The sequence below is a fragment of the Virgibacillus halodenitrificans genome (assembly GCF_001878675.1).
In the GTDB taxonomy this organism is placed as follows: Bacteria; Bacillota; Bacilli; order Bacillales; family Amphibacillaceae; genus Virgibacillus_Q; species Virgibacillus_Q halodenitrificans.
In genome coordinates this window covers 2,997,816-3,113,158 of record NZ_CP017962.1, presented here as the reverse complement: position 1 = coordinate 3,113,158, position 115,343 = coordinate 2,997,816, and the positions used below count along the sequence as shown (strand labels likewise).

Genomic DNA, 115,343 nt, shown 5'->3' with positions numbered 1-115,343 from the left:
ACTGTCAATAGAGGTATACCAGTCTCGGCTGCCTATACAGCAACGCCATGAATGCTCAGCACATTACTTCTTAAACAGTTGATTAATTTCCTGCAGTATTAACTCAAAAAGGCTAGAGCGAAAGGAAAGAACAAACAAGGGAAGTGCAGATATTTCTCTGCATTTCCCATCCAAAAGGAGGATGTGTTCTTTTGAAAAAGCGGTATTTTTATTTGTTGATGCTTCTATTACTTTTGTTACCACTTTCCACTGCAGCTGCAAGTCAGGCAGAAGAAAAATATGAAATTTACCCTATACCTCAAAATGAAAAGATTTAGGAACAGATTTTACACTTACAAATGAAGTGAACCTTGTGGCAGAGGATGGGATTGATACACCGACAAAGGAGTTTTTAGAGGAGATTCTTTCCTCTAAATCGATTGAGGTAAATACTTCAAACCAAATTGTCCCAGGTCAAACGAATATTTTACTTGGTACAAAGGGGTCCAATGGATATGTAGACAATTATTTTAATGAAAACATAGCCTATGATTCTACTATTTTTGAAAAAATCGATCCGTACGTGTTAGCAATGGATACAGATTTAGAAGAGAATGGTACGATTGCCATTCTTGGAAAAGATACAGAATCCGCTTTTTACGGCTTGGAAACATTGAAAATGATCACGGATCAAATTTCTGGAAAGAAGATTCATGCAATGCAGTACGAGGATTATGCTGATAGCAAGTGGCGTGGATTTATCGAAGGATTTTACGGTTTTCCTTGGTCACATGAATCACGGATCAGTTTAATGGAGTTTGGCGGCAAGATTAAAATGAATGCCTACATCTACGGTCCGAAAGATGAAAAATATCATAACAGCCAATGGAGGAAGCCGTATCCGGAAGAGGAGCTTGCAAAGATTCAGGAGCTTGCCGAAGTTGGACATAAGACGAAGACACAATTTATATGGGCGATTCACCCTGGTTTTAGCATGATTGACTGGGACAATTATGATCAGGAATTAGAAACATTATTGGCAAAGCTGGACCAGGTATATGGTGCAGGTGTACGGCAATTCGGTTTGTTTATGGATGATATCAGTACTGCTCAATCATTAAAGGATACAGAAAAACATATGAAGCTCGTTAAAGATATCGCTGATTGGGTGGAGGCTAAAGGTGATGTAAAACCACTTATTTACACACCGCCATTTTACAATAAAGCATGGACGGGTGAGGCAGGAAAGCCTTATTTGGAAGCAATGAGCACACTGCCAAAAGATGTAGAAATTATGTGGACAGGCGACGATGTCATTGGCACTGTAAATCAGCCTGATATGCAATGGGTGAAGGATTTTATTGGTCGGGACCCGTTTGTATGGTTGAACTGGCCAGTTAATGGGTATGCAGGATCAAGGTTATTGCTTGGAGAAGGAGAGCATTTTCTTGAAAAAGGTACACATAATATTTCAGGAGTTGTTTCCAATCCACTTGAACAAGCTGAGTTATCTAAGGTAGCTATTTTTGCTGTAGGTGACTTTGCATGGAATGTCGATGATTACAATAGTAAGCAAAGCTGGGAGGATTCTTTTAATTATATTGCACCGAATGCTGCGTCAGAATTAAGAACAATTGCACACCATGCAAGTGATCCATCACCAAATCGACGAGGCGTTGTATTGGAGGAATCCGAAAATATAAAGGTTGAGCTTGATGAATTTATGAGTAAATTTCAACAAGAGGAACCCGTTGAGGTAATTGGAGAGCAGTTAATTGATGAATTTAATCAAATTTTGGATGCCATTACTGGCTTTAGAGAAAAAAGCACGAATGAGCAAATGCGAAAGGAAATAGAACCATGGCTGAACAGCTTGGAAGAAGTCGTTCAAGCAGATAAATATGCAGTTCAATCGGCAATCACTTTTCAAGGAGATGATTTAAACACCGCCTGGGAAGAATTGGGGAAAGCAGCCAATGCCATGGATAGGTCGACTACATTTCCTATAGAGAAATATAACGGCAAGGATGTCCCAACTGAAATTGGAGCGAAACGTCTTGTTCCATTTGCTAATAAACTGATAAAGCAATTAGATGCTGACATCCATCTCGAGATAGATCCGGAAGCTATGGCCAATATTCCCACCTCCTCTTATGAAGGTCAAAATCTGGATAATATGGTAGATGACGATCCAGAGACGTATGCATATGTAAAGGTTCTTCAGAAAAATGGGGACTGGTATGGGCTGGATCTTGGAAAAAAGGTGGCAGTCAAAGATATTCAGATCCTTCAAGGAAGAAACAATGATGATCATGACATTTTTCATCGAGGAATCCTTGAGTATTCTACAGATGGTGAAAGCTGGCAGGCGATTGGTGAGGAACAATCTGGCTATAACGTAGAGGTGAATAATGTAGAAATTGAAGCACGCTATGTCCGTTATCGATTAACACATGCAGGCGTCCCTGGTGGCAAAGATGATTTATGGACAGCAGTTAGAGATTTTCGTGTTAATGGAAAACAGGCGACAAGTCAGATATATACAAATGTTGCCGCATTACAGGAGATAGAAGTGAAAACAGAGGAAAACCTCACAAAAATACAGGATGTTCCAGCAATTACGTTGAAACCGTCAGACTATATTGGTGTCTCCCTACAAGCTATTGAGCAGATTAAGGAAATTTATTTTCAAGGAACAACAGATAAGTTAACACTTGAGGTCTCTGAAAATGGCGTCGAATGGCAGGAGATAGCTGAAGAAAATTACCCAAATGCTGCGTATGTTCGGTTGGTTAATAAAACAGATAAAGCAATTACCTTCGATTTAGAGCAATTCACGATCCAAACGGAAACATTTACAGAACCTGTTGTATCCCATAACTACCCAGGCACGTATGCAGGGAAGGCACCAGATCTGTACGATGGTGATTGGGATAGTAAAGTTTGGTTTAACGGCAGTCAGGATGCAGGAAGGTATGTACAAGTCGACATGGGTGGGCTCATTCATGTGAAAGATATTGCAGTCGTGATTGATGACGGTGAAGGTGATTATTTCCGGCAGGGAGACCTGCAGATTTCCAAGGATGGGGAAACATGGCAAACCATTCATACGTTTGAAAATCCAGGGGACAGAAGTTTAAACTTCCCGGATCATGAAGCACCATACCGACTCAAGCGAGTACAAGTGGACAACGAAGAGACAAGATTTGTCCGACTTGTATCGACAGAGAAGAATAGTAAATGGCTGGCGCTGAACGAAATTATCGTCAATGAAGGCATGGAAAAACCGGGAACAAAAAATCTTACTGTACAAGCAGAGCCAAAAGGTGCACCCGGAAATGAAGCAGCCCAAGTAATCGATGGCAAGTTAGCTACATTTTATACACCAGAAGGAGACGCTCAGGCTGGCCAGTTGAATTACAAGCTTTCTGAGAACACGAAGGTTGGTGAGCTCCTGATTCTGCAAAGTCCACAGGCGATTTCGGATGCGGAAGTTTTTATTAGAGACTTGGATGGTTGGCATAATGTCGGCAGCCTGTCTCAATCACTAACAGAGCTGGACACTTCTGGTTACGAGCATGTACTGGAAATAAAGATAGAATGGTCTGGCGCTGTGAAGCCACAGATCCATGAAATTATCCCTGTAAGGAAAAAAGCTGAGGAGCCAGCTGTAGAAAGTGTTGCTGATTTAAAAGCACTAGTAAAGCAATTTGGAGAAGCTGGAGAGATCACCGATGAGGAAGCTGTTCGGAGGCTGGACATGCATTTGACAACAGTAGAGCGCTTTGAAAAGGATGAGAATGTAGGGAAACTAGTAAAACATTTACAAGGCTTTAAACAGATGATTGCTTATTATTATCAGCAAGGGCAAATTAGTGATCTGGCATATGAAGAGCTGAATAAGGCTACAGAAGCATTGATTGTGAAGTATGAATAAATGGCTCAATCCAGTTTAATCGCATTCTTATAGAGAGGTGAATAACATTGAAAAAATGGATTGTACTTCTTTTTTGCATCTTGTTAATTGTTTTTCTTCGTCCATCACAGGAAGTCAAAGCCAAAGAACCAAATGCAAAACCTAAGGTAATTCCGAGTTTACAAGAGTGGACTGGTTCGAATGGATTTTTCACTTTAAATGAAGATTCACGTATTATCGTTGATCTGGATGGTAAAGAAAAATTAATGAATACGGCTAATGTCTTTCAAAAGGATTTAAAGGAAATGACTGGTAGTAATCTTCCAATTGAAACAGCAAATACACCTGCTGAAGGAGATTTCTTTCTCACCCTAACAGAGGAGAAAGATCAAACAATTGGAGATGAGGGTTATCATTTTGATGTGGAGAATGCAGTGACGATAAGAGCTAACACAAATACGGGAGTGTTCTACGGGACAAGGACAGCACTACAAATTCTCGTTCAGGACCCGACAAAAAAGAAACTTCCTAATGGTACTGCCAAAGATTATCCGAAATATGGCGAAAGGGGATTTATGCTTGATGTTGGTCGAAAGTATTTCCCGATGAAGTTCTTAAAAGATTATGCAAAAGTGATGGCATGGTATAAGATGAATGATTTCCAACTTCATTTAAATGATAACGCAATTTTTAAAGATAACGACCGTAGCCACTGGGATAAATATTCCGCATTTCGAATGGAAAGTGACACCTATCCGGAACTGACTGCAGAGGATGGTCATTATAGTAAGGCGGAATTCAGGGAACTACAGGATTTAGCTGAAGTGAATGGTTTAACGATCACACCAGAATTTGATACTCCGAGTCACTCACTGGCATTAACGAAACTGCGACCAGATCTGGTACATCCGGATCTACCGGTAGATCATTTAGATATTACGCGCCAGGAGACCGTGGATTTTATTAAGTCTGTGTGGGATGAATATTATGATTTGTTCAGCACAGAAACGGTTCATATCGGTGCAGACGAATTTTACCGAAATGACAAAGAAATGAGCAATGTCTATCGTAATTTCATTAATACACTAAATGATCAGGCTAAAAGTAATAATAAGAAAGTTCGTGCGTGGGGTGGTTTATCATACTATAAAGGGGATGTGGTTGTTGATAAAGATGTGACCTTTAATATTTGGAATGTTGGTTGGTACAATCCAAACGAAGCCGTAAACAGTGGATATAATATTATTAATTCTGATGATGGCTTGCTCTATATTGTGCCGAAAGCAGGGTACTATCATGATTATCTTGACACAAAGTGGCTTTATAACAATTGGGAGCCTACCATTTTTAGTGGTGGAATTGCATTAGAAGAGAATAATGAACAGGTACTTGGTGGTATGTTCGCACTATGGAATGACATGCTTGGTAAAAAAGTAAGTATCTCTGATGCACACGATCGGATTAGCAAAGCTATGCCAACATTAGCTGAAAAAATGTGGCGTGGTCATTCAGATGAAACAACCTTTTCTCAATTTCAAGAGCTAACGAGTGAAATTGGGGTGGCACCAGGAACAAATCTTGATTATAACGTGAAAAGTAAGACAGATAAATTGATTGACTATCCATTTGATGAGGAGAAGGTTATTGACCATTCAGGAAATAATTATGATGGAGAGATACAAGGTGCGAAACTCATCAAAGAAGGAAAGCAAGGTAACGCATTATTATTTTCAGAGAAAACGGATCATGTAACAACAGAAGTAGACACAAAAGGTTTTCCATGGACTGTTTCGGCTTGGGTGAAGTTAGAGGATACAAAAGAACCAGAAGCAGTTTTAATGGAATCCAGTTATAGTAGTTTAAAACTTAAACAGAAAGAAACTGGTAATGCTGGATTTACAAGGGAAGGATTCGATTTCAGTTTTAATACAGCAGTTCCAACTGGAAGATGGGTACATGTTGCGTTTCGAGGGGATTTAAAAGGAACTTCTTTATTCATCGATGGGGAGTTGAAGGATACGCTAGCTGATAACACATTACTGCCAGTACAAACAATTGGAAGTAAAACAAATTCCTTTACTGGTGTGTTAGATGAACTGCAAATCTATAATCGTTACCTTTCTACAAGTGAAATAGCAGAGGTATCAAATGCACCAGCATGGACAATTAATATTGCCGCTGGCAAAAAGGCTACAGCTTCTTCAAATGAGACAGAAGCGTTTACACCCAATCTTGCAGTAGACGAGAATGATACAACACGCTGGGCATCCGGTTATACGGACGAAGAATGGATATATGTGGATCTATTAGACAAACAACCTATCAATAAAGTTGTGTTGAATTGGGAGAATGCATATGGCAAAGGGTATAAAATTCAAGTTTCTAATGATGCCGAATCCTGGAAAGATGTCTACAGCACTGAAAACGGTGACGGTGGGAAAGATATTATACACTTTCCAGAAGAAAATGCACGATATGTGCGTATGAAAGGCACAGAACGAGCAATTGATTGGGGATTTTCTTTGTATGAATTCGAGGTATACCAGCCTGTTACTGCTTCGGGAATGATTAAGTGGATTGAACAGCTGCAGGATAGAAGTGAAATAACGAATCAGACAGCTAGAAAATTAACTATGCACATGACAACAGTTAGCCGTTATGCCGATCAACAACGTACTGATAAGGTATTAAAGCACGTAGAAGGTTTTCTGAAATTGAATAAGAAACTGCTTGAAGAAGGCGATCTTACCGATGAGGTTTATGAGAAACTAAAAGCTGCTGCAATTGAACTTCAAATTAAGTGGCAGATGAATTAATGTGAGCAGGGGCATGGCGAGCTCGGTTTAATGTTTATAATTATGCTTCTCATTTAGATTAAATAATCCGAGCTTGCTTCACAGCCTTACATATCCATAGTTATATAGAAGAATATACCTATCAGTTGATGGTAGTTATACGTTACTAGTACGTGTAACTCTTTTGACAGACTTATCAAGACTTATTGACAGGGAGGGGGGATAAAATGAGTATAAAAAGTAAATTAATCTTTGGAACCGCAACAGCTATTTTAGGTTTATCCCTGGTAGGAGCACCAACTTACGCTTATTTCTTTCATTCTGAAAATCCTGACAAAATTTCGGAGGAGAATAAGATAGATTTGAATACGAGCACAAATACGATCATCCAGGTGGATCAGTTGAAGCCGGGAGATAAGATGACGCGTTCCTTTAAACTAAGTAATGATGGAAACACGAATATAAAAAATGTGTTATTAGATACAACTTATACAATTGAAGATGCAAATCATAATAATATAGAAGATTTTGGGAAACACATCCGGGTGAACTTCATGTGGAATGAGGATAAGGCGCTTAGTAGGAAGTGGTCCCCGTATAATATCATCTATAAAACAACACTTTATGATTTACAAAAAATGACACCAGATGCGGTCAACAACAAGCTTTTTATTCCGTATTTTGAAGAACGTGGTGGGATAGAAGCGGGTGATACAGATAAGCTATTCGTTCAATTTGAGTTTGTCGACAACAATCAAAAACAGAATGGATTTCAAGGAGATAAGCTGGAGCTGACATGGACGTTTGAAGGGATTGCTGAGTAACAATAGAAAATAATTAGATGAACAACAATTATGGTGAGCGATAAGCCAATCTAAATGTTTTATAGAAAATGAGCATTTTGAGTTTGTTTCGCAAGCTTCCGAAAGTAATCACCTAAGCTAGGAGGTAGAGAAATGTTTAACGAGCGAGGGAAGAAAGCGGGTAGAAAAAAGTTAGTAATAGCATCAAAACTAGTAGTAAGCATGTATGTGCTTTTATTTACCATCGGTTATTTAACTTCCAATACTGGAGCCTATTTCAATGACAAGGAAAAAGAGGAGCAAGTGATCCAAGCTGGAACGTGGTGGGACGGTAGTAAGCTTGCTTTTACTGGTGAGCAAGACCAATCAGGGACATGTCCAGGTAAAACAATTTCTGTGACATTGCAAAACGTAGGTGCCAAGATGCTTGGAAGTACAACATATAAAATTTATTTTGCAGAAACTGGCGATCCCAAAACAGGTGAGATAATAAAAAGCGGAACAATTGCGGAGTTAGAAGAAACTGGAAATAAAGTGTTGGACTATGAAAATGTGAAAGAAGGAACCTACCAATTTTCTGTTCTGCAACGAGAAGGATTTCCAGATGAAAAACACCAGGAAATCTGGAGTGAAGAGATTGTTGTAACTTGTGAAGAGCCCGAGGCACAGCCAACAGAGGACGATGTTAAAGCTTCAGAGGAAACCTCCTCTAACCAAGTAAAGGAAGACGAACCGAAGCAAGCAGACGAGTCAGAGAGTAATCAAAATCAAGCCTCCTATGAGCAAGAAGAGTTAAAGGATAAGAAAGCAGAGACTGAGGCGAAAGAAACAACAAAGAGTAAGCAAACAACAGATGCTCAAGCAAAACTGCAGGAGAAAAAAGCAACTGATGGTGCACAGCAAGAAAGCGAATCGAAGGAGCAAGATCAAGCTGCGTCTTTAGCGGATGAAGAGACAAAAAAAGGAGCAAATGAAGATAAAGGAAAGGAGCAAAAAAATGAGCCGGCAAACTAAAAAGAAGATAGGCAGATGGTTAAATAGCCTCTCCACAGGAATTTTATTTGCTGTACTAATTGCTTTCATGCTTGTAGTCATTTCTGCCAAGGCATCTGGTGGAGAGCCTCAAGTGTTTGGCTATCAATTCAAAACTGTTCTTTCCGGATCAATGGAACCCGACATTAAAACAGGTTCACTTATTGCAGTTGAATCGATCAAGGATGCGAACGGGTTAACCAAAGGCGATGTCATCACATTTAAAAAAGATGAAAACATGCTCGTTACACACCGTATTATTGAAGTTGTGAAAAATGAAAGTGGAGTGAGTTACCGAACAAAGGGCGATAACAATGATGGCCCTGATTTAAAGCCAGTCCCTTCGGAAAATGTTGTTGCAACATATACTGGCTTTACTATTCCATATGTAGGTTATTTTATTAATTTTGCCCAATCAAAAAATGGAGCATTGTTGCTCCTTATCCCTGGGTTTTTACTACTTTGTTATTCAGGTATAACAATCTGGAGAGCATTAAAAGAAATAGACTCGAAATCATCAAATAAAATGGAAGCATAGAAAATACTGTAAAGGAATAATTTGCAACTGAAAAGAAGACTTTCTACCCGCTCCTGTGAAATTTTTCAGGAGCTTTTTTATATAAATTAACTTCGTGAATGAATTTTATCAATTGCATTAAAAGACTTATTACGTGATACCCTATTACTAAACCACTACGTAGGAGTCGGGAAACGACAAATACTGCCTAAATATTTCCTGGGAAATAAATTAGGAAATAGTGTCGAAGGTTGAGGGATGTGTCGACGTTTGATATGGAAGCTCGTAATGCTACGATAGTGGACTGCTGAAGAAGCCTTCATAATTTACAATTCATGTATATTATTGGGCTTAACCTGATTTGAATATCTTTTGTTTCCACCTTTTGAAAATAAAAAATGAAAAAAGAATCGGTTTGCTTCGACCGATTCTTTTTTACTGTAAATTCAAGTAGTCGCTTATTTTCGAAGCCATTCTCTTGCTTCATCAACCTCTTCCAATGAAAAGCGTTCGATTTCTACACCAGGAATGACTTTATTTTGATCTAAGCTCATAAATGTATCATCTGCAACAATTGCACTCTTCTTGATGCTCTTTAAGTGAACAACAACCTTAAATGCTTCCCATAATGCTTTTGGTGTATTACCCTCAATGTTTTTAAAAATAAATAAAATGTTGAGTGGTTCCTCCTGCAGCTTTTTCGCCTTTAATGCTTCTTTAAATAAATGCAAATCATCCTCTGTTGCTGTTCCCTCTGTCGTTACTTCCAACAATTCACCTTGTTTTTCTCCATCAAGTTTTAGCATGTTATTCATCCTTTCGAGTAGCTTTATATATTATTTTCCTTTCCAAGGAGGGAATGAAACGTAATTTGACAATTGTATCTTAGATGTGTGTAATTCATCTAATAATAGGATAGCTTTTTCAAGCTTCTTTCATACAAATTGGATAGGTGAATGTTATTAGAAGGATGACTTTGTCTTTAGCCTCATAATTAAGCGAAAAACTATTGAGAACCATCTGAAAGAAAAAAGAATAAGCTCGAACGGACAATTAAAAAGGCTGACAAAAATTTCACTTTTTGTCAGCCTGTCTTTCACTTATTTGTCTACTAGTTTCTCTTCTACATCATCTAACATGAGATTAGCTGCGATAACTCCACCAGCAGTGTTCCATATTGTATCACTCACTTCATATGCTTTACCTGCTTTTACAGCACTTAGGTTTTTCCATAATGGATCATTTACCCATTCATCTTCTACTTGCTGTCCTTCTCCTTCTTCCGGTTCATATGTGAAGTAGAAAATAACGTCTCCGTCCATTTCATCAATTCTTTCTTTCGTTACTCCTTTTGCAGCGAAATCATCTACATCCTGTGCTTCAGGGCGATCCAAACCGATTTCCTCGAGAATTACTCCTGAGAAAGAATCTTTATGGTAGATACGGACATCACTTGGCATGAAACGAACCATAGATACTTTGGTATTAATTTTGTCGCCTAAATCCTCTTGGAGGGTTTTAATACGGTTATTGTAATCATCCAATACTTCTTGTCCTTTTTCTTCTTTACCAACAGCCTCCGCTATTAGTTCGAAGTTTACTTTCCAGTCTCCACGAAGTGTTTCTTCGAATACGGTTGGGGCAATATCTGATAATGCTTGGTACTGTTCTTCCTGTCTCATTTTATTACCAATAATCAAATCAGGCTCTAGTGCTGCAATTGCTTCCAGATTAATATCACTTTCTGTTCCAACAACTTCTACACCTTCCATTTGATCAGCGATATGTTTATACCACGGATCCCCTGTCCACGATTGAACTGCTCCAACTGGCTTTATTCCTAAAGATAATAACGCCTCTGTACCGTGATTAGTAAGCATTACAATTCGCTCCGGCTTTCCTTCAATAGTTGCTGTTCCCATGGCATGTTCAATTTTATAGCTATCTCCAGCTGCCTCTTCCGTCTTTTTATCTCCAGATTTATCTGTGTTTCCTTCTTTTTTGTCAGATTCACCCGCGCCACATGCTGCTAGAAGAAAGATAAGTGAGAGTGCAATATAAAATAATGATTTTTTTAACAAAATGGATTCCTCCTATGTAAATTGAATTGAGAATGATTTTCATTTGCTGTAGTTAATATAAGCTGTATTGTCTGGCTTGTCAATAAAATTTATGAAATTAATTGAAAATAAATTTTAAGTTCATTGACAATGATTCTCAATTATTTTAAACTGAAAATGGTTAGATGTGTACGTAACAGTTTTAGTTGAGAAAGGTATACAACAATGATAAAAAGTACCGCAAATAAAATTATAGTATTAACTATAGGTGTATTATTGGTTGTCTTTCTAATGTGGGCAAGCACGATTTTTGGACTCACAAAAGTGACAACTCAAACGTTAGTTAATTCTATTTATCATTTTGATGGTTCCAATGAACACATTATTATACAACAAGCAAGAATTCCCCGGGCATTAATTGCAGCTGCCGTTGGTGGTAGTCTTGCCATAGCCGGAGCAATTATGCAAGGGTTGACGAATAATCCGTTGGCATCCCCGAGTTTGTTTGGAGTGAACGCCGGGGCAAGCTTTCTAGTTGTTGTGGGAATCAGCTTTTTAGGATTTACCTCTTCCGGAAGCTTTACCTGGCTGGCATTTGCAGGGGCTGCTGTTTCTTCAATTATTGTCTATGTTCTAGGTTCGATGGGAAGGGATGGAATAACACCAATTAAAATTACTTTAGCAGGTGCAGCAATTGCTGCATTATTTTCTTCCCTGACCCAAGGAATTTTAACCTTGAATGAAAGTGCTCTAGACCAGGTGCTTTTTTGGCTGGCAGGCTCTGTACAGGGAAGGGACTTAGACGTCTTGATAGGGGTCCTTCCGTATCTCATTTTAGGTTGGTTAGCTTCTATTTTTATTGGAAAGCAAATGAATGTATTGACAATGGGAGAAGATATAGCGAAGGGCTTGGGGCAAAAAACCTTACTTATTAAAATAGTAGGTGCAATAATCGTTGTTTTATTAGCGGGTGGGTCTGTAGCTATCGCAGGTCCCATTGGTTTTATCGGGATTGTCATTCCACATATTTCAAGATGGTTTGTTGGTATAGACTATCGCTGGATTATACCATATAGCGGATTGCTTGGTGCCATGTTATTGCTTATGGCAGACATTGCAGCAAGGTATATCATTATGCCAGCTGAAGTTCCAGTAGGTGTTATGACTGCGTTTATCGGAGTTCCCTTTTTTATCTACATTGCTAGGAGGGGAATAAACGAATGAAGAAAAACGTATCCTTCAGATTAGGCAAATTATCTTTTTTAATTAATAAAAGATCCTTTATTACAACAGTTGGATTAACACTATTAATCATACTTCTAATGATTGTCAGCTTAGGAATTGGGCAAATGAAAATCTCTCCAATTCATGTGGTAAAAGCAATATTTAGCGCGAGTACAGATATGGAAAATTTGGTAGTCCAGTCTTTTCGAATGCCGAGGATTCTTTTATCTATACTGGCGGGTGCTGCATTGGCCATGTCTGGTGCCATATTGCAAGGAATTATCCGTAATCCGTTGGCCTCACCTGATATTATTGGAATAACTGGTGGAGCATCATTTACAACGGTGGCTTTTCTCGCTTTATATAGTGATCGAAGTAATACATTAACATTGAGTATTCACTGGCTCCCATTAGCATCCTTTATTGGAGCAGTCGTAATTGGCTTTCTTGTATACTTTTTGGCGTGGAAAAATGGTGGAATTGCTCCCATTCGTCTAGTGCTAATTGGTGTAGGGGTCTCAGCGGCCGTGCAGGCGCTCACTACGATGATGATGTTATTAGGACCAATTTTCACAGCATCCCGGGCAAATATTTGGATTACTGGTAGTGTAAATGGCACAAATTGGACAGAAGTAGCTACACTTGCACCTTGGATCCTATTCTTAACCTTTATTTTATTTGTTTATTCAAGAAGGTTAAACATGCATGATTTAGGTGAAGAGTTAGTGACGAATGCTGGAGGTTTTGTTCAAAAAGATCGTTTTATCCTACTATTGTTAAGTACAGCACTTGCTGGTGGAGCTGTTGCGTTTGCTGGAGGAGTTGGATTTGTCGGTTTAATGGCACCACATATGGCTAGACGGCTGGTGGGTTCCTCGTATGGGGTACTCTTGCCAGTATCTGCATTACTTGGAGGGACGATCGTACTTGTTGCAGACTTAATTGCACGAACGGCATTTGCTCCACTTGAAGTACCAGTCGGTGTATTCACCTCAGCAATCGGTGCTCCTTATTTTATATATTTATTGTTTAAAAGCAGGAATAAGTAAATCGTACAGATTAAAAGGACGGCCTAGATGGAAAGGAGAATGTAGGATGCATGCAATTTCAACAAAATCACTAACATTAGGCTATGGTGAAGAAAATATTATTGATCAATTGGACCTGTCTATTCCTAAAGGCAAAATAACCGTTTTTATAGGAAGTAATGGAAGTGGAAAATCTACATTGCTCCGTTCATTAGCTCGTCTTTTAAAGCCCAAGAGCGGATCCATTGTCTTAGACGGTAACGATATTGCCCATACCTCTACGAAAAAAATTGCAAGAAAGCTGGCTATTCTTCCTCAGTCGCCGGTAGCACCAGAAGGATTAACAGTATTACAGCTGGTAAAGCAAGGGAGGTATCCATATCAAAATTGGTTGCAGCAATGGTCTGAAAAAGATGAAGAAGCGGTAGTAAATTCAATGGAAGTAACTGGAATGAGTGAATTTGCAGATCGGAAAGTGGACTCCTTATCAGGTGGGCAAAGACAAAGAGCGTGGATCGCTATGACACTTGCACAAGATACGGAAACAATTCTGCTCGACGAGCCAACGACTTATCTTGATATGACGCACCAGATAGAAATTCTTGATCTGCTTTATGATTTAAACCAATCAGAGGAACGAACGATTGTGATGGTTCTTCATGATATTAATTTAGCTTGCAGGTATGCAGATAATATTGTAGCTATTCATGATAAAAAAATATACAAACAGGGCGATCCGGATACAATAATTACACCAGATTTGATTCATTCGGTATTTGGCTTACAATGCCATGTAGCTTGTGATCCGCTTTGTGGTACACCGATGTGTATCCCATTTAGTAAAGGGAAGCATTTAAGAGCTGGTCGTCAGCAGGTGAACGAAGCAAACTCTTACTAGGTTTATAAGAATAATTTTCGAAATGAAAAAAGGCTGCTCCTGTATATGGTTGGGAGTAGCCTTTTTATAACCTTTCGATAAATGAGAGAGGAGAGCCTCGTTTACAGGGACTCCATTAGTTCGTTGCCAGCAGGGAATATCACTTGTGCTCTATCTTGAAATTGTGGGGAATTTTTAGTTAATGAAGTGTCCCGTGGATAAACTTCCAGTCTTTTTACATCATAATCATGGATAATAAAACCGCCACCTAACCCTTCGTTAATCATTCGGTCAACCTCCAATTGATCATCCCGGTCAGAAAAAGCAGCCAATCAAGATCACCTCCTTGTCATAAGTATAGCATAAATTATCATATTTTTCTGTAAAATAAAGTTTTTGAGAAGCTGACATTGTACTTATTGCGCACTAACCCCTTTCCTACAATACTAATAAAAATTTTTAAAAATTTATTCGAACCGTTTAACGATTACCTCCGTTACCTTAAATGAGAATAAATTATTAGGAGGGAATAAAATGAAGAAGTGGATATTTTTTGTGGCAATGATGATTACTGTCCTCATGCTGACTGCATGTGGTAATGACGCGGATGAGGAATCCCAGGATAAGAGCAATGACACGGAAACTTCAGCGACTAGTGAAGATACAAGTGAAGGCACAAGTAGTGAGGCTGATACAGATACAAGTAGCCTACAACTTTTGGAAAATGACGACGTAGGAAAATATTTGGCAGATTCAGATGGGATGACACTGTATTATTTCACCAAAGATGAGGAAGGTAAAAGTAATTGTAGTGACAAGTGTCTGGAGAATTGGCCTGCGTTCACAACTCAGGATTTCGAGGTGCCTGAGGGATTTAGTAAAGATGATTTTGGTACGATAATGCGGGAAGATACTGGGGAGGAACAAGTGACGTATAAAGGCTATCCTCTTTATTATTTTGTAAAAGATAAGGAAAAAGGCGATGTAAATGGTCAAGGTGTTAAGGATGTCTGGTATATTGTAAACAGTGATACAACATTTAAGAAGTAAACTATACAATAAGCGCTTTAAAAGGAACGGTCACTAGGTGATGGTTCCTTTTCTTCTCTTCAGCTTGTATAATATAAAAATAATGGGAATAGTTAGAAAATGTGGTGGAGAGGAGTGCGTGATAGCAGTGAAAGATCGAACGGAAGCCGAACTGATCGTTTTAATAAAACAACAACATCGTCCTGCATTGGAAGAAATATACGAACGATACATTAAATTAATTTATAGTTTTGTTTATAAATTCTGTAATGGAAATGAGGAAGCTGCCAAAGAAATGGTTCAGCTTACCTTTTTGCGACTTTGGACTACAAAAAGTAATTATGATCCCTCTAAAGGCGAGTTTGTAAATTGGTTGCTGACAGTGGTTCGAAGTGTATGTATCGATCATATCAGAAAAGAGAAAAAGCATGCATATCCAAATCAATATGTTGATACTGACCGAACGAAGGATGTGGCAGATCCGGAAGATCAAATAGAGGGTACACTACTAGAAGCAGAGATAGCTAAAGCGAAAAGTAACTTATCCGCAAGGCAAAGGAGATTAATTGACTTGCTCTATTGGCGGGGATATTCGCTAACGGAAATAGCTGAGATGGAAAACACACCAGTGGGAACCATCAAAAGCAGGCTTCATCAATCACTTAAACAATTAAAGAAATATTTAGAACTGGAGGGTTCATAATGGAAAGGAAATGTGAACACCTACTTTCTTATATGGCAGATACACTTAAGGAGGAAGATAGAGAGAGCTTCGAAGCACATATGAAGAAGTGCGATGCTTGCAGGAAAGAGTATGCAGAGCTGATTGATTCATGGGAAGCATTGCAGTTTGATTTTGAAGAACAGCAGGTACCAGAGTCGCTCAAGGCCGACGTGTTTGATTTTGTTTTTAATGACAAGGAAGAAGAGAAAAATAGAAATCTTATAGATAAAATCAGGGATTGGGGAATTCTGTTGAGAAACCAATTTACTCCATTATCAGCAAGTCTTGTTTTTACATTGGTTATAGCAACAGCTATTTTAATGTTTATAAATGGACAGTCAGGAAACGTGGAACAAATGGCAGGTAACCAGCAGGCTGAGATTATGACATCTTTAAATCTGAAATCTGCGAACGACGAGCTGCAAGGCGCAGGTGGTTATGCATACGTTGTTCAGCAGGATAATTCAAAGAAATTGGTCGTGCAGGTAGATGGTTTGCCTAAATTAGCAGGCTCACATACCTATCAGGTTTGGTTGTTAAAGGACGGAGAACGTTTAAATGCCGGCATTTTTAACACAGATGATTCAGGAGCCGGAATTCTAACCTATACACTACCCGCTGACGAAGACTTTGATCAAATTGGTATTACTCGTGAACCAGCGTTAGATAATACACAGCCGGAAGGACAAAAAGTAATGGGATCATAGTAGAGATAACGCTTCGTTGCCAATACAAAATCAGAGGAAAAAACTATAAAAAAATCTTCCATTTAAGCAAACCGTTTACTTCTTTTATTCGTTTACTAAGATAAATGAGTTGTTTAGGAGGGTTTTTTTATGTGGAAAAAGATTATTTTGTTATGTCTATTCATACTACTACCATTTACCATGCTGGTTGCTTGTACAGGAAATGAGGAAGAGGATTTAAATAAGCCTGCAGCAGACAAACCAAAAGAAAAGACTACCAGCTCGGATGATAATGAGCCAGGAGCTAAAGTTTATGTGAATAATCGTGACGCGGGTAACATCCAGGTTATTGATTCAAGCACAAATGAAGTGTTGGATACGATTCGTGTTGGTGAGAAACCTACATATAATGAAATCGATCCAAAGGGGAAATATGTCTATGTAGCTAATAGTCAATCAGAGGATGTGTCCATTATTTCTACGGACAATAATGAAGTGGTAAAAACGATTCCGTTTGGCAAGACACCAAAAGGGATCAATTTTACGCCTGACGGAGATTGGGTTTTTGTTATCAATGAAGGTGAGGGAACGGTAACGGCGATTGATACCGCGACTATGGAGAAAGAAGCAACGATTGAAGTTGGGGATAAGCCGCATAATGGGATAGCTAGCCCGGATGGAAGTAAGTTTTATGTTACTAACACTGCCTCCAACTCAGTATCTGTTATTAATGTTGCTTCCAAAAAAGTCACCAACACCATCGAAGGAATTGAAGGGGCTCCGCATAATTTGAATATTACTCCAAATGGAGAGACATTACTCGTGACACTGACACAAAAAGGGGAACTGGGAGTTATTGATTTAAATAAAGAGAAACTGACCGCAACTATCCCAGTTGGCACAGGCCATCATGTATTGGATATTACTGCAGACGGAAAATTTGCATATGTAGGAAATATTGGGGCTGATTATGTGTCTGTTGTTGATATGGAAAAGCAGAAAGAAGTTGACCAAATTAAGGTAGGTATGGGCCCACACGGAACAACAATATCCAATGATGGGAAGAATGTTTATGTAGCTGTAACGAGCAAAGATCAAGTTGCAGTGATTGATCGTAAAGAGAATGAAGTAGTAAAACGAGTGAATGTTGAATCATTTCCGTTTTTTATTAGTACATTAGAGAATACTGACGTGATAGAGTAGGTAATTTTATGTGGCTGTCACTTGTCGAATTAATTTGCTTGTTTTCAAGCATTAATAAGCAGAAGAATGGCGCAAAGTACTCGATTTCCCCCCTTACATTTTGTATACTGGCAATCAATCTATTAATTTCTATGGGGGTATTGCATGTCAAGGGAGATTTTTTATTCCGGATTAGTTCAATTGGAAAAACCGGTTAAAACAAACTTACAAGCGTTTGCTGACTATGGGGCAGATGGGGTTGAATTATTTTTGGATGGACCACAATGGAATAATAAGGATGCCAGCTTTTCTAATATAAAAACATACCTCAATTCTTATCCTTTTACCTATAGCGTACATGGTCCAATGTTCGACTTGAACTTGACCAGTGAAAATGCTGCAGTCAGACAAACGGCCTTAAACGAATTGAAGAAAACGATTGAAATTGCGGCTGAGATACAGGCACATCATGTGATTATTGACCCGGGCATTTGCATGTTTCAAATCTTCGATAAGCATCAAGCACAAAGGCGGGCTTTGGAAGCTATAATGGACTTGCAACAACATGCAAAACAATACAGGCAGCCTATTGCTATTGAGAATATCGGACATAACGGCACAGAACTTTTCAATCAGGAAGAGTTTTGTCGTTTATTGGATCATTTTCCCGATAAAGAGATGCTTGGACTGGTGTTGGACACAGGTCATGCCAATTTGAATAACTGGGATATCCCGGAAGTGCTCGAGGCTACTAAAGACCAGTTGCTTGCGATCCATCTAAACGATAATGATGGGCATACGGATAACCATTTAGCCATTGGTGACGGAAATATTAACTGGGAGCCAATTTTCAAGAAGCTTCAACAGATACCAAAAAAGTGTCGTTTCATTTTGGAATATAACACAGTTATGCCGTACGAGAAACTTCAGGAAGGGAAGAAGTTGTTAAGCGAATATTTATAGGCGATTCGAATCAAGCTGTAGTTAGAAATTTTTACAGCCATTGACACATTCATAACAGGGAGATAATAAGCAGTCTTTCTCCCAACCCGAAAAACCAGCTTGGCCCTTTTTTAATGGTCCAAGCTGTTTAATCATGTAAATTTCTATTTAGGGGGGTTTTTTGACTTATAGAATCATCTTGATAAACTATCGACTTATATTTCCTTTACGATAACTCTATTATTCTTCACCAACACTTGCCCACTTATATTCATAAGTCGGACCAATTGGATTTGTAATAACGCCCTTCAACTTAGGGGATGCAAGAAGGGATACGTATTCTTGATATAATGGAGCGATTGCTGCATCCTCAAATAGTATTTTTTCGGCTTCAATAAAGTTATTATAACGCTCAGCAGCTTTTCCTGGTTTTGCAAGTTCATTTTGTGCTTCAGTTAAAAGCTGATCGTATTTCTTGTTTGAGTAACCCATCTTGTTGTATTCTCCATCCGTTTCCATCAGGCTGAGGAAGGAATATGGATCCATGTAATCCGGTCCCCATGCGGAAAGCTGGATGTCATAATCCATCTTGGAATCTAGCTCTAATTTTTGCTTTCCTGGTACTTGCTTTAAGTCTACTGTTAGCCCTTCGAGGTTTGTTTCCAATTGATTTACGAGATATTCCTGCATCGTTTTGGCATTCTCCCCATCACCACCAAGAAATTCAAGCTCGATAGAATCTTTACCTAACTCCTCCAAGCCTTTCTTCCAATACGCCTGGGCTTTTTCTATGTCATATTCAACTAACTCGCCATTGACATCTCTGATCTCTTCTCCATCATGCTCAGTCCCCTCAGGAAGTGGAGCAAAGTCATTTGGAATTAGCCAATTTGCCGGAATGGAGCCATCGTTTAAAAGTTCGTCAGCAAGTGCCTGTTTATCAAATGCACGACTGATTGCTGCCCGGATATTTGTGTTTGCCAATGCCTCATTACGCGTTTGGTTTAATTTTAAGTAATAGACAACCGGTTTGGATCTAGTCGTATAATCTTCATTAGTAGAATAGTTATCTACTAAATCGGAATTTAATTGTACTCTGTCCAATTCACCAGTGTCATATAAATCGACAGCAGTTTGCGGATCTTTCACTACGGTATAATTCATTTTTTCGATTTCAACGGTATCTGCATCCCAATAATCCTCATTCTTTACCATTTCCCAGGAATCACTTGTGCTCTCCCAATCTTTTAGCTTGAATGGTCCGTTAAAAACCAGGTTGTCCGTGCTCTGGGCATAGTCATCGCCTTGTTCTTCTACGAAACTTTTATTCAGCGGCAGGAATGTACCAAAGGTCATTAATGATTCGAAGTAAGGAACTGGTTTTGCTAATTCAACAACCAATGTATGATCATCTTTCGCAGTGACACCTAACTCGTCTACAGCTTTCTCGCCTTTACTGACTTCTTCAGCATTTTTAATAACGCCTTTCATCATGTAAGGACCATACTCGGAGCCTGTATTCGGGTCTACTGTACGCTGCCATGCATATACAAAATCCTCTGCGGTTACAGGGTCACCATTTGACCATTTCGCATCTTCTCTTAAATGAAATGTCCATACCATGCCGTCTTCACTTTCTTCATGGTCTTTTGCAATACCTTCTACTGGCTTTGCGTTTTCACCTAAACGGTACAGACCTTCCATTGTGGCACCAAGGAATTGAAAGGAAAGTTCATCTGTTGCCATTGACGAATCCATTGTAGTAATGCGATCTTTTTTGGATAGATTCAATACTTGTTCATTTGCTCCGTCTGTTGTGCTACCATCTCCACTGCCGGAGGTCTGGTTATCATCCTCTCCAGAGCATGCTGTCATTACAGCAAGAAATACAATACCAATCATCATCCATACAATTTTCTTCAAATTATTATTCATAGTGACCTCCCTTTTACTAAAAAAATTACTAATAGTTGCATTTTACATTAAGGTTTAACCGTTTGCAATATTTATTCTAAATTTTATTAATAATTCAACTTTGTTGTTATGACAACGAAATAAGAAAATAAAAGGAAGCAGAGCTGTTGTTGATGCCTTTGGTAAATTTTTTACTAAAATTTTCCGATTTTAATTTTCGTTTGATTTTACTTGATAAATGGAATGCTTTTAAAGGTAGGGAACTTACTTATATGGAGGAAGGTTTTGTTCGTCTTTCACATGGGAATGTGCACCATATCGAATGGGTAAAGGAAATGATGAAATGAGAATTGTTGCTATGATCTGTTGGTCGTTAATCATGTTTGCATTTATATTTAACTCGAATCTATTAACATTATTGGAAGAAGGAAATATTAATTTAAATATAACGGAACAACCGCAATTTGCGTTTTTTGAAATTTATCAATTAAGGGCGGATGTAGTAATTCGGAAGGTCGGGCATTTATTTATGTTCGCCATGTGGCTGTTATTTATTTATATTGGGGTAAAGCGATTGAAGGTGGCTGTCTGGATTACGCTTAGTCTTGCGCTCGTTACAGAAATTCTTCAGCCTTACTTTACCAGAGATGGTCGCTTGCTTGATGTTTTGTTTAATAGTGCTGGCGTGTTACTTATGGCTTTTTTAATTCACGTTTATTTGGTAGCGATAGGGAATGTGAAGGGAGAGAGATGATCCTTAGCGGGTGAAGTCCATATAATTGGGTGAAAAGAACATAAAAAGGGCCAAATTAATTCCCCACATCACAATGTTTTACAACCACGAAAAACATGAGGAGGAATTAATATGACCCAATTACATTTTAACCTAAATATGTATTTTTTAAAAGACATTAATTTGAATTTAAATTACGTCGGCAGAAGGGATTAATCCTCCGGAGAGCCAAGTAATCGTCCGCAGAAGAAAATAATCCGCCGGAGAGCCAAGTAATCATCCGCAGAAGGAAGTAATCCGCCGGAGAGCAGAGTAATCATCCGCAGAACAAATTAATCCGCCGGAGGGGAAAGTAATCATCCGTAAAAAGATATCCTATTCTAAACCAAAAAGAGCTGTCTTTTCATCAACGTGAAAAGACAGCTTTTTTCTTATCGTTTAAATGGCCACCAGTTAGCTTTGCCAAACATGCGCACCATCAATGGAATGAACAATGGAAGCATGACGAAGGCGTATAGAAATAGTCCTGCAATTACGGCAGTAGCAATCTGCAATAAGGAAAGTACACCGGATGGAAGCATAGCCCCAAATGTACCACCGAGAATGACTGCTGCTGATATGATCACAGTCCCCATATTGCGCATTGCTGCGAATAGGGCTTCTTTTATATCACCATTCTTATATTCGTTAAACCGTGCCATAAGGAAGATGCTGTAATCAATTCCTAAAGCAACAAGCATGACAAACGCGAAGAACGGTATGGCCCAGGTAAGTCCGGAGTAGTTAAAGATATGAACAAAAATGAACTCCGAAAATGCCATGGAAGTAATATAAGTTATAATCAGTGAGCCAATTAAATATAAAGGCATCACGAGTGAACGCAGCATGATGACAAGGATAATGAAAATCCCAGCGATCATCAGGATGGCTGTCCGTGTGTAATCCTCGTTGGAGATATGTTGCAGGTCATTATTCGTACTGCTGACCCCGCCAATTTTCTGATCACTGTCTGCAAACATTGTTTCCTTTCTTGCACTATCCACGGTGTTATTAATATCTTCCACCTGGTTCATTGCTTTCGTTGAATATGGATTATCACTGAGAATGACTTCAAATTTAGTGATTTTTTTATCCTCGGAAAGGTATGCCTCTGTACCTTCCTGGAAGCTTTCATCATTTAACGTATCCTGAGGGATAAATACATAATCCTCATTACCGTTTTCACTAAAGTCCTTTAGGAAGTCCTCGACTCCTGTTAATCCTTCGTTAACTTGCTTCAGGCCTTCAACACTATCCTGAAGCCCGCTCGATAATTCGTTTAATTGACTTTGCATATCTGCAAAAGCTTGCTTTAATTCTTTTTGTCCACCATAAATTTGTGAAAGACCTTCCTGTACTTCAGGAATTTTACCAACAACCTGTTGCTGGCCATTTCCAGCTTGGTTCAGTCCGGACTGCAGCTCTCCAACAGCACCGGATAAGCGGTTAATTCCCCCGGCAAGCTGTTCCTGTGCAGTTACGGTTTGCTGTAAATTTGAATTTAGTTGATTCATTGAACTGGCAAGTGGAGCTGCACCAGGAATATTTTGCAGCTGCTTGGCGAGTTGTTGATACCCTTGCACTAATTCTTTATTTCCAGATACTGTTTGGTTTAGGTTACCTTGAATTGTTTGAAGGTTTTTTTGAATTTCACCTGCACCTTGTGCCCCAGATTCGATTCCGTTTTGAATGTCTGTGAGGGCGGTTTGCATTTGGCTTATCCCATCTTTGGTATCCTGTGTGCCCTGCATAAGGTCATCCACACCATTTTCAGCTTCCTGAAGCTGTGGTTGTGATTTGTCGAGTTCCTTGGAAGCTTCATTAAGTCCATCTTGGATATCCTGAAGACCTTCTTTACTTTCCCCAATGCCATCTGCCAGTTTTTCAGTTTGATTGATTAATAGAAAATCATCAATAACCTCACCAGTTGGGCGTGTTGCACTACGGACCTGTTTTACTCCGTCCATTTCTGCAATGCGTTGCGTTATTTTGGCAATATCCTGATAATCCTGCTGGGAATCGACGGGTTTATCTGTTTTGAATACAACCGTAGCAGGCATGGTTTGCCCCGGACCAAAGCTATCAGCAATCAAATTAAATCCTTTCACAGAATCATAGCTATCACCGATTTCTTCTAAGGAGTTATACGATTTATCCCCACTATATGTTAGCATTGCCGGCACGGTAATAACTGCGACAATGATTAATGCGATGATCGGCCTTTTCCATGCAAAGGCTCCCGCAGTACCCCAAAGCTTACTTTCTTTATGTGCTGCGTTTTTATCAAATGGCCAAAATAATTTCTTGCCTAGCACGACAAGGAAAAATGGTACGAGCGTAGAAAGTGCAAGTAATACGATCGCCACACCAACAGCCACGGCTACTGCGGACTGATAGAGTGAAAAGGTGGATAATCCGATGGTGGAAAAACCAATTAACACGGCTAATCCGGCAAAGAAAATCGTTTTCCCGCCTGATTTATATGTTGCTATCACGGCATCCTTTGTTGATTCATGTTCAGCCATTTCTTCTTTGAAGCGGCTAATCAGTAGAATACAATAATCGGTTCCGATCCCAAACATGACTGCCACCATAAAAATTTGTGTGAACGTTGAGAGTGGGAAGTTGACCGTATCTGCTAAGATGGCAACAATCCCTTGTGCAGCCAGATAACTTATTCCAACAGTTAGTAGTGGAATGAATGGTGCTACAAAAGATTTAAATACAATAAATAAAATAATTAAAATCAAGCCAACAGTAATAATCTCCGTTCGCTTTAACCCTTCTTGGGAGTTTTTTACGATGTCCTGTTCAATGTATTGCTGTCCTGTTACGTAATGATCAATGGAAGTATCGTCTGCAATGTCATAAATTTTTTCACGTGCTTGATCAATGTCTTTATTTTCCAAAGAAATATCAAAAGGTACCAGAATGGTTTGGTTATCCTCGGAAACGGTTTGTTCCTTTATTTCTTTGCTCTCATTGAAGTTAAGTAAATTACTAATTCCAAGCTCGTCTTTCTTTTCCTTAAGGTTTTTGATGACTTGCTGAATCTCGTCCTTATCTGCCTTATCCAATTTATTTTCATCATGAAAAACAAGTACAGAGCTGGCATTGTTTTTCCCACTATTCTTGGACATCTGATCAATTAAGTCCTGTGCTTCATCGGAAGGAGATCCTTCTGGTACGGAAATTTGCCCTTTATCTGCAACCAACTCTTGGAGATTTGGTGAAAATATGAATAGTCCGGCAGCCGCAATTACCCAAAATGCAGCAATTAACCAGCGGAATCGAATAATCTGTTTCATTACTGGTCTCCTTTCTTATCTGTTGCCATGACATGTGCTAATTTTTCCAATGCATGGATGAAGGTATGAATTTCTTCTTCATTAAAATTGCCAAGATAGGTGCCAATTTCTTTAGTTAAATTGTTCCTTGTGTAATCGACGAGTTCATTTCCTTTTTCCGTCAACTGGAGATACACAATTCGTCTATCCTGCTTGTCACGCCTTCTTATAATTAAGCCTTTCTCATCTAATCGATTAATTTGCGCGGTGATGGCGCTTTTTCCAACACCTAAAAAGGCGGCAATTTCTGAACTTGTGCATTGCTGATGCTTTTGAATGTATTGCAGTGTAGGAAATTGATCTGTCGTTATTTCTGTATGGATTTTTTCTTTAAGTATTAGATTAACATTGCGATCAATGGTATTCATTGCGTCCTGATACCGATTAATTAGTTCGAGTAAATCCATTAAGTACACCTCCGTTTATAGTTCATCAGGTGAATAGTTTCATAAGTGAACTATCATAGTTTAACAAAGGAGGAGGAGTGAAGCAAGAATTTTGGTTTAGGGAGGAGGTGAATTAGCTAACAAAATGAATCTTGTAGACGAATGGAGTCATAGATAGCTATCTAAAATGAAAATGATTAGTTCAATTTTTCAGTCTTCAGGTTATGCAAGTTCATATCTTTTACAGCTTTGCACTATATACCAAAATATGCATTTTAAGAATTAAAAAATGGATACCATTTAGGGGGAGATTCACCTAAATTATATCCATTCCTGAAGCCATATAGAATTATTTCGTGTAGCGATTGGCATAGCTTGAGGCGACGAAAGCATCTGGTTTTATTTTTGGTTCCACTCCGATTGCTTCCAATCTAGTTACCATTTCCTGAACGAATTTCCGTGTTTTGTTCTTTTTTCCTGCACCGATATCGATATGTCCTTCCATGCTAAAAGAGGCTCCTTGGTAAATATGTGGGAGGACGATATCAATGAGCTGCCTTTTTCTTTCTTCGGTAAAGAGGGAGACAATCTCTTCGGATAAGGAGGTTTCATAGGAAATTCGCTCATGCAATTGCAGCATTTTCCTTGGAACAGTTACTTTTCGTATACATGCCCACACACCTTTTCCCTTATTGCGGATCACAATTCCTGTAATGAAAATGGTTTTCTGTGGATGAATTTGCGAATCTGTCCCCACAATCAGACGGTAGTTCCCAGCAGGTCGTGAGCGCATAAAGGCGACAATGTGTTCAAAGACCTGATTAAATGTCATTTGATCTTCCTGCAAGTTTTGAAATCGAACGTGTTGAGCAGAGTCATTTTCCATGCTGGCACATCCCACTTTGTGAAATTTAGAGATCTGCTTTCCATTATTTATTTTATGATATGCGTAAGGGAGAGGTGAAAATAACTGTATACTTACTTAAAGTTAAACGTTATGAACATAGCTTCATATAGTGAGGAACAACAAAGGTACAGAACTTGGAATTTCAGAAAATACGGCACGTCATGCTTTACATACACTAGCTGAAAAAAATTATTTTTCACTGATAAAGAAACAAAAAATTTCGGAACTATGACTTAATGCGGATTTTAAGGGACTAAAGTGGTGATTTGCTTAACTCCCCCCGGTGACACAAATCAGGTTACCGGGGGAGTTTTCTTATTGCCTTGCCTAGTCTAGTGGTGTTTTGTTGGAGAGGGCTTAATTCTCCGTGTTTCGATCCATTTATAATGACTTAGAATGATGAATAGTTTTAAAGTTATTTATAATGAGTTCTATTGTGCGCATCACAATAGGTGAATTATATCTTTTTTTATCATAAACCAAATAGACGGTGCGCATAACATTCGGGTCATGGATTCGTTTATAGCGGATTGCTCTATGTTGAATATGCTTTACATAATTTTCGGGGACGACGGAAATACCAAGTCCTTCCTCTACTAGATCACAGGCCGTTTCAAGTCGGCCAATCTCAAAATGAATATTTGGTCTCACGCCAGATTTGCTGAATGCTTTTAATATATCTTCTCTTGTTTGAAATCCTTTTTCCGAAATAATAAAGTTTTCATCTTGTAAATCCCTTACCGTGATAAAGCTTTTACGTTCCAAATTATGGTCATAAGGTAGCAGGGCTACTAATTTTTCATCGTATAATGGGATTGTTTCAATATGTTTATGGTTTACGTATTGATTGGTAATTGCAAGGTCCACTTCGAAATTATAAAGTGAATGCTCAACGTCTTGTAAACTAAGTACCTCTAATAGTTTTATGAAGACATTTTCATGCTCCAGCTTCAATTGGGTTAGCACCCTGGGAAACCATACCTTCGATGACTCAATAATACCTATAGATAGCTTTAATGGTCCTTCCTTTTTTAAGCGTATCATTTCATTACTCACTTGTTCATGGTGTAGTACGAGACGCTTAGCTTCCTCATAAAGTAACTTACCTACCTTTGTTAATTGAACACCTTTCTTACTTCTGTCCAAAAGAGGCAGCCCGACTTCTTTCTCCAATTTTTTTATGGCAGCACTTAAAGAAGGTTGAGATATTAACAGTTTTTCTGCAGCAGCCGTATATGTTTTTTCTTCAATAATTGTTATGAAATAGAGTAATTTGTTCATCTCCAAAGAAAACAGCCTCCTTACTATAGCTTAAAACTATAACAATATAGAAAAGTAGTATTGGTAATTATAATATAAACTAATTACAATATTATTGAAAGTAGATATTTTCTGAATTAACAAAACGGGAAAAGGGAGAACGATGTACTAAACATTATAAAAGTCAATAATGTTTGGAGGGAATGTAAGCGTTTAATTAAATAGCACATTACCGAATCATACAGTTAACCCTATAACCAATCATTGAAGGAGGAAAACAGAATGGCGCAACAAAATACGAAAGAAAAACCGGAGATTTTATATTCAGTAAAGGCACAAAGAGGCTCTGAGTTACGTTGTAAGGGATGGAGACAGGAAACAATCCTCCGAATGCTTGAGAACAATATGGAAAACGCAGAAAAGCCGGAAGAACTTGTTGTTTATGGAGGTATTGGTAAAGCAGCACGTAACTGGGAATCCTACCATGCCATTGTAAAATCCTTAAAAGAATTGGAAGATGATGAAACATTAGTAGTGCAATCCGGAATGCCGGTTGCAGTATTTAAGACACATAAATACGCACCGACCGTAGTAATGGCAACAACGAATATTATGAAGCCATCATGGGATACATTTTATGATCTGCAGGATAAAAACCTAACTATTTTTGCACAGTATACAGCTGCACCATGGGAATATATTGGGACACAGGGTGTTATTCAAGGAACGTTTGAAACTTTATCAGCAATTGCAAGAAAGCATTATAATGATTCCCTTGTTGGAAAAATCATGCTCACTGCCGGTGCTGGTGGAATGGGGGGTAATCAGACAAGAGCAATGGCAATGCATGGCGGTGTTTGTATTCTTGCTGATTCCAATGTAGAAATTATTAACCGTCGTATGGAGGTAGGCTATATTGACGTTCTAGCCGATTCTCTTGATGAAGCAATTGAACTTGCTGAAAAGCATGCCACTGAAGGAAAGCCACTCGGCATTGGAGTAGTAGGAAATGCCGCAGACATTTTTGAAGAGGTATATGAAAAGGGATTTCGTCCAGATATTTTAACATCGATGACTCCAGCGCATGATCCAATTTCATATTTGCCTTCTGGATACACTGTTGAAGAAGCGGATGAGTTAAGGAAAAGAGATCGTCAGCTTTATTTGAAAAAAGCACAAGAAACGATGATTCGTGAATTGCGTGTGACAAATAAATTCTTTGATGAAGGTGTACATGCTTTTGAATATGGCACGAGCTTAAGAAAGGAAGCAAGAGATGGCGGCATGCCTGAAGAAGAAGCTATGAAAATTCCAGGGTTCGTAGCGGAATATATTCGTCCTTTATTCTGTGAAGGTCGCGGGCCTTTCCGTTGGGTATGTATGTCAGGTGATCCGGCAGATCTTGAGAAAATCGACAACATGGTACTTGAGAAATTTAAGGATGATTTGCTTGTAACCCGCTGGATTAATCTTGCGAAGGAGCATATCCCAATTGAAGGATTACCCGCTCGTATTTGTTATCTCGGATTTGGCCAACGGAAAGAATTCGCTTTAGAAGTAAATGAGATGGTAAAACGTGGAGAGTTAGCTGGTCCTGTAGCATTCTCTCGTGATAATTTGGATTCTGGTTCGATTGTTAACCCAACATTTGAATCTGAAAACATGCCTGATGGAGGAGACTTGATCTCTGACTGGCCAGTACTAAATGGGCTATTGAACGCTGTCGGTATGTGTGACTTAATCGCACTCCAAGCGAACTATTCTATGGGAGAAGCTGTACACACTGGGGTAACTATGATTGCAGACGGAACGGAGGATGCATCAATGCGCCTGGAAGTTTGTATGACAGTAGACTCTGGAATCGGTGTAGTACGGCATGCGCAGGCAGGATATGAAAGCGCAAAGGATGTCGCTAACGGAAAAGGTAATCTAACAGATGAAAGTATCAAAATTCCATTATGGTGGGAGCCTACAGCGACATTTGGTCCTGATGATCTCGATAAATAACCGATCCGGAAAACAAAAGGGTATGCAATATATACCCTTTTTTCCTTAATCAATAAGTAGTGAGAACCCGCTTTCTGTACAGGAAGACGGGTATATCCTCATGAAAACCAGGTGGAACTATCATTGTCAGGAGGGTAATAAGGTTTGGCTAAACAAAAAGCAGATTTAATTATAGCTAACGCAAAAGAAATACTCACATGTACGGGTGAAGCAGCTGACTCTATTGGAAAGCTCAATGATAGTTGGATTGCCATTGCTGGAGAGAAAATTATTGCCGTAGGGGATAAAAAGGAAGTAGATAATCAAGTGGACAGCAGTGGAGCAAAGATCATTGATGCTAGAGGTAAAGTTGTTGCGCCAGGTTTTGTGGATAGTCATACACATGCTATTTTCGGTGGTTCCCGAGTGGAAGAGTATGCAGCCAAAATGACGGTAAGCGATCCGAAAAAGTTAGAAGAAATGGGTATTAAAACAGGTGTAATGGTATCTGTCAATAAAACACGAGATGCAAGTAAGGAAGAGTTATTTAATATTTCCAAAGAAAAGCTTGATCGGATGCTACAAGCTGGAACGACTACCGTAGAAGTGAAAAGTGGATATGGACTGACAACGAAGGATGAACTGAAAATTCTTGAAGTGGCGTCTGAACTCAATGACAGTTTGCCTATCGATGTTGTCAACACTTTCCTTGGAGCGCACGGCTGGCCGGAAGATATGAGCAAGGAAGCATATATAAAAGAAATTATCGAAGAAATGATACCCCAGGTAGCTGAGAAAAAACTAGCAACGTTTTGTGATGTATGGACAGAGAATAGTCATTTTAATGCAAAGGAATCAAGAGACATATTAGAGGCGGGGGTTAGTTATGGTATGCAACCTAAGATTCATACGGATGCCTATTCTTATGTCGAAGGTTCAGATCTGGCAGCTGATATAAAAGCAGTATCTGCAGACCATTTAAATTACACTCCACCTGAAATCATGAAAAAGATGGCGGATGCAGGTGTAATTGGTGTAGTAATGCCAACCCTTGATTTTGCAGTGGCACATCCCCGTCCATTTGATGTAAGAACAATGATAGAACAAGGATTGCCTGTTGCTCTTGCAACAAACTTAAACCCAGGAAATTGGACAGAATCGATGCAGTTTGTCATGGTTCTAGCCTGCCGTCTATATCATATGTCTCCTGAAGAGGCGATTCGTGCAGCGACAATAAATGGAGCAAAAGCCCTTCAGCTTGAAAATGAAGTAGGCTCCATTGAGGTTGGGAAGTTGGCCGATCTCCAAATTTGGGATGTACCTTCTTATAACCATGTTATATACAGACTTGGAAGTAATGTCGTTGATCAGGTAATAAAACGAGGAAAAGTTATTGAAAAATAGAAGGGATGATGAATTTTGGTTAAACAATCGACACAGATACAAATAAATAATGATCGGTTATTAGATAGTTTCATGGAATTAGCTAAAATTAATGCACCAAGCGGGCATGAAAAGCCGATGGCAGAATTTCTCATTCCAATATTAGAACAACTCGGTTTTTCTTATACTTTTGATGAAGCTCATAAAGAATTTGGTGGTAATTGCGGGAACTTGATTGCGTATTGGGAAGGTACTCATCCTAGTGTAGAACCAATGTTTCTCTCCACACATATGGATACGGTGTTGCCAACAGAAGGTTTAAAGCCGGAAATACGAGATGGAATTATCCATTCTGATGGCACAACCATTTTAGGAGCCGATGATCGTGCAGCACTCGCAGCATATTTGGAGGGGATTCGGTACATTCAGGAAAATGACATACCTTGTGGACCAATCGAGTTGGTATTGACCGTGAATGAACAGCCTGGGCTTGTAGGAGCAAGCTACATGGATTATTCAAAAGTAAAAAGTAAGAAAGGTTTTGTATTTGACAGCAGTGGCGATATTGGACAAATTATTTTACAAGGACCTTATAGCAGCAGAATTTATTGTGACATTCAAGGAAGATCTTCCCATATTGGATTAAACCCGGAAGAAGGAATTAATGCATTTTTGATCGCCGCCGATGCTCTGAAGAATATGAAGCTCGGTAAGATCAGTGAAATAACGCTGGCCAATATCGGCCAAATGAATGGTGGAAAAATGTCTTCCATCATTCCAGGTGAAGTTAAGCTGGTAGGCGAAGTGCGTTCCTTTGAAGCCAAAGGTTTAAACGAGCAATTGGAACATATGAAACAGTCCGTGGAGGAAGCTGCAAAACAGCATGGAGGAAAGGCTGACATCAGATACGAGAAAAAATATCTTGGCTGGAAGATTGATGAAAGATCCCCTCTCGGACAAACGGCATTACAGGCTGCCGATGAGATTGATGTTAATAAATATACGACACAAACCCTAGGAGGAGCAGATACCAATGTGCTTAATGAAAATGGACTTGAATGTATCACATTAGGGAACGGCTTCCGTAATATTCATACTTTCCAGGAACATATTAGTGTAGAGAATTTGATGAATGGTGGGAGATATGCTGCCTCTTTGATTAAGAAATGGTATGAGCTTCATAAATAAATAGATTGATCGGGGGACTGCTTCCTAAGGGGGCGGTTTTCCTCCATAACCAGGAATTCGTAAAAGGGGTGTAACGATGGCAATGGAAATGGAAGAAAAGAAACCGATTCAACTGGAACAATCAGGAAAAGGAAATATAAAACCTAAATTTTGGCTGACATTTATTTTAGGACTGCTATTTTTCCTTGGACCCATAAAAGCGAATGGCACGTGGACGATCCCCTTTGATGTGCTTATAAGTACGATACGGAGCAGTGCACAAGAAGTAGTATCTTTTTATTGTATGCTCATCATTGTAATAGCAGCCGGGGTCACTATTCTGGCAGAGTTTCAGAAACGCGGAATCCTCCAAATTAAATATGACCTTTCTTATTTTGTGACAAGTCCCGTTTTTTTGTTCTTCCGTGTTCTAGGTGCGGTGTTTGCTATACTTATCTATTTCTCAATTGGCCCTGAAATTCTGCGGTTACCGGAAACAGGTCAATTAGTTTTTACAACTACGATTGCATCTGTAGCTGTAATTGTGCCGATTGGTGCTGTATTTCTTACTTTGTTCGTCGCTTTTGGGGGATTGGAGTTTGTAGGCGTGCTGATGCGTCCATTTATGCGTCCATTATTTAAGTTGCCTGGGCGTTCAGCCTTAGATGCAGTTGCTTCCTTTGTTGGCAGTTATTCCGTGGGTATTTATGTTACGAATAAAATGTATTTGCAAGGACGCTATTCATTAAGAGAAGCAACGATTATTTCGACTTGCTTTTCAACGGTTAGTATTGGTTTTTTTGCAGTAGTAGCAAGCACACTTGATCTTCTGCCTTATTTTCCAATATTATTTATAGCTACATTTATTGTAAGCGCTGTAGCGACAATGGTGCTAATCCGTATTCCCCCGTTATCCAGGATTCCGGACGAATATAAAGGTGTTCCAAAACCGGAGGCACTCCTTGAAAAACGTTCCATCTGGAAACAGGCTTACGAGGTTGGAATCAAACAGGCAGAAGACTCTGGAAAAGTTGCAGTTGAATTAAAAAATGGTTTTGTAGATGGGTTGAAATTGGCAATGGTAATTCTTCCGCCAATCCTTTCTATTGGCTTAACAGCAATACTTCTGGCAAATTATACGCCGATCTTCACCTGGGTCGGAGCACCAATGGAGCCATTTTTGCGGATTTTGGGGATTCCAGATGCAGGGTTGATTGCACCAGCGACAATTATTGGGCTTGCCGATATGTTTTTACCTGCTTTAATGGTAACTGGAGCTGCGCTAGGGGCTAAATTCTTCATTGCGGTTTTATCATTAAGTCAGATATTATTCTTTTCAGCTGTTATTCCTCTTCTCCTGGAGGTAGACATACCAATCAAATTGAAGGATCTTCTTATCCTGTTCCTTTTACGAACGCTAATATCCATTCCAATTATTGCTATCATCATGCATCTAATTTTCTAACATAATCAACTTTACTAACTACAAGGAGTGAAACACATGGAACAGAAAGTAATCGAACTGGATGGCTATACATTGAACCGGCATCAAATTGAAAAAGTAGCTTATGGCGAGTATCAAGCGGAAGTACCTGAACAAGCGCTTGAACGAGTTAGGAAAAGCCGGAAAAGAATTGAAACACAATTGGATGAAGGAAAAATAATCTACGGGGTTAATACAGGATTTGGAAAGTTAAGTGATGTTGTTATTGAAAAAGAAGATATCTCCAAGCTGCAGCTTAACCTGCTTCGGGCGGATGCTGTGGGGATTGGTGATCCACTGCCTACACCTGTTGTGCGTACCATGATGGTACTACGGGCAAATGCTTTGGCAAAAGGCTTTTCAGGGATTAGGGAGGAAACATTAAATCTTCTAATTGAAATGATTAATAAACGAGTACATCCTGTCGTACCAAGTAAGGGATCTGTAGGCGCAAGTGGAGACCTTGCCCCACTTGCACATATAGCTATTGTACTCGTAGGTGAAGGAAAGGCTGAATACGAAGGAGAAATTTTAACAGGGAAAGAAGCGCTGTGGAAGGCAGGTTTGCAACCAGTTGAACTTGCAGCAAAAGAAGGTCTGGCATTAATCAATGGCACACAAGCTATGTCAGGCATAGGAGTAGTTACTTTAAATGAAGCAGAACGTGTTGGTCTAGCAGCAGATATGGCTGCAAGCTTAACAATGGAAGCATTGCATGGGGTAATTACAGCTTTTAATAAAGATTTACTTGCAGTAAGACCACATCCCGAGTTTGAGCTTGTCGCTTCACGTATAAGAAACTGGCTTGAAGGAAGTAAACGGATAACGAAGCAGGGGGAAGTTCGTGTGCAAGATGCTTACTCGATCCGAGGTATCCCACAGGTTCATGGAGCATCTTGGCAAACAATTAATTATGTGGATGAACGGTTAAAAACAGAAATAAATGCAGCGACAGACAATCCAATTATTTTGGAAAATGGGGAGATCTATTCAAGTGGTCATTTTCATGGGCAGCCAATCGCATTAGCAATGGATTTCTTAAAAGTAGCAACAGCAGAGTGGGCGAATATTTCAGAAAGGCGCATTGAACGATTGGTGAATCCTGCACTAAGCGGATTATCTCCATTCCTGGCAACAAATCCTGGTCTGGAATGTGGACTAATGGTTGCCCAGTATGCTGCAGCAGCGCTCGTATCAGAGAATAAAGTTCTAGCACATCCGGCAAGTGTTGACTCTATTCCTACTTCTGCAAATCAGGAAGACCATGTAAGTATGGGGACAATTGGCTCACGTCAGGCGAGAGATATTGTGCATAATACTGCAAAGGTAATTGCAATTGAATTAATTAGTGCATCCCAAGCTATTTATCTTGATGAAGCAGAGGATATGCTAGCGCCAGCTACTAAAAAATATTTGGATATGGTGAGAGAAATATGTCCTCCATTGAAAGGAGACCAGGATATCTCAGAAGAAATTGAGAAATTAGCTGCGTTTATATTAAGGGAGGATGTATTGAAATAGGGCAGGAGGGAGAACGGATTATAGCTATGGTTAATTAATTATGTAAATTCAATGTAGTATTTTTCCTTGGTACTTCAAAGTAATGCTGGAACTATGGAGAGAGGTGTGTAATTCAGATGAAAAGAATACAAATTTTATACATGGTTCCAGCCATAAAAATTTATACCCTTTGAATATGAATAGCCATTTCATGTTGTTGCAATTAAGGAAATTTACGTAAGTACATTCTCGGAAATTTTATCTGAATATTTAGAAATGATTGGAAACTAAAAAATCAAGAAGGCAGGTGCTTTATGATTCTATTAAACCCGGTAGTTTTATCTGTTTTGACTCTTACCATTCTGTGTTTGTGTCGTATACACGTCATTTTTGCTTTATTACTCGCTGCCATTGTTGGTGGTCTAACAGCAAATTTATCGCTAAGTGAAACAATAACCACATTAATTGGTGGAATGGGTGGACAGGCAGAGACAGCATTGAGTTATATTTTGCTTGGTTTCTTTGCTGCCATGATTGCCCAATCCGGGATAACGGAAATACTGGTACAGTACTTATTGCGCGTAATGAAAGAAAAGAAGTTCCTACTTATATTTTTAATTGCTTTTCTTACTTGTTTTTCTGGTACTCTCATTCCAGTCCATATTGCGTTTATCCCAATACTGATCCCACCATTAATAATTTTGTTTAATCACTTAAAAATTGATCGGCGTGGGATAGCAAGTGCTTTAACTTTTGGGCTGAAAACACCGTATATGGTTATTCCTATCGGCTATGGGTTAATTTTTCATGGTATTATTGCAAAAGAAATGGAATCAAATGGGATGCCTATTGCTATGTCAGTTATCCCACTGGCAATGAGTATACCAGCAATTGGTATGATTGTGGGTCTTCTTATTGCTGTATTATTTACTTATAAGAAACCACGCGAATACAAGGATATCGATTTATCGAAGACATCAAGTTTACCTGAAGAAGAAACAGCAGCTGGGTTAGAAAAGCAAAAAACACCACGTACTACTTTCGAAAAGAGAAACCATTTTTTCACAATAATTGCGATCGTCGTTGCTTTTGTTCTTCAGTTAACATTTGAATCGATGGTAATTGGCGCAATTGGTGGAATAACAGTAATGTTTGTTACTCGTGTTATTTTTCTGGAATCGGGTGAAAAGGTAGTACAAGAAGGTATGGTCATGATGGGGGTAATAGCCTTCATTATGTTAATTGCTTCCGGTTATGCTTCTGTATTAAAGGAAACAGGGGCAGTCGAAAATTTTGTTAATAATGCTACGAGCTGGTTTGGTGACAGTAGTCAACTAGTATCTGCCTTTGTCTTATTATTGGTAGGTCTGTTTATTACGATGGGGATTGGAACGTCATTCGGAACGATCCCAATTATAGCAGCAGTTTTTGTACCTTTATGTGCCACGTTAGGCTTCAGTCCGTTAGCTACATGCGCATTAATTGGTACAGCAGGTGCGTTAGGTGATGCAGGTTCACCAGCATCTGACAGTACATTGGGGCCAACTGCTGGCCTCAGCGTAGATGGACAGCATAATCACATATGGGATACTGTGGTCCCAACCTTTATTCATTATAATATTCCACTACTTATATTTGGAACCTTAGCGGCGGTGATTCTTTAAAGTATGGAGTATCTATTTTGTGAATCATTGGGATACCTCAGCATATATTTAAGGACATAAATTAAAAACTCCCTCGGTGACTCAAAGCAGGTTACCGGGGGAGTTTTCTTAGTGTCCTGCTTGCCAAGGCCTAGAGACAGCTGTTTTTTGTAAGGATTTTTCGGCATATTCTCCTTTTTAACAACACGAGGCTTCATTCCGTTTTCAATTCGCTTTTTCACCTTTGAATCCATGCGCAATGTCATCGGAGGCTTAAACACACGTTTGGCAATTGTATTACACGTTGGACAAGCCGTGCTTTGCTTATTATCCCTGGTCATGTTTAGCAACAAAGTAAATTCTCCACATGCTGGACATAGAAAAGTGTAGTTTGGCATTACGTATTCCTCCTGGCTATTTTGGTAAAATATCTTTTGTGAAGATATCCTTAGGTAAAGCGATAGTGCAGGAATGTCCACAACACCAGCTAAATGACCTTCAACGGGAGCTGAGCCCAGTAGCATATATGCTTGTTCCCCAGTAAAACCTTGTGTTTTTAAAAACTCAATCGCATTTAAGCATGCATTACGATAAGCTATATTTGCATCTAAATATGTTTGTTTTCCGGAAAATTCATTGACAGAGACTCCTTCAAACATCAGATATTCGTTATACAATTTTTTCTATGCTTGCTTGATAGTTTTCATTTCCTATCACCAATCGTTCATGTAAAATAAAGAAAGCGAAAAAATATGCTTAAACTTAGACACAAGAATTACAACATTAGATATAGAGGAAAGAAGGAAAAAACATGTTAAAACAACTAGCCCCAAACGTTTACTATATGCCTCATTATTCGGAAACAGACCGTCCTGCATTAGGTTTAGTCTGTGGGGAGAGTTTTAGTGTGGCGATTGATGCTGGTAACTCTCCTGCACATGCGCAGGATTTTCTGGGATTGGCTGAAAAGATGGACATTTCTCCAATTCAATATGTACTAGTAACGCATTGGCACTGGGACCATATTTTTGGTATGAAAATAATGGACCGCACTGCAATCAGTCATCATGATACTAAGAAGAAGGTAGCATATTTAAAAACGTTGAAGTGGGATGATGCTTCTATTGATGCCCGTGTAGAATCTGGCGAAGAGATAGAATTTTGCCGTGATATGATTAAGCGAGAGCTGCCTGTCCGGGATAATCTGAAGCTGTGCGCGCCGGAAATAACGTTTCAAAATCAAATACAGCTCGATCTTGGTGGCATTACCTGTGTGATGGAGCATGTCGGTGGGGAGCATGCACCAGATTCGTCCATCATCTACATTCCAGAAGAAAAAATCATGTTCTTAGCTGACTGCCTTTATCAGGATTTTTATAGTGGCGAATGGAGCTATGATTTGAAAGAAGTACAGACCTTATTGGCAAAAATTAAGAAGTATGATGTGGAGCATTATGTCCTTGGTCATCAGTCACCAAAAACATATGCCGAGCTATGGGGCTTTCTTGATGAGCTTGTAGCTATCGGGGAGGTCGTTGGAAGGGAAGCTTCACTCGATCAAGCAGTAGAAGCCTTTACACTTGCAAGAGAGAAGGAGCCTACAGAGGAGCAGCTTGAATTTATACAAAATTTCGTTGCAGGCAACCAGAAGAAATCTATGTAAATTTACAGAAATAATAATAGAGGTGATAAGAATGAGACGTGTAATTATCGATACAGATACAGCAGGGGATGACACGATCGCCCTTTTAACTACACTCCATCATTTTCATGTGGAGGGCGTAACAATAACTGGTGGTAATGTTGATTTCGATCAAGAGGTAGAAAATGCGCTTTATACAATTCAAGTTGCCAACCCAAAGAGCTATGTTCCTGTCTATAAAGGACTGGAGAGACCGCTCCATGCTACGGGCATGGCTCAGCATCGCACTGTAGAGGATGTGCATGGCAAGGATGGAATGGGTGGGGCTTATTTTGAAAAAGCAAAACAGCGTCCCGAAACTGCCCATGCCATCGATTTTATTATCGATACAGTGAAGAAAAGTCCTGGAGAAATTGAGCTATTGGCGATCGCCCCTTTAACAAATATTGCAATGGCAATAAAAAAGGAACCCTCCATCATCAAGGATATTCCCCATATTTACATTATGGGTGGTACAAATAATTCTCTAGGAAACATTACGGCAGCAGCAGAGTATAACTTTTACGTTGATCCTGAGGCAGCAAATATTGTTCTTCAATCCGGAATCCCACTCACGATGGTAGGGTGGGATATGTGCGTAAATTATTCGATTATGGATGATGCGGATCATGAGGATATTAGAAAGCTTGCCACGAAAGGCTCTCAATTTTTTATGGATATTAATCAGGTTGTAATGAAATTCAACAAGGAGGTTCATCGCCTGCCAGGGACTACCCACCCAGATACACTTCTTGCAGCCATCGCCGCAGATGAAAGTATCATGACGAAATCCACGGATTACTATGTCGAAGTGGAAACACAAGGTAAACTGACTCGTGGCTACAGTCTAGTTGATATTAATAACCGAAGCGGAAATAAACCAAATGTACGTATTTGTGAAGCGGTTGATCGAGAAAAATTTAAGACAGTGTTGCTTGATGTGTTGCGGGCAATCGATTGATTTTGGAGGATGAAGATGAAAAGGCTGCAGAATTTTTATGGATTCTGTGGCTTTTTAAATGAGAGTAGATGTGTTGAAATGAGAGAGCCGCCCAAAATATGAGAGAGCAGGCCACCAAAATGAGAGACACAACCACCAATCCTCATGCCTCCCCCCCCATTCATTGAAAATACATTCTCACTCCAATAATCACCAATACAACGGAAAGCATCTGTAGGATGACTTTGCCGGGAATCCGTTGAGATAGAAATACACCAATGTTTGCCCCGAGAATAACTCCTATACCACCAAATACTACGGTCATCCAGTCGATGTTGCCGTAGTAAAGCTGGGAAAGTACCCCTATAAACGAATATAAACATAACGAGAGAATAGAAGTAGCTGCTGCGCGGTGTGTTGGCACGTGAAAGACATAGATTAAAATGGGTACCAACAGCCAGCCACCACCTATTCCGAGATAGCTTGATAGAATTCCCATAACAAGACCTAACGGAATGAACCAGACATCTTTGGGTGCATTTCTTTCCGTTTGTTGCTTTTTTGATAAACGCTTTGATTCCCATGGAGAGTTTTTACTGAATAAAAATATGCCGAGACCAACTAAAATTGTTGCGAAAATAACGTAAAAGTATTGGGAGGAATAAGCTTGCAATAACCAAACCCCCAAGAGAGCGCCTGGCAGCGCGCTAATTCCAATGGTTAAAGCTATTTTGTAGTTGATTTTCTTTTGTTTGGCATAACCAAGTACACCGGTAAAAGAGTTAATTAATACGATTACTAACCCCGAGCCAGCCGCAATTACTGGGTCCATATCCAGAAGGATTAATAATGCCGGTACAAAAATAAAACCGCCGCCCGCTCCGACAATTGTTCCATAGCCTCCTGCGATAAATCCGATAACTAGAAGTAAAAGTCCTGTCATGATATCCATTATGTTAACCGCCTCCTGAATCATTTTGCTTTTACTATTTTCTCATGCACCAGTGGAAAAAGATAATTGAATAATGTAATAGGGTATAACAGGAATGAATAGGAATGGTTAATTGTATGATAAAATGTAATATGGGAAAACAAATGACAAGGGGGGAATTGCGCTGAATATTGAGAGTTTACGAATGTTTTGCCGGGTAGTAGAAGAAGGTAGTATTTCACAAGCTGCACGTATGGGTTTTGTGTCACAGCCTGCTGTAACGAGACAGATCCGTCAGTTGGAAAACATTTATGGCACGTCACTTTTTGACAGGCAAGAGGGAAAACTGCGTGTCACAGCGGCTGGGAAAAAGCTTTATCCATATGCTAAGGAAATTGTTGCTTTACATCGATCTTCCTTAGAAACGATTCAGGAACATTTAGGAGAAATAGACAAAACGTTGCGCCTTGGAGCTAGCCTTACCATCGGCGAATATTTACTACCTGACTTGATCGGTCATTTTAAAAAACACCATCCAGATGTGCAATTCAGCTTATCGATTGGTAATACCCCTCAGATGCTGGAAAAATTAGAGGTCAATGAAATCGATCTCGCATTCGTAGAGGGCGTTTTTCAACATGATACATATAAAAGCCGGAAGTTTGCCGAGGATGAATTAATACTTGTGACCTCATACAATCATCGCTGGGGAGAAAAAAAGGAGATAAGTTTACAAGAGATTTCCGATGAAAAGATGATTTGGCGGGAAAAGGAATCAGGTACCAGATCGATTGTGGAAGAAGCGCTAAGGAAGCATGGAATTCTGGAAAAAATAGATAATGCGATGGAGCTTGGGAGTATGCAAGCGATTAAAAGTGCAGTTGAGGCAAACCTCGGGACAAGCATCTTGCCAAGACTAACAGTGAAAAAGGAACTGGAATTTGAGGTATTGCGTGAGATTTCAGTAAAGGATTTTCACTTGGTTAGGGATTTTTGGATGGTCGTCAAAGAACAACGGTTTAAGCGAGAAATCCAAAGAAATTTTGAGGAGTTTCTAATTACGGAAATGTCCAATTGAAAATGAACGAGCTATTCTATATATAGACAAAATTTAGTGATCGCCCTATAATAGGCTCAACTTAAAATTTTTTGAAAAATAAGGAGCTGACATTTTGATGCACAGTAATCATACAACAAAACCTTCTTGTTGTTCGGCCAGCAGAGGCAGTATTGCGAAGGAAGGCACAGTGAATCAGCAAGCGACTTTGAAAAATACAGATGGCATTAAGTTTAAAGAGAAAATGGTTTATCTATCTGGGGGAGAGTTTTTAATGGGAACGGAAGATAGGGACGGTTTTTCTGCTGATAACGAGGGACCGATAAGAAAGGTGAATGTAAAGCCCTTTTACATAGACAAAACCTCTGTTAGTAACAGAGAATTTAAGCAATTTATAGATGAAACAGGTTATATGACAGATGCTGAAAAATATGGCTGGTCCTTTGTTTTTTATAAATTTTTATCAGAAGACCAGCAGAGGAAATTCCAACAGCCACAAGGGACACCATGGTGGTTTGCTGTTGAGAAGGCATATTGGTATCAGCCCGAGGGCGAGGGTTCGGGTGTCGAGGATCGAATGGATCATCCGGTCATTCATGTATCTTGGAATGATGCGAAAGCTTTTTGTGATTGGGCTGGGAAGCGACTGCCAACAGAGAAGGAATGGGAATTTGCGGCTAGAGGCGGACTTGAACAGAAGAAATATGTTTGGGGAGACGAATTGCATCCAAACGGGGAGCATTATTGTAATATTTGGCAGGGAGACTTCCCGCGTACCAATACAGAGGCGGATGGTTATCTCGGAACCGCGCCGGTAGAATCCTTCCCACCGAACGGATACGGATTATATAATATGGCCGGCAATGTGTGGGAGTGGTGCTCCAACTGGTTTGATAAATCTTTGAATCTATCACCAAAAGTGGACCCACAAGCACCAAAAGCGATGCGAGGCGGATCCTATTTGTGTCATTATTCCTATTGTAATCGCTACCGAGTAGCAGCAAGAAGCTCCAACACGATGGATAGCTCAACAGGAAATCTGGGATTTCGCTGTGTCCGAGATGCTAAATAGGAATGCAGGAAAAACTGGAGGGTGGACCCTTCCAGTTTTTTTGTGCTCAAAATGTCTATCATTGATGCCATGACGGACATTGGGACTCGATTTTGCGGTCTTAATGTCTATCATCGATGCCATGACGGACATTGCCGCTCAATTTTGCGGTCTTAATGTCTATCATCGATGCCATGATGGACATTGCCGCTCGATTTAGTGCTCTAAATGTCTATCATTTAATTTTATAAAAGGCCATTCACATTAAAGATTATAATACGGGGCGATCTCATTCAAATGAGAGAGTCACACCAAATATGAGACGCATCCGCACCCAAATGAGAGAACCTCACCAAATATGAGAGGCAGCCGCACTCAAATGAGAGAGCCGCGCCAAATATGAGACGCATGCGCACTCAAATGAGAAAACCGCCCCAAATATGAGAGGCAGCCGCACTCAAATGAGAGAACCGCCCCAAATATGAGAGGCAGCCGCATCCAAATGAGAGAGCCGCGCCAAATATGAGACGCAACCGCACTCAAATGAGAGAGCCGCCCCAAATATGAGAGGCAGCCACACCCAAATGAGAAAACCGCATCAAATAACTCACCTCCACCCAATCCCTCCCCAAAAAGGTTGTAAAAAAAATCAAACTTATCAGAATTCACCCGCCGTGATACGATGAGATCAATAAATTAAATGTGGGGGTCACTTATGAAAACGCATACAGTTATGAATGAGGCTGCAGGAGGGAAAAAGGTGAAGCCTAGATTGGTGGAAAGGATACCAAATGGTGGTTGGTTGGCATTATCATTGCTTGCAGCTCTCTTATTTTGGACGATTCTTTCATTAATTCCATCGACTTCCCGCAGCTTCCCAAATATATTTTTGGTTACCGAATCCATCGGGACCATGATGCAGCGGGGTGTATTTTGGAAGGATATTATAAGTAGTTTAATTTCAGTTACTTCCGGTTTCTCCATTGGTTTTATTTTATCTCTGCCTGTTGCAATTGTGATGGCATGGTATAAACCGGTTCGTTTTATCATTGAGCCATGGATCCAATTTATCCGGAATATCCCACCTTTGGCGTATGTGCCACTAGTAGTTATTTCAGCAGGTGTTGGTCGTACACCACAAATTATTGTTATTACGATTGCTACATTTTTAATTATGTCAATAACCATTTACCAGGGGATTAAAAATATTGATCCAACCCTGATTAAAGCAGCAAAAGTGTTAGGAGCCAGAGACAGGGATATTTTCATGAAGGTAGTTGCACCAGCATCACTGCCATTTATCATTACAGCTATTCGGTTAGGTACTGCAGTAGGGCTCACTTCTTTGATTGCTGCTGAATCAACCGGTGCCCAAGCGGGTCTTGGTATGCGAATCCGTGCATTAAGCAATACATTCGAGTCCTCTCCAATGTTACTCTACATCATTATCATTGGGATTATCGGACTTATTTTTGAAAGGTTAGTTAAATTGCTTGAGAGGAGGTTAACCGGATGGCAGGAGAAACGAGACGTGTAAAAGTGAAGATTGACCAGGTGAAAAAGGTGTTTGATTCCCGAAATGGGGAGGTTGTTGCATTAAATGGCGTGGATCTTGATATCCATGAAAATGAATTTGTAACCGTTGTCGGGCCCTCCGGCTGTGGTAAATCAACACTTTTAAATATTATTGCCGGATTGGAAAAGCCAACGAGTGGAGTCGTTCGTTGTGACGGGAAGGAGATCACCGGAACTGGCACCGAAAGAGGGGTCGTGTTTCAGCAATATGCGTTATTCCCTTGGCTGACTGTGAAGGGTAACGTACAATTCGGATTGAATCTGCAAGGAATTAAGGGGAAAAAAGCGGATGAAATAGCAAACAAATATATTAAGCTAGTTGATTTACAGGATTTTGTTAATCATTATCCAAAAGAGCTTTCAGGGGGAATGAAGCAACGAGTGGCCATTGCCAGAGCCTATGCGGCGAACCCGAGTGTACTCTTAATGGATGAACCATTTGGTGCCTTGGATGCGCAAACGCGTACCCAACTCCAGGAGGAATTGCTACATACTTGGGATAGTGAACAGAAGACATGCTTTTTTATTACCCATGATGTGGAAGAGGCAATTTTACTAGGCCAAAAAGTCGTCATCATGAGTGCTAGACCTGGAAGAATCAAAGAAGTTGTTGATGTGAAAATATCGTACCCTCGAAATCAGGAAACAAGGATGACACAGGAATTCCTTGATGTGAAAAACTACGTATGGGGTCAGGTTTATCAAGAATATTTGGCAGTAAGGAAATAATCATATAGATAGGGGAGAAGGAAATGAAAAAAATTTACATCTTTTTAGTGGTAGCAATTCTTGCAGTCTTGTTAATTGGTTGTGGGTCAGACTCCGAGTCAGATTCGGCACAAGGAAAATCAGATGGAAAAAAGACAGAAACATTTAAAGTAGGATATATGCCAAACTATGCAAGCATGAACTCTGTTGTAGCCGGTATAGAAACAGGTAGCTTTGAGGAGCAAGGGCTGGAAGTGGAGCTTGTTGAATTTGCAGATGGTCCAACGATCATTGCCGCATTGGAATCCGGTAGTATTGATGCAGGTTATATTGGACCAGGCGCCCATGTTTTACCAATCCAAGGGCAAGCAAAAATCTTCGCATTCTCTCATTTAGGAAATGCGGATGAAGTAATTGGAAATACCGAAAAAGGTGTAAAAACCATTGAGGATTTAAAAGGTAAAGAGATTGGTGTTGCTACAGGTACATCAAGTGAAACTATTCTTGATTTGACTCTTCAAGAGGCAGGGATTTCTAAAGATGATGTAACGCTTGTTGATATGGATGCTTCAGCTATTGTAACTGCAATGGTGTCAGGTGGCGTAGATGCTGTTGCTACATGGTCTCCAAATACGAACACGATTAAGGAAGAAATGGGTGACAAGGCAGAAATGCTTACAAATAATGCGAGATATGCAGAGCAATTCCCATCTATTGCATCTTGGGTAGTTTCTCCTTCTTATGCAGAGGAAAACAAAGAAACAATTGAGAAATTCACAAAGGGATTATATGCAGGTATGGAGTATCATATTGACAATCCGGAAGAGGTTGCAAAATGGGTAGCGAAACAAAGTGCCGTTGAGGAGGATGCTGTCCTTGCCCAAACAGGTGACGGAGACTGGAAGAAACCAGAGGAAATTCTGACAATGCTTGAAGACGGAACCATCGAACAGTACTATCAAACACAACAGGAAAACTTTATAGAATCTGGCCGTCTTACAGAGGAAGATAAAGTGGATGTGAGTGAATATCTCATGTTGGAAAATATGAAAAAAGCTGCTGAATAATACGCAATATTAAAAGAATGGGTTAAAATGAATATATTCCAACCATACAGGCCTGTTTCTAAGAAATGGGTCTGTATGAATTGATAACAGGTGATTACCATGCTCATTATACTCATGCTTTTTCTAATTCTCATTTCCATTCTTGTATTACTTGTCAAAAGAAATAAGGAAACTTTTTATATTTTTGGTATGTGTTCAAGCCTTGCTGTATTATTGATCGGCATTATGCTTTACATTGCGAAGAAGGGTGGGATATCCGAGAAGCTGCAGGATTTCTATTTCTTCAATCCAGTCATAAAATCCTATGCACAGTATTTCTATATAACCCTTGATACATTAGGCTATATGGTTGCTATTGGGCGTTACATATTCCCGCTTTTTTTACTATTGCTCGCTATGCATTACTCCGAGCTGGCATTTATAAAGAGGAATAAATGGGTGGTTAAGCTGGCGTTTCTTCCGCCACTTCTCTCTTTAGTATTGTATCATCCGGATATTTTCCATATGTATACAAGTCCTACGGGTGGCTATAACGAGCTGGTAAGTGACTTTTCATTAATCTGGGTACTTATCTACGTTATTCTGGCATTTCTTTTATTAATTGTGGAAGCGGTTTCCATCCAAATCAGGATTTTCCAAAGCAGGTTTATGGTTATCATTTTATTTATCTTTTCCATTACCTTTCTCTATCTGCTTTATTTTGGGCAAAATCCGATCCAAATCTATCAATTTTATTATTGGGGGAATGGAATCTACTATATGGATGCGGTTCTTTCTGTTCCAGCTTACCTCACACTTGTAATTATTAATATTACACTAGCGGTAGTCGGGTTTGCTGGATTGCTGAAATATACAAAGGAAATGTTTGATACAGACAAAGAGGAAATAAAAATTCAGCGGAATTATAAAGCGGCCAGTGCAGGAGCAACCGTCTTTGTTCATAGTATAAAAAATCAACTTCTTGCTAACAGAGTGATTTTTAAAAGAATGAATGGGGAGATGGATCGGGGCATAGATCCAACAACTATAAAAGATTATACGAATCAGCTGGAGGAACGAAATAATATGATGCTCGAGCGAGTGGAGGAGCTGTATCAATCCGTAAAAGCACAAACGGTCCATCTCGTGCCAGTAACCATTGCGGAGGTCGTCTCTCATTCCATGGATAAGTTTCACAATAAATACCCTGAAAAAAAAGTGCAACTAACGCTTACAGATGAAGCGGAAATCCTTGCTGATGCACCACTTCTCAGTGAAGCAATCTACAACCTGCTTACAAATGCCCAAGAGGCAGTTGAGCATAAAAATCTGAACGATAGCCCAGGGATTTTTCTCAGAAGTTATAATACGAGGCAATATACTGTTATTGAAATACGGGATGTCGGTACTGGAATTAAGAAAACAGATACCAAAAAAATTATGGAACCATTCTACTCCACAAAAAACTCTAACTTCAATTGGGGGATGGGCCTTCATTACGTGCATACCATTATCAAAGAACATTTAGGTATCCTGCGCTTTGAAAGTAAAGAAGGAGAAGGAACGACATTCTTTCTATTTCTGCCGAAATTCAAGTAAATGGAAGTGTTGCATGTGAAAGAAAAGATAAAAGTGATCATTGCAGAGGATTTTGCCCTATTAAGAGAAGACCTTGTCGAGACCATTTCGACACAGAACGATATGGCAGTTATGGGAGCCGCTGGCAATGGTCCGGAAATAATGAAGCTTGCCGACAGTGTGGAGCATGACATCATTTTAATGGATATTGAAATGGAAAGCGTCTATGCAGGGATCCGGGCAGCTGAAGCCATCCGTGACAAAAATAAAGAGGAGAAAATTATTTACCTTACCGCACATGAGACGAAGGAAATGATCCTCACCGCAATGGGAACGGGGGCCGTCGATTATATCGTAAAAGGAGCTCCAGAAGAAAAAATAGTTAGTCGGATCCGCGATGCTTATGAAGGAAAAACCGTGCTGGAGGGCAGGGTCAAGGAACTGGTTTTACAAGAATATAAACGGCTGCAGGAATCCGAAAAAAGTCTGCTCTTCTTTGTAAATAATTTATCCAACTTAACGAAAACAGAACGAGAGCTGATTCGTCTTCTGCTAGACAATAATAAGGTTAAGAAAATCGCAGAAATAAGAGGTGTTGAGATGGCAACAATTAAATCTCAAATTAATACGTTACTTAAAAAATTAGGCGCTTCACGAACGAAAGAAATAACCAAGACAATAAAAAATCTAAATCTGACACATCTATTTGAATGAGAAAAGGAGAATGATTTATGCCAAACGAACAGCCAAATATTATTTTTATGATGAGTGATGACCATGCTTCCCATGCCATGAGTTGTTATGGAAGTGCGATTAATGAAACACCGAATTTGGATAGAATAGCAAATGAAGGGATGCGCTTTGACAACTGCTTTTGTACAAATTCCATTTGTGCCCCCAGTCGTGCTGCAATACTTACCGGACAGTATAATCACAAAAATGGGGTGAAAACACTTGGTGACCAATTTGACAGCAGACAAACAACTGTCCAGCGACTGTTAAAGGAAAATGGCTACCAGACAGCATTAATTGGAAAATGGCATCTTGGCCATGGCGGTCACCATGATCCAGCTGACTTTGATTATTGGAATGTGTTGCCTGGCCAAGGAGATTATCATGACCCTGCCATGATTGAAATGGGAGAAGAAAAGGTGGCCAAGGGATATGTGACAGATGTGATAACAGATCTCTCCCTTGATTGGATGAAGAATAGGGATAAAGAAAAACCGTTTATGCTCATGTATCATCATAAAGCACCACATCGCCCGTGGGAACCGGATGAGAAGCATAAACATATGTATGAAGACATTGATATTCCTGAGCCATACAGCTTCCATGATGACTATGAGGGTAAAGCGGAGGCAGCAAAGGAAGCTACTATGCGCATTGACCGTGATTTAATGAAACGTGATGTAAAAGCAGATCCGCCGGAAGGACTTTCAGATAAAGAATTGAAAAGCTGGTATTATCAAAGATATATAAAGGATTACCTGCGCTGTGTTGCTTCTATCGATGATAATGTTGGCAGAGTGTTGGACTTTTTGGAGGATGAAGGACTCGCAGAAAATACAATTGTGATTTACACCTCTGATCAGGGATTTTTCCTAGGGGATCACGGCTGGTATGATAAACGCTTCATGTATGAAGAGTCGCTCCGCATGCCATTCATCATTCGTTACCCTAAAGCAATTCGCCCAGGCTCTACGACAAAGGACTTTGCGCTAAATGTAGACTTTGCAGAGACGTTTCTCGATTATGCAGGAGTTCCTGTTCCTGATTTTATGCAGGGGAGAAGCCTTAGACCGGTATTAGAGGAAGATACGCCTGCTGATTGGCAGACTTCCATGTATTATCGCTACTGGGAGCACTTAAGTAAGGAGCATAAAGTAGGTGCACATTACGGAATTCGCACACATGACTATAAATTAATTTATTATTATGGTGAAGCATTGGGAGCTGCGGATGCGGTTGATGAATACAGAGAGCCGGAGTGGGAATTATATGATCTGAAAAAAGATCCATATGAGATGACAAACGTTTATTATGATAAGTCATACGAAGAAGTGGTAAAAGAGTTGAAGCAAGAGCTATATCGATTGAAGGAAGAAGTGCAGGATACGGAATAACAGATGGTAGAAGAAATGAGACCTGGAGGTAATTTCCTCCAGGCTCTTCGCTTTTTGTAAGTTATGCTAGGCTTTTGAGCTCTTAATGTCTATCATTTGTGCCATGACGGACATTGGGGCGCGATATAGCGCTCTTAATGTCTATCATCCAGGCTATGACGGACATTGCTGCTCGATTTAACGCTCTTAATGTCTATCATCCAGGCTATGACGGACATTGGGGCACGATATAGCGCTCTTAATGTCTATCATCCAGGCTATGACGGACATTGGGGCACGATATAGCGGTCTTAATGTCTCTCACCTTCGCCATGTCGGACATTGGGGCTCGATTTAACGCTCGTAATGTCTATCATCCACTGAAGCAAGAGTTATATCAAGAAATAGTGCTGGATACGAATAAGTTTAAATAGTAAGAGACAGAAGGGAGCTATGCGCCAGTCTGTCTCTTAGTTAGTTTCACTGCTTTTCATATACTTTTACTTTAAAGTTTGGCTAGTTTACAAGATTTTATCCTCTTACTCATTGGATTTCAATCAAGCTCAGTTCTCATCCACTGCTGAGACCAGCTTTCAATGGAATGCAAAATAGGTTCCATGGACTGCCCTTTTTCTGTTAACGAATATTCAATAACTACAGGCGTGGCAGGAATAACCTCACGTATAACAATTCCTTGCTGCTCTAATTCTTTTAATCGTTCGGATAAGACTTTTCCACTTATCCCTATTGCTGATTGAATTTCATTAAATCGTTGCGTTCCCAATAATAGTTGGTAAATAACAAGAGCTGTCCATCTCCGACTAAGTAAAGAGATAGCTTTTTCAAATTTTGGGCAAATAGCTTGTTGTTTCATTAAATATTTACACCTCTCTTACTAGTATTGTACCATATACCGATATCTAAAATAAAACAAGTAACTTGACAAAACTAGATAATAAAAATAAACTTAGTTACATAAAGTAAGTAAAATTTAAATAGTAAGCACTGTATATCGATAAATATATTATTTTAACGAGGGGGATATAGGATGAACTTTCATACGAAACCAATTCAATTTGTAGGACATGTGAAAATTAAAGTGGAAAAACTAGAACGCGCTATAAATTTCTACCGGGACGTACTTGGGTTCGGCATATTAGAAAAAAAGAAAAGAGAAGTAAAGCTTACCACAGATGGTAAAACCAGTATTTTATCACTTGTACAACCAGAAGATATTATACCAAAACAAGGAAGAACAACTGGTTTGTATCATTTCGCTATTCTTTTACCAACAAAAGCAGATTTGGCCAATATAGTAGTTCATTTGACCGAAAACAATATTCGCTTTGGGGCTTCAGATCACCTTGTAAGTGAAGCTATCTATCTACATGATCCAGATGGAAACGAGATTGAAATTTATATTGACCGTAGCCCTTCGGAATGGCGTTGGGAGCAAGGTGAAGTAGCGATGGCAGTGGATCCGTTAAACTTTGACCAGTTATTAACACATGTGACTCCAGAAAAATGGAAAGCAATGCCTAAAGAAACAATAATGGGGCATATTCATTTGCATGTTTCTGAACTCAAAAAGACCGAAGCCTTTTATGTCAATGGTCTTGGTTTTGAGGTAGTAAACCGATTTGGTAGACAAGCATTATTTCTTTCATCGGGGAAGTACCATCATCATATCGGTGTCAATACTTGGAATGGAGAAGGTGCACCCCCTCCTCCAACCAATAGTGTTGGTCTGGAACACTTCACGCTTGTTTTAGGGAGTGAGGAAGAGCTGATGAAAGTAGTAACGAATATAAAAAAATTAGGTGTCGATATCACTGAAGTAAATGGTACGTATATCACTTTTGATCCGTCCGGAATTAAAATCGTTTTATCCATCTAATGGGGGAAGCAGAAGTGAAAAATAGGGAGAACCAAAAAAAGTTATCAGATCTCATATCTGATAACTTTTTTTATTCTTAGAATACAAGAAAATTTTAGAACGAATGGATAACTTATATTACTGGATTAGCAATCACCAGTTTCTGAAGGAGAGGAAGTCCTAGCCTTATAACTAGAAGTTATTCCCCTCACAAGGTCTTCAGCAAGGCAAATGTTCGTACTAGTAGTTCAGAAAGAAGCAAGGTTTTTTGACAGTCAAATTAGAAACTAAATTTTCTCTTCTTTAATCAGGTTAACTAATTCTTCCATCCAATGAAGGGTGTGTTCTGTTCTTGTTGAAAAGTAGTCGCGGACGAAATGAATAATGGTTTCATTATTGTGATCCCCTTTTACCCGCTTGCCGAAGTCTTTTGTTTTTTCCCAATCTGCGTGAATACCATCTATTTTTCTTTCCAGTATCTCTACAATTTTACTGCGGTCTACATACTTAATATTCTCTAAACCAGGTAAGAAATCACGGATGGAATCCCCTTTTTCAAATAGCTTATATATTTTTTGGGGGAATTCCTTGCGTCCTTTATCCGTGATAGCAAAAACCTGCTTATCTGGACGATGCTCTTCTTTAATAACTTCTACCACTTCAATATAACCATGCTTTGTTAGTGATTCAAAATGATAATACAATTTACTCTCTGTCAATCTGGTCAGTTTATCTAAGGGAATAAACTCGGAAAGCTCTTTTTTTACTTTATAAGGGTAGTTGTTGCCTTCCATTAATTTGCTCAATATAAAAACTTGGATAGACATGTCCACTTCTCCTTCACGATGGAAGCTATTCTTAGCAATTTAGACGGTTACTTCTCTGCTGGTTGGTGCCTTTTCCGCTTTTGAGGCAGTTTCTACTACTTCTTCAGCGACTGGTTTGTGAACAAACGCAACGAGCACAATATTAATTATCAGCGCAGCGGCTCCAACGGCTAGTAAAGACCAAATGAACGGACTTGCACTGATGCTGCCGTACAGATTTGCGAAATAGGCCTGTACCGAATAATACATTGGCGAAATGTAGCTTGCCCACTCATACGGCAAATGCATCATTTCTCGAGGGATAACCGAACCGTTTGCCAATGTTTGTATGAAAAGAATTGGCAGATTTACGATCATACCAAAGTCTCCTAATAAAAACATAAAGATTGCCGTGAAATTAAAGAATACCATATAGTTTATAATTTGTTGACCCATTAGATTGAAAAGAGCATTACTACCTGGATCATTAACCAAAAATGCGATAACTGCAGCAAGGGCGGAAGAAACGACTGCAATGAGTAATGCAGTTACTTGCATATACGTAAATAATCGTCTTCTGCTTGCTTTATTTCGGTTTGCTTTAAAGGCACCGACCAATTGCATCGCACCAATCATTGCACCAACATAACCAGCCATACTTAAGAACATTGGCAGCATGTTATTATTCATGCCCTCTGGCATTTCATTAATAGCTACTACATTTCCGACATAGGCTGTATCTATTTTCTTAGCTAATGCTGCAGCTTGCTCCTCAGGTACATGGACATCCATCAACACACCTTGTGCTGTTTGCTGTGAAAACTGGCTGCTTAGCTGATCATTAATTTGTTTAACAACAGAATTCATCGTGGAGGAGACCGTCGTTGCGCCAGCTTCGTTCATTGTGAAATCAATACTCGAGGAAACTTCTCCTTTTTGCATATCTGCAGAGAACGTCTCAGGAATGTGTACAACGAGCGCCAAATCATTTTTCTCTAACTCTTTTAAAGCTTGTTTATTTGTTACATTTGTTTCAATTTCTTTAAAAGGTAAGCTTTCTTCCAATTGATCAGCAATCTTTGCACCATATTCGCCTGCATCATCATTAATGATAGCAATTGGTAATTTATCGATGTTACCAGGGATTGCTGTATAACCAGGTAAGAAAATTCCCAGCATAGCAACAGCATAGAATACCCCCATAAAGATTGCGCCAATAGGACCCTTTTGTTTTAAAAACTGCGTGAATTTCATTCATTATTTCCTTTCTATAGTGAAAATGCATTTAATTAGAGTGCTTTTTATAAAGTACTCTAATTAGAGTATAATATGATTATATGTTAATTATTTCACAAAGTCAATGATTTGGTTTTTAGTATTAGGGAGATTTTTTTAGAAAGCATTTGCAAACAGGAAAGGATAGTCACTTACAACATTGTATTTGTAGTCAAAAAATAATAGGAATTGGATGAAATAATTTATTTGCGTAAAATTAACCTACCATTAAGAACAGGAAACTAAACATGTTTGTTTTGAAACATATATAGCAGGGGGTGACAGAAACCCAAAAAGTTTGGTATAACTATAAGAGGCAAAGCTAACTTTGCTTTTTATTTTTGGCATGAGGGTGACCTTTTTGTCTGTTAGGAAAGGAATTTTGAAAATGAAAGATAATTTTTGGCACGACTTACCTCGGCCGTTTTTTATATTGGCACCAATGGAAGATGTAACACACGTGGTTTTTCGCCATGTCGTGAGTGAGGCAGCGAGACCAGATGTATTCTTCACTGAATTTACAAACACAGAAAGCTTTTGTCATCCGGAAGGTATCTCTAGTGTTCGTGGTCGTCTCACATATACAGAAGACGAGCAGCCGATGGTCGCACATATTTGGGGAGACAAGCCTGAAAATTTCCGAGAGATGAGTATTGGAATGGCTGAACAAGGCTTTAAAGGAATTGACATTAATATGGGCTGCCCCGTACACAATGTCGCAGCAAAAGGGAAGGGAAGCGGACTGATCCGTCGGCCGGATGTAGCTGCAGATATTATCCAGGCAGCTAAAGCAGGGGGGCTACCTGTAAGTGTGAAGACAAGACTAGGATACACCAATGTGGATGAGTGGCATGAGTGGTTGAAACACTTATTGGAGCAGGATATCGTCAACCTTTCCATTCACCTGCGCACAAAGAAAGAAATGAGCGATGTCGACGCACATTGGGAGCTCATTCCCGAAATAAAAAAGCTTCGTGATGAAATCGCACCACATACGTTGTTAACGATCAATGGAGATATCCCTGATCGACAAAAGGGCTTGGAACTCGTGGATAAATATGGAGTCGATGGAGTCATGATTGGACGAGGGATTTTCCATAATCCATATGCATTTGAAATGGAGAAGAAAGAGCATACTAGTGAGGAGTTACTTGAGCTTTTGCGATTGCACCTTGATCTCCATGATAAATATGCCAAATTGGAGCCGCGTCCGTTCAAACCTTTACGCCGCTTCTTTAAAATCTATGTTCGTGGTTTTCGCGGAGCAAGTGAGCTTCGAAACCAGCTAATGAGCACGGAGACCACAGATGAAGTACGTGAATTGCTCGATAGTTTTGAGTAGGGGTTGGATGAATTAAAAGCTGAAAATCTAAAGGGGCACCGGGTATTTAGTACCTGGTGTTTTAATTTGCTTACCAAAAAAACGAAGGCTCCAATACTTATGCTACAATTTAAATATCTATTAAAATATACATCTGTTCTTAACTCCACTTGTAAAAATAAAACAATTCAATGAGGTAGTTTTAATTAATGACATTGAGTAAAGGAAAAAGTGACATGAAAGCCAATATAGCTTCATGTCACTTTTTTACACTCATGAATTATTATTTATTTGCGATATCTGCTTTCTTGCCAAATATTCATTGGCGCCTTCCAATATCTTATGCTCATCTACAGAATCTCCTGCATAGTTTTCCGCACTGTCAAAAGGCTTGTTTGTTTGAAGACCAGTACTTGCACTTATTTCTCCATCCACTGAAGTGGGGATGTCAAACTTCTTTTTTGGTTTGTCCGTCATATTACGTCACCTCAAGGCTAGGTTTTGCATAAATGCTTTTGATTATTCTTGTTGTAATAGAGCTGTTCGTTCTTGGAAGACCTTATACCTGTTCAAGGCTTATACTTAGTAATCACTTTGTTTCACTTCGCCCATAATACCCTCAATTATAAAATCTTCCAATATAACCTATAAGTAATACCAATAACTAAATATTATTTAACTCATTGCAATTATTAAACTATTCTGTTTAAATGTTACTAACAATTAATTTATTTCAAAAAATCAAATAATTATTTAACTGGTAGGTACATCATTACCACTTATTTAGGGAAAAGGTGATTTCTATTGATTGATTCAAACAACCCTATACCGCTTCATGTGCAAATTAGTAATGCACTTGTTAAGCAAATCAAAGCTGGAATGTACAAAGATAAAATCCCGAGTGAACGAGAGCTTATTGAAGCATATACAGTTAGTAGAACGACGGTGCGTCAAGCCATTGCAAAGCTGGTCAATGATGGGATATTAAAAAAGGTACATGGAAAAGGAACCTTCATCAATGAAGGAAAACCGATTCAGGAATGGTTATCTAACTTAAATAGCCTTACAGAAACGATTAAAAATATGGGTATGGCCCCAAGCAGCAAATTATTAGCAGCCGAACAAATTGATGTAAAGGACCATTCCATCGATATTCTCAATATGGATCTGTACATGATTGAGCGGTTAAGATATGCAGATGGGGAGCCTCTGGCGATTGAAAAGCACTACTACCCATTGTCTGTTGGTTTAAAATTATCTTCCTATGATTTAGAAACGGAAACAATCTTTGATTTGCTCGAAAATGAAATGGGAATCACGCTTGCAGAAGCGGAACAAATTATTTCTACTGAAGATGCTGATGCAAGGGTAGCTGGATTATTAGGTATACCAAAAGGAGCTAGTGTTTTAACCGTTGAGCGAATTATTGCAGATGAACTTGGGAATCCCCTGGAATTTTATCGAGGTTATTACCGACCAGATAAATATGTGTTTCGGGTAAAGTCAAAAAGAAACGGACTGAGGAGTTAGTCCTTAATTTTAAATGATAAATGTAAGCGTTAACAAAAAAGGGAGTGAAAAAGATGAATGTGATAAATAAACATGCCACGCTGGTCATATGTATCATCGCTTTTTTGTTCATTATTATAGCAGGCGATATAAAGCTCTCCAAAAGTGCGGGTGCAATCGACTCAGAGGTTATTGTATTACGTGCAGCACAATCGAAATCGAGCAATCACCCTGTGTCCCAGGGAATCGATAAATTTGCCGAGCTGGTAAAGGAAAAATCAAATGGGAAGATTATCGTGGAAACATATCATGACGGTTTGCTTGGTGACGATCGAGAGGTAATTGAGAGTGCTCAGCGTGGCAGTATTGCATTTGCAAGCTCTTCCACTCCCAATATGACTAGCTTTACAAATTATTTCACTGCATGGGATTTACCATATATTTTTGAAAACAAAGAAGAAGTGTATACGGCTATCGATGGGAAGCCAGGTGATATCATTCGCAAGGAAATGGAAAAGTCCGGCTTCAAGGTGGTTTTCTTTCCAGACTATGGTTTTAGACAAATTGTTAATAATGAAAAACCGATCGAAAAACCTGAAGATCTTAAAGGAATGAAGATAAGAACAACCAATTCGAAGATTGAGCAGGCGGATTTTGAAGTGTTTGGAGCGAGCCCGACACCGGTTGCATGGTCAGAAGTATTTACTGCATTACAGCAAGGAACTGTGGAGGGGGAAGGTAATAGTTATTCTCTCCTATGGGATACGAAGCATCAAGAAGTATTAAGCTATGCAACAGAGGTCAATTATAACTATAGCTCTGACATGGTCGTTATGAATAAATCTATGTTTGACGGGATGACGGAAGATCAGCAAAGCACCATTATGGCTGCTGGCCAGGAAGCAATGGAGTGGCAAAGAAATCGGGCAAATGAGCGTGAAGCGGAAGCGAAACAGCAATTTATTGATTACGGAATTGAGATTTATGAGCCTGGACCAAAAGAAATGAAGAAATGGAAGCAAGCAGTAAAGCCGGTTTGGGATGAGTTTGTTCGACCAGGCATGGCTGATCCGGAGTATGTGGAGATCATCTTGGAGGAACTTGGTAAAACACGTGAAGACATTTTTGGTGACTAATTTAGTAATGGAGGGAAAAAGATGGAACATGGATCAGCTACGGTGGACAAAGTAGAAGATCAGGATAATCCGATACAACCGATAAGCAATTTCAGAAAGTTTATTGGAATTCTTGATCGCCGATTTGAAGAAATTTTAATTGTTGCTGGGTTTCTTACTTTCATAATTCTTATTAATCTACAAGTTATTAACCGTTATGCCCTGCCATTTATCGATATCGCTAATATTACGACATGGACAGAGGAAATTTCCAGATACATATTTATTTTTGTATCGTTCTTGGGAGCAAGCCTCGCAATTAGAAAAGGTGAATCTATTGAAGTGAACGTGGTAATGAATCGATTCCCGGATCATGTTCAACGGGCAGTTAAGGTTGCGAACAGCCTATTCATGCTTTATTTCAGTTATATTATGCTGAAATATGGTGCCGAGCTTATTACATTTCAACTAAGTACACATCAATCAACACCAGCATTATCCATCCCAATGGCTATTCCGTACAGTGCGGTACCTATTGGTTTTGGCCTGATGATTATTCGGCTTATACAAAAATTCTACATGGATACAAAGGACATGGAAATGAAGGAAGGCTTGCTTGCTACTGCAATTGCGCTTGCGGTCATTCTTCCAATCGGAGTTGTTGGGCAAGGCTCGATTACATTATTTCTCTTCGGTTATTTTGTTCTCTTTATTTTAATCGGCATGCCAATTGCTTTTTCATTAGGTATAAGCACCTTGGCTACTGTTTTTGCAACAGATGCGATTCCAATTGATTTTTTCCCACAGACGGCTTTTACGAGTATAGATAACTTTCCAATTATGGCTATTCCGTTTTTTATCGCTGCAGGGATCATCATGGGAGGGGGGAAAATAATTAAAAAACTTCTCCATCTGTCTGATGAGCTGCTCGGCTTTTTGCCAGGTGGATTGGCATTGGTTGCCATTGTGACGAGTATGTTTTTCTCAGCGATTAGCGGGTCAGGTCCTGCTACAGTAGCTGCGATTGGGACAATCCTCATTCCGGCAATGGTAAAGCAAGGCTATAATGCTGGCTTTGCTACAGCAGTAATCGCAACGGCCGGATCGATCGGGGTCATTATTCCCCCATCCAATCCAATGGTTATCTATGGTGTGGTGGGTCAGCAATCCATATCCAAATTATTTATTGCGGGTATCTTGCCCGGCGTATTGACAGGTCTTGTATTAATTGTCGTTTCTTATGTTATTTCTAAAAAGAATGGGTGGCAAGGGGAGAAGACCTCCTTCAACATGAAAAGCATGGTCAAAGCGGCCTGGGATGCGAAACTGGCATTATTGGTTCCGATTATTATCCTTGGTGGAATCTATGGTGGCTATATGACGCCAACCGAAGCAGCAGCCGTTGCCGCAGCTTATGGCTTGATCATTGGATTATTTGTATATAAAGATCTTAATTTTAAAGGTATTTACCGAAGTCTATCAAAAGCTGGGGTGACCTCGTCCATTATTATATTGTTAATCGTGATGGCGAGTATCTTTGGCAGACTGATTACCTTGGAAAGAATTGCAGAGACAGTAGCTAGCTTTGTTTTATCTATCAGTGAAAACAAGTTTATTATTCTATTGCTTTTGAATGTTTTATTACTACTAGTAGGGCTTGTCATGGAGGCTCTTGCAGCGATTGTTATTTTAACACCTATTCTTCTGCCGATGGCAATCGAGCTAGGTGTGGATCCGATTCACTTTGGATTAATTATGATCTTCAACCTTGCAATTGGCTTTATTACTCCACCCGTTGGTGTGAATCTATTCGTCGCAGCCAGTGCAGCCAAATTAAAAATTGAAGATGTCATTAAGGGCAATAAAATTTTATTGCTGGCGATGCTGGCTGTACTTGGACTGGTAACCTATATTCCGCAAATTAGTATGTGGCTCGTAGGGTTCATGAAATAAAAGGATAGCACTTGAAAGGGGTGATTTGCAGAGCAATTTTATTATGGAAAAATGAAGGAGGGGAAAGGATGAGCAGTACGTACTTACCAAGACTTATTGAATTAGGTGCAGGAAGTTTGAATAAATTAGGCGATATTGCGAAGGAACAAGGAATTCAGCATGTTATCGTCATTATCGACAGCTTCCTGACCACCCCGGAAATAGCACTTGATGAAAGACTAAAAGGTATATTGATGCAAAAGAACATAGAAGTAACATATTTCTCTGATTATCGGGGAGAGCCGACGACAGACCATCTGGAAGGGGCGTTGACAGCTATCGAAGGAAAGTCGGTTGATGGTGTGCTTGCCATCGGCGGAGGGAGCGCTATCGATATTGCAAAGGCTGTTTCCTTATTTGCCAAAACACCTACTATCAAATGGGAGGAGATCGCAGCTGCAGAACGATTACTCCGTTTGCCGCTTATTGCTGTGCCAACAACAGCAGGGACAGGATCAGAGGCGACAAAAGTAATGGTAATTAAAGACAGCAAAACAGAATTTAAGATGAACCCAGGGCATAAGGATTTATTGCCCGATGTGGCTGTATTAGATCCAGAACTGACACTTAGTCTGCCGAAGCATTTCACTGCATACACCGGTATGGACGCGTTAACACACGCCATGGAGGCATATGTATCCACAAATGCTTCTGTAACAACAGACCACTATGCGCTTATAAGTATGAAAAGTATTGCAACAGCCCTGCCAAAGGTGTATGAAAATGGAAGGGATGTTGAAGCGAGAGAGGAAATGCTGCTATCCAGCTGTTATGCTGGTATTGCTTTTTCCAATGCCTCTACCAATCTGGCACATGCAGCAGGCAGGCCGCTTGGCGCACGTTTTCATATTCCGCACGGTTTGAGTGTTTCCTTACTTTTACCATTTGTTATGCAATTTGGGTTGGAGGTAGAACCAGCGCGTTATGCAAATGTAGCAGTTGCACTTGGTTGTGAGGATACGGGTGATGAAAAGAAACTTGCAGCATCTGCTGTGAAGCAAGTCGAAGAATGGAATGAAAAATTCGGTATATGGCAGGATGGTCTGAAATATATTGATATAGTGGACCTAAAAAAGAACATTCCAATTCTAGTAAAAGATGCATTAAGTGGAAATGGCATCACGACAAACAGGAAGGTTCCTACCGAAGAAGATGTTGCTACCATTTTTCTTGAGTTAATTGAAAAGCTGGAAGAGATTCAGGCAGCTAATCCTGCTTCACCAATATCATAGATTAGATTTTATAAGGTATAGGTAAAAGCCACGCTCAGCAACAACATTTACGCTTTTGATTAGTAACTGGTACGTACGTCACTACAAGTTAGGGCGTTAATATAAATTATTTTACAATTGGAGGAATTTAAATGGCTAAACAACAAGCAGAAGTAAAAGGGGCAGTAAACAAAAAGGTGAAAATGACGCCAAGTGAGGCAATTGTAGAAACTCTAGTAAAAGAGAATGTTAAAGAAGTATATGGTATTGTGGGTTCCGCATTTATGGATATGCTTGATCTCTTCCCAACAGCAGGCATCCGCTTTTTACCAGTCCGTCATGAACAGAGTGCAGCACATATGGCAGACGCCTATACACGTGTTTCCGGCGTGGCGGGTGTTGTTATTGGACAAAATGGACCTGGAATTACGAATATGGTGACTTCTGTTGCTGCAGCAAATCAGGCGCATACACCAATGGTTGTTATTTCTCCATCAGCAGGTACACCAACTATTGGCTGGGACGGCTTTCAGGAAGCGAACCAAGTATCTATTTTTGAAGATATTACGAAGGAAACGGTTCGAGTTACACATAAAAGTCGTGTAGCTGATTGCCTACGTACAGCGTTCCGAATAGCTTATGCCGAACGTGGTCCGGTTTTATATGATATCCCTCGTGATCTGTTTTATGGTGAGCTGGAGGATTATATCTTAGAGCCAAGCCAATACCGTACAGATAAACGAGGCAGTGGGGACCCGGCTTCCATTGAAAAAGCGGTTGAGTTATTGAAAAATGCCGAAAAACCTGTAATCATCTCTGGACGTGGGGCGGTAGATGCGGATGGGGTGGATACTGTAGCAAAAATTGCCGAGCATTTAACGGCACCCGTAGCTGTATCTTACATGCATAATGATGCATTCCCGGCAGATCACCCGTTAGCAGTAGGGCCAATTGGTTACATGGGAGCAAAGTCTGCGATGTATACATTACAGGAAGCGGATGTTGTACTGGCGATTGGTACACGCTTATCTGTTTTCGGAACACTACCATGCTATGACATTGATTACTTCCCGAAAAATGCTAAGATCATTCAGGTGGATATTAACCCACGAAATATCGCACGGACACATCCAATTGAAGTCGGTATTATTGGCGATGCAAAAGCGACAGCAGAAAATCTATATAAAGAGCTTTCCAAGGCTATGCCGAACGGTGTTTCCAATCAGGCTTGTCTTGAAAAGGTAAGTAAGCGGAAGCAAGAATGGGATGAAGAACTGGTGGAACTGGCTATGGAAGATGGTAATCCGATCAACCCACGACGTGCATTGCTGGAACTATCCAAAGCATTGCCAGAAGGTACAATTATTTCTTCGGATATCGGAAACGTTTCTTCCACTGCAAATGCTTACCTGAAATTTAACCAGACACGACGCCATATTGCGGCATTAACCTTTGGAAACACTGGTTTCGCCTATCCGGCAGCATTAGGGGCTCAGCTGGCAGAACCAGATACACCAGTCGCAGCAATCATTGGTGACGGTGCATGGGGCATGAGTCTACATGAAGTCAGTACAGCCGTAGAGCAAAATATTCCTGTTATTGCTTGTGTGTTTAATAATAAATCATGGGCTGCAGAGAAAAAGAATCAAGTAGACTATTATGATAACCGCTTTATCGGCTCTGATATCGAAGCACCTGATTTCGCCGAAGTTGCCAAGTCAATGGGCGCACTCGGCTACACGATTGAAAAACCAGAAGATATCGGCCCGGTAGTAAAAGAAGTACTCGAACAAAAGAAACCGGCCGTGCTTAATATCTTTGTTGATGGCACACAGCTGGCACCACCATTCCGTAAAGACGCCCTGCATATGCCAACAAGACTGTTGGATAAATACAAGCATCTTGATTATGGTGTTTGGGGGAAATAAGTTTATAGGAAGATCTCCGTACCTGATAAGGTGCGGAGATTTTTTGTGATGATTGGGGGAGGCTTGGAAAGGGGTACTAGCAAAGCAGCAAGATTCGAAGTGCTAGAATTTCTACCTACTACTAATGTGTTTTTTCATAACTCTAAGTTAAAAACATCTATTCTTATAATTATCATCTATAAAACCTATTACAAATATTAATAATTTGAATTTTGTTAATATATTGACACAAGAGGCAAGGAATGATTTAATTAGAAAAACTATCTTTTAGCTATTTCAATAGAAATTGATTCCTTGCTATATTAGATGAAATAGTTGACACTGCGGCACGGAAGGTTGAATTTGTTAATAAGGAGGAACTTTAAGTGATGATTTCCCAACCTAATGTGAAGTATTTCACGAAAGATAGGGTCCTGTATGAAAAAGATTTACTATAGACATGGAAGAGCAACTATACTCCTTAGAAATGAAAGCGTTAACAAATGAGGGTTGCTGTTTAAGCGAGTAATCTCAGTATACGCACGTTAAGCAGATGACTAACAATTTCTAAAAATGGGGGAGATTCTTATTAGTTTCATGATTGCTTTTGGGTTAGCAAGTATCATGCTCTGTCTAGGTATCATCATCCGCACAAAAGCTACATTTATTCGAAAAATGCTCGTACCTGCAAGTGTGATCGCAGGTATCCTCGGCTTAATTCTAATGAATACTGGCTTAATCACATCTACAGACTCCGACATGTTCGTTACAATTGTCAATTTTCTTTTTACCATCATTTTTATTTCCATCGCATTAACAAGTAGTCCTAAACAAAAAAATAAGTCAGTAGGAAAAAGCATTGCAAAAGGCTCACTTGGGTTAGGTTTTCACTGGAATTTATTATATGCACTTACACCTGCTGTTGGAGCAATTATCATCTTAGGTATCGGTGGTTTCTTTGGAATGGATCCTGTCTATGGGTTACTCATTCCATTCGCTTTTGCACAAGGCCCCGGGCAAGCTGCTACATTTGGCACCATTATGGAACAACAATATGGAATTGTGGATGCAGCAACAGTAGGAATTACCTTTGCAGCAGTCGGATTTTTATTTTGCTTCCTCGTTGGTGTGCCATTAGCCAAGTATGGAATTAAAAAGGGGCTTGCAAAGAATCTTGGCAAATCCAATATTGATGGATATGTGGAGAGAGGTTATTACGCGAAGGAAGAAAAGAGAGATTCATTAGGAAATGAAACGATGTACAGTGGAAACATGGATACGATGACATTTCACTTTGCGATTATTGGTCTCTGTTTTATGTTAGCTTTAGGTTTCGCAAAAGTAATGTCTTTCATCCCTGGAATTGGTCCTACGTTTAGTGGCATGCTATTTATTTACGGGATGCTGGCAGGTTACCTTGTTAAAATGTGTATGAAAAAGATTGGGATTGAATACATGATTGATAATACGTTCCAGTCCAAGATTACCGGCTGGTCAACAGATTATTTAGTTGTTACGTCATTTATGGCGGTGCCTTTCAGTGTGATTGGTGCATGGATGGTCCCAATTATTATTGAGGCGATTGTAATCACAATATTAACTATTGTCATTTGTATTTATTTTGGTCAACGAATGGGTGGAGAAAACGACTTTGAAAGAACAGTTGGCTTGTTCGGCACCACTACCGGCACGGTTCCAAGTGGTATTGCCCTTGTTCGAATAATAGATCCTTCTTTAAGAACCACAACAGCCGTTGAATTAGGGCTGATGAATCTACCAATGGTAGCCTCTTATGTAACCGTTCTTACCATATTAGCCATTGCTTCTGGGGCTTTAGCTTTAAATATAGGCATTCTTTTACTTCTAGCACCAATACCAATCTATCTAATTGTACTAAAGGTCTCCAAAGTATGGGGAAAGAAAACATATGATTTTAAAACAAAAGATACAGAGCCTGTCGAGGGACTAAAGACAGCTGTTTCTGAATAAGGATAACAGATAAGCTTGGTCATGGAGAGTAATTGACGCTCTTGACTGAACAATAATAATGAGGAGAAGGGGAGTATTAGTTTTATGAAGAAATTGTTTTTCGGTGGAGATATTATCACAATGGAGAAAGAAAATGACGTAGCAGAAGCTGTTTTAGTGGAAAACGGGCAAATTAAAAAAGTAGGAAGCTTGGCAGAACTTAAATCTTATATGACAGATCCAACAATTGAAAAGGTTGATCTTCAAGGAAAAACTTTATTGCCAGGATTCATCGATCCACACGGGCATCTCGCTATGATGGGACCTGTTTCGCAAATGGCCGACTTAAGTAAATGCGAAAGCTTTGATGATATTATTTCAACGTTCAAATTATATATGGAAGAAAAAGGAGTCGAAAAGGGAGATATTGTTGTTGGGTTTAGCTATGACCATAATTTTTTAGTTGAGGAGAAACATCCAACAAAGGAGATTTTAAATCAGGTTTCCACTGAAAATCCTATCTTCGCTTTTCATGCATCCGGACATGTCGGCTGTACCAATGATGCTGGACTGCAACTAGCAGGAATTGATGAATCAACACCGGATGAGGAAGGCGGGGTAATTGGTAGAGTAGAAGGCACAAGGGAGCCAAATGGGTATTTGGAGGAAGGAAGCTTGCTGGCAATGCAACAAACATTATTCCAAGATACAAAAACGGATATCGTGGAATTAGCAACAATAGGTCAGGAAATATATACAAAAAACGGAATTACAACAGTACAGGACGGTGCGACATCGAATGATTATATTGAGATGTTCAAATACTTGGCGGAACAAGGAAATTTAAAAGTAGACGTAGTAGCATATCCGCTCGTTGTAGAAAACCCAGACGCCATGGCAAAGAACGAAAAATATGCTAAAAAGTATCATAAACGATTTAAGATAGGTGGCTACAAACTATTTTTAGATGGTTCCCCACAAGGGAAGACAGCTTGGATGACAGAACCGTATGAAGGAGAGGAAACCTATCGTGGCTATGCTTGGTACAAGGATGAACAAGTGAAGAAATATATCTCCAGAGCTATAAAAGATGATGTGCAGCTTCTGACTCACAGCAATGGAGATGCTGCGTCTGACCAGTTATTACAAAATTATGAAGCTGCATTAGAGGAATCCGATAATCCAAATAAAGCAAATCTGCGGCCGGTCATGATACATTGCCAGACTGTTCGAAATGACCAGCTGGATAAGATGGCAGAATTGGCTATGATTCCATCTATATTTATCCCACATACGTATTATTGGGGAGACGTCCATCTTAAGAACTTAGGACACGAACGTGGCAGCCGGATTAGTCCAGCTAAATCAGCGTTTGACCGCGGACTGGTCGTAAACTTCCATCAGGACCCACCAGTAGTGCAACCGGATATGCTCGAAACGATATGGTGTGCAGTCAACCGAATTACTAGAAAAGGAGTGCATATCGGCCCAGAGGAATGTGTCAGCGTATATGATGCGATAAGGGCGGTAACTATCAATGCAGCCTACGCTTATTTTGAGGAAGATCAAAAAGGAAGTATTAAGGAAGGAAAACTAGCAGACTTCGTTGTCCTGGACCAAAACCCATTTAAGGTCGATCCAATAAAAATAAAAGATTTACAAGTTTTAGAGACAATTAAAGAGGGGGAGAGTATCTACAGTGCTGAATCTGTGTTAAGTGAATAGAAAGGTTTTTGAGTCTGGGGATGTCCTCAGGCTTTTTGTTTTTACTGCTAGTTAAGAAATATCTATATCTAGATGTAGAGGACTCTCTAAACTTCGTAGATAAGAACTTATAAAATTTTGTTAAGAAATACTCACTTTTATAGGTAAACTTAATTTACGACAAGGGTGTTGTTAAAACCTTCTTGTTTAATTATCTATATTTGGTAATATTTTGCGAGGTGTTGAGATCAATATAAAAAGTCATCCAGAGGATAATTAGGAGAAACATTGTAAAATAAAAAGCCCCGATCAAAATCCTTCGGGGCTCATTTAGTCTATTTACTAACTAAATCCAACTTCAATCTCCTCCACTGGACTGCAAGCCTGCCCTTCCATTAATAGCATCTGACATTCTTCCAAATTCATAATTACTGAAAAAGCAGTAACAGTATTCGTATAAGCAGAGGATTCATTTTCTCTATGGCGACAAATAGATTCTGGGTAATGTTTATGGTCAGCAAACCATTTCTTAATCACATCTCTGGTAATATGCTTCTTCTGACTTACATTAGAATCGAGGAGCTCCTCGATTCTATCTTTTCTTCTAAATGAGTTTGCGGAATCCTCAATGCTTTCTTTCCCTATATGTTCAATCAGACTCTCTGAGCAAAAGTGATTGGTGTGAAATAAATAAGCATCTGCAGTGGTGTCTTCAGCTATTCCTTTTGGTGAAATTTCCATATTAATCGCCAGGGCATCTTTTTCTCTAGTTCTACCTTGGGCGATAAGGAAATTTGCAGAGGATGCGATGGTATCATCACTAATCTTTTGATAAACTTCTTTTATGGTTGCCGAATTTAGTATTTCTCTCAATCCCACGTGCACCGGTAGCCTATTTTTACGTATATTAGCCCGTAATGCGTTTAGACAGACACCTAAACCGTTGTCATTCATACCAATCTTACCAATAATTCCACCTTCCGTAACCATTTGAATAACGGGAGCGTTCTTTTGTTCAATCTTAGTCAGAAATAAGCTTCGTGACTGTGCTTCTCTCCAATCCCACGTTTGCCCTAAATAAGCAGCAGTACCAATTGGTGGCAAAATAGCGATACTTGTACATCCATCTGTTTTATTGGTAGTTAAGGCTATCTCACTCCGAGCATTTAAAGTTAAAATATCATAAAAATCAACAGATGCCCCTTTGGCTATACCATTCATTTCCTCCAATAACGCTACATTTGTTTTCTCAATATAACTTTCATGTGTTTTTGCCAATTCAATTGCTTCTTTCCAAGTTATCTCACCTTCATGCCAAAATAGCTTCTCATAGGAATCTAAACTAAACAATACTTCTTCTTTCGCCTGTATTCCATGCTGTCTGCCAATATCTTCGGCTGAGCCTGAAAAATGCAAGGATTTCATGTGATTGCTCCTTTTAATATAGTTATGCTGTTTAGTTAAAACACTTGGTAGTACTGGTATTTTTTAATACTTCATCAATATCTATTTTAAATCCAATTCCGGGAGTTTCAGGTACTTGTAATAAACCATTTTCTACCCGAACCTCTGGCTGGATAATATCTTTATCCCAGTATCTTGAAGATGATGCTGTATCACCCGGAAGTGTGAAGTTAGTCAAAGAAGTAATGGCTATATTATGCGCTCTCCCTATCCCAGATTCCAACATGCCCCCACACCACATGGGGATATTTTCTTCGTTGCATAAGTCATGGATTTTAATTGCTTGTGTTAATCCCCCAACACGACCAATTTTTAAGTTAATAATTTTACCGCTCCCCAGTTCAATTGCCTGGCGTGCATCATTAAAGGAATGAATACTTTCATCAAGACAAATAGGAGTTTTTAATTCTCTTTGTAATTTTGCATGGTCAATCAAATCACCAGCAGTCAAAGGTTGTTCGATCATCATTAAATCAAATTGATCCATTTGTTTTAGTGTGTCAACATCTTTTAACGTATAAGCAGAATTAGCATCTACCATAAGAGGAATGTCTGGAAAATGATTGCGAACTTCTTCAATAACCTCCACATCCTTCCCGGGCTTAATTTTAATTTTAATTCTTTTGTAGCCTTCTTCTGTTTTGACTCTAATGTTATTTAAAAGATTGTCTATATTTTCTTCTATACCAAGACTAACTCCTACTTCAATTGTTGATTTTGTTCCTCCTAAGGCTTTGGAAAGTGAAATGTTTTCTGATTTGGCATAAAGATCCCAAATTGCTCCTTCCAATGCTGATTTTGCCAAATGATTTCTCTTATATGGGCGAAAATAATCTTGTAATTGGTTGGGATGCTCTATATTCTTTTTCAATATCGACGGGATAAGAAATTTTTCGAGCATAAGCCAGCTAGAATCTGTAAATTCTTCAATATATAATGGCCTTTCAGTAGTTACACATTCTCCCCACCCAGATAGATCGCTTTCATTTTTAACCTGTACAAGGATAAACTCTCTATTCTGCTCAGTGCCAAAACTCGTGGTAAATGGATGCTTCATCTTCATTTTAATTTTATATAAGTTCACTTCTTCAATTATCATATTCACCGCTCCTTTACATTGGTCCCCAGTTGATTATTACTGCAATAGTTAGATAGATAATTCCAATGGAATACCAAATGAGTACTAATGGTATTGCAAAGCGAATCCATTTCACCCATGGAATACCGGCTATTGCAAGGTTTGCCATTAATACTCCAGATAAAGGTGTAATTATATTTGTAAATCCATCCCCCATAGAATAAGCTTGAACTGCGACTTGACGGGGGATTTCCATAATATCTGCTAAAGGTGTCATTATAGGCATAACAATTGCTGCTTGCCCACTTCCAGAGGAAACAATCAAATTAAAAATACCATTTCCGATAAAGAGTGCGATTGCACCCGCTATACTAGAAAAAGAGCCCATTACAACAGACATACCGTGAACAATCGTATCTAGCACCATACTATTTTCCAATATGACAACAATGGATCTTGCCATTCCAATGATTAATGCACCATATACAACGCCTTTACATCCTTTCATAAATTCTAAAACCATATTATTTGCACCTATTCTGGCTACAATCGCTGTTGCAATTGCTATTGCAATGAATATGGCGGCCATTTCATTAATTGACCAACCGAGCTGAAAAACTCCAAATACATATGTGCCAATTCCAAGCACGAGAACAATAAGTGTAAGAATATGAGTGCGAGTCAAGTTTGGAGATACGTTATCCATGCTTTTCTCATCATATTTTGGAAATCTGTTTTCTTTTAGAATACTTTTTTGAGGATCTTTCTTTACTTTATTTGTATACCAAACAATGTACGTGATGGAAGAAGCTAGAATTGTTACATAGATAATTAAACGGTAGGCAAGACCTGAGAATAGAGGCAGCTGAGCAATTTGTTGAGCAAAACCTGTTGTAGCTGGATCCAGAAAACCAATGGAGAAACCAGAATATGCGCCTAAATAAATGATAGCAACACCAACTATGGCATCAATTTTCATTGCTCTGGCTAAAACAATCCCAATAGGTATAAATGCAATTACTGCATTAACTATTATTCCTAAACCACCAAAAATGGAGAACAATATAGCAACCATTGTTATTAGTAACCATTCTTTATTTTTTGTTTTGTTAATAGTTTTCATAATCATTGTGTCTATAGCTCCAGTACTCTCAATAACTCCAAATGCCCCTCCAATGATTAATACTAGAAAAATAATTCCGGCTCCTCCAATCAGCCCTTCCTGGATGGCCCGAAAAACTTCTATAACAGTTGCTGGTTGTTGTTCAATTTGGGCATAGCTTCCTGGAATAACCAAAGATGCTCCGCTTTCTGACGTTTCTCTTTCAAATGATCCTGCTGGAATAAAGTAAGTTAAAATAGCAGCGATCAACAATATACCGAACAAAATGACGTAAGCATCTGGTAACTCCCATTTTTTCTTCCTTTTTTGGTTATTAGATAGATTTTCTTGATTTTTCTTAGCTACTTCACTATTCATAATTTCCCTCCTTGTGGTTAATTAATAATTCTAAAAATTAAAACTTGAAGCAAATTATAATATAGTTTATACTTCAAATCAATAGCAAATAAAGTTAAAACTTCAAAAAGTGGTGAAAAGATGGAACCAAAGTTTATTCGAGAAACAAATAAACAATTCGCTTCTATGACAAAAGGATTAAAGAAAGTGGGAGATTCTTTACTTTCCGACTCTAGTCTTTTTGCTATATACCCTGCTAAAAAAGTCGGTGAATTAATTGGTGTAAGTGAAACGACCATATTAAGGTTTTGTACAATGATTGGTTATGTGGGCTATAATGATTTTCAAAAAGACGTACGTAATTATATGCTTGCACCAAATAAGTGGGCAGGTGAGAAAGGAGAGAGAGATAGTACTTTTGCAGAGCGGATGCAACTAGACATAAGCAATCTTCATTATACTGTTGAAAATTTGGATAATGAATTGCTTGATAATGTGGTAGATACTTTAATTAACAGTTCTAAAATCATTGTTGCAGGATATTATCAGTCATTTTCATATGCACATTGGCTTTCGTTTAATCTTAGTTACATACTTCATGATGTTGTGTTATACAGACCAGAGAATGATGCAGGTATGTTGGATATGTTGCCAAAAGAGGCTTGTATTGTAATCTTTTCTTACTACCGTTATGCACTTGATACTATTCGATTAGCGGAAGAGGCAAAGAGTAAGTCGATAAAGGTGATTGCTATAACGGATTCACGCGTATCTCCAATCGCTGAATATGCCGATTTCCTACTACCGATAAATATCAGTAATAAAACACTTATAAATAAAGGCCCTGTAACTATGTCGTTAATAAATACGGTGATTATTGAGATAATTGAAAAGGTTAAATCGCGTGGAAAGATTAAGTCAACCTATAAATTTCTTATAAAGGATGGGGAAGATGATGAATAACACGAAGAATAAAATTGAAATGCAAATTGAAAATACGTTTGACTATTTACATAATCATGCAGAAATAAGCTGGGAAGAAGTGGAAACAACAAAATATATTGAGAAGATCTTGAAAGAAAGCGGATGTGTTGTTAAAACATTTGATGATTGTACTGGCGTTATTGGTGATCTAGGTAATTTTAATAAAGGGCTGCCAGTCGTTGCTGTGCGAGCAGATATGGATGCATTATGGCAAGAGGTAGAAGGAAAGTTTCAGGCAAACCATTCATGTGGGCATGATGCACACATGTCTATGGTGCTCGGATTGTTATGGAAGTTAAAAAAAGAAGGAAATGTTTTAGATAAAATCGCTGTTCGTTTTATTTTTCAGCCAGCCGAAGAAAAGGCTGGAGGAGCGTTGAAAATGGTAGAAAAAGGAGTGGTGGATGACGTTGATTATTTGTTTGGTGTGCACTTGAGACCTATACAGGAAGCTAAGTTAGGTCATGCCACTCCCGTAATTGTACATGGAGCTGCAAAGTCATACGAAGGGATTATTAAAGGCCATGATGCTCACGGAGCGCGTCCGCATTTGAATGAAAATGTTATCGAGGTAGGTGCTCAAATTGTTAATTTGTTAAAACAAATACACTTAGACCCTCTCGTTCCCCATTCTGTGAAAATGACTAGTTTCAAAGCTGGAGGAAAAAGTACTAATATTATTCCAGGAAGTGCTACATTCTCGCTTGATCTAAGGGCGCAAACAAATGAAGAAATGGAGAAATTAGATTCAAAAGTTAATAGCATCATGAAAACAGTTAGAGAATTATATGGAATTGATATAGAGTTAAATCGTAACAGCGGAATAGCTGCTGCAAAGTTAAATGATGAAGCAACCATGGTAATGAGTAAAGCGATAAAATGTGTACTTGGAGAAGAAGGTTTAGACAAACCATTAGTAACTCCTGGTGGAGATGATTTTCACTACTATACGATAAAAAGACCTTCCTTGAAAGCGACTATGTTAGGGCTTGGTTGTGACTTAAAACCAGGCTTACACCATCCGTATATGACATTTGATAAGAATGCTTTGATAAATGGAACGGAAATTTTATATCAAGCTGTAAAAAATGTGTATGAATTTTAATTTAAGATTTATTAGGTAACCATTTGCTTTGGCAAATGGTTTTTTAATTGGAAAGTACCTATCAATTAGTACAATTTATTGAATGGAGTTCGGTTTTTTAATACAAATATAACAGCGAACTTTGGTCATTTCTACTTCCCCTTTTATACCTAAAGTACAAAACCAAAATTCACGCTTCGAAACAATAAGAAAATTTTCACAATAATGTTGACAACATCTCTTTATAAATATAACATAAATGTAATCGATTTCATGAAAAGTCAGGTGATTCTATGGCCACAATTCAAGAAGTTGCAAAAAGAGCAGGTGTTTCTGCGGCAACTGTTTCAAGAGTGCTAAATAACAGAAATTCAGTCAAGGAAAAGACAAGAAATAGAGTAGATGAAGCGATTAAGGAACTTAATTATGAACCAAGTGTTCTCGGGCGTAATCTACGTAATTCGGAGAGCAGGCTCCTTCTTGTTTTGCTCCCTAATATTGCTAATCCGTATTATACGGAGATCATTAACGGAATTGAAGATACAGCGATTGATAAGGGGTATAACATCCTTCTTTGTCAGACAGATTCCAATCCGGAGAGAGAGACCATTTATTTTAACATGGTCCGCAACCGGCTAGCTGACGGTATCATATTAATGGATCCGACAGTTAATCGTAAAAATTTATATAATCTTGCCAGTCAGCATCCAATTATACAGTGCAGCGAATTTGACGAAGAGGGTGAAATTCCTTATGTTTCTATTGATAATGAGTTCGCAGCATATCAAGCTGTGAAACACTTAATAAAAATAGGTAAGAAAAAAGTTGCTCTCATTAACACAGAAGAAAAGTTTTTATATGCCCGTGAGCGTAGAAGAGGTTATGAGAAAGCGATGCGCGAATATGATTTGCCGATTGAATCAAGGTGGGTTCGTAAGCTTGACAATCTTCAGTTTGAAAGTGGACAGCAAGCAATGCGTTCACTATTAAATGAAAGTGAGCGACCAAATGCTGTTTTTGCAGTATCCGACATTCTGGCTATTGGTGCGCTGAAAGAGATTAACTCTGCAGGTTTACATGTTCCGGAGGATATCGCTGTTATTGGCTTTGATAAGATTAGCTTCTCAAATATGACCCATCCCACATTAACAACGATTGCTCAGCCGATGTACAAAATGGGTTGCATCTCAGCAAATATGATTATTGATAAAATTAGCGGCAAAGAAGTGGAAAGCTTAATCCTGGATCATGAATTAGTCATTCGCAAGTCAACTTAACTTTTAAGGAATGAGGTGTTCTTATTATTAATAGATTGGGTCAAGTTGCTGTCATTACAGGGGTCAGTCATTCAAAAGGAATAGGAGCAGCTGTTTGCCTTGAATTTGCAAAGGCGGGTTATGATGTATTCTTTACCTGCTGGGATGCGGAGGAAAAGTGGTTAAAAATTTTCAAAAAAGAAATACAGGATTATGGAGTGGTGTGTAACTATATTGAAGCTGATTTCCGTCAACAAGATTCGTATACTCGGGTGCTTAATGGAGTAGAAGCAACTTTAGGGGTACCTGTTATACTAATAAATAATGCTGCACATTCTGTAGTAGATGGCTATAAAAATCTTGATGTCAACATGCTGGACGAACATTATGCCGTTAATATGAGAGCGCTAATGATGCTTAGCGTTGAATTTGCAAAACGTTTTGAAGCGTCCCCGTTTACTGCAGGCAGAATTATTAATATAACATCCGGGCAAAATCTTGGCCCTATGGTTGATGAATTAGCATATGGTGCTACAAAAGGAGCCATATCTGCATTTACCTCTTCATTATCTGCAGAGCTTGCCCCATTAGGAATTACAGTTAATGCAGTTAATCCGGGGCCAACAGATACAGGATGGATGACAAATGAAATAAAAAAAGAACTTTTGCCAAAGTTTAAAATGGGGCGTATAGGTATGCCAAAGGATGCAGCACGCCTAATAGCTTTTCTTGTAAGTGAGGAAGCGGAATGGATTACAGGACAAATTCTTCATTCCGAGGGAGGATTTTTGCGGAGTTAGTTTGTTATATGAAAAGGTGTAGGGAGAGTACTGTAATCGTTTTTGCTTATTTTACTAGTATCTCTCGCTCACATTTTTATTCTTCACTATCGTACACAAACATAAACAATAATTAAAAGATTGTGAAAAAGTTATTGACATCACAGAAAACTATCGTATAATGAAGTCAAATGTAATCGATTTCAATTATTATAATATTCATTAAATATTGAGGTCGATATCCTAAAAAGGGGGCTTTACAATGAAGTTTTGGAAGTTGGCACTAATTAATCTTTTGTTAATCACGCTGGCGATGTTTATAGCAGCCTGCAGTGGAACAGGATCAACAGAACAAGACAACCCTGAGAATGCTGAATCAACAAGTGACAAGGAAGAAGGAACATCAGAAAGTAGTAAAGATGAACCAGTTACCATTGTGTATGCTAGAGGAGTTGATACTACACCAGCCACTGATGCAGTTATAAAGGCTTTTGAAGAGAAATATCCTAGTATAAAAGTAGAGCAACGTGAAATGCCAGCAGATACCGGTCAATCTCATGATCAATATGTAACCGCTTTAAGTTCTCAAAGTACGGAGATTGATGTCTTTAACGCTGACGTAATTTGGCCAGCTGAATTTGCTCAAGCAAACTATGTTCTTGAATTGGATCGTTTTATCGAAAAAGATGGGATAAACATGGAAGATTATTTTCCAGGGACGGTAGCAGCTGCTAATTTTAATGGGAAACAATGGGCTATGCCACAATTTACAGATGCCGGTGTATTTTATTATAGAACTGACATTGTAGAAGAGCCACCCAAAACATGGGATGAATTAATTAAAATGGCACGAGAATTAAAAGGGGAAGCAGGAACTGAACACGGTTATCTTATGCAAGCTGCACAATATGAGGGCTTGATTACAAATGCGATTGAGTTTATTGCTTCATATGGTGGAGAGGTTGTAGATGAAAATAATAACGTCGTAGTTGATAGTCCTGAAACAATAAAAGCTTTGGAAAAAATGAAAGAAATAGTAACATCTGATTTTGTGCCCGAAAATATACTTAATTTTATGGAAACAGAAACTGAGAATGCGTGGATTGAGGGAAATGCAGTGTTTGCTAGAAATTGGCCATACATGATGTCCTCTTCCAATGATGAAGAACGCTCAGAAATAGTAGATAATGTTGAAATGGCTAGACTTCCAGCTGGGGACGAGGGCACTGCAGCAGCGCTTGGAGGATGGATGACGATGATTAACAGATACACGGAGCATCCCGAAGAATCATGGGAGTTCTTGAAATTTATTTCAGGGCCAGAGGGGCAAAAAATCAGTGCTGTGGAAGGTTCCAGAGCCCCAACGCTAAAAGCACTGTATGATGATCCGGAAGTTCAAGACGTTAGTTCTCTCTTTGCAAACCCTGAATTCAGAGAAGTGCTGGAGTCGGCAGTTCCTAGACCAGTCTCGCCTATTTATCCGGAAGTTTCGGATATCATGCAAATTGAAATCTCCAAGGTTCTGACAGGAGACCAAACTTCAGGGGAAGCGGCAAAAAATATGCAATCTAAGATAGAAGCTGCAATGGCGGAATAGTATGTGAAGAAGAAAATAGCAAGATGGGCGAAAAACTCATCTTGCTATTCTTTTAATAAGGTAATCTTGCCTTATTTTTGAGGAGGATTAGAATGAAAAACAAGAAAAAGTTAAAATTTCAATTGAATGAAAAACAACTCGGCTATGCCATGGTCCTTCCATCGCTACTTCTGGTCATTGTGGTTGTTCTATGGCCTGTAGCACAATCCTTTTACAACAGTTTATTTGATTACAGGCTGAACGATCCGACTCGATCACAGCTTATGCTCCGTGCAACAATAGATTTAGAAAGGTATGTGGACAATTACTTTTACATAGGTGGTCAGCTCGAAAGTTTAGCAAGCAATGCAGACAGTAATGAAACGACGGACACAATAAATAAAATACAAAAGGATATCGAAAGCTACCATTCTAAGTTGATCAGTGATGAAGAAATGAGAAATAAGGTTGAAAAGATTGATGAAATGCTAATGAATTATACTCCGGTAAAGGATTCAGAATTAAAATATTCCGAGCTTGAAAATGATTTTGCTGAAGCTTATCGGGGAGCATTAACATCTCATTCGGCAACATTGAAGAATATCGCTGAAACAAGTAAAAATGAACAGCTGTCTCAACAGCTTCAGCAATCATCCGATTTATTAGCATCAACTGCTGGAAATATTTTGAAATCGAATTTTATCGGTTTAAGTAATTACGGGAAGTACTTAAAAGATCAACGAATGTGGAAGGCGATGGGTAATACTGCTTTTTTTACTGTTATATCCGTGGCATTTGAGCTTGTTCTTGGACTTGCAATTGCCCTCCTCATTAATCGGGCGTTTAAAGGCAGAGGAATTATCCGAGCATCTGTATTAATTCCATGGGCTATTCCGACAGCAGTAGCTGCTATGATGTGGGGATTCTTATATGATGGCCAATCGGGAATAGTTGCACATTATTTAGAAGTATTGCATTTGATTCCGGGAGCGTCATGGCTTCTGACAACTTCGGATGGGGGAATGTTTTCTATTATTCTAGCAGACGTATGGAAAACAACTCCGTATATGGCCTTGTTACTTTTAGCAGGCTTGCAGACAATACCACAGTCATTATATGAAGCATCGAGTGTGGATGGGGCGAATAAAATTCATCAGTTCTGGCGAATTACACTTCCGCTTTTAAAATCATCTATTTTAGTTGCATTGCTCTTTAGAACCTTGGACGCATTTAGAGTATTTGACCTCATTTATGTATTGACTGGAGGCGGCCCGGCTAATGCTACAGAGTCCATTTCTGTATATGCTTATAAGACGTTATTCGCCCAACAAAATTTCGGCGAAGGCTCCGTCCTTTCCGTTATTGTATTTATTAGTGTAGCGATTATTAGTTTGGTTTATGTAAAGCTGATTGGTTCCGATTTATTTGAAGGTCGTACGAAATGAGGAGGGGTATAAATGAATAAGCGTGGCGGGGTTGGTTTTTATCTATTTTTAATTATATTTGTTTTCCTTGTGATGTTTCCTTTTATTTGGGTATTTTTGACTTCAATTAAACCACCGAGAGAAATATTCTCTTCTTTCAATTGGTTTACGAGTGATCCATCACTCAATTCTTATGAAGCAGCTCTGACGAACCGTCCATTAGTACGTTATATGATCAATAGTTTTATAGTATCTGCCTTAACTACGGTTTTATCTCTGGTGTTTGCAGCCTTTACTGCCTATGCGGTTACGAGACTTCCGATTAAAGGGAAAGGTTTGATATTGGGGCTAGTGCTTGCTGCGTCTATGTTCCCGCAGATTGCCATTATATCTCCAATGTTCAATTTGGTTACAGGACTAGGATTACGCAATAGTTACCTTGGACTCGTGATTCCATATATAACTATAAGTCTTCCCCTTGCAATATGGATCCTGTCTACGTTCTTTAAGAAAATTCCTTTTGAACTTGAAGAGTCAGCGAAGCTTGATGGAGCAAGTCCATTTCAGACCTTCTGGAAAATAATATTTCCCTTAGCAGCTCCTGGGGTGTTTACGACAGGGATTCTGGTGTTTATTGCAGCTTGGAATGAATATTTGTTTGCATTGACGATTAATAGTGATGATATGTGGAGAACCGTACCTGTAGGGATTTCCATGTACCAAAGTCAATATTCTGTTCCTTGGGGTGATATTTCTGCAGCAACCGTTATCGTGACAATTCCTATTGTTATTTTGGTATTGTTTTTCCAAAAAAGAATTGTTTCCGGTCTAACCTCTGGCTCAGTGAAGGAATAGTTGCTATTAAAGGGCATTAACACAATAGTGATTTATTTAAAGTAAATAATTCCTTAATTAATATACTGCACTTTTATAGAAAGAAAATAAGGTTGGTGTATATATGAAGCGAAAATTAAAGGTAGGAATCATTGGCTGTGGAGCAATAGCTGTGAAAAAACATTTACCAGGACTTCAAAAGTTAAATTCGGTAGATATTGTGGCTTTTTGCAATCGTAATATCTTAAAAGCAAAGACAGCTGCAAGAGAATTTGGAACTGCTGATGCTAAAATTTATGGTGACTACAGGGAAATGCTGAAGGATGCCACGATTGATGTTGTTCACGTCTGTACCCCGAATGCATCTCATGCAGAAATTACGATTGCAGCATTGGAAGCAGGTAAGCATGTTATGTGTGAAAAGCCAATGGCGAAGACGTCTGAAGAGGCCAAAAGAATGCTGGCAGTTGCTGAGAAAACGAATAAAAAACTGTCCATTGGCTATAACAATAGGTTTCGTGCTGACAGTCAGTACTTGTATAAAGCAGTCAAGCGTGGGGACCTTGGAGAAATTTATTATGCTAAGGCTCTCGCTCTTAGAAGAAGAGCGGTCCCGACATGGGGAGTGTTTCTTGATGCTGAAAAACAAGGTGGCGGGCCGCTAATTGATATAGGTTCACATGCGCTTGATTTGACATTATGGATGATGGATAACTACAAGCCACATGTTGTAATGGGGTCTGTCTATCATAAGCTTGGCAGGAAGAGAGGAGCTGCTAACGCTTTTGGCCCCTGGGATCCACAAGCATTTGAGGTGGAGGATTCTGCATTCGGATTTATTAAAATGCATAATGGAGCGACCGTAACCCTTGAATCAAGTTGGGCATTGAACACACTGGATGTAGGAGAAGGTAAATGCTCCCTAAGCGGTACAGAAGGTGGATCGGATATGATGGATGGCCTTCGTATCCATGGAGAAGACTTTGGTAAATTATATACGACAAATGTTGAATTGAACCCGGAAAATGTTGCGTTTTTTGAAGGCAAAACAGAAAATGCTGAAGATCTTGAGATGCGCACGTGGATTGAAGCTATTTTAAATGATTCAGAGCCAGTAGTGAAGGCGGGTGAAGCGCTGGTTGTAACCCAAATATTGGAGGCGATCTATGAATCAGCCAAAATAGGAAGAGCTGTGTATTTTGACTAACTTGTGATCTTCTCAGCTTATATTAAATGTAGTAACTAAGTGAAATGATGTTATGTTCTAGAATTTTAGTTAAATAGAAAGATAAAACTGATGAGGAGTGAAATAATTGAAAGTAACTGTTTGGAATGAATACCGTCATGAAAAAGAAAACGATAATGTCTCTGACATTTATCCTGATGGCATCCATCAGACGATTGCTAATTTTCTTCAAGAAGCAGGATATCCGACACAAACAGCAACTCTTGACGAAGCGGAGCACGGACTAACTGAAGAAGTGTTATCTGAAACTGATGTACTAATTTGGTGGGGACATAAGGTGCATGAAGAGGTAAGTGAAGAAATTGCTGAGCGAGTGAAGGAGTATGTCCTTGAGGGGATGGGGCTAATTGTATTGCACTCAGGACATTTTTCTAAGGTGTTTAAAAAATTAATGGGAACAACGTGTGATTTGAAATGGCGAGAGGCGAATGAAAAGGAGCGTTTGTGGGTAGTTGACCCAACTCACCCGATTACAGAAGGTCTGGGTGAGTATATTGAGCTTGAAAAGGAAGAAATGTATGGAGAGCATTTTGATATTCCGGCACCAAATGAATTAGTGTTCGTTAGCTGGTTTGAAGGGGGAGAGGTATTTCGCAGTGGCGCCACGTTTAAACGTGGGCGTGGCAAAATTTTCTACTTTCGCCCTGGTCATGAGTCCTATCCAACATATCATAATAAGGAGATTCAGAAAGTAATAATAAATGGTGTGAAATGGGCTGCAAATACGAATACAACAAGACATTCCTATGGAAATCAACAACCGCTAGAAAAATTGGATAAGTAGAGGTGAGGAAATTGGATAAATTGAAAGTGGCAGTAATTGGTTGTGGAAGTATCGCAAGACATAGACATCTCCTCGAATATCAAGCAAACTCTGAGGTAGTAATAACCGCAGTGTGTGATATCGTGCAAGAAAGAGCAGATGAAATGGCTGAACTATATCATGCAAAAGCCTATACAGACTATGAAGAGCTATTGCAAAATGAAGACGCTGATGCGGTAAGTGTTTGTCTACCAAACTATTTACATGCGCCAGTGTCGATTGCTGCTTTGAATGCGAAAAAGCATGTTCTTTGTGAAAAACCAATGGCGACATCGCGGGAGGAAGCAGAAAACATGCTGCAGGCTGCTGAAATAAATAATCGGAAATTGATGATCGCTCATAATCAGCGTTTTGTTCCCTCACACCAAAAGGCAAGAGAATTAATTTTGAGTGGAGAAATAGGAAAAATTTATAGTTTCCGAACCACTTTTGGACATGGCGGACCAGAAGGCTGGAGCGCGGATGGGAGAAATAGCTGGTTCTTTGAAAAAGACAAAGCTTTTATTGGGGCGATGGGTGACCTAGGTGTACATAAAGCCGACTTAATACGTTACCTGCTCGGCGAGGAATTTACGAATATTGCAGCTTTTGTGGAAACAAGTGCAAAAGGGGATACAGATGTTGATGACAATGCGGTTTGTATTCTGAAATCGGAAAGTGGAGTCATAGGTACATTAGTGGCAAGCTGGGCATACAACGCCAAGGAGGATAACTCGACAATTATTTATGGAGAAAATGCCATCTTACTGCTGGAGGAGCACCCAACGTATTCCTTGGTTGCCCAATATAAAAACGGTGACGTGGTTAATTATGAGCTTGGGGAGATTCAAACAAATGAATCTGGCGGACAGACTACCACACATGTAATTGATCATTTTGTGCAAAGCATTCTTGAGGATAAAGAGCCACTGGTTACAGGTGAAGAAGGGAAGAAATCATTAGAAATAATTTTAAGTGCAATAGAATCAAGTGAATTAAATAAAATCAGCAATGTGAGAGGGTAAATAATGACAAAATTACGTATGGGTATTATTGGAGTCGGCGGCATTGCTCAAGAAAGGCATATTCCAGCATTTTTACAATTACAGGACAAAGTAACCTTGATGGCAGTAAATGATATGAACAAGGAAAGAGCAGATGAGGTTGCGAAAAAGTATAATATACCGCATGTATTTTCCACCTACCATGAATTATTTGCGGTAGTAGATGCGGTAACAATCTGTACGCCTAACAAATTCCATGCTGAAATTTCTATAGCAGCCTTGAATGCTGGTGTTCACGTTTTCTGTGAAAAGCCAATGGCCATCACTACGGAAGAGTGTGAAAGAATGATTGAAGCTTCTCAAAAAGTTGGGAAGTTATTATCGATAGGCTATCATTATCGTTACACGGAGGTTAGTCAAATAGCCAAAAGAGCAGTGATGGAGAATCAAATAGGTGATCCACTTGTCACGAGAGTCCAAGCTTTAAGAAGGAGAAAAGTTCCCGGGTGGGGAGTTTTCACAAATAAAGAATTGCAAGGCGGGGGTAGCTTGATAGACTTTGGTTGTCATTTGCTTGATCTATCTATTTGGTTACTAGGAGACCCCGAGCCTGTAGAGGTCATTGGAAAAACATATAATCGTTTGAGTAAATCACCCATCCAAATTAATGATTGGGGGTCCTTTAATTATCAAACATTTGAAGTAGATGATCATGTCTCCGCATATATTACCTTTGAAAATGACATATCTGTTCTATTTGAATGTTCATGGGCTGCTAATATTAAAGAAGATAAAATTCATCTAAGCGTCTCCGGAGCAGAAGGTGGTTTAAATATGTATCCATTCGAGTTATATCAGCCGAAGCTTGGAAGCATGATGGAAACAACGGCAAAAGCCGAGCATAATGAAAAAAGGGCAGGAGTAGTGCAAGCGGAAAATTTCGTAAATAGCTGTCTCGGTGAAAGTGAATTAGTTGTTAAGCCGGAACAAGCAATGAAGGTTTCAAAAATAATTGAGGCAATTTATCAAAGTAGTGAAAGTGGAACAAGTGTAAAACTCTCATAGTGGAAAGGCGGCCGTAAGATGAAATTAGGAGTATTTGCAGTTTTATTTCAAGACAAAAACTTTGAAGAAATGCTGGATCATGTAAAAAATGCTGGACTTGATGCTGTGGAAATAGGTACAGGCGGAAACCCGGGAAATGCACATTGTAATATGGATGAACTACTGAAGAGTGAAGATAAGCGTAAGGAATATCTAGAGAAGATTCACTCAAGAGGGCTTACCATCAGTGCATTTAGCTGCCATGACAATCCAGTATCGCCAAATAAAAAACATGCCCAGGATTCCCATGATATTTTTATAAAAACTGTTAAACTTGCTGAGATGATGGATGTTCCTGTTGTAAATACGTTCTCTGGAACGCCTGGTTCGAATGAGAATTCAATGTATCCAAACTGGCCAGTAACACCATGGCCAACAGCTTATTCGGATATCTTGGAATGGCAATGGGAGGAAAGATTAATCCCCTATTGGAAGGAGCAAGGGCAATTTGCCAAGGACCATGGGGTGAAAATAGGACTCGAATTACATGCTGGATTTTTAGTTCACACACCCTACACGATGCTCAAATTAAGAGAGGCCACAAATGATGCAGTGGGTGCAAACTTAGATCCAAGTCATCTCTGGTGGCAAGGGATTGATCCAGTGGCGGCCATAAAAATTCTAGGTAAGGAAAATGCAATTCACCATTTTCATGCAAAAGATACTTATATTGATTGGGATAATGTAAACATGTATGGACTTACTGATATGCAAGCCTATTCCAATGTCCAGACACGAGCATGGACCTTCCGTTCAGTTGGTTACGGGCATAGTATTGAGGAATGGACCAACATCGTCAGTGCTTTGAGGACGTATGGTTATGATCATGTTGTTAGTATTGAGCATGAGGATCCACTCATGTCAGTAGACGAAGGATTTCGGGCTGCGGTTGGCAATTTAAAGAATATATTAATTAGAGAAAAGCCTGTAGATATGTGGTGGGCTTAAGAAGAAGGAAAACCAGATACTGAATAGTGTCTGGTTTTTCTAATTTAATAAAGAGAAGCTACAAACTAATAATTACAGCTTCATAACAATCCTTACTATTTTCATAGGAATAATTATGTTATCATAGATAATAAAATTTTTGAATAATGGGGTGGGAGAATGGCTGTGCAATCAAAGAAAGGTTCTGATACATTCATTTCTAGAATATTAAACAAAGTGGAATGGTTAGGAAATAGGTTGCCAGATCCGTTTATGCTGTTTGCGAGTCTGGCGATTCTTGTTATCTTGTTATCCTGGATTATTTCTTCTTTTGATGTCACATTTTTGCAGCCAGGGGAAGAGAAGCCGGTTGCAATTAAGAGCCTTGTTTCAGCAGAGGGTATTCAATACATGCTGACATCCATGCTGGAGAACTTTGTAGGCTTCAAACCACTAGGCATTGTGTTGGCAATCATGCTGGGAATCGGTCTTGCTGATAAGGTAGGGTTAATCGAAACATTTATAAAAAGCACGATTCTAAAAGCGCCGAAAGGGCTGATTACCTATGCCGTTATTTTTATCGGTATTCTTGGCAATCTAGCCGCGGACGCAGCTTTCGTAATTATTCCTCCATTAGCAGCAATGGTTTTCTATAATGTTGGCAGACATCCTTTAGCAGGACTTGCCGCAGGATTTGCTGGTGTAGGTTCCGGTTTCACTGCAAATATTATTATAAGTAATACAGATGCCGTGCTGTCCGGGATATCAGCGGAAGTGATGGGGACTCTTGATACCGCGGTAACTGTAACACCTGTGGATAACTATTATTTCATGCTTGTATCTGTCATTCTATTATCAGTTACGGGTGCTTTGATAACGGAAAAAATCGTCGAACCTCGCCTTGGGAAATATGAGGGAGATCTGCAAAAAGATTTCGAGCCTGTTCAATCGATAGAAAAAAGAGGCCTAAGAAATGCAGCCTTCGCGGCATTAGCGTATATCGGATTGTTGCTCATCGTTATTTTCTGGCCGGATTCGCCGCTTCGAAATGAAAATGGAGGGATGGTTCCTTCTCCATTTCTAAAAGGAATTGTGCCAATCATCATGCTCTTTTTCATCACGGTGGGTATTGCCTATGGAATAACGACGAAAAAGATTACGAGCTCGAAATCGATTCCTGCATTTATGGGGGAGGCAATGAAAGACCTTTCCGGCTTTATTGTCCTAATTTTTGCTGCAGCTCAATTTATTGCTTATTTTGAATGGACAAATATTGGGACATGGCTTGCGGTTAGTGGAGCATCTTTTCTTGAGAACGCAGGAATAACTGGGATTGGAGTAGTAATTGCATTTGTGTTACTAACCGCAGGATTGAATTTAGTTATCTTTAGCGGCTCAGCACAATGGGCATTGGAGTCACCAATCTTCTTAAAGATGTTTTACTTCTTAGATTATCATCCGGCATTTATCCAAGCAGCCTATCGTATTGCCGATTCATCAACAAACATTATTACACCAATGAATCCGTACTTTATAATCGTGCTTGCATTCATGAAGGAATATGACAAAAAAGCAGGGATAGGTACATTGATTGCATTAATGCTTCCATATGGCTTGATCTTCCTTCTCGTATGGATTCTGTTACTTCTGGCATTTGTATTTCTGGGAATACCTTTTGGCCCGGGGATTGGAGTTCATTTAGGGTGAGGAAAGCAAAATGATCACATATTAAAAATGAAAGAAGTACAGTAACTTTTAGGTTGCTGTACTTCTTCTATCGTAATCTATAGCCACTATTTAAATATATAAAAAGTCTTTATCTTTTGATCGACTTTTTACCTGATAATAACTCATCGATCAAGCGTCCAATATCGATGGCGATTTTTTTTCTTTTTGCTAGCTGAACACATATAATGTTAGAGGCAACTCCTGCCGCCACCAATGCAACATCAAAGTCATAGTCTTTGGTTTTTTCCAGGACGGATGGATGTGAATCAAACCCGGGTACTGGAATCGACCCAACAATATTTGTGTAACCCTCATTTTTAAAGTATTGTTCTGCCTCACTCATTAGGTTTCCAATCAGAAGAACTTTATGATTAGTAAGAAGTTCATTGTAAATTGGTGTGTTATTAAGTCGATAACCAATTGCTGATGTAGTTAAAAGCATTTTTTTCAATGGCCATTTATGATGTGTAGCCAGCTGATTAAATAAACCCTGGTAAGTTGGATATCTAGCGATAGGTATTCCTACTGCATCAGCTTCTAATACGTTATTTGTCAGTAACTCTCTGACATCGTGATTTGGAATTGTAATACCGGTGTGAAGAAGGGGATAGTGACCTTTGGGGCTGTGCTTCAGTAACTCAGGATATACAAACCGCGGATTTTTAATCAGTTCTTTTGTCGGCAGTAGTAGATCGTGTGCCATTGCAATCATTTCGCCATCACCTAAACTAATTACTGAGAATCCTTGGCTTAGCTCGATAGACTTTCGTATTTCTTCTGCGATGATATCTGGTTTTTGTACTGGAATAATCTCTTTTTCTAATGATTTTATACCAGCTTCTATTATGTCTTGAATGTTATGTGGAAGAAAGCTGTGTTCTCCAAGTTGATTTCGCACATATACATCCCCACCCTGATACATAGATTCCACAGCGATACCTTCTTGCCCCTGAACATCTGCGTAACCCATTTTTTTAAGTCTTAGCCATTCTTTCCGTGAGGGTTTTTGCACAAAAAAATACCTCCTTTATAATCTGTTTTGTTCGTTTACAAGTTTCATTGTTGCTTCTTTACTTTTTCTTGCTGATCGATATCGTGCATGCAGCAATTTATTATCTTGATAATACGGATTGCCACTTGCGGACTTACCACGTGAATGCCACAAATGATAGATGTCTTTATCTAAACGTACATACTTACCAAAGACGGCATTCATTGCGTGAACAAATGCTTCATCTTCGCCTCCCCATCCACAAAACCTTTCATCAAATCCGTTAATTGTCTCAAAGCACGTTCTTGTTACTATATTAATACCTCCTTTTTTCTTTTTGTTTGGAGTATGTGCATCAACGTTTATAGGTATTGGCCATGCCGGGTCCGTTTCTACTAATTTCTTTGTACTATTTTTACTCAGATAATGAATTCTGTGGTATGGGATGACCCAAGGATGTTCTTTTAGTAAATTAATTGCCTCTGTAATAAGATTTGGATCATAAAAAATATCGGAATCCGCTATTACATAAATGTTTCGAGTTGCCTGTTTTGCTGCATGGTTTATTGCCTTTGCTTTAGAAAATAAATCAGATTTGCAACGCCCCTCTCCAATACATATTTCGACTTCCGGCATCATTTTTTCGTAAAATTTAATTAGCCAATTAAATCCCTCTTGTCTATGCTTATCATCAGTCATATATGGAATGAGAACAGAAACCTCTTTCAATTTAATCAACTCCGCTTATAGTTTATTAGTTTTCTAATCGCTTCCTTATCTCCTTTATTATCTCTATAGTGTTTAGTAAGCGTTTTATTAGAGTAGTAGTTTGGGTTTCCCTTTCTTTTCAATGTAGGGTGATGTAAATGAAATATTTCACCTCCCAATCGTTGATACTTTCCACATAAAGTGTTAACTGCTATCCCAAAAGCATCATCTTCACCGCCCCATCCGCAAAAACGTTCATCAAATCCGCCTGCTAATTCAAAGTTTTTCCTGGGAATAACATTTAACCCACCGACCCTTGCTTGTTTTATGATAGTAGAGTCAGTAATTTCACCGTGAACAGGCCACGCGGGATCTTCGCTTAGTATTTTCTCAGTAGTGTTATCACTTAATTTATGAATCTTATAATAAGGTATGATCCATTCATATTCACTTAAAGCTGCCAAAGAATTTTCAATTATTTTTGGGTCATAATATATATCCGTATCAGCTATAATAAATATATCTTTTGTAGCTTTCTTCGCCGCATTATTTATTGCCTTGGAACGAGAGAATAAGTTATCTTGACAAGTACCTTCACCAATACAAAGTTCTGCATCTGGCATCATTACCTTATAAAATGAAGTCACCCATTCAAATATACGATCTCTTGGTCCACGATCTGATTTATAAGGAAATAACACAGAAACATTCTTCAATTGAATCGCCCCCATTTTTCAGGATAATTTATTTTATGATAATTAATGTAGGATGGTTGGACCCTCATTTTAGAAGGAAAGAAAACATTATGTGGGTCACTATCATCTTAACGCTTGGAAAAATCCTCAATAACCTTAATTATTCCCTTTTCTAATGATGTGGAAGGCTTCCACTTTAGATCGTTTAGAGCCTTTTTATTGAGTAGACAACTTCTTTCAATATCACCGGGTTGTTTAGGTCTGTAAGTACACTGTAACGTTTGATTCCCTTGTTCCCTAATAGTTTTAAATACCTTATTAATAGAGGTCTCCTGATTTGTTCCAATGTTATAAATATGGTTATTCCCATTGTTGATTGCTGCTATATTTGCATTAACGACATCCTCCACATAAATGAAGTCCCTTGTTTGCGTTCCGTCTCCGTATATAACTATATTTTGATTGTTTATAAATTGCTGTACGAATAAAGCAATTACACCAGCCTCTCCTTGCGTGTTCTGCCGTGGACCATATATATTTGCATACCGTAGAATTGTAAATTCCAATGGATAAAGGCGAGAGTATGCTTGAATGTATTGCTCAGAAGTTAGTTTGGATAATCCATAAAAGGACATGGGGGAAACTGTCTCTTGTTCACTAATTGGCAATTTTGCAGCTGGTCCATAAACGGCAGCAGAGGATGCATAGATGATTTTCTTTACATTATATTTCACACAACAATCTAGAAGGTTAATTGTTGCCATAACATTAATGCTACAGTCTTTTAAAGGGGCTTTCATGGAATTTTGGACAGAAACTTGTGCAGCTTGATGGATGACGACATCAGGTTTCTCAATTTGAAAAATTTGATCTAATTCCCGATTACGCAAATCCATAGGATAAAATCTAATACCTGGTTTAATATATTCATGTTTGCCTGTTGCTAAATTATCAACTACTACTACTTGATAATTCAATTCAGATAATTTATCCACTATATGTGAACCAACAAAACCAGCACCGCCTGTTACTAGGATTTTCATAGCTTTGACTCCTTCTTCATCTGTTTATTACTTAGAATATGTATTTATTAAAAAAATGAGAGGGCTTATAATGGTTCTTCTATAGAAATACATTAATCCTGAGTAGCAATGGCATTATATAAGCAATAATCATGCACCTTATTCATATCTAGTTTTTTAGGATCTGTGTTGTCATAGTCACCTCTAAGGTAAGCGAATTTTGAAAAAAGATGATCGGTATGCCAACAATGGATATGAGGGTGGTGGTAGATACTGTTTGGTGAAGTACTTGGATGATCCAACTTATTTGGGGAAATAGATATGTTATCAACGTGATGGTTAACAGCTATATCTGAGGCATATAAGCTGCAGACACCAAAGTACCAACTTGGCCATGCCCCCTTATTAATAATGAATTCCTTTAATAACAGATACTTGGTCAATTCAGTTGCAGTATCGGCTACTTTTAAAAGTAGTGAAGGCTTTCCATAATGAGTAGATCCGATATTAAAGCGACCTTGATGACGAAGGTTGAATTGGTTGGAGATCTCTATAATTCTGCTTTTTACTTCCTTCGTGCTTGCGTATGCTCCCTTTCCCACGGTATAGCCTGTCGGGTGGAAGCTATTCCATGCAGGTGTTAAAAATGTATCGACATCTGTTTTTAAAATCCAATCAAAATGAAGCAGAATAGAAGCTTCTTTTTTTGTGAGAGAGGATAGGGAATAAATATAGGGGTACTCACTATAAATAGCTGGGTCATCCTCTAACTGTACAGGTACCTTGATGCAATTCTTTGGTACCCATTTCATCACAGATGCTTCTCCAAAAACCACTAGTGAAGTATCGCTTGATTTAATATAATCAAAGGAAGCATATAGACATTTAAACAACTTTATTTGATCTGGTTTGGAATCCAAGAAAACGACCACAGCTCTTTTCATCTTAATCCACTCCTAAATAGGAATTTGAAACTTTTCCATATACCAATCATCATCATACTTTCTTATTTGTTTATACCTTTTCCTTTGTTGCAATACATCACCAGATAGTACGCTTTCTTTAATTTTTTTAGAATCTGTATGTTTAATAAAGTTGAGACATTTTATGAGTCTTTCTTCGTTAAAATGCAAATAGGCCATACGTAAAAAGTTATAGTCAATGTCCTCCCAGGATAGTGGGAAGGGAGGTTCGTCTTCACGGAAAACATGCATAATAATTACATCCGGCTCCACATAGCATGAATATCCAAAGAGCCATAATTTTAAAGAGAGCTCTTCATCCTCATGTCCCCAAGTCTTAAAACCATGCTCAAAGCCACCTACCTGCTCAAAGGCGATTTTTGTTACTGCTAAACAGCCACCTGCAAGAAGTGGGACTGGTGAAAGCTCAGTCAAATCAGTATTCCATTTTGCCTCTAACCTCTCATTCCACTTGTATCCATAGCCTATTTGTTTAAGATTATATACATCCGAAATTCCTGGATTTATTGCATCGCAAATCAGCTTATTAATTGGCTCGATTAGTCTGTCAATCCAAAAATCCTGAAAGAATAAATGAGCATCGCAGAAAATTAAAATATCTCCTTTTGCATTTCTGGCTCCTATATTTCGCGCCATGGCAGCACCCAGACCATTTGTTTGAATAAGAGTTGTTTGTTCATCAGCGTGAATAAAGTCACAGCAGCCATCATTTGAATGATCATCAACGACAATTACCTCGTAACATATATTGGTTTTGCTTTGATAAAGAGACTTAAGTGTATTATAAACTGAAATACCTTCATTTTTTGCAGGTATAATAATTGAAACCAAATTAGTATTTGGATAATTAATTGTCAACACTCCCTTAGGCAATGTCTTATGTCTATACAAGTCATTTCCTTATTCATATGATGTAGTATATTTTATGTTCAAAAAAGGAGAGAATGTCATGGAATTATATTCCCAATTATTAGGTATAGGGGACAATGGGGAAGTATTAACGGCAATTATTGATGTTGAGATTTTGCCAAATAGTAATGAGGCGGTATTTATGGTTACTAATACAAGTCCTTCCTTACCTTCAGAAACAAATTTTAATATTAGGCAAGTATTTTTTAATACTGGTCACTTACCTATCCGGATAAAAAAGATAACTCAAGCTAATAACGCTTCAAATTTTAATATCCACAAACAAGAAAACATGGAAAAGGACTTTGAATACCTCATTGAGGATAATACAGATAGAGGATTAGGACCAAACGAGAAATTAATATGTACGATAGAGTTGGATAGTAAAGAAGGAAGTGAGGGACAAAGTTGGCTTCATGCTCCATTAACTTCAATTAATAAGGGGATGGGAGTTCAAGTTGCAGCAACTTTTTATAATGATAAAGGAGAAGAAGCCGATAAGATAGGAGGACATTATAAATGCAGACAAAAAAAGAAAAAATACCCAAAGCCCACCCCTCCTGTTACCACAACTCCTTCCCCGAGACCATGCCCGGTTGCAAATCCCCAATCCTGTTGTCAAATTATAATTGAGAGAAAGACACAGCTTGTGCCTCCAGCTTTATTTAATCCAGATCGTCCTGAGCAATATCCTGTGACCCACAAAAAAACTTTTGATGTTGCTATTGAAAAAGTGTGTCCTGAAAAAGTGATTATTTGTGGAACAGTGCATAAGACGATCTATTATAAAACACTAAAAAAAGACTGCTCTGGTGACACTTCTATCATAGATCATTATGTTAAAGATGATATTCCATTCCAATGCTTTATAGACCGTGACGATGCCAACGAAAACGATGAGTTTGAAATCGTTGGAGCTGCATTCTTATGTGATGTGTTTGACACACCTAAAAATTTCGGTTATCATCCGGAATTCTCTCAATATCCGGTTGCCTGGAAATTTGAAGAAAAGGAAATACTGAAAGTTTGCATAAGGAAGGTACAGTAAAGAGATATCGAAACAGCATATAAATAGTAAATAAAAAAAGGAATCAGTACTTGAGATTCCTTTTTTATTTACCTAGTATATAGACTTTCAAAGCCTATACACCAGTGTTCTTCTAAGCATATTGTAATTGTAATTGAAGTTGTTTAAGCATGCTAATAGGCGTTATTGGATTACGCTGTTGAAAGGAGTATGTAGATTAATGAGTAAATTATCCGTAATTATTCCCGTAAGAAATGAGGGAGAGAAACTGGATCAAGTTTTAAAAGAAGTATTTATGCTTCATCCATACGAAGTCATTACTGTTATAAACGGTTCTACAGATCGTTCCAGGGAGATTGCAGAATCCCATGATTGTGTTGTTCTTTATTATGAAAATCCATTAGGCCATGATATCGGTCGAGCGATAGGAGCGTATTTTTCAAAGGGAGACATTTTATTGTTTATGGATGGAGATATGGTAATTCCTTACCAGGATTTAATACCCTTTATAGAAACCATTGAGAATGGTGCAGATATAGCTCTTAATAATCTGGAGGGTTTATTAATGGAACCCCACCGCCCTCATTCCATATCAATTTTAAAAAAAGCGCTTAATGAAATGTATGAAGCTCCTGAATTGACAATAAATTCTTTGGTGGCCATTCCGCATTCCATTAGCAGAGATGCACTTAAAAAAATAGGTTGGCATAATCTTGCCATTCCTCCACTAGCCCAGGGGAAGGCGATAAAAGAACAATTAGATATTATTACCCCAAAATATCTCGATGTTATTGCTTTAAATAAAGTACGTCCTGAACTCCACCTGAATATATCCACGGATACTCCGTATGTACCTCTGGAGAACATTATTATTGGGGACCATCTTTCCGCCATTCATTACTTAATTAAATTAAAGGGTGAAAGAGCAGGGGTTGCAGATTACCGGGATCGCGAATTTATTAATCAATTTAAAACTCATAAAAAGAAGAGACAAAAGAAAAAAAGTGCCATTATTTGTGATGAAAATAATGCCCCGCTTACACAAATATCCATGCATATTCAGCGCTTAAAAGAGGCGGCTTCAGATGAGATTATTGTGGTGACTTATGATGAAGATAAAGAAAAATCTGCAGCACTTTTACGGGAAGGTGCGTACGTAATACCACTGAATAAAAGTCTTGGACCATGTATCACAAGGTCTATAGGTGCTTTTTATTCAAGCGGTGAAGTGGTTCTTTTTACAGATCCACTTCAGGCATTCAGCACGGAAGACTATCAAATGATATTCAAGGAGCTTGATGCAGGAGCAGACATTGCGCTAATTGATCAAAGCGCATCTCTAGATGATAACCCTATTGGTCTACAGTGTACCATGCACTATTTATTAAATATTCTTTTATCTCAGCCTACTCTTTGGAATAATTCCATTTACTCGTTCCCTCATGCGATAAGACGAACGGTGATAAATGATATCGGATATGACTCCTTAGCGATTCCTCCCTTGGCACAAACGAAAGCTTTTATGAACCACTATAAATTAATTCCTATCCAAACTTCTGTAAAAAAAACTGCCCTGCCTGATAACAAGGAAAATGAAGTGTTTATTGGAGATCATGTAGAAGCAATTGCATGGTTTTTGAGTAAAACAAATGAACGTGGTGCTTTTTCTGCCGGAGGTAAAAACTATAAGGCAGTCCATGAATTGGTGAAGAAAACACCTCAAGCGTCTTCATTTATGTCTATGATTAAAACATTTTTTAAATTCAATGAGTAGAAAGCGTGGGAATATCATTATGACACACAAATTAATAATAGGAATAGTAGGGTTAGGGTATGTTGGCCTGCCATTGGCCCAATTATTCATAAATAAAGGTCATAAGGTTTATGGGATAGATTCAGATCAAAATAAAATTAGTTTGTTGAAAAAAAATACCAGTTATTTAGCGGATTTTTCAAATGAACAAATTAATGAATTGTTCACAAATGATTTGTTTAGCGTGAGTACTTCTTATCACTATTTATCCAAGGTTGACGCTATTATTTTCTGTGTTCCTACTCCATTAAATAATTTAGATGAACCTGACCTACAGTATGTAAAGGGAGCAATCGAAGCAGCCTTGCCATTCTTGAAAAAAGAGCAGCTGCTTGTTCTGGAAAGCTCCACCTATCCGGGGACAACAGAGGAAGAGATCGTACCTCTTGTTCAAGGAAAAGGATGGGAAGTCGGAAAAGATATTTTTGTAGCCTATTCTCCCGAAAGGATTAATCCAGGACAGAAAGTTCATAAATTAGAAGATATACCGAAAATTGTTGGAGGTGAAACAAAACTTTGTACAAATTATGCAAAAGAAATTTATGAGTCTGTCTTTAATAAGGTAATTAATGTATCTTCTTCTAAAGTAGCAGAAGTCAGTAAATTAGTCGAAAATGCACAACGATTGATTAATATATCTTTTATGAATGAACTTGCTATCCTATGTGATAAATTAGATGTGAATATATGGGAAGTAATTGAGGCCTGCAGCACAAAACCGTTTGGATTTACACCCTATTTTCCTGGTCCAGGAGTCGGCGGTCACTGTATACCCGTAGATCCAATTTATTTAAGCTGGAAGGCAAAACATCATGGGGTAAACCTTTCATTTATTCAAGCTGCAAAAAAAATAAATGACAATATGCCAGCATTTATAGTTGAAAAAGTAACAAAACATCTTTTAAAGCCGATAAATAAAAGCAAAATTCTAATTATAGGTGTTGCCTATAAAAAGGATGTAAATGATATCAGAGAATCGTCAGCAATTCAGATTTTTAAACTGCTGGATGACCTGGGTATCGATGTAACCTATCATGACCCGCATGTACCCGAATTAAGCCTGGGTTCTGTTCAGCAAGAGTCCCTGGTCCTTACAGAAGAAAATATTAAAATTCAAGACTGTGTTCTAATTTTAACAGATCATAATTCTGTAGATTATCAGAATATCATTGATCATTCAAATCTAGTCATAGATACCAGGAATGTAACAAGTCGTTATAATCAATTAGATAACGTCATCTTATTATAAAGCTATATAAATCTCTTAATAACATAGAAAGAACTCACCTCTCTGATTCAGGGAGGTGAGTTCTTTCTATGTTATACAAATGGCTGAAGTGCTGCTATAAAATCACTTGATTGATCATAGGTTTCATTTGAGGGGTGCAGAAAATTCAATAAGGTGGATTGTAATTTGTCATTTTTAAATTGAAGCTCTGATAATGAATCGGGAAAATAACCATGACATAAAAATATACATAATCGTGCAGCATCCCGTAAGTCTGTCTGAATAAGGTGTTTAGGACTTAATTCTTTAGCTAATGTGAAGTCGATTACTTTTAAAGTAGCTGGATTATCATTCTGAAGCATAATATTTTTTGGTCTTATATCATTATGAATATAACCACCTTTGTGTATAGAGGTGAGCGATTTTAATGTATTAATAGTGATTTGAACACTGAGTTTTTCATCTTTTTTTTCAGAAGGCCGTTTAAAATCTCCTTTGCCAACTGGTTTTCCTTCAATATATTCCATTACAATAAATGAAGTATTTTTATATTCAAAGTAATCATAGATAGTTGGCAAAAAAGGAGATTTACCATAAGCTTTCATAACCGTAGCTTCATGTTCAGCATCTTTTATTCTTTTGACAGCTTCTTTTATGGCGACATTTCTATTCTTAATAGGGTCATATGCCTTGTAGACCCTTCCATGAGAGCCTCTTCCTATTTGTTTCAGGTTTTGGTAATGTTTTATTGTTAATTTCTCAATAAGTAACTCCTCCCTTCAAAAAAGCATTTGCTCATTAATTATTTTTCTCATCTGAAATAATTTTTTTAATAACTTTCACAAATTGATCTGCACGTTTAGATGTAGAATGCCGCTCATGGACCATCTCCATCCCCTGCCTCGCGATCCTTTCTCTTTCGCATTTATGCTGCAAATAGTATTTTGCCTTTTCCTCAAAATTCTCTTTATTTATAGGGATGTAATGAACTTCTGGAATAAAGCCTAAATCTTTTAACTCGTTAGAGGGAGGAGCCAACAATAAGGTGTTACATGCTGGAACCTCGAAATTTTTACCAAGGGGATAATTATATTTGGAATTTCCGGTCAGGAAGATTTTTGCCTTATTAATTTCCTTTGCATATGCCTCTCTTACAAAAACATTCTTTTCATGATCTTTAATATTCCTGTATCCTGGGTGTTTATGATGAACAAATCCTGGGTTGTCTTTCATTCTATCAACAATCATATTTCGTAACGGGTAGGTGCGTCTTGACATTGCGCCCATTAATAAATAGTTGTATTCTTTTTTAAGTCCGTAATCTTTAAATATTTCTGTATTGATGTGATGAGGCAACCAATACATTCGATCACTAAATTCCTTATACCATACATGAAAGGAATCACGATATACAGTAAATATATGTTTAATATTCTCATCTCTTATAGCTCTTTTGCGTTTATTAATCTGGTAATGTAAATCAAATAATTGTATTGCGAAGGGGATCTCTAAATCTTTTAAACCTGTGATGACAGGTGAGTTCATTTCGCCATACTCATTAAAATATATAAAATCTGGTTTTTCTTTCAGTTGATCTAATATATTGTTAATGTCTCCAGATTCATGCCACACAGTAAGATCAGTTATTTTTTCCAGCTCGCATAAAAAATAATAAAATACAGGCGCTACATATTCTTGGAAGTCCCCGGTAAATATGAGAATTTTTAGTCTCTTTGTCATTATTCTTCCTCCATCATTTTATTACATTGTATGATCTATATTAGAAAAAGTGGCAACTGTGGCCCATTGAAAGGGGAAATAGGTAGTATATAGCTGCCAATAGGACACCACAACCAACCAAATTTTCTTTAAAAGCATATAATACCCTATTAAATATATTCAGAATGGAGGTGCGACCAGATATGTCAAAGGTTAAGATTGCTCTAATTACTGACCGAGATAACTGGGCTTTTGCAAATATAGCAAAGCAAATTAAAAAACATTTGAGTGGTTGTTACGATTTTAAGATTGTTAGTTTTAATGCTTGCAATAAAAATGCAGATGAACTCCACAAACAAATTAAGGATTGTGATATTCTGCATTTTTTATGGAGAGAGATTATATCTTATATACCTATACATCGGTACAGAGACAAAATATTATCCACAGCAGTATATGATCATTTATTTCTTGGAGAGAAGTCCATTCAAAAAAGAAAAAATATGTTCAATAACTTTCGCTATTATGTTTGTTCAAAAAAGCTATACGAGATTTATAAAGGTATAGACGATTACCCAGCTCCTATAATGACCATTGAAGATGGGGTGGACCCAGATCTGTTTTATCCTAAGAACTTAGACCGGTTTAATCAATTGAAACGGCCATTACGAGTAGGTTGGGTGGGCAACAGTAAGTGGGGAATTAAAATTGAGGACTTCAAAGGGTTTCGGACATTTATTAATCCTGCTGTAAACGAGCTGATTCAAGAGGAGTTTGAAATCGAAGGAGATTATGCTGATCGTGTGCATAAAATGATTTCACACGATAATATGGTTGATTACTATTCAAAAATAGATGTTCTTATCTGCATGTCTAAGATTGAAGGGACGCCCAACCCTGTATTAGAAGCGATGGCGTGTGGAGTCCCGGTTATATCTACAAATGTAGGGATTGTGCCGCAAGTGTTAGGAGAAAAACAAAGAAGTTTTCTGCTGAAGGGTAGAGATAAAGAAGAATTAAAGAAATCACTTTTAACTCTATTTCATAATAGAGAGATATTAAATGAGCTTTCTCAAGAGAATTTAACTCAAATAAAAAATTGGCATTGGTCGAAGCAATGTCAAAAGTTTAAGGATTACTTTGATATACTGATTAGTGACTCTGCAAACAATAAAAAATAAATAAACCCCCTTTTGGGATAGAAAGTAAACATTCTCTATTTAACTGACTACCTGAAAGGGGTATTTCATGACCACGACTTCATAGTTATTTGTTTACTTTTTCAATACAAATTTTAATAATTTCTTTTTCAGCGTATCGGAAGGCCACTTCTTGGCCAGTTTCTTTATCAGTAGCAAAATTTGCTTCTTCTCCGGATATTTCACAAATAACATCCAAAAAGGTAATTGTGAAACTATCATTCGCTTTAATATCATCTCTATCAATAATACAAGTAAATGGAACCTCATCAATAATGGTATAGTTAGAAACCAGTTCGCATTCTATTAATGCCTGATATTCTATTTGCTTGTTTAGTAAACCACAAATAACTACTACCTCATCACACACTTTGACAATTTCTGCAGATAATGTTTTGTCAACAACAGTGGAGCCTGCAACTGCAGGAGGGATTAATTGGGTAGAATGCTCTAGTAAAAAACGGCAGCAAAGCGGTTTTGGAGGTGATGGTGGCCCCGGTGGTCCAGGCGGCCCTTTTTCGCCTTTCTCTCCTTTTGGTCCAGGAGGTCCTTGACGACCAGGCGGCCCTTTTTCGCCATTTTCCCCTTTTGGCCCAGGAGGTCCTTGACGACCAGGCGGCCCTTTTTCGCCTTTCTCTCCTTTTGGTCCAGGAGGTCCTTGACGACCAGGCGGCCCTTTTTCACCACTTTCTCCTTTTGGTCCAGGAGGTCCTTGACGACCAGGTGGCCCTTTTTCGCCATTTTCCCCTTTTGGCCCAGGAGGTCCTTGACGACCAGGTGGCCCTTTTTCGCCATTTTCCCCTTTTGGTCCAGGAGGTCCTTGACGACCAGGTGGCCCTTGAGGCCCGGGCGATCCATTTTCCCCTTTTTTCCCCCGCTTTCCTGGTGGCCCAATACAATTACAGTTGTTACAACCACACTGATGGCACATTATTTCACCCCTTATGACTCTGTTTTAATATTGTATGTAATCAGTCTTGCTACCGTAAGCTTTTTTTGTAATTTCCGCTTACGCCCTATTTATATATATTAGGTCAAAGGCCAACACAGTTAATAAATAAATTAATATAATATGGATAAAGGTCTCCTATGGAAGGAGTGATCATACTTGTTTGAAGATAATAGCACCTATTCTGAGCATGATGATGAGCAGGAGTCTAAAGATATCAATTATTGCAATACATGTCTTTGTGAAGTATTGTCCGAAATTGTGGAGCGGGAGAAGGAAAACGAAGAGTACAACATTACCTGTGATTTAAAAAAATCAAAACAACCAGTATGTAGCGACATAATTCCTTTCATAATACAAACTCCTTATGGACATCCATTTTTTACTTGGGGAAGGATTGGCACAAATCAGTGTTTTGCAACGGTATTTTTCAGGGTAGTAAAAGTTGATTGTAAAAATAATTGTGCTGTATTCCAACTTTTAAAGCCTAATAAATCAATTATAGATGAAGACACAGACTGTGTAGAAAATAGTAGTATTTGTGAAGTTGACTTTGTCACTCAAACAAAGGAATGTGTTGTTGTGGATTTGAAATGTTATAGTTCCTTAAAATTTATATCACCAAGTTTTATTAAAAAGTATAAATAAATTAGCTGCTTTTAGTTGTTCAGCAGTTTTGTTAAGGCCATATTAAAGTAAGTAAAATCTGCACAACGGCTATTGAAACACCGTTATTTTAAAAGATGTTTTACTTCCTCGATTACTATCCGGCATTTATCCAAGCAGCCTATCGTATTGCCGATTCCTTAACGAAGATCATTACACCGATTTGTACTTTATAAATCGTGCTTGAATTCATGAAGGAATAAAACAAAAAAGTAGGGGATTGAAACATTGAATGCTTAATGCTTTCATATGACTTGATCTTCCACTCGTATGGATTTCTTTTACTTCTGGCATTTGTATTTCTGGGAATACCTTTTGGCCCGGGGATTGTTCTGCATTTGGGGTGATGAATATAATGAAGTTTCCTTGATAAAAGTACAGTAATAGACCTACTGTGCTTTTTCTTTGTGCTAAAACTATTACCCTATCAATCTACGAATAATTTGTCGAAATATAGTAAATTTGAAATAAAATTTCATTAAAACCTATTGACCAACGCAATATTTTTTTATATAATTCAATCAGCAAAGCAAATAGTAAGGTAGCCTTCTATCGGTTTTGTTGGAAAGGCTTACAAAAAGGGGGTTTTATAGCAATACTACTTTTTGGCTCAAAACAGAGTTAAGAAGAGATTAAGTACATAAAAAGAATTCGGAATCTTGCATCAAAAAAAGAGTTTGATAATTTGAGAGGGGTTTTTTAGGAGATGAAGAAAAAAAGTTTAATTAGTTTATTGCTAATCATAGCGATGCTTGTTATGTCAGCATGTGGCAATAGTGATGATTCTTCAGCAAAAGATGGAGAAAAGAAGGAGTCTGGAGGCTCAGAGGAAGCAACTATTGAGTTTTGGACAATGCAATTAAAACCAACATTCACAGATTACATTGAAGGTGTTATTGCTGATTTTGAAAAAGAAAATCCAAATATCAAGGTGAAATGGTTGGATGTGCCTGCAGCAGATTTAAGCCAAAAAATATTAACAGCTGTTAGCTCTGACTCAGCTCCTGATGTAGTTAACTTAAACCCTACATTTGCCTCCCAATTGGCTGACTTGGATGCATTGGTAAATATGGATGAAGCAGTAGCTGAAGAAGATCAAAAGAAATATGTTCAAGGTGCATGGGAAGCGAACCAAATTAATGGTACAACCTTTGCTATTCCATGGTACTTATCTACAGAAGTATCCCTTAATAACAAAGCAATTTATGAAGAAGCAGGTCTTGATCCTGAAAAAGACATCCCGGTAACCTATGAGGATGCAAAGAAAGTAGCTAAGACAGTTAAAGAAGAAACAGGTAAATACGGCTATTTCCCATCACTTGATCTATCTTTAGTGTTACAGCATATGGTTAAAATGGGAGCAGATTTAACAAATGAAGATGGAACAAAAGCGGCCTTCAATACAGATGCAGGCTTAAAGGCATTTGAATACTTTACTGAGCTATATCAGGATGACTTAATTCCACGTGAAGCATTAACAGGTGATCAAAGAAGTACAATTGATATGTATCAGGCAGGACAGGTTGCGACATTTATGGGATCTCAGTTTATCTCCCAAATTAAAGAAAACGCTCCTGATATTTATGAGAACACACTTCCTTCCACTGGTATTACTGGAGAGAGTGGCAAAAAGACAATTAGTGTACAAAACATTGTAGTACCTGAACAAACGGAAAGTAAGGAAGCAGCAGTTAAGTTTGCTTTATTCTTGACGAATGCAGAAAATCAACTCGAATTTTCTAAGTTAACACCGATTCTTCCGTCTGCAGTTGAAGCGTTAGAGGATCCATATTTCACTGAAGCAGGTGAAGATGCAGAGCCAGTAGATTTAGTTCGTATTCAGTCTGCTGCACAGCTTGATGAGTCTGAGTTGCTAATTAAGCCAATGGATAATTATGATGAGTTGCGTCAAGCCATGTATGATGCTATTTCAGAAGCAATGCTTGGAAATATGAGCCCACAAGAGGCGTTGGATCAAGCAGAAGCAGCATGGAATGAAATTTTAAGTAAATAAGCAAGTAGATTAGTTGGGGAGAGTAGTCTCTCCCCTTTCTTTTTATAAAACAATGTAAAAAAATGCATCATTTCTAAATCCAAAAGGTAGGGTGAATGATTTGAGAACAAATAAGCTTACACCGTACTTGTTTTTGCTGCCAGGATTAATCATATTAGGTGCTTTTATATTTTATCCAATGCTCCAGGCCTTTTGGTTAAGCATGACTGATTATAATATGATTGCAGACGCTGAGTTTGTAGGAACCACAAACTATGAAAATTTGTTTCAAGATGATTTATTCTGGAAAACATTAACAAATACATTTATCTACTTAATTGGTGTCGTTCCGGCACTCGTGATTATACCGATATTTTTAGCTGTGTTGGTTAACCAAAAATTAAAAGGCATTGGTTTCTTCCGCTCGGCTTACTATATTCCAGTAGTAACTTCTTTAGTAGTTGCTGGGATAGCTTGGGATTGGGTGTATAAAGAAAATGGTCTATTAAACTACGTGCTTGATATATTAAATATCATTTCCGAGCCAATTCACTGGTTAACTTCTACACAGACTGCAATCTTTGCGGTTATGGTTGTGACCATTTGGAAAGGGCTTGGTTATTATATGATTATTTACCTAGCTGGTCTACAGTCTATCCCCAATGATCTGTATGAAGCTGCTGATATTGATGGTGCAAACTGGTGGCAAAAGGTAACAAGAGTTACGATTCCAATGCTGATGCCATTTGTGCTTATCGTAACAATTATGTCTTCGATCGCAGCAATGAAAGTTTTTGAAGAGATTTACATTATGACTGGTGGGGGGCCATTACATAGCTCAGAAACACTCGTCTTTTATATTTATACAGAAGCATTCGATCGTCTTAATATGGGATATGCCAGTGCAGCTGGAGTCGTATTATTTTTAATTACACTTGTTCTTTCCATAATCAACATTAAATTTATGGGTAAGGATAATACAGCGTGAGAGGAGGGAACTGAATGGAAATTAGTAAAACAAAAACAAACAACCCGATCATCAAGAAGTTTTTCCTATATTTATTATTAATTATCGTAACGATTTTCATGATTGGTCCATTTCTATGGCTGTTATCAACTGCATTGAAGTCTGGAAGTGAGAACATCTTCCAATATCCTCCGAAGCTGCTACCTGAAAATCCAACATTAACTAACTTTGTCAAAGTGATGGACACCTTTCCTTTCTGGAGGTATCTGTTTAATAGTGTGGTAGTTGCTGTGCTGACTGTATTCTTGAATGTTTTATTTTGCTCTCTTGCAGCATATCCACTTGCAAGGATGAAATTCAAAGGGAAAAACACGATATTTATATTGGTGCTTTCAACCATGATGATTCCTTTTCAATTATTAATGATTCCTGTGTATATCATTTCTTTAAAGCTTGGCTTGCAAAATACCTACATGGGAATGGTGCTTCCACATGTTACTACAGCTTTTGGTGTATTTCTCATGCGTCAGGCTTTTCTGACCGTACCGAAGGAATTGGATGAGTCAGCGAGAATGGATGGTGCAAACAGTTTTCAAATTTGGTGGAGAATATTAATGCCACTTGTTAAACCTTCCATGGTGACCTTGATGATATTTACATTTGTTAGTGCATGGGGAGATTTTCTATGGCCATTAATTATTGTGAATGATCAGGACATGTTTACGTTACCACTTGGTTTAAACATGCTGCAGGGAACGTTCACATCAGATTGGCGCTTAATTGCTGCTGGTGCGATCATTTCTATGATCCCTATCATAGTCTTTTTCTTATTCCTGCAACGTTTCTTCATTAAGGGAGCGATGAATGGAGCGATAAAAGGATAGCGATTTATTTTGCGGAAATTGGAGGGTCTATGGTGGACAACGTAAGAAAATTAAAACATCAAATCGGGCAAATGCTAGTGGTTGGTTTTGATGGGAAGTCAATACCCAAGCACATGAAAGAAATGATTCATGAATACCATATTGGCGGAATTATCTTGTTCAGTCGCAATATTGGTACGCCTAGTGAAGTACTTCAGTTAACGACAGCACTTCAAAAGGAAGCAAAGCAGGCAGGGTATCAGCAACCCCTATTCATTTGCATTGATCAGGAAAATGGCATTGTACGCAGATTAGGTGAGGGGACAACGGATTTTCCTGGAGCAATGGCTTTAGGAGCAACAAACCAAGTGGAAAATGCCTATCATGTCGGGGTTGCCACTGGAAAAGAATTAAAGGCATTAGGGATTAATTGGAACTTATCGCCTGTTGTTGATGTGAATAATAATCCGCGGAATCCTGTCATTGGGGTGAGGTCTTTTGGCGAGTCACCAGAACAAGTAGCCATGTTTGGCGAAGCAGCTATGAAAGGAATGCAAGCTGCCGGCGTGATTACAACCTTGAAGCACTTTCCGGGTTATGGAGATATGGGAGTAGATCCTCATATGGATTTACCTGTCATTCCCCATAATAAGAAACGCTTGGATGAAGTGGAACTCTACCCATTTAAGAAAAATATCCAAGCAGGTGCTGATACCGTGATGTCTGCTCATGTTTATTTTCCTTCTATCGATGATGAAGCCGGTCTTCCGGCTACGTTATCGAAGAAGGTAATTACTGGCCTATTAAGAGAAGAGCTAGAATTTGATGGCGTAGTAACGACAGATTGTATGGAGATGAATGCAATTTCGCAAGGTATCGGTACGGAAAAAGGTGCGGTCCGTGCGATAGAAGCTGGTATAGATTTAATTATGATTTCACATACATACAAGACACAGATAAGAGCTATAGAGAAAATATTCAGTGCAGCTGAACAGGACAAATCTGTCATGCATGCTGTCGAACAAGCGAATAAAAGAATTCAAAGGCTAAAAGCTGCGTATTTGCAGTGGGAGGATGTACATTTACTTGATACTCCGCCTGCCGTAGCTGCTTTTGTTGGAGGGGAGGGACATGAAAAGCTTGCGGCATCTGTATTTCGTGAAAGTGTTACGATTGTAAATAATGAAGATCTTCTTCCACTCAACAGCTCGTCAACCTGTAAGATCATGGTAATTACCTCAGGAGATGAAGCAAAAACAAAGGTAGAGGATAAGAAGCATAACAATTTCTCATGGAGTAGTGCTATAGAGGCATATCACAATAATTTTGATGTGCAGCCATTTTCTGGTGATGCTTCAAACGAATATATTGAAGCAATTGCCCATAAAGCGAAGGATTATGATTATGTGATTATTGGGACGTCTGGCCTTTCAACAGAAAGTAAACAAATTGAGTTAGTGCAACGTATACAAGAAATAGGCATTCCAATCATTGTTATAGCAATGAAAAGTCCATATGATATCGCTCTGTTACCAAAAGTCTCAGCGTTTATTTGTACATATGAACCTACCGCCACGGCAATTCAGATAGCTGTTAGTGCGTTATTTGGTAAAGAGCAGGTGAAGGGAGCTTTGCCTGTCCGTATGTGCTAAGTTAAAGGAAAATGTAGGGTTTATATAGGAAGAAAAGGCAGCATGAACGAAAAAAGGTGGATTATATGAAAATTGGTCTTGATGTGTTTCTTGAAAAAGAATACAAAAGTTTTATAGGGAAACGAATTGGATTAATTACAAATATGACAGGAGTGAATGAGAAGCTTGTTCCTGCAATCGATCTATTTCATGAACATCCGGATATTCAATTAACAGCATTGTATGCGCCGGAGCACGGTATTCGTGGGGATGCCAGAGAGGGAGAGAAGCTTGAATCCACAATAGATCCATACACCGGTTTACCAGTTTATAGTTTGTATGGTGCTACACGTAAGCCTGATCAAGCAATGCTGGAAGAGGTGGATGTTTTATTATTTGATCTGCAGGATATTGGCGCAAGGTATTATACATATATTTATACGATGGCTTATGTGATGGAAGCATGTAAAGAATACCGAAAACAATTTGTTGTGCTGGATCGTCCCAATCCTGTAGCAGGCACACGAATGGAAGGGAACCTTGTAGAAGAAGATGTACGCTCATTTGTAGGACTATTGCCAATACCAAATCGGCATGGCATGACTGTAGCTGAGCTTGCTCTTATGTTTAAACATGAATTTGACTATGATTGTGAGCTTACGGTAATTCCGATGGAGGGCTGGCAACGAGATAAATATTATGATGAGACAGGACTTTTTTGGGTTCCGCCCTCACCAAACACTACGAATATTGAGATGAATATTTTATATCCAGGTACATGTCTTTTTGAAGGAACGAATCTTTCAGAAGGGCGGGGTACTACAAAGCCGTTTGAGCAAGTTGGCGCACCATTTATTGATGGTCAAAAACTTGCAAGGATTTTTAATCAGAAAAAGATACCGGGCGTTTTGGCAAGACCGACTTCCTTTATTCCGACATATCAAAAACACCAAAATGAGATATGTGGAGGCGTCCAATTGCATGTATCTGATCGAAAGAAGTTAAATTCCTTTGAAGCAGGTGTCCTTTTAATAGAAACAATTGCACAAATGTACCAAAGTGAATTTAAGTTTATAACGAATGATCAGGGTAAATATTTTTTTGACCTTTTAGCAGGTACGAGGGATTTGAAGCAAATCATTTTAAAATGTACTGTCCAACCATTTTTTGAAGCATGTGATAAAGAATTAGAAGATTTTAAAAAGCAAAGAGAGAGTTATCTATTATATAAGTAGGATGGAGAGAATAGATGAAACTGACCAATTTAGCGACAGAAAAGAGAAATCAGCATACAGCACACATTGATACTATGTCCACAAAAGAAATTTTAAATGTAATTAATAAAGAGGATATGACCGTAGCGCAAAGGGTACAGCAGGTGCTTCCGCAAGTTGAAAAAGTTGTGGATGCTGTTTCCCATGCGTTATCTCATGGGGGAAAGCTTTTTTATGTAGGTGCTGGAACGAGTGGAAGAATTGGAATTATGGATGCGGTCGAATGTCCACCTACGTTTAGCACCTCACCTGAGCTTGTTCAAGCAGTAATGGCTGGAGGTACAGGCGCGTTTGTTCAAGCAGTGGAGGGTGCAGAGGATGAGGAAGAAAGAGGCATAGAGGATCTTGAAAAAAGAAATATAACCGACTTGGATGTAGTTTTTGGCATTGCTGCCAGTGGCAGGACACCATATGTAATAGGTGCATTAAAGCATGCAAAGAAAGTTGGAGCAGTAACTGTCAGCCTTTCTAGTAATCTGGATTCTGCGATCAGTAAATTTGCATCTATTCCGATAGAGGTAGAGACTGGCCCTGAAGTGTTGACAGGATCAACGCGGATGAAAGCAGCGACTGCACATAAGATGATTTTAAATATGATTACAACTACAGCCATGATTAAGATAGGCAAGGTGTACGAGAATTTAATGGTTGATGTAAAGGTAAGTAATAAAAAATTAAAGGACCGTGCGATAAGCATTGTAAGTACAATTACGAATGTGGCTGAGGAAAAAGCAACAGAAATATTGGAAATAACAAATTTTGAGGTAAAACCGGCAATTGTCATGCTCAAAGCTAATGTTTCATTTGAAGAGGCGCAAAGCTATATAACCCTAGAGGGTGGTTTTGTTCGTGAGGCAATTGAACGTGCGCGGAAGGAAAAGGTATAATAAAGAGAAAGCTTCGCCGATAAGCACTTGCTATTGTGAGAATATAGCTTTTGAACCAGTTATATCTTTGTCCAGACTAAACCAATTAAAAGTGAGCTGATTGCATGAGCACAACAGGAGGCATTGTTATTTTAAAGGAAATGCTGCCGAAGTTGGCCCCATCCGAGAAAAAAATTGCAACATATATTATAAATAATCCTCAAGAGGCTATTTCGCTAACGGTAAATGAACTGGCAAAAAAAAGTGCCACGAGTGGAGCGGCTGTTATTCGTTTATGTAAGTCGTTAGATTTAAAAGGCTATCAGGATTTGAAGCTGAGAATCGCCGGTGATTTGCGAAAACCTGGTGATCATGTTGGCTATCAGGATATCCAACCAAATGAATCAGCAAATTCCATCATAAAGAAGATGATTGATAATACGATCCAAACCGTTCGGGAAACAGCTGACATGCTAAATAAAGATGAGTTGCAAAAAGCGGTTGATATATTGAGAGCGTCCAGACGAATTCACTTTATTGGAGTCGGAGCTTCAAGCATTGCAGCAGAAGATGCCCAGCAGAAATTTTTGCGTATTGATAAAACAGCATATGCTTTTAAAGATATGCATATGGCTGCAACACTTGTGGCTAATGCAGAAGAAAAGGACGTTGTTGTGGGGATTTCTTTTTCTGGAGAAACTCCTGAAATAGCAAAAATTCTACAGTTAGCTAAGGAGAATAAGGTTACAACAATCAGCTTGACGAAATATGGAAGGTCAACCGTCGCTGAACAAGCGGATGTTAACTTGTATACTTCAGCCTCCAGTGAGCCAACCTTTCGTAGTGGAGCGACTTCATCACGTCTTGCTCAACTGCAAGTAGTTGATATTCTCTTTATGTGTGTTGCGTCCATGCAATATGAGGAAACAGTGAAGCACCTAGGAGCAACAAGGGATGCTGTAGATTTTCTTACAATGAATGGTAATGGCAATAATAAAAAAGGATAAAGATTTATTTAAACACGAAAGGGTTAGCTCAACAGGAGTTAATCCTTTTGTTAGATGGAGGGGATTTGAATGTATTATTTAGGGATTGATGGTGGTGGGACAAAAACAAAAGCAATCATTACAACGGAAAAAGGAAAGGTGATTGCTGAAGCTCTAGTTGAAGCAACTAACCCGAATAGTGTACCTGAAGAAACCGTCAAATTAAGATTCCAGAACTTATTTTCACAGCTTTGGACACAAAGTAATCTACACATAAAGGATATCCGGCAAGTATTTGCCGGCATGTCCGGGGTAAGCAGACAAGCTTCCAAACAGGAAATGAAGCAGCTTTTGTCAGTGATTCTGGAGAAGTATGAAAATATTAGTGTAAATAATGATGCAGTAACTGCATTATATTCCGGGTCGTTTGGCAAGCCGGGAATCGTACAGATATCCGGTACAGGTTCTATCACCTATGGGATTAATGCAGATGGGGAACACGGTCGTGTTGGTGGCTGGGGACATTTTATCGATGAAAACGGCAGTGGTTTTTCTATTGGCAGGGATGCCTTACAAGCAGCTTTTAAAGCACTTGATGAAAGAAGAACACTTCCATTGTTGGGTGAATTTATTCTGGAGCATTTTCATGAAAAAGAGTTGACTGATGTAATTCCACATGTCTATCAAGCAGCTGATGTAAAAGTAGAAATTGCATCATTAAGCAAGCTTGTTTTTAAAGCAGCTGATCAAGGAGATGTAATGGCCCTTTCAATTGTTAAGCAGCAAGGGAAAGAGATTGGAAAATCCATTTCCAGGTTAATTGATAATCAATTTAAAAAGGAAAAACAAGCTATTCCTGTTGTTCTGGCAGGAGGTATCTTTAACCGTGTTGATTTATTCCAAGAAACAATGGAACAAACGTTAAAACTACTTGGGAAGGAAGTTCACTTTATCATGCCTGAAATTGATCCTGCAGGTGGAGCTGTTATCGCCGCATTAAAAAAAGACGGGATTCAATTTAATGAAAGTGAATTTATCCAAAATTATCGGGGTGAATATGAATGAAGCTTGTTAAATGGAATGCAATTTATTTACAACAGTTGGTTGATTTGTGGAATAAAGAATTAGGCACAGACTTTCCGATGAGGACAGAGCTATTTGAACAAAATAGTTTTCAAGATGAGAATGTGAGCTGGGAAGGGTCCTTGATTGCAATCAATGATGCTGAAGAGGTAATTGGATTTATCATTGCAAAAATGTGGCAGGAAGCAACTTCTGTTTCCATGCCAACCAGCACAGGGTGGATTCAAGTTATTGTAGTGGCGAAACAGTATCAGAATAAGGGAATTGGTTCTCGTTTACTGGCCCATGCGGAAAAAGTATTTCGTGATGAAGGGATGGGAACTATTTTGCTGGGAAGAGACCCATGGCATTATTTTCCTGGGATTCCAGAAAACAATGCGAAAGCGAAGCAATGGTTTGAAGCAAAAGGATATAAAATGTATGTACAGGAACATGACATGATAAAAGCATATGATGCAAATGAAGAAATAGAGGAGCCAAACACTTCTGATGTAACATTTACGATTCTAGCTTATGAAGAGAAAGATGAATTCCTCACCTTTATGAATCGCTGCTTTCCCGGACGCTGGGAATATGAAGCATTAAAATACTTTGAGCAAGGAGGAAATGGCCGCGAATTTATAGTCATGAAGAAACAGGGTAATATTATTGGTTTCTGTAGGATAAACGATTCTCGTTCCCTGTCTATTGCCCAAAATGTTTATTGGGCACCCCTTTTCAAAGAAGAGCTCGGAGGTATTGGTCCATTGGGTGTTGATGATGTAGAACGAGGTCAAGGGTATGGACTTACTATCGTAAAAGCAGGAATTGCCGAGCTAAGAAGACGAGATATCTACCGGATTGTAATTGATTGGACAGGGCTCGTAACATTTTACAAAAAACTTGGCTATGGCGTTTGGAAAAGCTATGATTCCTATGAAAAATCTTTACATGCGAGGAGGGGATAGAAAGTGATAGAGAAAATACGAGCATTTTTGCAAAAAGAGATTGATTCCAAGCATATACCTGGGGCGGTGGTACATGTATCATATCAAGGTGAAATAATTTGCCGAGAAGCAATTGGCAATAGAGCAGTGTATCCAACGATCTCCCCGATGCAGATAGAAACAGTATTTGATCTTGCTTCCCTTACAAAAGTCATTGCTACTCTTCCTGCTATATTGAAGCTAATAGACCGTGGAGACATACGTTTGGATGATCCGGTTCATCTCTTCTTGCCAGCTTTCTTAATGAATGGAAAAGAAAAAGTGACTATCCGGCATTTATTAACACATACTGCTGGGTTTCCAGCACATCGGCAATTTTATAGAGAAAATTTGACGAGAAACGAAATTCTCCACCGCGCCCTTACAGAACCACTTGAATATGAACCAGGATCCAAGGTTGTTTATAGTGATTTAAGCTTTATTACACTTTATCAATTAATAGAAATAATTACAGATGAGCCATTCGACGTATTTATAAATAAAGAAATATTTACTCCTCTGGAAATGGGAGAAACAACATTTAATCCTACAAATAATGTAGAGAGTTTTGCTGTAACAGAATATAGTGAGCAGCTCGGTGATTATAAACGAGGAATCGTTCATGATGAAAATGCCTATGCAATGAATGGTATTAGTGGCCATGCTGGTTTGTTTTCTACGATAGGTGATATGAGCAATTTTGCAAGAATGATAGAAAATAACGGCATATATAAAGGGCATCGCGTGTTGTCAGAAAGTGTTCTAAAACTTGCAAGACAAAACCATACCCCATTTGGTGAGGAATATAGAGGACTTGGGTGGATGTTGAAAAGTCCGAAATTATCTTCCTGTGGAGATCTTTTTTCCTCAAGTGCTTATGGGCATACTGGCTTTACGGGGACAAGTATATGGTTTGATCCAGAAGCAAAGCTACATGTTATTTTACTAACCAATCGAGTTCATTATGGTAGAGAGCCACATATTATCAGATTGCGAGCACGACTGCATAATTTGATTAGGGCAAGTATATAATGGATAGTTAATATATAAATAAAAAAATACACCATTAGCATATTTTAAAAAGCCGCCGTTATACAGGTCAACTGTACAATGGCGGCTTTTTTGAGTTATGTTGTATCAAATTATTTATCATGTTTCCTATGCTGGTTCACCTTCACGGATTGCAATTAACTTTGGAAAGCCAAACCAGCAAGACCTTGACCAGTTGTCCATCCAAGAAGCAGAAAAATTGATCGAGGAAGGACATTTTGCGCCAGGTAGTATGCTTCCAAAAGTAGAGGCTGCGCTTCATTTCGTTAGCGCAAAGGAAGGCAGAAAATCTATTATCACTTCCTTGGACAAAGCGAAGGACGCTATTACCGGAAAAACAGGAACTGTTATTACGAACTAATTGAAGGATTATGATGGACGATAATATCTAGGATTCTATTAAAAAAAGAAGGAGTGTTTGTAAATGAATGAGCAAAAGAATACGAAGGTTAATGTTGGGGAAGAGTTAAAGTGGAATAAATTTACAGAGCATCGTGAAGTGTTCAATCAAGAACTTCTAAGTGCTACAGAGGCTGATGAACTGGGAGTTAGCGTTAGCTCTGTGCTACGTGAACGTATCGAGGTAGGAGGAATTGTACTACCACATTACCATGATGTTGCCGAGGTTATTCATATTACTAAAGGGAAAGTAAGACTTCTGAAAAATGGGGAGTGGACCTCATATAAAGAAGGAGATACATTCTTAGTTCCTAAAGGTGTCGTTCATTCTGTGGCTAATGATGATACTGAACCAACAGAGCAGGTAAGTATTTTTCTTCCAGTATCTGATGATGTGGAAAATGAAGGATTTAAATCACATATGGTGGATGTGGAAGCTTAAGAATTAAGAAAAGGGCACGTGGAGTGCCCTTTCTTAATGGTTTATTATTAGTTATGAAAACTTATTTTCTGTGTACTCAAACTAAGCTAATCATTATCAGAAAAATAAATTATTATTGACAATTTAAAATAAGCGTGTTAAATTTCATAACAAGTACAATTTAATATGCGATTCCACTAGGGGTGCCTTTTAAAAGGGCTGAGATCAAAGTAATTGACTTTGGGACTCTTTGAACTTGAGACGGTTAGTGCCGGCGTAGGGAAGTGGTGGATTGGTATCCGTTTATATTTTTATGAAAATACAAGCGTACAAACCACTTTTCCCTAAAAAGGAAGAGTGGTTTTTTTGTTTTCCTGAATAACAGGAGGGAAAAATTTTAGGTTCTATTGCAAATGATGTGGCACAAACGTTGTCTCATTACATTGATAGTGGGAGGGAAGGGAGTTACTAGAGAAACCTATTCAGCTGTAAATGATAAAAAGTTAAATAACACCGCTACGGAAAAATACTGCGCTTTCCGGGGGCGGCTGATGAGCCTCCTCATGCTACGCATTCCGGGGTCTCACCGATGCCTCATCTCCCCCAGAAGTCTCCGTATTTTTCCTACGCTAAAGTTTATTTTTCAAAACGATTAAAGATGAAAGATACTTTTTCGGTTATTAAATATCTTTAATTAATCAATAGCATATACCAATTGATTGGAATGAAAGATGGCAATCTAAGAACGCCACGTCCTGGGACTGAGGCTGAGGCTGCGCTAACTCGCCCCACCGAAAACATTTGTGGCAACGATTGCATGACCAACGTCCTTGAAAAAGAAACCCGCCTTTTCTGCGTTCGATGTTTCTCTTAGAAGCTTTCCTTGTCCTGTTGGCCCGCGACTCCAGCCGGAATAGCATGAGCTGAAGCCATGCCGGTGGAAAGCGCCCGTATGCAACGGAAATCAATGGAGCTTATCTACTCAACTATCTCAGTTCTCTTATTCATTTTTAAAAATCACAAAAAGGAGGCGGTCAATATAAAAGAACTACATGTTATCTCTACAGGTCAGCAAACTTCAGAGACACTTGTTTCTATTGTTGCTGAGATTCATCGTTATATAGACTTTTTGCATTTACGTGAACCGGAATGGACTGATCAAGACTTGGTACAAACAATTGAAAACCTTTCTGCCAGTGGGGTACCAATGGAAAAGCTCATTGTGAATCATCGTGTGGATGTAGCAAATCAAACGGGAGTTCATGGTGTCCAACTGACCTATCGGAGCATGGAAGTGGCTAAGGTGAAGAACGCATTTCCGGAATTAAAGGTTGGTTGCTCTGTACATACGGTGAGTGAAGCAACACAATTGGCAGAACAGGGGGCAGATTATCTTGTATATGGACATATATTTGAAACCGCCTCCAAGCCAGATTTGGAGCCTAAGGGTGTAGGAAGCTTACAGCATGTTGCCAGGCAAGTTTCCATACCTGTAATTGCTATTGGAGGAATAAGACCAAAAAATGTACCTAACGTATTAGGGCAAGGTGCAAGTGGTGTAGCTATTCTTTCAGGGATATTACTTGCAAAGGATCCGCTGAAAGCAGCACAGGAATATAGATACGCATTAACAAAAAGCGAGGTGGTCGTGTGAAACGTCATTATGATTCTATTATTGTTGGAGGCGGCGTAATTGGCAGTTCTATTGCCTTTCAGTTAAGTAAGCGAAACTATAGTGTACTAGTTTTGGAGAAAGATGGTTTAGCAGAAAAAGCTTCCAGTGCCGCAGCTGGCATGCTCGGTGCTCAATCCGAACTGGAAGGGGATAGCCCGCTATTTAACTTAGCGAGACAAAGTAGGTCCAGATTCCCTAGGTTGGCAAAGGAATTATACCAAATTTCGGGTGTCGATATCGAATTGATGCAAAGTGGCATTATAAAAGTCGCGCAAACAGAAGAAGAAGTAGCGCATTTAAAAACAGTTGCTGCATACCAGAAATCGATCGGGGAGGAAGCAGAATGGTTAGCCGCAGAAGAACTGAAAAAGCGTGAGCCCGGCCTTTCAGATGCTGCTCTTGGTGGTGTATATCTGCCGCATGATGGACAGGTTTCCGCACCACTACTAGCCCATGCTTTTGCACAATCTGCCAAAAAGCTTGGCGCAGATATGTTAGAGCATACAGAAGTGAAGGATTTCATCTATGAAAACGGGCGCTTATCAGGGGTGAAATCCAGTGCAGGTACGTTTTTGGCGAAAGACATAATTATCGCTGGAGGTGCGTGGAGCAAGCGAATATTAAGTAATGCAGGTGTGGCGTTAGATGTATATCCAGTAAAGGGAGAGTGTTTTTCGGTTATTCACGATAAGCCAATTGCCACCTCGAGCATATTTTTATCCAATGGATATATTGTGCCAAAGTCCAGAGGAAGAACCATCATTGGGGCAACACAGAAGCCTTATGAAGAGAATCCAACAGTTGAATTATCTAGTTTATCCCAATTAATTGAAATGGCGGGAAGGCTGCTCCCGGAATTAAAGAATGCTAGGTGGGAAAAGGCATGGGCAGGGATTCGGCCACAAACAGGAGACGGCTATCCTTACATCGGAAAACATCCAGAACTGCATGGGTTGACGATAGCAACAGGTCATTTCAGAAATGGGATATTATTAAGTCCAATTACAGATGTGAAGAACCACTTTAATATTACAAACCCAGTAGTAATTGTAGAGCATAACGGAGAAATTTTGGACATGGCAAAACATCCGGAAAAAGAAGTAGCGGATGGCGATAAAATTGAATTAGTACAATTTGTGGGAGGCGGTTGAGATGTTAATCATTGGAGATAAAAAATTTAATTCAAGATTATTACTAGGAACAGGTAAATACCCTGATTTCGAAACCCAGAAAGAAGCTGTTAACGTATCGGAGACAGAAATATTAACCTTTTCCGTGCGTCGGATGAATGTTTTTGAGCCCTCACAGCCGAATTTTCTGGAAAAGCTTGATTTGCAGAAATACAGCCTATTGCCGAATACAGCAGGAGCCCAAACAGCCGAAGAAGCTGTTCGAACTGCAAAATTGGCAAAAGCGTCGGGACTCTGCGACATGGTTAAAGTAGAAGTAATTGGGTGTGACAAAACGTTATTGCCGGACCCGATTGAAACATTGAGAGCGACAGAGGAATTAGTCAAGGAAGGATTTACCGTATTACCATATACGTCAGATGATGTCGTACTGGCAAGAAAGCTTGAGGAAGTGGGTGCGCATGCGATCATGCCGGGAGCTTCACCAATTGGTTCCGGACAAGGAATAATTAATCCTCTGAATTTGAGTGTCATCATCGAACAGGCAAATGTCCCTGTCATTGTGGATGCAGGTATCGGTTCCCCAGCAGATGCTGCCATGGCAATGGAGATGGGGGCTGAAGGAGTGCTACTCAACACAGCTGTTTCGGGAGCCAAAGATCCGATTAAAATGGCTGAAGCGATGAAGCTTGCGGTGATCTCAGGACGACTCGGATATGAAGCAGGCCGAATTGGTAAGAAAAGATATGCTACCGCAAGCAGTCCCATGGAAGGGATCAGTGTGTAATGCATGACCGTTACTCAAGACAAATACTCTTCTCCGGCATTGGGGCTGAAGGACAGGAAAAACTAGAAAATAAGCATGCTTTAATTATCGGAGCAGGAGCACTTGGAACTGGAAGTGCAGAGATTCTGGCCAGGGCAGGGGTCGGAGAGTTGACAATAGTGGATAGAGATTATGTGGAATGGAGTAATTTACAGCGACAGCAATTATATACAGAAGCAGATGCTGAAGAACGTATGCCAAAAGTAATCGCAGCCAAGAAGAGACTAGAGGAGATTAATAGCGGAATAACGATACATGCCCATATTATAGATGTTACACCTGTAGAATTAGAGCAACTTATTCACGGAGTTGATTTGATCCTTGATGCCACAGATAATTTTGATATTCGCATGATAATTAACGATACCTCTCAGAAGTACTCTATCCCATGGATTTACGGATCGTGTGTAGGGAGTTATGGAATTAGTTATACGATCCTACCGGGGGTATCTCCATGCCTGCACTGTTTAATGGAAAACATACCCATTGGTGGAATGACCTGTGATACATTAGGTGTTATTAGTCCGGTTGTGCAGCTTGTTATAGCACATCAAACGGCTGAAGCTTTAAAGATATTGACAGAAAAAACGGATAGATTACGGCAGGAATTAATTTCTTTCGATTTATGGAATAATCAGCAATCAACTATCCAAGTACG

At 38.9% G+C, this 115,343-nt stretch carries 101 protein-coding genes, 1 pseudogene and 1 riboswitch (1 of these 103 only partly in view); of the genes and pseudogenes, 75 read left to right on the top strand and 27 right to left on the bottom strand.

What is annotated here, in order from left to right; translation table 11 throughout:
* Nucleotides 1-191 precede the first annotated feature (191 nt).
* From BME96_RS20080 to sipW, 6 genes are all read left to right on the top strand, one after another.
* The gene (locus tag BME96_RS20080) at nt 192-317 is read left to right on the top strand and encodes a hypothetical protein (protein ID WP_269321172.1); all 126 of its coding nucleotides are present in this window, start codon (nt 192-194) and stop codon (nt 315-317) included.
* Between the two features lie 35 nt (nt 318-352).
* Entirely contained in the window at nt 353-3,916 is a 3,564-nt protein-coding gene (locus tag BME96_RS15745) for a glycoside hydrolase family 84 protein (protein ID WP_231478635.1), read from the top strand.
* A gap of 47 nt (nt 3,917-3,963) precedes the next feature.
* On the top strand, nt 3,964-6,711 hold the full coding sequence (locus BME96_RS15740) for a family 20 glycosylhydrolase (protein ID WP_071649547.1): 2,748 nt from the start codon (nt 3,964-3,966) through the stop codon (nt 6,709-6,711).
* Between the two features lie 206 nt (nt 6,712-6,917).
* Complete coding sequence (locus BME96_RS15735) at nt 6,918-7,514, top strand: TasA family protein (protein WP_071649546.1); 597 nt, start codon at nt 6,918-6,920, stop codon at nt 7,512-7,514.
* A gap of 132 nt (nt 7,515-7,646) precedes the next feature.
* The gene (gene tapA, locus BME96_RS15730) at nt 7,647-8,507 is read left to right on the top strand and encodes an amyloid fiber anchoring/assembly protein TapA (RefSeq protein ID WP_071649545.1); all 861 of its coding nucleotides are present in this window, start codon (nt 7,647-7,649) and stop codon (nt 8,505-8,507) included.
* Nucleotides 8,491-9,063: a signal peptidase I SipW gene (gene sipW / locus BME96_RS15725; protein ID WP_060679331.1), complete on the top strand. Its 573-nt coding sequence runs from the start codon at nt 8,491-8,493 to the stop codon at nt 9,061-9,063. The genes tapA and sipW overlap by 17 nt, the downstream gene beginning before the upstream one ends.
* 437 nt (nt 9,064-9,500) lie before the next feature.
* Here sipW and BME96_RS15720 read toward each other — a convergent pair whose 3' ends face one another.
* Nucleotides 9,501-9,848, bottom strand: a complete 348-nt coding sequence (locus tag BME96_RS15720; protein ID WP_071649544.1) for a SpoIIAA family protein — start codon at nt 9,846-9,848, stop codon at nt 9,501-9,503.
* Between the two features lie 294 nt (nt 9,849-10,142).
* Nucleotides 10,143-11,126, bottom strand: a complete 984-nt coding sequence (locus tag BME96_RS15715; protein WP_408068414.1) for an ABC transporter substrate-binding protein — start codon at nt 11,124-11,126, stop codon at nt 10,143-10,145.
* A gap of 201 nt (nt 11,127-11,327) precedes the next feature.
* Here BME96_RS15715 and BME96_RS15710 point away from each other — a divergent pair, with 201 nt between their 5' ends.
* The 3 genes from BME96_RS15710 to BME96_RS15700 are packed head-to-tail and all read left to right on the top strand — an operon-like array spanning nt 11,328 to nt 14,252.
* A complete protein-coding gene (locus BME96_RS15710) occupies nt 11,328-12,326 on the top strand; it encodes a FecCD family ABC transporter permease (RefSeq protein ID WP_071649542.1) in 999 nt (332 codons plus the stop codon).
* Nucleotides 12,323-13,375: a FecCD family ABC transporter permease gene (locus BME96_RS15705; RefSeq protein ID WP_019377435.1), complete on the top strand. Its 1,053-nt coding sequence runs from the start codon at nt 12,323-12,325 to the stop codon at nt 13,373-13,375. Before BME96_RS15710 ends, BME96_RS15705 begins: the two co-directional genes overlap by 4 nt.
* A gap of 46 nt (nt 13,376-13,421) precedes the next feature.
* Complete coding sequence (locus BME96_RS15700; RefSeq protein WP_071649541.1) at nt 13,422-14,252, top strand: ABC transporter ATP-binding protein; 831 nt, start codon at nt 13,422-13,424, stop codon at nt 14,250-14,252.
* Between the two features lie 101 nt (nt 14,253-14,353).
* On the opposite strand, the gene BME96_RS15695 is transcribed toward BME96_RS15700, so the two are convergent.
* Nucleotides 14,354-14,563, bottom strand: coding sequence for a hypothetical protein (locus BME96_RS15695; RefSeq protein WP_060679338.1), 210 nt, complete (start codon nt 14,561-14,563; stop codon nt 14,354-14,356).
* 202 nt (nt 14,564-14,765) lie between these two features.
* On the opposite strand from BME96_RS15695, the gene BME96_RS15690 reads away from it, so the two are divergent.
* From BME96_RS15690 to BME96_RS15670, 5 genes are all read left to right on the top strand, one after another.
* A complete protein-coding gene (locus tag BME96_RS15690) occupies nt 14,766-15,281 on the top strand; it encodes a hypothetical protein (RefSeq protein ID WP_071649540.1) in 516 nt (171 codons plus the stop codon).
* Nucleotides 15,282-15,408: 127 nt separating this feature from the next.
* Nucleotides 15,409-15,963: an RNA polymerase sigma factor gene (locus tag BME96_RS15685; protein WP_071650034.1), complete on the top strand. Its 555-nt coding sequence runs from the start codon at nt 15,409-15,411 to the stop codon at nt 15,961-15,963.
* Nucleotides 15,963-16,691: an anti-sigma factor gene (locus tag BME96_RS15680; RefSeq protein ID WP_071649539.1), complete on the top strand. Its 729-nt coding sequence runs from the start codon at nt 15,963-15,965 to the stop codon at nt 16,689-16,691. The genes BME96_RS15685 and BME96_RS15680 overlap by 1 nt, the downstream gene beginning before the upstream one ends.
* A 129-nt stretch (nt 16,692-16,820) precedes the next feature.
* Entirely contained in the window at nt 16,821-17,873 is a 1,053-nt protein-coding gene (locus tag BME96_RS15675) for a YVTN family beta-propeller repeat protein (RefSeq protein WP_071649538.1), read from the top strand.
* A gap of 144 nt (nt 17,874-18,017) precedes the next feature.
* Nucleotides 18,018-18,815, top strand: coding sequence for a sugar phosphate isomerase/epimerase family protein (locus BME96_RS15670; RefSeq protein WP_071649537.1), 798 nt, complete (start codon nt 18,018-18,020; stop codon nt 18,813-18,815).
* Between the two features lie 219 nt (nt 18,816-19,034).
* Here BME96_RS15670 and BME96_RS15665 read toward each other — a convergent pair whose 3' ends face one another.
* Nucleotides 19,035-20,729, bottom strand: coding sequence for a peptide ABC transporter substrate-binding protein (locus BME96_RS15665; RefSeq protein WP_071649536.1), 1,695 nt, complete (start codon nt 20,727-20,729; stop codon nt 19,035-19,037).
* Nucleotides 20,730-21,051: 322 nt separating this feature from the next.
* Here BME96_RS15665 and BME96_RS15655 point away from each other — a divergent pair, with 322 nt between their 5' ends.
* Nucleotides 21,052-21,462 carry a VanZ family protein gene (locus BME96_RS15655; protein WP_071649534.1) on the top strand — a complete coding sequence of 137 codons (411 nt, stop codon included), beginning with the start codon at nt 21,052-21,054 and terminating at the stop codon, nt 21,460-21,462.
* A gap of 410 nt (nt 21,463-21,872) precedes the next feature.
* Here the strand turns inward: BME96_RS15655 and BME96_RS15650 are convergent, their stop codons facing one another.
* The 4 genes from BME96_RS15650 to BME96_RS15635 all read right to left on the bottom strand — a co-directional run bounded on the left by BME96_RS15650 (nt 21,873) and on the right by BME96_RS15635 (nt 27,401).
* The gene (locus tag BME96_RS15650; RefSeq protein WP_071649533.1) at nt 21,873-24,788 is read right to left on the bottom strand and encodes an MMPL family transporter; all 2,916 of its coding nucleotides are present in this window, start codon (nt 24,786-24,788) and stop codon (nt 21,873-21,875) included.
* Entirely contained in the window at nt 24,788-25,234 is a 447-nt protein-coding gene (locus BME96_RS15645) for a MarR family winged helix-turn-helix transcriptional regulator (RefSeq protein WP_019377423.1), read from the bottom strand. Before BME96_RS15645 ends, BME96_RS15650 begins: the two co-directional genes overlap by 1 nt.
* 328 nt (nt 25,235-25,562) lie before the next feature.
* Nucleotides 25,563-26,099, bottom strand: coding sequence for a ribonuclease H-like YkuK family protein (locus BME96_RS15640; protein WP_019377422.1), 537 nt, complete (start codon nt 26,097-26,099; stop codon nt 25,563-25,565).
* A gap of 402 nt (nt 26,100-26,501) precedes the next feature.
* Nucleotides 26,502-27,401 (bottom strand): LysR family transcriptional regulator, encoded by a 900-nt coding sequence (locus BME96_RS15635; protein WP_231478737.1) that lies wholly within the window; start codon nt 27,399-27,401, stop codon nt 26,502-26,504.
* A 261-nt stretch (nt 27,402-27,662) separates the two neighbouring features.
* Here BME96_RS15635 and BME96_RS15630 point away from each other — a divergent pair, with 261 nt between their 5' ends.
* The 6 genes from BME96_RS15630 (at nt 27,663) to BME96_RS15605 (ending at nt 36,563) form a co-directional block, all read left to right on the top strand.
* Nucleotides 27,663-29,387 (top strand): urocanate hydratase, encoded by a 1,725-nt coding sequence (locus BME96_RS15630; protein WP_071649531.1) that lies wholly within the window; start codon nt 27,663-27,665, stop codon nt 29,385-29,387.
* 144 nt (nt 29,388-29,531) lie between these two features.
* Nucleotides 29,532-30,770, top strand: coding sequence for an imidazolonepropionase (gene hutI / locus BME96_RS15625; protein ID WP_071649530.1), 1,239 nt, complete (start codon nt 29,532-29,534; stop codon nt 30,768-30,770).
* Between the two features lie 15 nt (nt 30,771-30,785).
* A complete protein-coding gene (locus BME96_RS15620; protein WP_071649529.1) occupies nt 30,786-31,937 on the top strand; it encodes a M20/M25/M40 family metallo-hydrolase in 1,152 nt (383 codons plus the stop codon).
* Nucleotides 31,938-32,013: 76 nt separating this feature from the next.
* Nucleotides 32,014-33,381 (top strand): YjiH family protein, encoded by a 1,368-nt coding sequence (locus BME96_RS15615; protein ID WP_071649528.1) that lies wholly within the window; start codon nt 32,014-32,016, stop codon nt 33,379-33,381.
* 36 nt (nt 33,382-33,417) lie between these two features.
* Nucleotides 33,418-34,920: a histidine ammonia-lyase gene (hutH, locus tag BME96_RS15610; RefSeq protein WP_019377416.1), complete on the top strand. Its 1,503-nt coding sequence runs from the start codon at nt 33,418-33,420 to the stop codon at nt 34,918-34,920.
* A gap of 293 nt (nt 34,921-35,213) precedes the next feature.
* Entirely contained in the window at nt 35,214-36,563 is a 1,350-nt protein-coding gene (locus BME96_RS15605; protein WP_071649527.1) for a Na+/H+ antiporter family protein, read from the top strand.
* Here the strand turns inward: BME96_RS15605 and BME96_RS15600 are convergent.
* Nucleotides 36,560-36,883, bottom strand: coding sequence for a hypothetical protein (locus tag BME96_RS15600; protein WP_231478735.1), 324 nt, complete (start codon nt 36,881-36,883; stop codon nt 36,560-36,562). The two genes, BME96_RS15605 and BME96_RS15600, sit on opposite strands and share 4 nt — an antisense overlap.
* Before the next feature lie 73 nt (nt 36,884-36,956).
* Nucleotides 36,957-37,216: pseudogene (locus BME96_RS15595) on the bottom strand (acetamidase/formamidase family protein); the annotation flags it as partial.
* A 137-nt stretch (nt 37,217-37,353) separates the two neighbouring features.
* Here BME96_RS15595 and BME96_RS15590 point away from each other — a divergent pair.
* Both BME96_RS15590 and BME96_RS15585 read left to right on the top strand, forming a co-directional pair.
* On the top strand, nt 37,354-38,205 hold the full coding sequence (locus BME96_RS15590; RefSeq protein ID WP_071649525.1) for an MBL fold metallo-hydrolase: 852 nt from the start codon (nt 37,354-37,356) through the stop codon (nt 38,203-38,205).
* 31 nt (nt 38,206-38,236) lie between these two features.
* Nucleotides 38,237-39,184 carry a nucleoside hydrolase gene (locus tag BME96_RS15585; RefSeq protein WP_071649524.1) on the top strand — a complete coding sequence of 316 codons (948 nt, stop codon included), beginning with the start codon at nt 38,237-38,239 and terminating at the stop codon, nt 39,182-39,184.
* 160 nt (nt 39,185-39,344) lie between these two features.
* On the opposite strand, the gene BME96_RS15580 is transcribed toward BME96_RS15585, so the two are convergent.
* Nucleotides 39,345-40,115: a sulfite exporter TauE/SafE family protein gene (locus tag BME96_RS15580; protein WP_071649523.1), complete on the bottom strand. Its 771-nt coding sequence runs from the start codon at nt 40,113-40,115 to the stop codon at nt 39,345-39,347.
* A gap of 184 nt (nt 40,116-40,299) precedes the next feature.
* Here BME96_RS15580 and BME96_RS15575 point away from each other — a divergent pair, with 184 nt between their 5' ends.
* The 8 genes from BME96_RS15575 to BME96_RS15540 all read left to right on the top strand — a co-directional run bounded on the left by BME96_RS15575 (nt 40,300) and on the right by BME96_RS15540 (nt 49,235).
* Nucleotides 40,300-41,172 (top strand): LysR family transcriptional regulator, encoded by an 873-nt coding sequence (locus BME96_RS15575; protein ID WP_083547489.1) that lies wholly within the window; start codon nt 40,300-40,302, stop codon nt 41,170-41,172.
* Nucleotides 41,173-41,269: 97 nt separating this feature from the next.
* Entirely contained in the window at nt 41,270-42,223 is a 954-nt protein-coding gene (locus BME96_RS15570) for a formylglycine-generating enzyme family protein (protein WP_071649521.1), read from the top strand.
* 694 nt (nt 42,224-42,917) lie between these two features.
* On the top strand, nt 42,918-43,739 hold the full coding sequence (locus tag BME96_RS15565; protein ID WP_197035831.1) for an ABC transporter permease: 822 nt from the start codon (nt 42,918-42,920) through the stop codon (nt 43,737-43,739).
* The gene (locus tag BME96_RS15560) at nt 43,715-44,506 is read left to right on the top strand and encodes an ABC transporter ATP-binding protein (RefSeq protein WP_060681975.1); all 792 of its coding nucleotides are present in this window, start codon (nt 43,715-43,717) and stop codon (nt 44,504-44,506) included. The genes BME96_RS15565 and BME96_RS15560 overlap by 25 nt, the downstream gene beginning before the upstream one ends.
* Before the next feature lie 23 nt (nt 44,507-44,529).
* On the top strand, nt 44,530-45,552 hold the full coding sequence (locus tag BME96_RS15555; RefSeq protein WP_071649520.1) for an ABC transporter substrate-binding protein: 1,023 nt from the start codon (nt 44,530-44,532) through the stop codon (nt 45,550-45,552).
* A gap of 99 nt (nt 45,553-45,651) precedes the next feature.
* Entirely contained in the window at nt 45,652-47,130 is a 1,479-nt protein-coding gene (locus BME96_RS15550) for a sensor histidine kinase (protein WP_071649519.1), read from the top strand.
* A gap of 15 nt (nt 47,131-47,145) precedes the next feature.
* Nucleotides 47,146-47,823, top strand: a complete 678-nt coding sequence (locus BME96_RS15545; protein ID WP_019375916.1) for a response regulator transcription factor — start codon at nt 47,146-47,148, stop codon at nt 47,821-47,823.
* Between the two features lie 17 nt (nt 47,824-47,840).
* The gene (locus BME96_RS15540) at nt 47,841-49,235 is read left to right on the top strand and encodes a sulfatase family protein (RefSeq protein WP_071649518.1); all 1,395 of its coding nucleotides are present in this window, start codon (nt 47,841-47,843) and stop codon (nt 49,233-49,235) included.
* 532 nt (nt 49,236-49,767) lie between these two features.
* Here BME96_RS15540 and BME96_RS15535 read toward each other — a convergent pair.
* Nucleotides 49,768-50,088 (bottom strand): winged helix-turn-helix transcriptional regulator, encoded by a 321-nt coding sequence (locus BME96_RS15535; RefSeq protein ID WP_019375918.1) that lies wholly within the window; start codon nt 50,086-50,088, stop codon nt 49,768-49,770.
* A gap of 174 nt (nt 50,089-50,262) precedes the next feature.
* Between BME96_RS15535 and BME96_RS15530 the strand changes: the two genes are divergently transcribed.
* Complete coding sequence (locus tag BME96_RS15530) at nt 50,263-51,111, top strand: VOC family protein (protein WP_071649517.1); 849 nt, start codon at nt 50,263-50,265, stop codon at nt 51,109-51,111.
* Between the two features lie 266 nt (nt 51,112-51,377).
* Here BME96_RS15530 and BME96_RS15525 read toward each other — a convergent pair whose 3' ends face one another.
* Together BME96_RS15525 and BME96_RS15520 are read right to left on the bottom strand one after the other, a co-directional pair.
* Nucleotides 51,378-51,917 (bottom strand): PadR family transcriptional regulator, encoded by a 540-nt coding sequence (locus tag BME96_RS15525; protein ID WP_060679866.1) that lies wholly within the window; start codon nt 51,915-51,917, stop codon nt 51,378-51,380.
* A gap of 39 nt (nt 51,918-51,956) precedes the next feature.
* Nucleotides 51,957-53,150, bottom strand: a complete 1,194-nt coding sequence (locus BME96_RS15520) for a YhgE/Pip domain-containing protein (RefSeq protein WP_071649516.1) — start codon at nt 53,148-53,150, stop codon at nt 51,957-51,959.
* A 409-nt stretch (nt 53,151-53,559) separates the two neighbouring features.
* Here BME96_RS15520 and BME96_RS15515 point away from each other — a divergent pair, with 409 nt between their 5' ends.
* Entirely contained in the window at nt 53,560-54,513 is a 954-nt protein-coding gene (locus BME96_RS15515; RefSeq protein ID WP_019375922.1) for a tRNA dihydrouridine synthase, read from the top strand.
* 252 nt (nt 54,514-54,765) lie between these two features.
* Here BME96_RS15515 and BME96_RS15510 read toward each other — a convergent pair whose 3' ends face one another.
* Nucleotides 54,766-54,969 (bottom strand): hypothetical protein, encoded by a 204-nt coding sequence (locus tag BME96_RS15510; protein ID WP_019375923.1) that lies wholly within the window; start codon nt 54,967-54,969, stop codon nt 54,766-54,768.
* Nucleotides 54,970-55,296: 327 nt separating this feature from the next.
* Here BME96_RS15510 and BME96_RS15505 point away from each other — a divergent pair, with 327 nt between their 5' ends.
* The 7 genes from BME96_RS15505 to BME96_RS15475 all read left to right on the top strand — a co-directional run bounded on the left by BME96_RS15505 (nt 55,297) and on the right by BME96_RS15475 (nt 65,919).
* On the top strand, nt 55,297-56,022 hold the full coding sequence (locus BME96_RS15505; RefSeq protein ID WP_019375924.1) for a GntR family transcriptional regulator: 726 nt from the start codon (nt 55,297-55,299) through the stop codon (nt 56,020-56,022).
* Between the two features lie 53 nt (nt 56,023-56,075).
* The gene (locus BME96_RS15500; protein ID WP_156036031.1) at nt 56,076-57,137 is read left to right on the top strand and encodes a TRAP transporter substrate-binding protein; all 1,062 of its coding nucleotides are present in this window, start codon (nt 56,076-56,078) and stop codon (nt 57,135-57,137) included.
* Between the two features lie 21 nt (nt 57,138-57,158).
* Complete coding sequence (locus BME96_RS15495; RefSeq protein ID WP_071649514.1) at nt 57,159-59,069, top strand: TRAP transporter large permease; 1,911 nt, start codon at nt 57,159-57,161, stop codon at nt 59,067-59,069.
* Nucleotides 59,070-59,137: 68 nt separating this feature from the next.
* Nucleotides 59,138-60,340, top strand: coding sequence for an iron-containing alcohol dehydrogenase (locus tag BME96_RS15490; RefSeq protein ID WP_071649513.1), 1,203 nt, complete (start codon nt 59,138-59,140; stop codon nt 60,338-60,340).
* A gap of 131 nt (nt 60,341-60,471) precedes the next feature.
* The gene (gene xsc / locus BME96_RS15485; RefSeq protein ID WP_019375928.1) at nt 60,472-62,247 is read left to right on the top strand and encodes a sulfoacetaldehyde acetyltransferase; all 1,776 of its coding nucleotides are present in this window, start codon (nt 60,472-60,474) and stop codon (nt 62,245-62,247) included.
* A 576-nt stretch (nt 62,248-62,823) separates the two neighbouring features.
* Nucleotides 62,824-64,215 carry a sodium/glutamate symporter gene (locus tag BME96_RS15480; RefSeq protein WP_019375929.1) on the top strand — a complete coding sequence of 464 codons (1,392 nt, stop codon included), beginning with the start codon at nt 62,824-62,826 and terminating at the stop codon, nt 64,213-64,215.
* Between the two features lie 84 nt (nt 64,216-64,299).
* Nucleotides 64,300-65,919 carry an amidohydrolase gene (locus BME96_RS15475; RefSeq protein WP_071649512.1) on the top strand — a complete coding sequence of 540 codons (1,620 nt, stop codon included), beginning with the start codon at nt 64,300-64,302 and terminating at the stop codon, nt 65,917-65,919.
* 321 nt (nt 65,920-66,240) lie between these two features.
* Here BME96_RS15475 and BME96_RS15470 read toward each other — a convergent pair whose 3' ends face one another.
* Genes BME96_RS15470 through BME96_RS15460 form a run of 3 tightly spaced genes read right to left on the bottom strand, consistent with a single transcriptional unit; the run spans nt 66,241 to nt 69,920 of the window.
* Nucleotides 66,241-67,323, bottom strand: coding sequence for a C45 family autoproteolytic acyltransferase/hydrolase (locus BME96_RS15470; protein WP_083547488.1), 1,083 nt, complete (start codon nt 67,321-67,323; stop codon nt 66,241-66,243).
* Between the two features lie 31 nt (nt 67,324-67,354).
* Nucleotides 67,355-68,461: an o-succinylbenzoate synthase gene (gene menC / locus BME96_RS15465; protein ID WP_071649511.1), complete on the bottom strand. Its 1,107-nt coding sequence runs from the start codon at nt 68,459-68,461 to the stop codon at nt 67,355-67,357.
* Nucleotides 68,462-68,474: 13 nt separating this feature from the next.
* Nucleotides 68,475-69,920, bottom strand: a complete 1,446-nt coding sequence (locus tag BME96_RS15460) for a YfcC family protein (RefSeq protein ID WP_071649510.1) — start codon at nt 69,918-69,920, stop codon at nt 68,475-68,477.
* A 120-nt stretch (nt 69,921-70,040) separates the two neighbouring features.
* Here BME96_RS15460 and BME96_RS15455 point away from each other — a divergent pair, with 120 nt between their 5' ends.
* The 13 genes from BME96_RS15455 (at nt 70,041) to BME96_RS15395 (ending at nt 84,626) form a co-directional block, all read left to right on the top strand.
* Nucleotides 70,041-70,862 carry a MurR/RpiR family transcriptional regulator gene (locus BME96_RS15455; RefSeq protein ID WP_019375934.1) on the top strand — a complete coding sequence of 274 codons (822 nt, stop codon included), beginning with the start codon at nt 70,041-70,043 and terminating at the stop codon, nt 70,860-70,862.
* Nucleotides 70,855-71,988 (top strand): M20 peptidase aminoacylase family protein, encoded by a 1,134-nt coding sequence (locus tag BME96_RS15450; RefSeq protein WP_071650031.1) that lies wholly within the window; start codon nt 70,855-70,857, stop codon nt 71,986-71,988. Before BME96_RS15455 ends, BME96_RS15450 begins: the two co-directional genes overlap by 8 nt.
* Nucleotides 71,989-72,260: 272 nt before the next feature.
* A complete protein-coding gene (locus tag BME96_RS15445) occupies nt 72,261-73,244 on the top strand; it encodes a LacI family DNA-binding transcriptional regulator (RefSeq protein ID WP_071649509.1) in 984 nt (327 codons plus the stop codon).
* 26 nt (nt 73,245-73,270) lie between these two features.
* Nucleotides 73,271-74,023 carry an SDR family oxidoreductase gene (locus tag BME96_RS15440; RefSeq protein ID WP_071649508.1) on the top strand — a complete coding sequence of 251 codons (753 nt, stop codon included), beginning with the start codon at nt 73,271-73,273 and terminating at the stop codon, nt 74,021-74,023.
* A gap of 241 nt (nt 74,024-74,264) precedes the next feature.
* Complete coding sequence (locus BME96_RS15435; RefSeq protein WP_071649507.1) at nt 74,265-75,599, top strand: ABC transporter substrate-binding protein; 1,335 nt, start codon at nt 74,265-74,267, stop codon at nt 75,597-75,599.
* A 92-nt stretch (nt 75,600-75,691) separates the two neighbouring features.
* Nucleotides 75,692-77,023, top strand: a complete 1,332-nt coding sequence (locus BME96_RS15430) for a carbohydrate ABC transporter permease (protein WP_071649506.1) — start codon at nt 75,692-75,694, stop codon at nt 77,021-77,023.
* Between the two features lie 12 nt (nt 77,024-77,035).
* Nucleotides 77,036-77,857, top strand: a complete 822-nt coding sequence (locus BME96_RS15425) for a carbohydrate ABC transporter permease (RefSeq protein WP_019375940.1) — start codon at nt 77,036-77,038, stop codon at nt 77,855-77,857.
* Nucleotides 77,858-77,960: 103 nt separating this feature from the next.
* Nucleotides 77,961-79,043, top strand: coding sequence for a Gfo/Idh/MocA family protein (locus BME96_RS15420; RefSeq protein WP_071649505.1), 1,083 nt, complete (start codon nt 77,961-77,963; stop codon nt 79,041-79,043).
* Nucleotides 79,044-79,149: 106 nt separating this feature from the next.
* A complete protein-coding gene (locus tag BME96_RS15415; RefSeq protein WP_071649504.1) occupies nt 79,150-79,866 on the top strand; it encodes a ThuA domain-containing protein in 717 nt (238 codons plus the stop codon).
* A gap of 11 nt (nt 79,867-79,877) precedes the next feature.
* Nucleotides 79,878-80,909: a Gfo/Idh/MocA family protein gene (locus BME96_RS15410; RefSeq protein WP_071649503.1), complete on the top strand. Its 1,032-nt coding sequence runs from the start codon at nt 79,878-79,880 to the stop codon at nt 80,907-80,909.
* 3 nt (nt 80,910-80,912) lie between these two features.
* Complete coding sequence (locus tag BME96_RS15405; RefSeq protein WP_071649502.1) at nt 80,913-81,953, top strand: Gfo/Idh/MocA family protein; 1,041 nt, start codon at nt 80,913-80,915, stop codon at nt 81,951-81,953.
* Nucleotides 81,954-81,971: 18 nt separating this feature from the next.
* A complete protein-coding gene (locus BME96_RS15400; protein WP_071649501.1) occupies nt 81,972-82,940 on the top strand; it encodes a sugar phosphate isomerase/epimerase family protein in 969 nt (322 codons plus the stop codon).
* 159 nt (nt 82,941-83,099) lie between these two features.
* Nucleotides 83,100-84,626, top strand: coding sequence for an AbgT family transporter (locus tag BME96_RS15395; protein WP_071649500.1), 1,527 nt, complete (start codon nt 83,100-83,102; stop codon nt 84,624-84,626).
* A 109-nt stretch (nt 84,627-84,735) separates the two neighbouring features.
* Here the strand turns inward: BME96_RS15395 and BME96_RS15390 are convergent, their stop codons facing one another.
* The 6 genes from BME96_RS15390 to BME96_RS15365 form a co-directional block, all read right to left on the bottom strand.
* Nucleotides 84,736-85,659 (bottom strand): GT-D fold domain-containing protein, encoded by a 924-nt coding sequence (locus BME96_RS15390; RefSeq protein ID WP_019375947.1) that lies wholly within the window; start codon nt 85,657-85,659, stop codon nt 84,736-84,738.
* A 15-nt stretch (nt 85,660-85,674) separates the two neighbouring features.
* Nucleotides 85,675-86,367, bottom strand: a complete 693-nt coding sequence (locus BME96_RS15385; protein ID WP_231478634.1) for a galactosyltransferase-related protein — start codon at nt 86,365-86,367, stop codon at nt 85,675-85,677.
* 5 nt (nt 86,368-86,372) lie between these two features.
* Nucleotides 86,373-87,062, bottom strand: a complete 690-nt coding sequence (locus BME96_RS15380; RefSeq protein WP_083547486.1) for a galactosyltransferase-related protein — start codon at nt 87,060-87,062, stop codon at nt 86,373-86,375.
* Between the two features lie 107 nt (nt 87,063-87,169).
* Complete coding sequence (locus BME96_RS15375; protein ID WP_060679919.1) at nt 87,170-88,084, bottom strand: NAD-dependent epimerase/dehydratase family protein; 915 nt, start codon at nt 88,082-88,084, stop codon at nt 87,170-87,172.
* Between the two features lie 92 nt (nt 88,085-88,176).
* On the bottom strand, nt 88,177-89,007 hold the full coding sequence (locus BME96_RS15370) for a DUF7164 domain-containing protein (RefSeq protein WP_071649498.1): 831 nt from the start codon (nt 89,005-89,007) through the stop codon (nt 88,177-88,179).
* Nucleotides 89,008-89,019: 12 nt separating this feature from the next.
* Nucleotides 89,020-89,937, bottom strand: coding sequence for a glycosyltransferase (locus tag BME96_RS15365; RefSeq protein ID WP_231478633.1), 918 nt, complete (start codon nt 89,935-89,937; stop codon nt 89,020-89,022).
* A 58-nt stretch (nt 89,938-89,995) separates the two neighbouring features.
* On the opposite strand from BME96_RS15365, the gene BME96_RS15360 reads away from it, so the two are divergent.
* The 3 genes from BME96_RS15360 to BME96_RS15350 all read left to right on the top strand — a co-directional run bounded on the left by BME96_RS15360 (nt 89,996) and on the right by BME96_RS15350 (nt 94,044).
* Nucleotides 89,996-91,003 carry an SPOCS domain-containing protein gene (locus BME96_RS15360; protein WP_071649497.1) on the top strand — a complete coding sequence of 336 codons (1,008 nt, stop codon included), beginning with the start codon at nt 89,996-89,998 and terminating at the stop codon, nt 91,001-91,003.
* 199 nt (nt 91,004-91,202) lie between these two features.
* The gene (locus BME96_RS15355) at nt 91,203-92,756 is read left to right on the top strand and encodes a glycosyltransferase family 2 protein (protein ID WP_071649496.1); all 1,554 of its coding nucleotides are present in this window, start codon (nt 91,203-91,205) and stop codon (nt 92,754-92,756) included.
* A gap of 19 nt (nt 92,757-92,775) precedes the next feature.
* A complete protein-coding gene (locus BME96_RS15350; protein WP_071649495.1) occupies nt 92,776-94,044 on the top strand; it encodes a nucleotide sugar dehydrogenase in 1,269 nt (422 codons plus the stop codon).
* Between the two features lie 71 nt (nt 94,045-94,115).
* Here the strand turns inward: BME96_RS15350 and BME96_RS15345 are convergent, their stop codons facing one another.
* Nucleotides 94,116-94,745, bottom strand: coding sequence for a protein kinase domain-containing protein (locus tag BME96_RS15345; protein WP_231478734.1), 630 nt, complete (start codon nt 94,743-94,745; stop codon nt 94,116-94,118).
* A 76-nt stretch (nt 94,746-94,821) separates the two neighbouring features.
* On the bottom strand, nt 94,822-95,763 hold the full coding sequence (locus BME96_RS15340) for a glycosyltransferase (protein ID WP_019375957.1): 942 nt from the start codon (nt 95,761-95,763) through the stop codon (nt 94,822-94,824).
* Nucleotides 95,764-95,945: 182 nt separating this feature from the next.
* Here BME96_RS15340 and BME96_RS15335 point away from each other — a divergent pair, with 182 nt between their 5' ends.
* Nucleotides 95,946-96,923 carry a glycosyltransferase family 4 protein gene (locus BME96_RS15335; RefSeq protein ID WP_071649494.1) on the top strand — a complete coding sequence of 326 codons (978 nt, stop codon included), beginning with the start codon at nt 95,946-95,948 and terminating at the stop codon, nt 96,921-96,923.
* A gap of 85 nt (nt 96,924-97,008) precedes the next feature.
* Here BME96_RS15335 and BME96_RS15330 read toward each other — a convergent pair whose 3' ends face one another.
* Nucleotides 97,009-97,872: a hypothetical protein gene (locus tag BME96_RS15330; RefSeq protein WP_071649493.1), complete on the bottom strand. Its 864-nt coding sequence runs from the start codon at nt 97,870-97,872 to the stop codon at nt 97,009-97,011.
* A 177-nt stretch (nt 97,873-98,049) separates the two neighbouring features.
* On the opposite strand from BME96_RS15330, the gene BME96_RS15325 reads away from it, so the two are divergent.
* From BME96_RS15325 to BME96_RS15240, 18 genes are all read left to right on the top strand, one after another.
* Nucleotides 98,050-98,538: a CotY/CotZ family spore coat protein gene (locus tag BME96_RS15325; protein WP_071649492.1), complete on the top strand. Its 489-nt coding sequence runs from the start codon at nt 98,050-98,052 to the stop codon at nt 98,536-98,538.
* A 95-nt stretch (nt 98,539-98,633) separates the two neighbouring features.
* Entirely contained in the window at nt 98,634-98,732 is a 99-nt protein-coding gene (locus BME96_RS20195; protein ID WP_071649491.1) for an AbgT family transporter, read from the top strand.
* A gap of 530 nt (nt 98,733-99,262) precedes the next feature.
* Nucleotides 99,263-100,570 (top strand): ABC transporter substrate-binding protein, encoded by a 1,308-nt coding sequence (locus BME96_RS15315; RefSeq protein WP_060679938.1) that lies wholly within the window; start codon nt 99,263-99,265, stop codon nt 100,568-100,570.
* Nucleotides 100,571-100,670: 100 nt separating this feature from the next.
* A complete protein-coding gene (locus BME96_RS15310) occupies nt 100,671-101,537 on the top strand; it encodes a carbohydrate ABC transporter permease (protein ID WP_019375962.1) in 867 nt (288 codons plus the stop codon).
* A gap of 14 nt (nt 101,538-101,551) precedes the next feature.
* A complete protein-coding gene (locus tag BME96_RS15305) occupies nt 101,552-102,400 on the top strand; it encodes a carbohydrate ABC transporter permease (RefSeq protein ID WP_019375963.1) in 849 nt (282 codons plus the stop codon).
* A gap of 29 nt (nt 102,401-102,429) precedes the next feature.
* The gene (gene nagZ, locus BME96_RS15300) at nt 102,430-104,031 is read left to right on the top strand and encodes a beta-N-acetylhexosaminidase (RefSeq protein ID WP_071649490.1); all 1,602 of its coding nucleotides are present in this window, start codon (nt 102,430-102,432) and stop codon (nt 104,029-104,031) included.
* Between the two features lie 65 nt (nt 104,032-104,096).
* The gene (locus tag BME96_RS15295) at nt 104,097-105,245 is read left to right on the top strand and encodes an exo-beta-N-acetylmuramidase NamZ family protein (RefSeq protein WP_071649489.1); all 1,149 of its coding nucleotides are present in this window, start codon (nt 104,097-104,099) and stop codon (nt 105,243-105,245) included.
* Between the two features lie 14 nt (nt 105,246-105,259).
* Nucleotides 105,260-106,171 carry an N-acetylmuramic acid 6-phosphate etherase gene (gene murQ, locus BME96_RS15290; RefSeq protein ID WP_071649488.1) on the top strand — a complete coding sequence of 304 codons (912 nt, stop codon included), beginning with the start codon at nt 105,260-105,262 and terminating at the stop codon, nt 106,169-106,171.
* A gap of 104 nt (nt 106,172-106,275) precedes the next feature.
* Nucleotides 106,276-107,157, top strand: a complete 882-nt coding sequence (locus BME96_RS15285; RefSeq protein WP_019375967.1) for a MurR/RpiR family transcriptional regulator — start codon at nt 106,276-106,278, stop codon at nt 107,155-107,157.
* A 69-nt stretch (nt 107,158-107,226) separates the two neighbouring features.
* Entirely contained in the window at nt 107,227-108,201 is a 975-nt protein-coding gene (locus BME96_RS15280) for an N-acetylglucosamine kinase (protein ID WP_071649487.1), read from the top strand.
* Nucleotides 108,198-109,166, top strand: coding sequence for a GNAT family N-acetyltransferase (locus BME96_RS15275; protein WP_071649486.1), 969 nt, complete (start codon nt 108,198-108,200; stop codon nt 109,164-109,166). The genes BME96_RS15280 and BME96_RS15275 overlap by 4 nt, the downstream gene beginning before the upstream one ends.
* A 3-nt stretch (nt 109,167-109,169) precedes the next feature.
* Nucleotides 109,170-110,216 carry a serine hydrolase domain-containing protein gene (locus BME96_RS15270; protein WP_071649485.1) on the top strand — a complete coding sequence of 349 codons (1,047 nt, stop codon included), beginning with the start codon at nt 109,170-109,172 and terminating at the stop codon, nt 110,214-110,216.
* A 97-nt stretch (nt 110,217-110,313) separates the two neighbouring features.
* Nucleotides 110,314-110,595 (top strand): amino acid kinase family protein, encoded by a 282-nt coding sequence (locus BME96_RS15265; protein WP_175618855.1) that lies wholly within the window; start codon nt 110,314-110,316, stop codon nt 110,593-110,595.
* A gap of 63 nt (nt 110,596-110,658) precedes the next feature.
* Entirely contained in the window at nt 110,659-111,075 is a 417-nt protein-coding gene (locus BME96_RS15260; protein WP_071649484.1) for a cupin domain-containing protein, read from the top strand.
* Nucleotides 111,076-111,243: 168 nt separating this feature from the next.
* Nucleotides 111,244-111,354: riboswitch (TPP riboswitch) on the top strand.
* 631 nt (nt 111,355-111,985) lie between these two features.
* Nucleotides 111,986-112,708 carry a thiazole tautomerase TenI gene (gene tenI / locus BME96_RS15255; RefSeq protein ID WP_231478632.1) on the top strand — a complete coding sequence of 241 codons (723 nt, stop codon included), beginning with the start codon at nt 111,986-111,988 and terminating at the stop codon, nt 112,706-112,708.
* Entirely contained in the window at nt 112,705-113,880 is a 1,176-nt protein-coding gene (gene thiO, locus BME96_RS15250; RefSeq protein WP_071649483.1) for a glycine oxidase ThiO, read from the top strand. The genes tenI and thiO overlap by 4 nt, the downstream gene beginning before the upstream one ends.
* 1 nt (nt 113,881) lies before the next feature.
* Complete coding sequence (locus tag BME96_RS15245; protein ID WP_071649482.1) at nt 113,882-114,646, top strand: thiazole synthase; 765 nt, start codon at nt 113,882-113,884, stop codon at nt 114,644-114,646.
* A protein-coding gene (locus BME96_RS15240) for a thiazole biosynthesis adenylyltransferase ThiF (protein WP_060679959.1) crosses the window boundary here: on the top strand, nt 114,646-115,343 show its 5' portion. The gene runs 319 nt beyond the window's last position; 698 of the gene's 1,017 nt are visible here — the first part of the coding sequence; the start codon lies at nt 114,646-114,648; its stop codon lies beyond the right edge, outside the window. Before BME96_RS15245 ends, BME96_RS15240 begins: the two co-directional genes overlap by 1 nt.

Excerpts from the sequence above, each read along its gene's own strand:
- BME96_RS15735 (WP_071649546.1), top strand. The coding sequence starts at position 6,918 with ATGAGTATAAAAAGTAAATTAATCTTTGGAACCGCAACAGCTATTTTA.
- tapA (WP_071649545.1), top strand. The coding sequence starts at position 7,647 with ATGTTTAACGAGCGAGGGAAGAAAGCGGGTAGAAAAAAGTTAGTAATA.
- sipW (WP_060679331.1), top strand. The coding sequence starts at position 8,491 with ATGAGCCGGCAAACTAAAAAGAAGATAGGCAGATGGTTAAATAGCCTC.
- BME96_RS15720 (WP_071649544.1), bottom strand. The coding sequence starts at position 9,848 with ATGCTAAAACTTGATGGAGAAAAACAAGGTGAATTGTTGGAAGTAACG.
- BME96_RS15710 (WP_071649542.1), top strand. The coding sequence starts at position 11,328 with ATGATAAAAAGTACCGCAAATAAAATTATAGTATTAACTATAGGTGTA.
- BME96_RS15705 (WP_019377435.1), top strand. The coding sequence starts at position 12,323 with ATGAAGAAAAACGTATCCTTCAGATTAGGCAAATTATCTTTTTTAATT.
- BME96_RS15700 (WP_071649541.1), top strand. The coding sequence starts at position 13,422 with ATGCATGCAATTTCAACAAAATCACTAACATTAGGCTATGGTGAAGAA.
- BME96_RS15690 (WP_071649540.1), top strand. The coding sequence starts at position 14,766 with ATGAAGAAGTGGATATTTTTTGTGGCAATGATGATTACTGTCCTCATG.
- BME96_RS15680 (WP_071649539.1), top strand. The coding sequence starts at position 15,963 with ATGGAAAGGAAATGTGAACACCTACTTTCTTATATGGCAGATACACTT.
- BME96_RS15675 (WP_071649538.1), top strand. The coding sequence starts at position 16,821 with ATGTGGAAAAAGATTATTTTGTTATGTCTATTCATACTACTACCATTT.
- BME96_RS15670 (WP_071649537.1), top strand. The coding sequence starts at position 18,018 with ATGTCAAGGGAGATTTTTTATTCCGGATTAGTTCAATTGGAAAAACCG.
- BME96_RS15665 (WP_071649536.1), bottom strand. The coding sequence starts at position 20,729 with ATGAATAATAATTTGAAGAAAATTGTATGGATGATGATTGGTATTGTA.
- BME96_RS15655 (WP_071649534.1), top strand. The coding sequence starts at position 21,052 with ATGAGAATTGTTGCTATGATCTGTTGGTCGTTAATCATGTTTGCATTT.
- BME96_RS15650 (WP_071649533.1), bottom strand. The coding sequence starts at position 24,788 with ATGAAACAGATTATTCGATTCCGCTGGTTAATTGCTGCATTTTGGGTA.
- BME96_RS15645 (WP_019377423.1), bottom strand. The coding sequence starts at position 25,234 with ATGGATTTACTCGAACTAATTAATCGGTATCAGGACGCAATGAATACC.
- BME96_RS15640 (WP_019377422.1), bottom strand. The coding sequence starts at position 26,099 with ATGGAAAATGACTCTGCTCAACACGTTCGATTTCAAAACTTGCAGGAA.
- BME96_RS15635 (WP_231478737.1), bottom strand. The coding sequence starts at position 27,401 with ATGAACAAATTACTCTATTTCATAACAATTATTGAAGAAAAAACATAT.
- BME96_RS15630 (WP_071649531.1), top strand. The coding sequence starts at position 27,663 with ATGGCGCAACAAAATACGAAAGAAAAACCGGAGATTTTATATTCAGTA.
- BME96_RS15615 (WP_071649528.1), top strand. The coding sequence starts at position 32,014 with ATGGCAATGGAAATGGAAGAAAAGAAACCGATTCAACTGGAACAATCA.
- hutH (WP_019377416.1), top strand. The coding sequence starts at position 33,418 with ATGGAACAGAAAGTAATCGAACTGGATGGCTATACATTGAACCGGCAT.
- BME96_RS15605 (WP_071649527.1), top strand. The coding sequence starts at position 35,214 with ATGATTCTATTAAACCCGGTAGTTTTATCTGTTTTGACTCTTACCATT.
- BME96_RS15600 (WP_231478735.1), bottom strand. The coding sequence starts at position 36,883 with ATGACCAGGGATAATAAGCAAAGCACGGCTTGTCCAACGTGTAATACA.
- BME96_RS15590 (WP_071649525.1), top strand. The coding sequence starts at position 37,354 with ATGTTAAAACAACTAGCCCCAAACGTTTACTATATGCCTCATTATTCG.
- BME96_RS15585 (WP_071649524.1), top strand. The coding sequence starts at position 38,237 with ATGAGACGTGTAATTATCGATACAGATACAGCAGGGGATGACACGATC.
- BME96_RS15580 (WP_071649523.1), bottom strand. The coding sequence starts at position 40,115 with ATGGATATCATGACAGGACTTTTACTTCTAGTTATCGGATTTATCGCA.
- BME96_RS15575 (WP_083547489.1), top strand. The coding sequence starts at position 40,300 with ATGTTTTGCCGGGTAGTAGAAGAAGGTAGTATTTCACAAGCTGCACGT.
- BME96_RS15570 (WP_071649521.1), top strand. The coding sequence starts at position 41,270 with ATGCACAGTAATCATACAACAAAACCTTCTTGTTGTTCGGCCAGCAGA.
- BME96_RS15565 (WP_197035831.1), top strand. The coding sequence starts at position 42,918 with ATGAAAACGCATACAGTTATGAATGAGGCTGCAGGAGGGAAAAAGGTG.
- BME96_RS15560 (WP_060681975.1), top strand. The coding sequence starts at position 43,715 with ATGGCAGGAGAAACGAGACGTGTAAAAGTGAAGATTGACCAGGTGAAA.
- BME96_RS15555 (WP_071649520.1), top strand. The coding sequence starts at position 44,530 with ATGAAAAAAATTTACATCTTTTTAGTGGTAGCAATTCTTGCAGTCTTG.
- BME96_RS15550 (WP_071649519.1), top strand. The coding sequence starts at position 45,652 with ATGCTCATTATACTCATGCTTTTTCTAATTCTCATTTCCATTCTTGTA.
- BME96_RS15540 (WP_071649518.1), top strand. The coding sequence starts at position 47,841 with ATGCCAAACGAACAGCCAAATATTATTTTTATGATGAGTGATGACCAT.
- BME96_RS15535 (WP_019375918.1), bottom strand. The coding sequence starts at position 50,088 with ATGAAACAACAAGCTATTTGCCCAAAATTTGAAAAAGCTATCTCTTTA.
- BME96_RS15530 (WP_071649517.1), top strand. The coding sequence starts at position 50,263 with ATGAACTTTCATACGAAACCAATTCAATTTGTAGGACATGTGAAAATT.
- BME96_RS15525 (WP_060679866.1), bottom strand. The coding sequence starts at position 51,917 with ATGTCTATCCAAGTTTTTATATTGAGCAAATTAATGGAAGGCAACAAC.
- BME96_RS15520 (WP_071649516.1), bottom strand. The coding sequence starts at position 53,150 with ATGAAATTCACGCAGTTTTTAAAACAAAAGGGTCCTATTGGCGCAATC.
- BME96_RS15515 (WP_019375922.1), top strand. The coding sequence starts at position 53,560 with ATGAAAGATAATTTTTGGCACGACTTACCTCGGCCGTTTTTTATATTG.
- BME96_RS15510 (WP_019375923.1), bottom strand. The coding sequence starts at position 54,969 with ATGACGGACAAACCAAAAAAGAAGTTTGACATCCCCACTTCAGTGGAT.
- BME96_RS15500 (WP_156036031.1), top strand. The coding sequence starts at position 56,076 with ATGAATGTGATAAATAAACATGCCACGCTGGTCATATGTATCATCGCT.
- BME96_RS15495 (WP_071649514.1), top strand. The coding sequence starts at position 57,159 with ATGGAACATGGATCAGCTACGGTGGACAAAGTAGAAGATCAGGATAAT.
- BME96_RS15490 (WP_071649513.1), top strand. The coding sequence starts at position 59,138 with ATGAGCAGTACGTACTTACCAAGACTTATTGAATTAGGTGCAGGAAGT.
- xsc (WP_019375928.1), top strand. The coding sequence starts at position 60,472 with ATGGCTAAACAACAAGCAGAAGTAAAAGGGGCAGTAAACAAAAAGGTG.
- BME96_RS15480 (WP_019375929.1), top strand. The coding sequence starts at position 62,824 with ATGATTGCTTTTGGGTTAGCAAGTATCATGCTCTGTCTAGGTATCATC.
- BME96_RS15475 (WP_071649512.1), top strand. The coding sequence starts at position 64,300 with ATGAAGAAATTGTTTTTCGGTGGAGATATTATCACAATGGAGAAAGAA.
- BME96_RS15470 (WP_083547488.1), bottom strand. The coding sequence starts at position 67,323 with ATGAAATCCTTGCATTTTTCAGGCTCAGCCGAAGATATTGGCAGACAG.
- menC (WP_071649511.1), bottom strand. The coding sequence starts at position 68,461 with ATGATAATTGAAGAAGTGAACTTATATAAAATTAAAATGAAGATGAAG.
- BME96_RS15460 (WP_071649510.1), bottom strand. The coding sequence starts at position 69,920 with ATGAATAGTGAAGTAGCTAAGAAAAATCAAGAAAATCTATCTAATAAC.
- BME96_RS15455 (WP_019375934.1), top strand. The coding sequence starts at position 70,041 with ATGGAACCAAAGTTTATTCGAGAAACAAATAAACAATTCGCTTCTATG.
- BME96_RS15450 (WP_071650031.1), top strand. The coding sequence starts at position 70,855 with ATGAATAACACGAAGAATAAAATTGAAATGCAAATTGAAAATACGTTT.
- BME96_RS15445 (WP_071649509.1), top strand. The coding sequence starts at position 72,261 with ATGGCCACAATTCAAGAAGTTGCAAAAAGAGCAGGTGTTTCTGCGGCA.
- BME96_RS15435 (WP_071649507.1), top strand. The coding sequence starts at position 74,265 with ATGAAGTTTTGGAAGTTGGCACTAATTAATCTTTTGTTAATCACGCTG.
- BME96_RS15430 (WP_071649506.1), top strand. The coding sequence starts at position 75,692 with ATGAAAAACAAGAAAAAGTTAAAATTTCAATTGAATGAAAAACAACTC.
- BME96_RS15425 (WP_019375940.1), top strand. The coding sequence starts at position 77,036 with ATGAATAAGCGTGGCGGGGTTGGTTTTTATCTATTTTTAATTATATTT.
- BME96_RS15420 (WP_071649505.1), top strand. The coding sequence starts at position 77,961 with ATGAAGCGAAAATTAAAGGTAGGAATCATTGGCTGTGGAGCAATAGCT.
- BME96_RS15405 (WP_071649502.1), top strand. The coding sequence starts at position 80,913 with ATGACAAAATTACGTATGGGTATTATTGGAGTCGGCGGCATTGCTCAA.
- BME96_RS15400 (WP_071649501.1), top strand. The coding sequence starts at position 81,972 with ATGAAATTAGGAGTATTTGCAGTTTTATTTCAAGACAAAAACTTTGAA.
- BME96_RS15395 (WP_071649500.1), top strand. The coding sequence starts at position 83,100 with ATGGCTGTGCAATCAAAGAAAGGTTCTGATACATTCATTTCTAGAATA.
- BME96_RS15375 (WP_060679919.1), bottom strand. The coding sequence starts at position 88,084 with ATGAAAATCCTAGTAACAGGCGGTGCTGGTTTTGTTGGTTCACATATA.
- BME96_RS15370 (WP_071649498.1), bottom strand. The coding sequence starts at position 89,007 with ATGAAAAGAGCTGTGGTCGTTTTCTTGGATTCCAAACCAGATCAAATA.
- BME96_RS15360 (WP_071649497.1), top strand. The coding sequence starts at position 89,996 with ATGGAATTATATTCCCAATTATTAGGTATAGGGGACAATGGGGAAGTA.
- BME96_RS15355 (WP_071649496.1), top strand. The coding sequence starts at position 91,203 with ATGAGTAAATTATCCGTAATTATTCCCGTAAGAAATGAGGGAGAGAAA.
- BME96_RS15350 (WP_071649495.1), top strand. The coding sequence starts at position 92,776 with ATGACACACAAATTAATAATAGGAATAGTAGGGTTAGGGTATGTTGGC.
- BME96_RS15340 (WP_019375957.1), bottom strand. The coding sequence starts at position 95,763 with ATGACAAAGAGACTAAAAATTCTCATATTTACCGGGGACTTCCAAGAA.
- BME96_RS15335 (WP_071649494.1), top strand. The coding sequence starts at position 95,946 with ATGTCAAAGGTTAAGATTGCTCTAATTACTGACCGAGATAACTGGGCT.
- BME96_RS15330 (WP_071649493.1), bottom strand. The coding sequence starts at position 97,872 with ATGTGCCATCAGTGTGGTTGTAACAACTGTAATTGTATTGGGCCACCA.
- BME96_RS20195 (WP_071649491.1), top strand. The coding sequence starts at position 98,634 with ATGTTTTACTTCCTCGATTACTATCCGGCATTTATCCAAGCAGCCTAT.
- BME96_RS15315 (WP_060679938.1), top strand. The coding sequence starts at position 99,263 with ATGAAGAAAAAAAGTTTAATTAGTTTATTGCTAATCATAGCGATGCTT.
- BME96_RS15305 (WP_019375963.1), top strand. The coding sequence starts at position 101,552 with ATGGAAATTAGTAAAACAAAAACAAACAACCCGATCATCAAGAAGTTT.
- nagZ (WP_071649490.1), top strand. The coding sequence starts at position 102,430 with ATGGTGGACAACGTAAGAAAATTAAAACATCAAATCGGGCAAATGCTA.
- BME96_RS15295 (WP_071649489.1), top strand. The coding sequence starts at position 104,097 with ATGAAAATTGGTCTTGATGTGTTTCTTGAAAAAGAATACAAAAGTTTT.
- murQ (WP_071649488.1), top strand. The coding sequence starts at position 105,260 with ATGAAACTGACCAATTTAGCGACAGAAAAGAGAAATCAGCATACAGCA.
- BME96_RS15285 (WP_019375967.1), top strand. The coding sequence starts at position 106,276 with ATGAGCACAACAGGAGGCATTGTTATTTTAAAGGAAATGCTGCCGAAG.
- BME96_RS15280 (WP_071649487.1), top strand. The coding sequence starts at position 107,227 with ATGTATTATTTAGGGATTGATGGTGGTGGGACAAAAACAAAAGCAATC.
- BME96_RS15275 (WP_071649486.1), top strand. The coding sequence starts at position 108,198 with ATGAAGCTTGTTAAATGGAATGCAATTTATTTACAACAGTTGGTTGAT.
- BME96_RS15265 (WP_175618855.1), top strand. The coding sequence starts at position 110,314 with ATGTTGTATCAAATTATTTATCATGTTTCCTATGCTGGTTCACCTTCA.
- BME96_RS15260 (WP_071649484.1), top strand. The coding sequence starts at position 110,659 with ATGAATGAGCAAAAGAATACGAAGGTTAATGTTGGGGAAGAGTTAAAG.
- tenI (WP_231478632.1), top strand. The coding sequence starts at position 111,986 with ATGCCGGTGGAAAGCGCCCGTATGCAACGGAAATCAATGGAGCTTATC.
- BME96_RS15245 (WP_071649482.1), top strand. The coding sequence starts at position 113,882 with ATGTTAATCATTGGAGATAAAAAATTTAATTCAAGATTATTACTAGGA.